109 protein-coding genes and 2 tRNA genes (1 of these 111 running past the window's edge) are annotated in these 113,003 nt (G+C 69.8%); 53 read left to right on the top strand and 58 right to left on the bottom strand.

The genetic code is table 11. The annotated features are described in order from the left end of the window. From ABEA30_RS08585 to treS, 5 genes are all read left to right on the top strand, one after another. Positions 1-462 carry the 3' portion of a response regulator transcription factor gene (locus tag ABEA30_RS08585; RefSeq protein ID WP_345581878.1) on the top strand. The gene continues 210 nt to the left of window position 1, outside the view, so 462 of the gene's 672 nt are visible here — the last part of the coding sequence; its start codon lies beyond the left edge, outside the window; it ends in the stop codon at positions 460-462. A 50-nt stretch (positions 463-512) separates the two neighbouring features. After that, the gene (nadE, locus tag ABEA30_RS08580) at positions 513-1,337 is read left to right on the top strand and encodes an ammonia-dependent NAD(+) synthetase (RefSeq protein ID WP_345581876.1); all 825 of its coding nucleotides are present in this window, start codon (positions 513-515) and stop codon (positions 1,335-1,337) included. Continuing rightward, positions 1,334-1,903, top strand: a complete 570-nt coding sequence (locus ABEA30_RS08575; protein WP_345581874.1) for a cysteine hydrolase family protein — start codon at positions 1,334-1,336, stop codon at positions 1,901-1,903. Before nadE ends, ABEA30_RS08575 begins: the two co-directional genes overlap by 4 nt. A gap of 4 nt (positions 1,904-1,907) precedes the next feature. After that, entirely contained in the window at positions 1,908-2,906 is a 999-nt protein-coding gene (locus ABEA30_RS08570; protein WP_345581872.1) for a DNA topoisomerase IB, read from the top strand. A gap of 140 nt (positions 2,907-3,046) precedes the next feature. After that, positions 3,047-4,690, top strand: coding sequence for a maltose alpha-D-glucosyltransferase (treS, locus tag ABEA30_RS08565; protein WP_345581933.1), 1,644 nt, complete (start codon positions 3,047-3,049; stop codon positions 4,688-4,690). Here treS and ABEA30_RS08560 read toward each other — a convergent pair. After that, entirely contained in the window at positions 4,671-6,104 is a 1,434-nt protein-coding gene (locus tag ABEA30_RS08560) for a dihydrolipoyl dehydrogenase family protein (protein WP_345581870.1), read from the bottom strand. The genes treS and ABEA30_RS08560 overlap by 20 nt on opposite strands. Positions 6,105-6,182: 78 nt before the next feature. Here ABEA30_RS08560 and ABEA30_RS08555 point away from each other — a divergent pair, with 78 nt between their 5' ends. Together ABEA30_RS08555 and ABEA30_RS08550 are read left to right on the top strand one after the other, a co-directional pair. Next, positions 6,183-6,515 (top strand): thioredoxin family protein, encoded by a 333-nt coding sequence (locus tag ABEA30_RS08555; protein WP_345581868.1) that lies wholly within the window; start codon positions 6,183-6,185, stop codon positions 6,513-6,515. Positions 6,516-6,597: 82 nt separating this feature from the next. Continuing rightward, positions 6,598-6,670, top strand: a tRNA-Lys gene (locus ABEA30_RS08550). Between the two features lie 64 nt (positions 6,671-6,734). Here the strand turns inward: ABEA30_RS08550 and ABEA30_RS08545 are convergent. Then, complete coding sequence (locus ABEA30_RS08545; protein ID WP_345581866.1) at positions 6,735-7,433, bottom strand: helix-turn-helix transcriptional regulator; 699 nt, start codon at positions 7,431-7,433, stop codon at positions 6,735-6,737. 73 nt (positions 7,434-7,506) lie between these two features. On the opposite strand from ABEA30_RS08545, the gene ABEA30_RS08540 reads away from it, so the two are divergent. Further along, the gene (locus tag ABEA30_RS08540; protein ID WP_345581864.1) at positions 7,507-8,235 is read left to right on the top strand and encodes an alpha/beta fold hydrolase; all 729 of its coding nucleotides are present in this window, start codon (positions 7,507-7,509) and stop codon (positions 8,233-8,235) included. 19 nt (positions 8,236-8,254) lie between these two features. Here ABEA30_RS08540 and ABEA30_RS08535 read toward each other — a convergent pair whose 3' ends face one another. After that, positions 8,255-10,768 carry a PEP/pyruvate-binding domain-containing protein gene (locus ABEA30_RS08535; RefSeq protein WP_345581862.1) on the bottom strand — a complete coding sequence of 838 codons (2,514 nt, stop codon included), beginning with the start codon at positions 10,766-10,768 and terminating at the stop codon, positions 8,255-8,257. A gap of 189 nt (positions 10,769-10,957) precedes the next feature. Here ABEA30_RS08535 and ABEA30_RS08530 point away from each other — a divergent pair, with 189 nt between their 5' ends. The 6 genes from ABEA30_RS08530 to ABEA30_RS08505 all read left to right on the top strand — a co-directional run bounded on the left by ABEA30_RS08530 (position 10,958) and on the right by ABEA30_RS08505 (position 18,853). Then, complete coding sequence (locus ABEA30_RS08530) at positions 10,958-12,466, top strand: HNH endonuclease signature motif containing protein (protein WP_345581860.1); 1,509 nt, start codon at positions 10,958-10,960, stop codon at positions 12,464-12,466. Between the two features lie 61 nt (positions 12,467-12,527). Next, positions 12,528-12,770 (top strand): DUF2249 domain-containing protein, encoded by a 243-nt coding sequence (locus ABEA30_RS08525; RefSeq protein ID WP_345581858.1) that lies wholly within the window; start codon positions 12,528-12,530, stop codon positions 12,768-12,770. 170 nt (positions 12,771-12,940) lie between these two features. Continuing rightward, positions 12,941-13,822, top strand: coding sequence for a serine/threonine-protein kinase (locus ABEA30_RS08520; RefSeq protein ID WP_345581856.1), 882 nt, complete (start codon positions 12,941-12,943; stop codon positions 13,820-13,822). Next, positions 13,822-14,250, top strand: a complete 429-nt coding sequence (locus tag ABEA30_RS08515; RefSeq protein ID WP_345581854.1) for an HIT family protein — start codon at positions 13,822-13,824, stop codon at positions 14,248-14,250. Before ABEA30_RS08520 ends, ABEA30_RS08515 begins: the two co-directional genes overlap by 1 nt. A 26-nt stretch (positions 14,251-14,276) precedes the next feature. Continuing rightward, positions 14,277-15,140 carry an exodeoxyribonuclease III gene (locus ABEA30_RS08510; protein WP_345581852.1) on the top strand — a complete coding sequence of 288 codons (864 nt, stop codon included), beginning with the start codon at positions 14,277-14,279 and terminating at the stop codon, positions 15,138-15,140. A 242-nt stretch (positions 15,141-15,382) separates the two neighbouring features. Continuing rightward, positions 15,383-18,853, top strand: coding sequence for a discoidin domain-containing protein (locus tag ABEA30_RS08505; RefSeq protein ID WP_345581850.1), 3,471 nt, complete (start codon positions 15,383-15,385; stop codon positions 18,851-18,853). Positions 18,854-18,885: 32 nt separating this feature from the next. Here the strand turns inward: ABEA30_RS08505 and ABEA30_RS08500 are convergent, their stop codons facing one another. Both ABEA30_RS08500 and ABEA30_RS08495 read right to left on the bottom strand, forming a co-directional pair. Then, positions 18,886-19,671: a TspO/MBR family protein gene (locus ABEA30_RS08500; RefSeq protein ID WP_345581848.1), complete on the bottom strand. Its 786-nt coding sequence runs from the start codon at positions 19,669-19,671 to the stop codon at positions 18,886-18,888. A 56-nt stretch (positions 19,672-19,727) separates the two neighbouring features. Further along, positions 19,728-20,588, bottom strand: a complete 861-nt coding sequence (locus tag ABEA30_RS08495; RefSeq protein ID WP_345581846.1) for a MerR family transcriptional regulator — start codon at positions 20,586-20,588, stop codon at positions 19,728-19,730. Positions 20,589-20,741: 153 nt separating this feature from the next. Between ABEA30_RS08495 and idi the strand changes: the two genes are divergently transcribed. From idi to ABEA30_RS08475, 3 genes are read left to right on the top strand one after another with little or no spacing between them, the layout of a single operon-like run. Continuing rightward, entirely contained in the window at positions 20,742-22,397 is a 1,656-nt protein-coding gene (gene idi, locus ABEA30_RS08485) for an isopentenyl-diphosphate Delta-isomerase (protein ID WP_386085268.1), read from the top strand. After that, positions 22,394-23,866: a phytoene desaturase family protein gene (gene crtI / locus ABEA30_RS08480; RefSeq protein WP_345581844.1), complete on the top strand. Its 1,473-nt coding sequence runs from the start codon at positions 22,394-22,396 to the stop codon at positions 23,864-23,866. The genes idi and crtI overlap by 4 nt, the downstream gene beginning before the upstream one ends. Further along, positions 23,863-24,750 carry a phytoene/squalene synthase family protein gene (locus tag ABEA30_RS08475; protein ID WP_345581842.1) on the top strand — a complete coding sequence of 296 codons (888 nt, stop codon included), beginning with the start codon at positions 23,863-23,865 and terminating at the stop codon, positions 24,748-24,750. Before crtI ends, ABEA30_RS08475 begins: the two co-directional genes overlap by 4 nt. A 9-nt stretch (positions 24,751-24,759) precedes the next feature. Here ABEA30_RS08475 and ABEA30_RS08470 read toward each other — a convergent pair whose 3' ends face one another. Genes ABEA30_RS08470 through ABEA30_RS08440 form a run of 7 tightly spaced genes read right to left on the bottom strand, consistent with a single transcriptional unit; the run spans position 24,760 to position 29,522 of the window. Then, entirely contained in the window at positions 24,760-26,265 is a 1,506-nt protein-coding gene (locus ABEA30_RS08470) for an FAD-dependent oxidoreductase (RefSeq protein ID WP_345581840.1), read from the bottom strand. Continuing rightward, on the bottom strand, positions 26,262-26,978 hold the full coding sequence (locus tag ABEA30_RS08465) for a class I SAM-dependent methyltransferase (RefSeq protein ID WP_345581838.1): 717 nt from the start codon (positions 26,976-26,978) through the stop codon (positions 26,262-26,264). The genes ABEA30_RS08470 and ABEA30_RS08465 overlap by 4 nt, the downstream gene beginning before the upstream one ends. Beyond that, positions 26,975-27,292, bottom strand: a complete 318-nt coding sequence (locus tag ABEA30_RS08460; RefSeq protein WP_345581836.1) for a lycopene cyclase domain-containing protein — start codon at positions 27,290-27,292, stop codon at positions 26,975-26,977. Before ABEA30_RS08460 ends, ABEA30_RS08465 begins: the two co-directional genes overlap by 4 nt. Continuing rightward, on the bottom strand, positions 27,285-27,617 hold the full coding sequence (locus tag ABEA30_RS08455) for a lycopene cyclase domain-containing protein (protein ID WP_345581834.1): 333 nt from the start codon (positions 27,615-27,617) through the stop codon (positions 27,285-27,287). The genes ABEA30_RS08460 and ABEA30_RS08455 overlap by 8 nt, the downstream gene beginning before the upstream one ends. A 29-nt stretch (positions 27,618-27,646) precedes the next feature. Continuing rightward, complete coding sequence (locus ABEA30_RS08450; protein ID WP_345581832.1) at positions 27,647-28,828, bottom strand: cytochrome P450; 1,182 nt, start codon at positions 28,826-28,828, stop codon at positions 27,647-27,649. 50 nt (positions 28,829-28,878) lie between these two features. Next, on the bottom strand, positions 28,879-29,175 hold the full coding sequence (locus tag ABEA30_RS08445; RefSeq protein ID WP_345581929.1) for a GroES family chaperonin: 297 nt from the start codon (positions 29,173-29,175) through the stop codon (positions 28,879-28,881). A gap of 23 nt (positions 29,176-29,198) precedes the next feature. Further along, a complete protein-coding gene (locus tag ABEA30_RS08440; RefSeq protein ID WP_345581830.1) occupies positions 29,199-29,522 on the bottom strand; it encodes a DUF3618 domain-containing protein in 324 nt (107 codons plus the stop codon). Between the two features lie 107 nt (positions 29,523-29,629). On the opposite strand from ABEA30_RS08440, the gene ABEA30_RS08435 reads away from it, so the two are divergent. The 6 genes from ABEA30_RS08435 (at position 29,630) to ABEA30_RS08410 (ending at position 34,365) form a co-directional block, all read left to right on the top strand. Beyond that, positions 29,630-30,109, top strand: a complete 480-nt coding sequence (locus ABEA30_RS08435; protein ID WP_345581828.1) for a peroxiredoxin — start codon at positions 29,630-29,632, stop codon at positions 30,107-30,109. After that, entirely contained in the window at positions 30,102-30,755 is a 654-nt protein-coding gene (locus ABEA30_RS08430) for a YigZ family protein (RefSeq protein ID WP_345581826.1), read from the top strand. The genes ABEA30_RS08435 and ABEA30_RS08430 overlap by 8 nt, the downstream gene beginning before the upstream one ends. Positions 30,756-31,067: 312 nt before the next feature. Then, complete coding sequence (locus ABEA30_RS08425) at positions 31,068-31,841, top strand: amino acid ABC transporter ATP-binding protein (protein ID WP_345581824.1); 774 nt, start codon at positions 31,068-31,070, stop codon at positions 31,839-31,841. 42 nt (positions 31,842-31,883) lie between these two features. After that, positions 31,884-32,723, top strand: a complete 840-nt coding sequence (locus ABEA30_RS08420) for a glutamate ABC transporter substrate-binding protein (RefSeq protein ID WP_345581822.1) — start codon at positions 31,884-31,886, stop codon at positions 32,721-32,723. Positions 32,724-32,800: 77 nt separating this feature from the next. Beyond that, positions 32,801-33,481, top strand: coding sequence for an amino acid ABC transporter permease (locus ABEA30_RS08415; RefSeq protein WP_345581820.1), 681 nt, complete (start codon positions 32,801-32,803; stop codon positions 33,479-33,481). After that, positions 33,478-34,365, top strand: coding sequence for an amino acid ABC transporter permease (locus ABEA30_RS08410; protein WP_345581818.1), 888 nt, complete (start codon positions 33,478-33,480; stop codon positions 34,363-34,365). Before ABEA30_RS08415 ends, ABEA30_RS08410 begins: the two co-directional genes overlap by 4 nt. A gap of 98 nt (positions 34,366-34,463) precedes the next feature. Here ABEA30_RS08410 and ABEA30_RS08405 read toward each other — a convergent pair. Together ABEA30_RS08405 and thpR are read right to left on the bottom strand one after the other, a co-directional pair. Next, a tRNA-Leu gene (locus ABEA30_RS08405) sits at positions 34,464-34,545 on the bottom strand. 22 nt (positions 34,546-34,567) lie between these two features. Further along, the gene (gene thpR, locus ABEA30_RS08400) at positions 34,568-35,146 is read right to left on the bottom strand and encodes an RNA 2',3'-cyclic phosphodiesterase (protein WP_345581816.1); all 579 of its coding nucleotides are present in this window, start codon (positions 35,144-35,146) and stop codon (positions 34,568-34,570) included. Between the two features lie 89 nt (positions 35,147-35,235). Between thpR and ABEA30_RS08395 the strand changes: the two genes are divergently transcribed. Next, on the top strand, positions 35,236-35,628 hold the full coding sequence (locus ABEA30_RS08395; RefSeq protein ID WP_345581814.1) for a VOC family protein: 393 nt from the start codon (positions 35,236-35,238) through the stop codon (positions 35,626-35,628). On the opposite strand, the gene ABEA30_RS08390 is transcribed toward ABEA30_RS08395, so the two are convergent. The 7 genes from ABEA30_RS08390 to murI all read right to left on the bottom strand — a co-directional run bounded on the left by ABEA30_RS08390 (position 35,612) and on the right by murI (position 41,457). Further along, positions 35,612-36,952 (bottom strand): DNA polymerase IV, encoded by a 1,341-nt coding sequence (locus ABEA30_RS08390; protein ID WP_345581812.1) that lies wholly within the window; start codon positions 36,950-36,952, stop codon positions 35,612-35,614. The genes ABEA30_RS08395 and ABEA30_RS08390 overlap by 17 nt on opposite strands. An 11-nt stretch (positions 36,953-36,963) precedes the next feature. Then, positions 36,964-37,449 (bottom strand): dihydrofolate reductase, encoded by a 486-nt coding sequence (locus tag ABEA30_RS08385; RefSeq protein ID WP_345581810.1) that lies wholly within the window; start codon positions 37,447-37,449, stop codon positions 36,964-36,966. Continuing rightward, complete coding sequence (locus ABEA30_RS08380; protein ID WP_345581808.1) at positions 37,446-38,246, bottom strand: DUF1707 SHOCT-like domain-containing protein; 801 nt, start codon at positions 38,244-38,246, stop codon at positions 37,446-37,448. Before ABEA30_RS08380 ends, ABEA30_RS08385 begins: the two co-directional genes overlap by 4 nt. Positions 38,247-38,271: 25 nt before the next feature. Beyond that, positions 38,272-39,084, bottom strand: a complete 813-nt coding sequence (locus ABEA30_RS08375) for a thymidylate synthase (protein ID WP_345581806.1) — start codon at positions 39,082-39,084, stop codon at positions 38,272-38,274. A gap of 1 nt (position 39,085) precedes the next feature. Beyond that, complete coding sequence (gene rdgB, locus ABEA30_RS08370) at positions 39,086-39,694, bottom strand: RdgB/HAM1 family non-canonical purine NTP pyrophosphatase (protein ID WP_345581804.1); 609 nt, start codon at positions 39,692-39,694, stop codon at positions 39,086-39,088. Then, complete coding sequence (rph, locus tag ABEA30_RS08365) at positions 39,691-40,416, bottom strand: ribonuclease PH (RefSeq protein ID WP_345581802.1); 726 nt, start codon at positions 40,414-40,416, stop codon at positions 39,691-39,693. Before rph ends, rdgB begins: the two co-directional genes overlap by 4 nt. A gap of 228 nt (positions 40,417-40,644) precedes the next feature. Next, positions 40,645-41,457 carry a glutamate racemase gene (gene murI, locus ABEA30_RS08360; protein ID WP_345581800.1) on the bottom strand — a complete coding sequence of 271 codons (813 nt, stop codon included), beginning with the start codon at positions 41,455-41,457 and terminating at the stop codon, positions 40,645-40,647. Positions 41,458-41,735: 278 nt separating this feature from the next. Here murI and ABEA30_RS08355 point away from each other — a divergent pair, with 278 nt between their 5' ends. Then, positions 41,736-42,560: a hypothetical protein gene (locus ABEA30_RS08355; protein ID WP_345581798.1), complete on the top strand. Its 825-nt coding sequence runs from the start codon at positions 41,736-41,738 to the stop codon at positions 42,558-42,560. Positions 42,561-42,670: 110 nt separating this feature from the next. Here the strand turns inward: ABEA30_RS08355 and ABEA30_RS08350 are convergent, their stop codons facing one another. The 3 genes from ABEA30_RS08350 to clpS all read right to left on the bottom strand — a co-directional run bounded on the left by ABEA30_RS08350 (position 42,671) and on the right by clpS (position 45,083). Next, positions 42,671-44,098: a tyrosine phenol-lyase gene (locus tag ABEA30_RS08350; RefSeq protein WP_345581796.1), complete on the bottom strand. Its 1,428-nt coding sequence runs from the start codon at positions 44,096-44,098 to the stop codon at positions 42,671-42,673. A 95-nt stretch (positions 44,099-44,193) separates the two neighbouring features. After that, the gene (locus ABEA30_RS08345) at positions 44,194-44,793 is read right to left on the bottom strand and encodes a DUF2017 family protein (RefSeq protein ID WP_345581794.1); all 600 of its coding nucleotides are present in this window, start codon (positions 44,791-44,793) and stop codon (positions 44,194-44,196) included. Continuing rightward, positions 44,790-45,083 (bottom strand): ATP-dependent Clp protease adapter ClpS, encoded by a 294-nt coding sequence (gene clpS, locus ABEA30_RS08340; RefSeq protein WP_345581792.1) that lies wholly within the window; start codon positions 45,081-45,083, stop codon positions 44,790-44,792. The genes ABEA30_RS08345 and clpS overlap by 4 nt, the downstream gene beginning before the upstream one ends. Before the next feature lie 21 nt (positions 45,084-45,104). Between clpS and ABEA30_RS08335 the strand changes: the two genes are divergently transcribed. After that, a complete protein-coding gene (locus tag ABEA30_RS08335; RefSeq protein ID WP_345581927.1) occupies positions 45,105-46,466 on the top strand; it encodes a nicotinate phosphoribosyltransferase in 1,362 nt (453 codons plus the stop codon). 18 nt (positions 46,467-46,484) lie between these two features. Here ABEA30_RS08335 and ABEA30_RS08330 read toward each other — a convergent pair whose 3' ends face one another. Both ABEA30_RS08330 and ABEA30_RS08325 read right to left on the bottom strand, forming a co-directional pair. Further along, a complete protein-coding gene (locus ABEA30_RS08330) occupies positions 46,485-47,354 on the bottom strand; it encodes a WXG100 family type VII secretion target (protein WP_345581790.1) in 870 nt (289 codons plus the stop codon). A 1-nt stretch (position 47,355) separates the two neighbouring features. After that, a complete protein-coding gene (locus tag ABEA30_RS08325; protein WP_345581788.1) occupies positions 47,356-47,676 on the bottom strand; it encodes a hypothetical protein in 321 nt (106 codons plus the stop codon). 55 nt (positions 47,677-47,731) lie between these two features. On the opposite strand from ABEA30_RS08325, the gene ABEA30_RS08320 reads away from it, so the two are divergent. After that, entirely contained in the window at positions 47,732-48,358 is a 627-nt protein-coding gene (locus tag ABEA30_RS08320) for a hypothetical protein (RefSeq protein WP_345581786.1), read from the top strand. Here ABEA30_RS08320 and ABEA30_RS08315 read toward each other — a convergent pair. The 3 genes from ABEA30_RS08315 to ABEA30_RS08305 are packed head-to-tail and all read right to left on the bottom strand — an operon-like array spanning position 48,355 to position 51,894. After that, on the bottom strand, positions 48,355-48,876 hold the full coding sequence (locus ABEA30_RS08315; protein ID WP_345581784.1) for a hypothetical protein: 522 nt from the start codon (positions 48,874-48,876) through the stop codon (positions 48,355-48,357). The two genes, ABEA30_RS08320 and ABEA30_RS08315, sit on opposite strands and share 4 nt — an antisense overlap. Next, the gene (gene malQ / locus ABEA30_RS08310) at positions 48,873-51,023 is read right to left on the bottom strand and encodes a 4-alpha-glucanotransferase (RefSeq protein WP_345581782.1); all 2,151 of its coding nucleotides are present in this window, start codon (positions 51,021-51,023) and stop codon (positions 48,873-48,875) included. The genes ABEA30_RS08315 and malQ overlap by 4 nt, the downstream gene beginning before the upstream one ends. Positions 51,024-51,033: 10 nt before the next feature. Beyond that, positions 51,034-51,894, bottom strand: coding sequence for an RDD family protein (locus ABEA30_RS08305; RefSeq protein ID WP_345581780.1), 861 nt, complete (start codon positions 51,892-51,894; stop codon positions 51,034-51,036). A gap of 57 nt (positions 51,895-51,951) precedes the next feature. Between ABEA30_RS08305 and ABEA30_RS08300 the strand changes: the two genes are divergently transcribed. Beyond that, entirely contained in the window at positions 51,952-53,076 is a 1,125-nt protein-coding gene (locus ABEA30_RS08300; RefSeq protein ID WP_345581778.1) for a serine/threonine-protein kinase, read from the top strand. Here ABEA30_RS08300 and ABEA30_RS08295 read toward each other — a convergent pair. After that, positions 53,058-54,416, bottom strand: coding sequence for an MFS transporter (locus ABEA30_RS08295; RefSeq protein ID WP_345581776.1), 1,359 nt, complete (start codon positions 54,414-54,416; stop codon positions 53,058-53,060). The two genes, ABEA30_RS08300 and ABEA30_RS08295, sit on opposite strands and share 19 nt — an antisense overlap. 67 nt (positions 54,417-54,483) lie before the next feature. Between ABEA30_RS08295 and ABEA30_RS08290 the strand changes: the two genes are divergently transcribed. Continuing rightward, on the top strand, positions 54,484-54,726 hold the full coding sequence (locus tag ABEA30_RS08290; protein ID WP_345581774.1) for a DUF3039 domain-containing protein: 243 nt from the start codon (positions 54,484-54,486) through the stop codon (positions 54,724-54,726). A gap of 56 nt (positions 54,727-54,782) precedes the next feature. On the opposite strand, the gene ahcY is transcribed toward ABEA30_RS08290, so the two are convergent. The 10 genes from ahcY to ABEA30_RS08240 all read right to left on the bottom strand — a co-directional run bounded on the left by ahcY (position 54,783) and on the right by ABEA30_RS08240 (position 66,628). Next, a complete protein-coding gene (gene ahcY / locus ABEA30_RS08285; RefSeq protein ID WP_345581772.1) occupies positions 54,783-56,207 on the bottom strand; it encodes an adenosylhomocysteinase in 1,425 nt (474 codons plus the stop codon). Positions 56,208-56,240: 33 nt separating this feature from the next. Beyond that, complete coding sequence (locus tag ABEA30_RS08280) at positions 56,241-56,669, bottom strand: type II 3-dehydroquinate dehydratase (RefSeq protein WP_345581770.1); 429 nt, start codon at positions 56,667-56,669, stop codon at positions 56,241-56,243. Positions 56,670-56,714: 45 nt separating this feature from the next. Continuing rightward, on the bottom strand, positions 56,715-59,747 hold the full coding sequence (locus ABEA30_RS08275) for a type I restriction endonuclease subunit R (RefSeq protein WP_345581768.1): 3,033 nt from the start codon (positions 59,745-59,747) through the stop codon (positions 56,715-56,717). Between the two features lie 10 nt (positions 59,748-59,757). Beyond that, the gene (locus ABEA30_RS08270) at positions 59,758-60,687 is read right to left on the bottom strand and encodes a restriction endonuclease (protein WP_345581766.1); all 930 of its coding nucleotides are present in this window, start codon (positions 60,685-60,687) and stop codon (positions 59,758-59,760) included. Then, positions 60,684-61,904 carry a restriction endonuclease subunit S gene (locus ABEA30_RS08265; protein WP_345581764.1) on the bottom strand — a complete coding sequence of 407 codons (1,221 nt, stop codon included), beginning with the start codon at positions 61,902-61,904 and terminating at the stop codon, positions 60,684-60,686. Before ABEA30_RS08265 ends, ABEA30_RS08270 begins: the two co-directional genes overlap by 4 nt. Then, positions 61,901-63,469 carry a type I restriction-modification system subunit M gene (locus ABEA30_RS08260; protein ID WP_345581762.1) on the bottom strand — a complete coding sequence of 523 codons (1,569 nt, stop codon included), beginning with the start codon at positions 63,467-63,469 and terminating at the stop codon, positions 61,901-61,903. Before ABEA30_RS08260 ends, ABEA30_RS08265 begins: the two co-directional genes overlap by 4 nt. 166 nt (positions 63,470-63,635) lie before the next feature. Then, positions 63,636-64,658, bottom strand: coding sequence for a hypothetical protein (locus ABEA30_RS08255; RefSeq protein WP_345581760.1), 1,023 nt, complete (start codon positions 64,656-64,658; stop codon positions 63,636-63,638). Next, positions 64,655-64,843, bottom strand: a complete 189-nt coding sequence (locus tag ABEA30_RS08250) for a Trm112 family protein (protein WP_345581758.1) — start codon at positions 64,841-64,843, stop codon at positions 64,655-64,657. Before ABEA30_RS08250 ends, ABEA30_RS08255 begins: the two co-directional genes overlap by 4 nt. A 27-nt stretch (positions 64,844-64,870) precedes the next feature. After that, positions 64,871-66,229: a phosphohexomutase domain-containing protein gene (locus tag ABEA30_RS08245; protein WP_345581756.1), complete on the bottom strand. Its 1,359-nt coding sequence runs from the start codon at positions 66,227-66,229 to the stop codon at positions 64,871-64,873. Positions 66,230-66,247: 18 nt separating this feature from the next. Next, positions 66,248-66,628 carry a DUF3499 domain-containing protein gene (locus ABEA30_RS08240; RefSeq protein WP_345581754.1) on the bottom strand — a complete coding sequence of 127 codons (381 nt, stop codon included), beginning with the start codon at positions 66,626-66,628 and terminating at the stop codon, positions 66,248-66,250. Between the two features lie 37 nt (positions 66,629-66,665). Between ABEA30_RS08240 and ABEA30_RS08235 the strand changes: the two genes are divergently transcribed. Next, a complete protein-coding gene (locus ABEA30_RS08235) occupies positions 66,666-67,103 on the top strand; it encodes a metallopeptidase family protein (RefSeq protein ID WP_345581752.1) in 438 nt (145 codons plus the stop codon). 5 nt (positions 67,104-67,108) lie between these two features. On the opposite strand, the gene ABEA30_RS08230 is transcribed toward ABEA30_RS08235, so the two are convergent. The 5 genes from ABEA30_RS08230 to ABEA30_RS08210 form a co-directional block, all read right to left on the bottom strand. Then, positions 67,109-68,356: a DUF5719 family protein gene (locus ABEA30_RS08230; RefSeq protein WP_345581750.1), complete on the bottom strand. Its 1,248-nt coding sequence runs from the start codon at positions 68,354-68,356 to the stop codon at positions 67,109-67,111. Then, positions 68,353-71,328 carry a glycosyltransferase family 2 protein gene (locus tag ABEA30_RS08225; protein WP_345581748.1) on the bottom strand — a complete coding sequence of 992 codons (2,976 nt, stop codon included), beginning with the start codon at positions 71,326-71,328 and terminating at the stop codon, positions 68,353-68,355. Before ABEA30_RS08225 ends, ABEA30_RS08230 begins: the two co-directional genes overlap by 4 nt. Before the next feature lie 7 nt (positions 71,329-71,335). Further along, positions 71,336-71,590: a WhiB family transcriptional regulator gene (locus ABEA30_RS08220; protein WP_076060315.1), complete on the bottom strand. Its 255-nt coding sequence runs from the start codon at positions 71,588-71,590 to the stop codon at positions 71,336-71,338. Between the two features lie 97 nt (positions 71,591-71,687). Further along, positions 71,688-72,149 (bottom strand): hypothetical protein, encoded by a 462-nt coding sequence (locus tag ABEA30_RS08215; protein WP_345581744.1) that lies wholly within the window; start codon positions 72,147-72,149, stop codon positions 71,688-71,690. A gap of 26 nt (positions 72,150-72,175) precedes the next feature. Continuing rightward, positions 72,176-73,255 carry a mannose-1-phosphate guanylyltransferase gene (locus ABEA30_RS08210; RefSeq protein ID WP_345581742.1) on the bottom strand — a complete coding sequence of 360 codons (1,080 nt, stop codon included), beginning with the start codon at positions 73,253-73,255 and terminating at the stop codon, positions 72,176-72,178. Between the two features lie 30 nt (positions 73,256-73,285). Here ABEA30_RS08210 and ABEA30_RS08205 point away from each other — a divergent pair, with 30 nt between their 5' ends. After that, complete coding sequence (locus ABEA30_RS08205; protein ID WP_345581740.1) at positions 73,286-73,936, top strand: TIGR03089 family protein; 651 nt, start codon at positions 73,286-73,288, stop codon at positions 73,934-73,936. Here the strand turns inward: ABEA30_RS08205 and ABEA30_RS08200 are convergent. From ABEA30_RS08200 to ABEA30_RS08185, 4 genes are read right to left on the bottom strand one after another with little or no spacing between them, the layout of a single operon-like run. Then, positions 73,930-75,021 (bottom strand): coiled-coil domain-containing protein, encoded by a 1,092-nt coding sequence (locus tag ABEA30_RS08200; protein WP_345581737.1) that lies wholly within the window; start codon positions 75,019-75,021, stop codon positions 73,930-73,932. The genes ABEA30_RS08205 and ABEA30_RS08200 overlap by 7 nt on opposite strands. Then, positions 75,018-76,397 (bottom strand): coiled-coil domain-containing protein, encoded by a 1,380-nt coding sequence (locus tag ABEA30_RS08195; RefSeq protein ID WP_345581734.1) that lies wholly within the window; start codon positions 76,395-76,397, stop codon positions 75,018-75,020. The genes ABEA30_RS08200 and ABEA30_RS08195 overlap by 4 nt, the downstream gene beginning before the upstream one ends. A gap of 32 nt (positions 76,398-76,429) precedes the next feature. Further along, the gene (locus ABEA30_RS08190; protein ID WP_345581731.1) at positions 76,430-77,422 is read right to left on the bottom strand and encodes a glycosyltransferase family 2 protein; all 993 of its coding nucleotides are present in this window, start codon (positions 77,420-77,422) and stop codon (positions 76,430-76,432) included. A 44-nt stretch (positions 77,423-77,466) separates the two neighbouring features. Next, positions 77,467-79,002: an LCP family glycopolymer transferase gene (locus tag ABEA30_RS08185; protein WP_345581728.1), complete on the bottom strand. Its 1,536-nt coding sequence runs from the start codon at positions 79,000-79,002 to the stop codon at positions 77,467-77,469. 135 nt (positions 79,003-79,137) lie between these two features. On the opposite strand from ABEA30_RS08185, the gene ABEA30_RS08180 reads away from it, so the two are divergent. Continuing rightward, the gene (locus tag ABEA30_RS08180) at positions 79,138-80,319 is read left to right on the top strand and encodes an LCP family protein (protein ID WP_345581725.1); all 1,182 of its coding nucleotides are present in this window, start codon (positions 79,138-79,140) and stop codon (positions 80,317-80,319) included. A 195-nt stretch (positions 80,320-80,514) separates the two neighbouring features. Beyond that, positions 80,515-81,894 (top strand): DUF3352 domain-containing protein, encoded by a 1,380-nt coding sequence (locus ABEA30_RS08175; RefSeq protein ID WP_345581722.1) that lies wholly within the window; start codon positions 80,515-80,517, stop codon positions 81,892-81,894. Here ABEA30_RS08175 and purE read toward each other — a convergent pair. Genes purE through ABEA30_RS08155 form a run of 4 tightly spaced genes read right to left on the bottom strand, consistent with a single transcriptional unit; the run spans position 81,891 to position 84,875 of the window. Further along, the gene (gene purE, locus ABEA30_RS08170) at positions 81,891-82,391 is read right to left on the bottom strand and encodes a 5-(carboxyamino)imidazole ribonucleotide mutase (RefSeq protein WP_345581719.1); all 501 of its coding nucleotides are present in this window, start codon (positions 82,389-82,391) and stop codon (positions 81,891-81,893) included. The genes ABEA30_RS08175 and purE overlap by 4 nt on opposite strands. Beyond that, the gene (locus ABEA30_RS08165) at positions 82,384-83,544 is read right to left on the bottom strand and encodes a 5-(carboxyamino)imidazole ribonucleotide synthase (RefSeq protein WP_386085437.1); all 1,161 of its coding nucleotides are present in this window, start codon (positions 83,542-83,544) and stop codon (positions 82,384-82,386) included. Before ABEA30_RS08165 ends, purE begins: the two co-directional genes overlap by 8 nt. A 9-nt stretch (positions 83,545-83,553) precedes the next feature. Next, a complete protein-coding gene (locus ABEA30_RS08160) occupies positions 83,554-84,060 on the bottom strand; it encodes a PH domain-containing protein (RefSeq protein WP_345581716.1) in 507 nt (168 codons plus the stop codon). Positions 84,061-84,086: 26 nt separating this feature from the next. Next, complete coding sequence (locus ABEA30_RS08155) at positions 84,087-84,875, bottom strand: biotin--[acetyl-CoA-carboxylase] ligase (RefSeq protein WP_345581713.1); 789 nt, start codon at positions 84,873-84,875, stop codon at positions 84,087-84,089. A gap of 91 nt (positions 84,876-84,966) precedes the next feature. Between ABEA30_RS08155 and ABEA30_RS08150 the strand changes: the two genes are divergently transcribed. The 11 genes from ABEA30_RS08150 to istB all read left to right on the top strand — a co-directional run bounded on the left by ABEA30_RS08150 (position 84,967) and on the right by istB (position 96,361). After that, complete coding sequence (locus ABEA30_RS08150) at positions 84,967-86,541, top strand: acyl-CoA carboxylase subunit beta (RefSeq protein ID WP_345581710.1); 1,575 nt, start codon at positions 84,967-84,969, stop codon at positions 86,539-86,541. After that, positions 86,538-86,747 (top strand): acyl-CoA carboxylase subunit epsilon, encoded by a 210-nt coding sequence (locus ABEA30_RS08145; protein WP_345581707.1) that lies wholly within the window; start codon positions 86,538-86,540, stop codon positions 86,745-86,747. The genes ABEA30_RS08150 and ABEA30_RS08145 overlap by 4 nt, the downstream gene beginning before the upstream one ends. A 5-nt stretch (positions 86,748-86,752) precedes the next feature. Next, positions 86,753-87,361 (top strand): Maf family protein, encoded by a 609-nt coding sequence (locus tag ABEA30_RS08140; protein WP_345581704.1) that lies wholly within the window; start codon positions 86,753-86,755, stop codon positions 87,359-87,361. Positions 87,362-87,388: 27 nt separating this feature from the next. Beyond that, positions 87,389-87,820 (top strand): hypothetical protein, encoded by a 432-nt coding sequence (locus ABEA30_RS08135; RefSeq protein ID WP_345581701.1) that lies wholly within the window; start codon positions 87,389-87,391, stop codon positions 87,818-87,820. Between the two features lie 9 nt (positions 87,821-87,829). Beyond that, complete coding sequence (locus ABEA30_RS08130) at positions 87,830-89,245, top strand: mechanosensitive ion channel family protein (RefSeq protein ID WP_345581698.1); 1,416 nt, start codon at positions 87,830-87,832, stop codon at positions 89,243-89,245. A 118-nt stretch (positions 89,246-89,363) separates the two neighbouring features. Next, entirely contained in the window at positions 89,364-91,142 is a 1,779-nt protein-coding gene (locus tag ABEA30_RS08125) for an acetyl/propionyl/methylcrotonyl-CoA carboxylase subunit alpha (RefSeq protein ID WP_345581695.1), read from the top strand. A gap of 81 nt (positions 91,143-91,223) precedes the next feature. Beyond that, positions 91,224-92,060 carry a hypothetical protein gene (locus tag ABEA30_RS08120; RefSeq protein ID WP_345581692.1) on the top strand — a complete coding sequence of 279 codons (837 nt, stop codon included), beginning with the start codon at positions 91,224-91,226 and terminating at the stop codon, positions 92,058-92,060. A 137-nt stretch (positions 92,061-92,197) separates the two neighbouring features. Further along, on the top strand, positions 92,198-93,562 hold the full coding sequence (locus ABEA30_RS08115) for an AMP-binding protein (RefSeq protein WP_345581689.1): 1,365 nt from the start codon (positions 92,198-92,200) through the stop codon (positions 93,560-93,562). Next, on the top strand, positions 93,457-93,873 hold the full coding sequence (locus ABEA30_RS08110; RefSeq protein WP_345581686.1) for an AMP-binding enzyme: 417 nt from the start codon (positions 93,457-93,459) through the stop codon (positions 93,871-93,873). The genes ABEA30_RS08115 and ABEA30_RS08110 overlap by 106 nt, the downstream gene beginning before the upstream one ends. A gap of 508 nt (positions 93,874-94,381) precedes the next feature. Continuing rightward, a complete protein-coding gene (gene istA, locus ABEA30_RS08105; protein WP_386086398.1) occupies positions 94,382-95,581 on the top strand; it encodes an IS21 family transposase in 1,200 nt (399 codons plus the stop codon). After that, complete coding sequence (gene istB / locus ABEA30_RS08100; RefSeq protein WP_345581680.1) at positions 95,582-96,361, top strand: IS21-like element helper ATPase IstB; 780 nt, start codon at positions 95,582-95,584, stop codon at positions 96,359-96,361. A 138-nt stretch (positions 96,362-96,499) separates the two neighbouring features. On the opposite strand, the gene ABEA30_RS08095 is transcribed toward istB, so the two are convergent. Both ABEA30_RS08095 and ABEA30_RS08090 read right to left on the bottom strand, forming a co-directional pair. Continuing rightward, positions 96,500-96,979, bottom strand: a complete 480-nt coding sequence (locus ABEA30_RS08095) for a GIY-YIG nuclease family protein (protein ID WP_345581677.1) — start codon at positions 96,977-96,979, stop codon at positions 96,500-96,502. A 305-nt stretch (positions 96,980-97,284) separates the two neighbouring features. Next, complete coding sequence (locus ABEA30_RS08090) at positions 97,285-98,688, bottom strand: NAD(P)H-quinone dehydrogenase (protein WP_345581674.1); 1,404 nt, start codon at positions 98,686-98,688, stop codon at positions 97,285-97,287. Positions 98,689-98,746: 58 nt separating this feature from the next. Between ABEA30_RS08090 and ABEA30_RS08085 the strand changes: the two genes are divergently transcribed. Together ABEA30_RS08085 and ABEA30_RS08080 are read left to right on the top strand one after the other, a co-directional pair. Further along, a complete protein-coding gene (locus ABEA30_RS08085; protein WP_345581671.1) occupies positions 98,747-99,544 on the top strand; it encodes a purine-nucleoside phosphorylase in 798 nt (265 codons plus the stop codon). Then, positions 99,544-101,208 carry a phospho-sugar mutase gene (locus ABEA30_RS08080; protein WP_345581668.1) on the top strand — a complete coding sequence of 555 codons (1,665 nt, stop codon included), beginning with the start codon at positions 99,544-99,546 and terminating at the stop codon, positions 101,206-101,208. The genes ABEA30_RS08085 and ABEA30_RS08080 overlap by 1 nt, the downstream gene beginning before the upstream one ends. A 10-nt stretch (positions 101,209-101,218) precedes the next feature. Here the strand turns inward: ABEA30_RS08080 and ABEA30_RS08075 are convergent, their stop codons facing one another. Then, positions 101,219-101,860: a response regulator transcription factor gene (locus ABEA30_RS08075; protein ID WP_345581665.1), complete on the bottom strand. Its 642-nt coding sequence runs from the start codon at positions 101,858-101,860 to the stop codon at positions 101,219-101,221. A 105-nt stretch (positions 101,861-101,965) separates the two neighbouring features. On the opposite strand from ABEA30_RS08075, the gene ABEA30_RS08070 reads away from it, so the two are divergent. Beyond that, positions 101,966-103,768: a DUF2207 domain-containing protein gene (locus ABEA30_RS08070; RefSeq protein ID WP_345581662.1), complete on the top strand. Its 1,803-nt coding sequence runs from the start codon at positions 101,966-101,968 to the stop codon at positions 103,766-103,768. A gap of 3 nt (positions 103,769-103,771) precedes the next feature. Here ABEA30_RS08070 and ABEA30_RS08065 read toward each other — a convergent pair whose 3' ends face one another. Continuing rightward, positions 103,772-104,230: a hypothetical protein gene (locus tag ABEA30_RS08065; protein ID WP_345581659.1), complete on the bottom strand. Its 459-nt coding sequence runs from the start codon at positions 104,228-104,230 to the stop codon at positions 103,772-103,774. A 143-nt stretch (positions 104,231-104,373) separates the two neighbouring features. Between ABEA30_RS08065 and ABEA30_RS08060 the strand changes: the two genes are divergently transcribed. The 4 genes from ABEA30_RS08060 (at position 104,374) to ABEA30_RS08045 (ending at position 108,387) form a co-directional block, all read left to right on the top strand. Further along, a complete protein-coding gene (locus tag ABEA30_RS08060; protein WP_345581656.1) occupies positions 104,374-104,964 on the top strand; it encodes a uridine kinase family protein in 591 nt (196 codons plus the stop codon). Between the two features lie 116 nt (positions 104,965-105,080). Next, positions 105,081-105,731, top strand: coding sequence for a succinate dehydrogenase cytochrome b subunit (locus ABEA30_RS08055; RefSeq protein WP_425584623.1), 651 nt, complete (start codon positions 105,081-105,083; stop codon positions 105,729-105,731). After that, positions 105,728-107,641 (top strand): fumarate reductase/succinate dehydrogenase flavoprotein subunit, encoded by a 1,914-nt coding sequence (locus ABEA30_RS08050; RefSeq protein WP_345581650.1) that lies wholly within the window; start codon positions 105,728-105,730, stop codon positions 107,639-107,641. Before ABEA30_RS08055 ends, ABEA30_RS08050 begins: the two co-directional genes overlap by 4 nt. Continuing rightward, positions 107,638-108,387, top strand: coding sequence for a succinate dehydrogenase/fumarate reductase iron-sulfur subunit (locus ABEA30_RS08045; protein WP_345581647.1), 750 nt, complete (start codon positions 107,638-107,640; stop codon positions 108,385-108,387). Before ABEA30_RS08050 ends, ABEA30_RS08045 begins: the two co-directional genes overlap by 4 nt. Before the next feature lie 52 nt (positions 108,388-108,439). Here ABEA30_RS08045 and metG read toward each other — a convergent pair whose 3' ends face one another. Further along, positions 108,440-110,224 (bottom strand): methionine--tRNA ligase, encoded by a 1,785-nt coding sequence (gene metG, locus ABEA30_RS08040; RefSeq protein ID WP_345581644.1) that lies wholly within the window; start codon positions 110,222-110,224, stop codon positions 108,440-108,442. Between the two features lie 338 nt (positions 110,225-110,562). On the opposite strand from metG, the gene ABEA30_RS08035 reads away from it, so the two are divergent. Further along, positions 110,563-112,572: a pyruvate formate lyase family protein gene (locus tag ABEA30_RS08035; protein ID WP_345581641.1), complete on the top strand. Its 2,010-nt coding sequence runs from the start codon at positions 110,563-110,565 to the stop codon at positions 112,570-112,572. A gap of 11 nt (positions 112,573-112,583) precedes the next feature. Continuing rightward, the gene (gene grcA2 / locus ABEA30_RS08030; protein WP_345581638.1) at positions 112,584-112,835 is read left to right on the top strand and encodes an autonomous glycyl radical cofactor GrcA2; all 252 of its coding nucleotides are present in this window, start codon (positions 112,584-112,586) and stop codon (positions 112,833-112,835) included. The last annotated feature ends 168 nt before the right edge of the window (positions 112,836-113,003 follow it).

Below are 113,003 nucleotides of genomic sequence, written 5' to 3'. Positions count from 1 at the left end.
GAGATCCTGCGTTCCTGCCCCGGCGTGCGCGTGATGGTGCTGACGATGTTCGACCTCGACGACTACGTGGCGCGGGCACTGCGCATGGGCGCTTCCGGGTTCCTCCTGAAGGCGACGCCGGCCCGCGAGTTGTTGGGCCGGGTCAAGGCGTGCGCCGCGGGTGAGTTCGTGGCCGGCCCCACCGTCCTGGCCCGCCTCGTGGAGACCTACGTGCAGCACTCGGATGGCGCCGCCGTCCCCTCAATGCTGGTGGGCCTCACCGACAGGGAGCAGGACGTGCTGCGCGCCATGGCCGACGGCCTGTCCAACGCGGAGATCGGGCGGGAGTTGTACCTGGCCGAATCCACCGTCAAGACGCACGTCAGCCGCATCCTCGACAAGCTGGGCGCGCGGGACCGGGTACAGGCGGTCGTCATCGCACACCGTGCCGGCTTGGCACCCGGACACAGCCGGGCACCCTGACTGACGAAAGTCAGCCGCGCGCTGCCACCCACTTCGGCGACAATGGGCAGATGCGTGAACTTCAGCAGACCATCATCGCCGAGTTCGGCGTGCAGCCCGAGATCGACCCGGCACACGAGGTGGAGCGCCGCGTCCAGTTCCTGGCCGACTACGTGACCACCACCCGCACCCGCGGGTTCGTGCTGGGCATCTCGGGCGGCATCGACTCCACCCTGGCGGGACGGCTCGCGCAACTGGCCGCCGAACGCGTCCGCTCGCAGGGCGGCGAGGCCACCTTCCACGCCGTGCGCCTGCCCTACCGCGTGCAGCGCGACGAGCACGACGCGCAGGAGGCCATGGACTTCGTCGGGGCAGACCGCGAGGTGACGTTCAACGTGGGCCCCGCCGTCGACGCGTTCGAGGACGAGTACGCCACGGCCGTCAGCGAGGAGATCACTGATTTCAACAAGGGCAACGTCAAGGCCCGCCTCCGAATGGTGGCGCAGTACGCCATCGCCGGCGACGAGAACCTGCTCGTCATCGGCACCGACCACGGCGCCGAATCCGTGATGGGCTTCTTCACCAAGTTCGGCGACGGCGGCGCCGACATCCTGCCGCTCTTCGGCCTCAACAAGCGCCAGAACCGCCAGATCCTCAAGCACCTGGGCGCGCCTGAGCAGCTGTGGGGCAAGGTGCCCACCGCGGACCTGCTCGACGACAGGGCCCTCCAGCCGGACGAGGTCGAGCTGGGCGTGCCCTACGACGACATCGACGACTACCTCGAGGGCCGCGACGTGCCCGACGCCTCCGCCGAGCGGATCGAGAACACCTGGTACCGCAGCCGCCACAAGCGCACCGTGCCCGTGACCATCTTCGACACCTGGTGGCGTGAATGAACGGCGACGGCGAACTCGCCCTGCTGGTGATCGACCTGCAGAAGTCGTACTTCGAGCTCCCCGGCCTGGCCGGCAAGGAGGAACTCCTCCTCCCGCCCACCAACGAACTGATCGCCGCCGCGCGCGCTGCCGGCCGCCCGGTGATCCTCGTGCGCACGCAACACGAGCGTGACAAGTCCACCTGGACCCTCAACATGCTCGAGGACGACCAGGGCTTCGCCTACCCCGGTACCGAGCAGGCGGAGTTCCTCGACGGGCTCGACACCCGCGAGTTCGTCGAGATCGTCAAGACCCGCGACAACGCCTTCTTCGGCACCGACCTCAAGGAGCAGCTCGACCTCCTCGGCGTGGACAGGTTGCTGATCTGCGGGGTGTCCACCCACTCCTGCGTGGCGCAGACCGCCATCGGCGCCTTCGCCCACAACATCCGCGTCTGGGTGGCCGGCGACGCGATCTCGTCGGACCACCGCCCGCTGGCGGAGGCACTGCTGGACTTCCTCCGTGAAGAGATGCGCCAACAGGTGCTCACCCACCGCGAGTCCCTGGACCTCCTGGCCGGGGGCTGAGGCGATGGTCAGGCTCCGACGGGTCAGCCCACGCATGACGGGCTTCACCCGCCGCAAGCGCGGCAGCGGGTTCTCCTACACCGACGCCGACGGCGACACGCTGCCGAAGGACGAGGCCGAGCGGGTCAAGTCGCTGGCCATCCCGCCGGCCTGGACCGACGTGTGGATCTGCCCGCACGCCAACGGCCACCTCCAGGCGGTGGGCACCGACGACGCCGGCCGCCGCCAGTACCTGTACCACCCCGACTGGCGCATCAAGCGCGACCGCTCCAAGTTCGAGCGGATCCAGGCCGCAGCCGAGATGCTGCCCTCGGCCCGCCGTCGGATCTCCGCAGACCTGGCGAAGGACGGCATGCCGCTGGAGCGCGCGTGCGCCACGGCGGTGCGGCTGCTGGACATCGGCTACTTCCGCATCGGCAACGACGCCTACACCGATGCCCACGGCTCGTTCGGCCTCACCACCCTGGAACGGCAGCACGTGCGTCGTCGGGGCTCGGATCTGGTGTTCTCGTTCGTCGGCAAGTCCGGCATCGCGCACACCATCGCCGTCGACGACACACCCGCCATCACTGCCCTGGAGAAGCTCCGCAGCCGCAGCAGCGGCTCCAAGCGCCTCCTCGCCTACAAGGCCGACGGCCAGTGGCGTGACCTCACCTCCGCAGACGTCAACGCGTACCTCTCCGACCTCTTCGGCGGCGCCCTCACCGCGAAGGACTTCCGCACCTGGCACGCGACGGTGATCGCGGCCGAGTCGCTCGCGCTCACCGAGGAGCCCGGCGACACGAAGGCCTCCCGGAAGCGGGCCGTGAACCAGGCGGTGCAGGAGGTGGCCAGCTACCTGGGCAACACGCCGACGGTGGCCCGGTCGTCGTACATCGACCCGCGCATCGTCGACAAGTACGAGTCGGGCGAGACCATCGTCGAGGCAGCAAAGAAGAACTACAGCTCCGCCAACGCCCGGCAGACGGGGCTGGAGAAGGCCGTCCTCGCGCTGCTTGGCTGATGGGGAAGGATGGTGTCATGAGTGACGCTCCGGGGATCATCCCCCAGCCCACGCCCGGCAACCCGTCGCCCGCGACCACGACGTGGTCGGCCACCAGCCCCGCGGTGCCGCGGCCCAAGGAGCCAGCCCCGCTGCATTCGATGAGCGACAACCCCCGCTGGTACATGAACGCGGTGTTCTACGAGGTGTGGGTGCGTTCGTTCTCGGACAGCACCGGCACCGGCGCGGGAGACCTCAACGGGCTCATCGGCAAGCTCGACTACCTCGCGTGGCTGGGCGTCGACTGCATCTGGGTGCCGCCGTTCTTCCCGTCACCCCAGCGCGACGGCGGCTACGACGTCCACTTCTTCACCTCCGTGCAGGTGGAGCTGGGCACCGACGAGGGCATGAAGAACCTCCTCCGCGAAGCGCACGCGCGTGGCATCCGGGTGATCAGCGACTTCGTGCTGAACCACACCTCGACGGACCATCCCTGGTTCAAGGAGTCACGGCGCAACCCCACCGGCCCGTACGGCGACTACTACGTGTGGCGCGACGACGACCGCGGCTACCCGGACGCCCGGATCATCTTCCTCGACAGCGAGAACTCGAACTGGGAGTTCGACCCGGTGCGCAAGCAGTTCTACTGGCACCGGTTCTACAGCCACCAGCCCGACCTCAACTACGACAACCCGAAGGTGCTCGAGGAGATCCTGGCGGCGCTGCGCTACTGGCTCGACCTCGGCGTCGACGGGTTCAGGCTCGACGCCGTGCCGTACCTGGTCGAGGAGGAGGGCACCACCTGCGAGAACCTGCCCGGCACGCACGAGATCCTCCGCAAGATCCGCGCGATGGTCGACGAGGAGTACCCCGGCCGGATGCTGCTGGCCGAGGCGAACCAGTGGCCGCACGACGCCGTCGAGTACTTCGGCGACGGCGACGAGTTCCACATGGCGTTCCACTTCCCGCTGATGCCGCGGCTGTTCATGGCCCTGAAGCAGGGCTCGCGGCGGGCGATCAGCGAGATCCTCGACGACACGCCGTCGATCCCCGACGGCTGCCAGTGGGCGACGTTCCTGCGCAACCACGACGAACTCACCCTCGAGATGGTGACGCCCGACGACCGCAAGTTCCTGTGGAACGAGTACGCCCCCGTCCCGCGGATGCGGCTCAACCTGGGCATCCGCCGTCGGTTGGCGCCGTTGTTGGACAACGACGAGCGCCAGATCAGGCTGATGCACGCGATGCTGCTGGCGCTGCCCGGGTCCCCGGTGCTGTACTACGGCGACGAGATCGGGATGGGCGACCACATCTGGCTGCCTGACCGCGACGCCGTGCGCACCCCCATGCAGTGGACAAGCGAGATGCCGGGCGCAGGATTCTCCAACGCCAACCCGTACCTCTTCGACAAGCCCATCCCCGCCACCCCGCCGTACGGGCCGGAGCAGGTCAACGTCGCCGACCAGCAGGCGGACCCGCAGTCGCTGCTGAACTGGCTGCGGCACGCGCTGGCTCAGCGACGCAAGTACGACCTGTTCGGCGTCGGCGGGTTCCGCGAACTGGACGGCCCGGAGGAGGTGTTCGTGTTCGAACGCAGCCAGGGCACCACCCGCGTGCTGTGCCTCAACAACTTGACGGCATGGCCGCAGATGGCCGAGGTCGAGCTTCCGAAACTGGACGGCCGCACCCCGGTCGTCCTGTCCGGCACGGTACCGGAGGCGCCGCAGGTGATCGGTGAGCAGTACCGGATCGAACTGCCGCCGTACGGCTACGCGTGGTTGCTGTTCACCGACGTGCCGTCCTGAAGTCGTCGCCGGTGGCCTCCAGGAGACGGAGCCACACCTCGCTCATCGTCGGGTAGGCGGGCACGGCGTGCCACAGCCGGTGCAGCGGCACCTCCCCCACGACGGCGATGGTGGCCGCGTGGAGGAGCTCCGCCACGTCCGGCCCGACGAACGTGGCGCCCACCACGGTGCCCTTGCCCTCGTCGATGACGAGGCAGGCCTTGCCCTGGTAGTCGTCGGCGTGGAGGCTGGCTCCGGCCACCTGGGCCAGGTCGTATTCGACGGTGCGCGCGGCGATCCCCCGCTCCCCGGCCGCCTTGCCGGTGAGGCCGACGGAGGCCACCTGCGGGTCGGTGAACACCACCTGCGGCACCGCGCCGTGGTCGGCGGTGGCGGCGTGGCGGCCCCAGGTGTCGTCCTCCACGGGTTGGCCTGCGGCGCGGGCGGCGATCACGTCGCCGGCCGCCCTGGCCTGGTACTTGCCTTGGTGGGTGAGGAGGGCGCGGCCGTTGATGTCGCCGACGGCGTAGAGCCAGTCGTGGCCCTCGACGCGGAGCGTGTCGTCGACGGTGAGGTAGTCGTCGGCGTCGAGGCCGAGCACGTCGAGGCCGAGGCCGCCGGTGCGGGGGCGGCGGCCCGTGGCCACCAGCAGCTCTGCGGCCTCGACGAGTTCGCCGTCGGACAGGGTGAGGGTGACGGTGCCGCCGGAGCGCTCGACGCGGGTGGCGCCGGCGCCGGTGCGGACCTGCACGCCGCGGGCGCGGAGCCGCCTGGCGACGGCCTCACCCGCGAAGGCCTCCATGGTGCCGAGCAGCGTGTGCCGGGCGATGAGCGTCACGTCGGAGCCGAGGCTGGCGAACGCCGAGGCCAGTTCGCAGGCGGCCACCCCGCCGCCGAGGATGGCGAGGCTGCCCGGCACCTGCTGGGCGCTGGTGACGTCCTTGGTGGTCCACGGGCGGGCGTCGCGGAGACCCTCGATGTCGGGGATGTTGGGCTCGGTGCCCGTGCAGACGGCGACGGCGTGCCGGGCGATGAGCACGACCGGGCCGTCGTCGGTCTCGACGGTGACCTCGCGCTCGCCCGTGATCCTGCCGGTGCCGCGGACGAGGGTGGCGCCGGTGCCCTCGAGCCACTCAACCTGGCCGGAGTCGTCCCAGCCCGAGGTGAAGGAGTCGCGGCGCTGGAGGACCGCCGCGGGGTCGAGGCTCCCGGTCACGGCCGCCGCGGCGCCCTTGACCGCTCGCGCGGCCCGGAGCGCCTCGCCCGGGCGGATGAGTGCCTTGGAGGGCATGCACGCCCAGTACGAACAGTCGCCGCCGACGAGGTCTGATTCCACGACGGCGACGCTGAGCCCCCCGTGGATGGCTTGGTCTGCGACGTTCTCGCCCGTCGAGCCGGCTCCGATGACGATGAGGTCGAACGCTGTGGTCTCCATCTCCCCATCCTCCGCCGAAAAGGGTGCAAACGTGCCGGAAGCCTCCGTTCGGGCCGGACGGTCGCCTAGCCTGAGGTCATGACTCTTGGCTATCTGGATGACCAGCCCACGCGGGAAGAAGTCGACGCGACGAGCGGCCTCGTCGCGCTGGAGTTCGGCCAGAACTGGTGCGGCTACTGCGCCGCCTCCGCCCCGGCCCTCGACGAGGCCCTCGGCAACCGGCCCGACGTCAAGCGGATCAAGGTTGCGGACGGGAAGGGCCTGCCGCTGGGCCGCTCGTTCCGGGTGAAGCTCTGGCCCACGATGATCCTGCTGCGCGACGGCCGGGAAGTGGCCCGGGTGGTGCGCCCCGAGACCTCCCGCGAGGTGGACGAGGCGTTGGACCGGGCCCTGCCCAATGTGATCGACTGACGGCGCTGACAAGGCCTTCAGCCCTCGACGAGCCCTCGATTGGACAACGGGATTCCCGAGGGTCTAAAGTTACTCCTCGCGCGCACCACTAGCTCAACTGGCAGAGCAGCTGACTCTTAATCAGCGGGTTCAGGGTTCGAGTCCCTGGTGGTGTACGAATGGCCTAGCCATCTGGCCCTCGCCTCTTCGGAGGCGGGGGCCAGTCTGCATTCTGTGCAATTACTCGTCGCGGCCGTGGACGGGCCTGGCGTTCGCCGGGGGCTCCCCGACTTCCTGAATGGTGTGACCGCTGCAGGCCGTCTTGGTGACGGTGGCGCGCTCGATGCGCGACACGGCGAACCATCGCATCGCATCGCGCAGGAGGCACCATCCGACCAGATGCCACCGGCCGCTCGCGGAAGCGAACAGCACAGGTTCGACGTCACGAGTGGTCGTGGTGCCGTCCCGCGAGGTGTAGCGGATGCGGAGCACCCTCTGCTCGGCCATCGCATCCTCCATCGCTGACCGGATGGCGCGGGAAGAAGAGGGAGCCGAGTTGACCCAGACCCGGTGGGCGAGCTCGTCGGCCTGCGCTCGAGTCTTGGGATCCAGGACGTCCATGATCTTCCGGACGCCGGCTCCCGCCAGATCGGCGTAGGGCGCATCGGACGAGGCGGAGACCGCCACCATGAGCGCCACGGCCTGTGCCGGCGACAGGCTGACGGGAGGCAGGGACGCGCCGTCGGCCAGCCCGTACCCACCGCCCGGGCCAGGGCGAGACCAGACTGGCGCGCCGCTGTTCTCCAACGCATCGAGGTCACGCTTGACGGTGCGGACCGACACTTCGAACTCTCGCGCCAGCCGGTCGGCCGAGACGCCCCGCGCCCCGCTGCGCCGCAGCATCTCGGTCAAGGCGTGCAGCCGCTCGGTTCGCTTCACCGTTCACATCTCGACAAACTCATGCCACAAATGGTGACACACTCTTGTCCATCAGGGCTGCGAGGCTTGTCCCATGACAACAACGAATACCAGTCGAACCGTCGTCCTCATCCCTGGCCACTGGCTGGGGGCATGGGCTTGGGATGAGGTCGTTGACCACCTCGAAGCCCATCACACGCGCGCAGTGGCCATGACGTTGCCGGGTCTCGATGAACACGACGCAGACCGCGCACTGAAGACCATCGACGACCAGGCGGCAGCGATCCGAGACGTCATCGCCGCGCAGGGCGATCAGCCCGTGATCCTCGTCGCGCACAGCGGGGCCAACGTCCCCGTCAGCCTCATCCTCGACCGGCACCCCGAGTTGGTTGCCCGGGTGGTGTGGGTCGACTCCGGCCCCGTGGCCGATGGCACTGCGTTCGCCCCGGAGTTCCCCGCCGAGCTTCAGGACTTGCCCCTGCCGTCGTTCGACGACCTCGGGCAGCAGGCGAGCATCGAAGGGCTGAGTGCCGAAGCGCTCGAGCGGTTCCGAACGAAGTCCGTCCCCCAGCCCGGTCCGGTGCTCCGCCAGTCCGTCGAGCTCACGAACGAGACCCGCCACCGCATCCCGACGACCTTGGTGTGCTGCTCGATCTCAGGCGAGCAGGTGAGGCAGTTGGTCAAGGCGGGCCACCCCATGTTCGCTGAGGTCGTGAACCTCGAAAGCGCTGAGGTCGTGGACCTCCCCACAGGGCACTGGCCAATGTGGAGCCGACCGCGCGACCTCGCCGAGATCATTCGGGCGGCATCGCTGACCAACTGAACTGCGCTCGCAACACAGATCACTCCACCATCGTGATGGCGCCGGTGGAACCGTCGAGCCGGATCCGGCTCCCCGTCGTGAGGATGGACGTCGCGTGCGCGACGCCCACCACGGCCGGCAGCCCGTACTCCCTCGCCACCACGGCGCCGTGGGTCATCAGCCCGCCCACCTCGGTGACCAGCCCACCAGCCACGAGGAACAGCGGCGTCCACGCTGGATCCGTGCCGCGGCACACGAGGATCTCGCCCGGCTGGAGCTGCGAGCTGGCGGGATCCTCCACGACGCGCGCAACGCCCTCCACCGTCCCCGGCGAGACCCCGCTGCCAGACAGCTCCCCGTCGCCGCCGCCCGGCGCCTCGTAGAACGTGCGGCCGTCGCCGGTCATCACCACGGGGACCCGCGTGCGGCGCTGTTCCCTGGCGCGATTCGTCCGGCGTCCCGCGACGACATCCCGCAGGGTCGTGTCGTCGAACGCGGCCCCCAACTCATCCAAGGTGAGGAAGAACACGTCGTCGCTGCGTTCGATCCTGCCGGCGGCGACGAGGTCCTCCCCCGAGTCGAGCAGCGCCCTGCGGAGCAGGCCCAGGCAACGTGCCATCGCGAACTTCGGCGTCTCCCGCGCGCCGAACAGCCCGCGGAGCCTGCTCGCGAGGAACCGGACCTGACGACTGCGCCAACCCCCGACGGCGTCCTCCAGCCGCCGCAACGCGCTGGCGGCGCGGAGCCTGCCCGCTTCGTGGAGACGGGCCGGCGACTGCTCTTCAGGCACCGACAGGAACCCCTGCATGGTCCGCAGGACGCCCTCGGGCGCCTCGGCCCAGCGTGCGGCACCGATGTCGATCTCCGCGGGCCCGCGCGTCCCGTAGTCACGCAGGAAGCGCGCGACGGCCTTCTGCGCGACGGCGGGCAATTCCCCCGCCAGGTACGCCTCGGCAAGCTCGACGGCGGTGCGGCCCTCGAAGGACTGGCGGCTCTCCCCGTCGTCGCGGATGGCGCGGGCCGCGTCCCACAGTTCGCGGTCCATCCGGGCCGTCACGTTGCCGGTCAGGGAGCCCATGATCTCCAGCACCAGCGACTGCGCGTCCGAGAGCCCTGAATGCGCCGCGAGGGCCCTCAGCCGGATCGTCGCCGCCACGCTGGGCACCATGATCGGCCCGAACACCGGCAGCATCGTCGGGAACGCGACCCGGCCGAACTCGCGCACCGCCTCGACACGGGCAGCCAGCCGTCGAGCCGGCGTGCCTGAAGCGGCCTCCAGCGACGCGGCCACCCCGTCGACGAGCCGCTGGCCCGGCTCCTCCACCCGTGCCCTGGCCGACTCCGGGCGCCGGAACCCGCGCAGGACACCCGGAACCACCTTGGCGATGAACGGCAGCAGGCGCCGTACCGCACGGATCGAGGCACGGGTGCTTGGCATGTACTCACCGGCCAGCGCGGCGACGGTGGCCGAGGCGTTGGGATCGATCATCTGCAGCATCTTCCCGATCACGATGCCGGCCCTCGTGCGCAGGACGTCGTCCAGCCTGATCCACAGCCGCTCGCCCGCAGGGCGCAGGTAGGGGTTGGCGCGATAGTCGACGTGACCGCCCACCAGCGTCGGGATGCCCGCAGCCATGACCTGGAGCACGTCCTGACCCAGCGGCGTGAGGGGGTTGAGCACGCCCTGGAACGCGCCCACGCTGAACCACAGCGCATCGGGCGGGGACGGTTCGGGCAGCGGGTACAGCGTCGTGATCGGTCGGGACTGCACGACCTGGAAGCTGCCCCCAGCCAGCGTCCATTCGATGTCCTGGGGCGCGCCGAACTCGTGTTCGATGCGCTTGCCGAGCGAGGCGAGCGTGACCACCTGGTAGGCGGTGAGGGTGGGCTCCGCGGTCGGTTCCGGGGAAGGCAGGAGCACGCCGTCGTCGACCTCGTAACGCTCTGGCGTCACGGTGCCCAGGACGAGTTCCTCGGCGGAGCCGTGCACGGCCTCCACCACCACACGGCCCCGGCGCCCGGTCAGCGGGTCGGCGGTGAACAGGACGCCGGCCGCTTCTGCGGGCACCATTTCCTGCACGATCACGGCGATGGTGACCTCGCCGTGATCGATGCCGTTGTGGGTGCGGTAGCTGATGGCCCGCTCCGTCCAGAGGCTCGAGAAGCACTCGACCACCGCCTCCAGCAGCGCCTCGGGCCCGACGACGTCGAGGAAGGAATCGTGCTGCCCGGCGAACGACGCCTCAGGGAGGTCCTCGGCCGTGGCCGAGCTTCGTACCGCCACCGGCCCGCGAGCCACCACGTCGGCGGCCTGCAGGATCCGCCGTCGCTGCGCCTCTGGGAAGGGTTGCCGGAAGGCCTGCCGGATCTCGTCGCTCGCCTCCGCTGGAGGGCGCACCAACGCGTCAGCGATCACCAACTCCAGCCCGTGCGCGGCGACGAACTCGCGATACTCACGCGCCTCAAGGACGACGAACGGCGGCACCGGAAACGCCGCGTCCCGCAGCCGGATCAGGTTGGCGCCCTTGCCACCCACCCCGAGTGAACCTTCCATGGCCCGACTCTAGTCCGACACGCCCCACTGGCACCCGACGAAGCATCAGGACTTGTGCGGCATCTCGGGGCTGGGGTTCGCGTCCCCGATGGTTCATCGCTGGGGGAACTCGTGCGGAGACCCGGCAACACGTCCGGCTATATTTCCCCTCTCCCGGTTTTGTCTGTGGGTACGTTTAGATTGGTTTGCATGAACGAGGCAGTCGATCTGGGCCAGCGATACGTCGCTGCCCTGTGGGATGCCTTGAACACCCACATCGCAGACCCGGGCGCCGCAGCGGCCCGCCTGGGTGCGGTGATCGCCTCCACCCGGGACGTGGAGGCACAACTGGCCGGCCTGCGGTTGCGGGCGATGCACGAGGCGTCCCTGTCCGGCGCTGCCGCGGTGCTGGACGAGGTGCAGCACTCGGTGTCGACCACCGTCGGCGAGGCCACCGCCATGCTGAAACTCTCCCTCGAGCTCGGGGAACGGTTCCCGAAGATCGCCGACGCGTTGAACGAGGGCCGCATCTCCCTGCAGCAGGCCACCGCCATCGTGACCGGGTTGCGGAAACTCCCCTCCCACCTGACCCGGGCAGACCTGGCCACCTGCCAAGACACGATCCTCGACTACGTCGACACCCTGGGCCCCACCCAGCTGCGGGTCCTCGCCACCCGATTGGTGCATCTCGTCGACCCGGAGGGCGCCGAGGAAGAAGAGAAGAAACGCCTCGAAGCCGAGGAACGAGCCGCCATGCGCAACCGCTACCTGCGCCTGATCCCGGACCACCACGGCAGCCACCGCATCGACGGGAAACTCCCCGACGCCCTGGCCATCACCATCAAGACCCAACTCGACGCCTTCGAACCTTCCCAGTCCTCCTACGGCGACACCGGGGAATCACCCACCCCGGAGATGCGACGCGCCGACGCGTTGATGCGGATGGTCGACGCCGCCGCCTCCACCACCACCACGGCCGCCGGCACCGGGGGCAGGGCCAGGGTGCAGGTGATCCTCGACTACGACACCCTCATCACCGGACTGGGCCGCGTCGAACTGCCCGGCATGACCGACGTCGACGCCCTCACCGCCACCGAGGCACGCCGCCTGGCCTGCGACGCCGGCATCATCCCCATGGTGCTCGGCAGCGCCGGACAACCACTCGACGTCGGCCGGGAACACCGCCTGGTCACCCCCGCCATCTGGGACGCGCTGGTCGCCCGCGACCGCGGCTGCGCCTTCCCCAGCTGCACCGCCCGCCCCGCCAGCTGCCACGCCCACCACATCATCCCCTGGTGGGCCCGAGGAATCACCTGGCTCGGCAACCTCGTACTGCTGTGCCCACACCACCACCGACTCGTCGAACCAGACCCCCACCGACCCGCCCACTCCCAATGGCAAGTGCACCTCGACCCCACCACCGGACTCCCCTGGTTCACACCACCCCGCAACATCGACCCCCACCAGAAACCCAGACAGCACCAGAACCACGTGCTGCGAGCACTCACCCCCACACCCAAGGCACCACCACGCCCACCCACGAACACACCACCCCAGCCACCACCCACCCCACGGCCCGACCAGACACCACAGCAGACACCTGCACCCGTGCCGGCCCCCGAGCGCGACCCCAACCCCTGGCACCCCGACGGCGACCCACCCGGCTGGGACACACCCACGCCCGAACCCGTCACCACCACCGCATACACCAACCCCTGACACCCCGACGATTAAGCGACCCCGGGCGCTTTGCCCATGAATCTTGTACTAATCTCTGGGCATGGCACAGACACCTGATCTCGACGTCCGCTCACTCGCCCCCGCACAGCGCCACTCCACAATCTTCGACACGTGGTTCGCCCTCGCACCGGGCGAGGCCTTCGTCCTCGTCAACGACCACGACCCCAAGCCCCTCTCGTACCAGTTCGCCGCCGAACACCCGGGCGAGTACACCTGGGACTACGAGGAGAACGGCCCCGAGGTCTGGCGCGTGCGGATCGGCAAGACCGACAACACCGCCTGACCCGCCTGACCCGGCCGGCCCCGGCGATCACCGGGCTCACCCCCAGGGGTACCGCTGGCTGACTACTACAAACGCAGCCAGCTTCCGCAGCGCCAAATGCGTGTGAAACACCCCCACGGGTTATACTCACTTGGATCTAAGACCTCACCTCGGGGTGGATCGGAGGTGTGGTGCAACGACTACGGCCGGGACTCGTGCTCTCGGAGCGCTATCGGTTGATCGGCCACGTCGCTTCAGGCGGCATGGGTCAGGTCTGGGAAGCGTTCGACGACGTCCTTGAGCGGCGCCTCGCGCTGAAGATCATGCACCCCCACACGCAGGAAGAACTCGACCTCGTGGAGCGGTTCCGCGACGAGGCCCGGTTCGCCGCGCAGCTGACGCACCCCAACATCGTGACCGTCCACGACTACATCGAATACGAGGGCCTCTCGTGCCTGGTGATGGAGTTCGTGGACGGCCCCACGCTGTCGCGCCTCCTCAACGAAGGCCCACTGTCGGCCGACGACACCCGAGCCATCCTCTACGACCTGGCCAACGCGCTGGCCGTGGCGCACGAGGCCGGCATCATCCACCGCGACATCAAGCCCGCGAACGTGCTGGTCCCCGACACGGGGGCCAAGATCACCGACTTCGGCATCGCCCGTTCCCTCGACCGCGATTCCCGCACGATGACCGGCCAGGTCATGGGCACCGCCCACTACCTGAGCCCGGAGCAGGCCCTCGGCCAGCAGGTCGGCCCCGCGTCGGACATCTACGGGCTCGGCGTGCTGGCGCACGAGATGCTCACCGGCAAGAAGCCGTTCGACCGCACCAGCCCCGTCGCCACCGCGCTCGCCCACGTGCAGGACCCGCCGCCGCCCCTGCCGGAGGGCACGCCCGCAGATCTCGACTCGCTGATCAATGCCTGCCTCGCCAAGGAACCCGAGGACCGCCCCACGGCCGCGCTCATCGCCAAGCTGCTGGAGCCGGTCACCGTGCCGGTCGACGAGGAGTTCGACCCGGAGACGACTGCGGCCATGCCGGTCATCCCCCGCCGCGCCATCGTCGAGTGATGAACGCCCGGCCCCCCGTCGACATCGTCTGCGGGATCGTCGCGGGCCAGGTGGACGCCGAAGTCGTCTACCGCGACAAGCACCACATCGCCTTCCTCGACCACCGCCCCGTGTTCAAGGGGCACGTGCTCGTCTGCCCGGTGGGGCACGTCGACACCTTCACCGACCTCCCGGCAGACCAGGTCGGCGCACTGTTCCTCCTCGTGCAGCGCGTGGCCGCAGCCGTGGTCGACACCCTCGGCGCCCAAGGCACCTTCACGGCCATCAACACCGTCGTGAGCCAGTCCGTGCCGCACCTCCACGTGCACGTCGTGCCCCGCACCAAGGGCGACGGGCTCCGCGGGTTCTTCTGGCCGCGCACACGGTACGCCGACGGCGAGGCGGCCGAGTACGCCGAACGCCTCCGCGCCGCACTCGCCACCGCCTGACGGACGGCCGGGGTAGCCTCGGGGAGGTGAGGATCGCCACCTGGAACGTCAACTCCGCCAAGCAACGGATGCCCAGGCTCCTGCCCTGGCTCGAGGCGCGCCGGCCAGACGTCGTGTGCCTGCAGGAGACCAAGCTCACCGACGACGCCTTCACCGATCTGTTCACCGCGCCACTCGCAGAACTCGGCTACGAGGCCGCGCACCACGGGCTGGGCGGGTTCAACGGCGTGGCCCTCCTCTCGCGCGTGGGGCTGGGCGACGTCGAGCGGAACTTCGCCGGCCAGCCCGACTACCTCGGCGCGACGGAGGGCCGAGCCATCAGCGCCACCTGCGCCGGCATCCGCGTGCACAGCCTGTACGTGCCCAACGGCCGCACCGTCGGCTCAGACCACTATGACTACAAGCTGGAGTGGCTCGGCGCGCTGGCAGCCGCCGTGAAGGCAGGGCCGGCCGAGGTGGCGCTGTGCGGCGACATGAACGTGGCGCCGGCGGACGCCGACGTGTTCGACCCCGCCGCCTACCTCGGGCACACGCACGTGACCGAGCCGGAGCGGGCACGCATCGCCGCGTTCGGGCTGGTCGACGTGGTGCGGGCACGCTGGCCCGAACACGAGCGGGTCTTCAGCTACTGGGACTACCGCGCCGGGATGTTCCATCAGGACCTGGGGATGCGGATCGACCTGGTGCTGGCGTCGCAGCCGGTGGCCGACCGCGTCGCAGCGGCCTGGGTGGACCGCGCCGCGCGCAAGGGCAAGGCGCCCAGCGACCACGCACCGGTCATCGTGGACCTCGACGAGGCACGCGACGGCGACATCGGCCCCGTCGTGCCCCCACCGTCGAACCCGAAGAGGGTCGGCAGCACGAGGCTGCCGCAGTCGCGCGAGCGTTGAACAAGGCGTAGGCCACAGTCAGGGCGGGCTTCGGGTTCGCTCATCCACTCTGCGCACATGCAGTGAACCGGGCGGCATCTGACATCAGACCTTACAAAGATCGGTTTTGACCGCACCGACATACACCGGATCGGAACCCACCGAAGGGCCCGACGCTCGGCAGAGGCAGGGACGGTCCCCCACGGCGTCGATCGCCGAGCATCACCATCAGCTGGCTTCAGCCTCAGCTCATCGGAGGTTCAATGTCCCATCCGACGCGCAAGCGCGCCCTACTCACCCTGTTACTCATCGTCTCCCTCGCATTCCCGCTGGGGAGTGTCACCGCCCATGCTGCGGGCCCCCTCCTCACCCGCACGCTGACCGTGCTCCAAGCGGGCAACAACGTCATCACCCAGGCCGGCCTGTCGCGAGGGCGCGGCATGGAGCGCGAAAGCCTGGGCATCTCGCTGGCCGCGGGCGCCGTCCTGGAGGCCCGGGTCTCCAACGCAGTGGCGGACGTGCGCCTCCAGGTGGCCACGGACGACGCGCCCCGGGACACCAACTTCCTGCTGCCCACCAACGGCACGTGGGCCCAGGTCACCGTCGGTCACCCCGGTGCCCTCTTCGCGCGGACCCGTCAGTGGGCCACCGCCCCGCAGATCGAGTACCGCGTGGTCTCCGGCACCAGCTACGACACGCCGGAATACCGGCTGGGCGATTCGCACACCAACTTCATGGCCAAGTGGGATGCCAACGGATCACCCACGGCCGTGATCATCGACCGCGCCGCAGTCATCCTGGTGCCCACCACCGACAAGGAACGGGTGCGCAACATGGCCAGCTGGTCGGGCTTTGCGAACCTGGACGCCGTCATCGAGTTCTACCGCGACCTGATCGACACCTACGACGCGTGGGCGGGCATCGACGACGCCTCGCCGCTGGCGCACCAGCGCCAACTCCCCCACACCTACTTCGTGCGCCCCGACGCCTCCGGCGGCGGTCTCGCCTACTACGCCAGCGGCCAGGCCGTGGGCACCAACATCAACTCGGTGCACTACTACCTGCAGGGCCCCACGGCCTGGGTGACCCTGCATGAGGTGGGCCACGGCTACGACAACTTCATGAGCTCGGGCCGCGACGCCACCGACATCAGCCTCGGCGAGGTCTGGAACAACGTCTACGGCTACCACTACCAGGTCAAGCGCATGGGCTACAGCGATTGGCTCTATGGACAGAACAAGCCCGGCAGCCAGAAGGCGTCCGACGACAGGCGCGCCGCCGCCGGCGGCACCCACTCGTTCAACGCGTTGGGTTACGGCGACAAGCTGGACTTCGTCGTGCGCATCGCCGAGTTGACGGGCATTGAGGGCTGGAAGGCGTTCACCGCCCGCAGCCGCGACCTCCACGTGGAGGGCAAGGCGTGGAACACGCGCCGCAACGACCTCATCGTCGAGGAGTGGGGCGCCCCGAACGGCTACAACCTCATCCCGTGGCTGGCCGCCTACAACCTCCCCGTCAGCACCGACGTCGCCACCCGGGTGGCCGACCTCGGCGACAACAGCATCGCGCTGTCCCTGGCCGACTACTTCCCCACCTACGCCGACGCGCAGGCGGCGGCCACCACCCTGTCGCTGGGCAGCCCCGGCTCGCTGATCGGCACCTCGCAGGTGCGCACGCTGCCGAACCGACAGAACCTGCGCATCAGGGCCACCATCGGTGACAGCGCCGAGCTCGAGGGCCGGCTGGTCACGCTGTGGGACGGCTCGGAGAAGGTCGCGGAGGCACCCTTCTTCGGCGGCCTCGCCACCTTCACCGGGCTGCCGCTCGGCGCCTACACCGTGCGCTACCCGGCGGCCGCGACCAGCGGCACCATCCCGGCCCGCAGCCATGTCGTGGTGCGCAACACCACCAACGATGCGGGCGTGACCTACGATGCCGCGCCGGAGATGGCCAACGTCGGCGGCGCGCTGTTCACGCTGCACGGCCTGGGCGACAACGCATTCGCCTCGATCGCCGTCAACCACGGTCTGGGCACGGTCCACGTGCGCGACAACCTGAACGCGCCGCACAGCTACTTCAGCGACGAGTACGCGCACATCACCGTGTGTGACGCGGCCTCCACCGTGCTCTACGATCGGTCCTTCATCGGCAACCAGAGCCGCACGGCTCCGGCAGACGTCGAACTGGACCTGCCGCTGGGGAGCACCATCACGGTGCGCCACCGGGAACAGGGCTCCCGCTTCTTGGCCAAGGAACCCCTGATGGGCACCGCCAGCACCACGCTGAAGTCCACCACGGAGACCACCGTCTACGTCCGCACGGAGTTCGGCCTCGCGAAGCAGGGCGCCACCGCGGAGCAGACCCTCGCCACCTACAAGGCGACCCTCGATGCCGCGCTCAACCGCATGCAGGGCATCCTCGCCGCGCACCCCACGGCCATCCTGAGCAGCGAGGCCGTCAGCCTCAAGACCGCCCTCGACCGGCTCCCGGCCGCCGAGCGCGCCGACCTGGAGGCCACCTACGGCGCCATGATCCAGGCCCAGCTCGACCTGGCTGCCGCCAAGGCGGGCCCGGTCGGCGGCCCAGTCCCGTCGGGCTCCGTGGTCCTCGACCGCACCGGATGGACCGCGACGGCGAGCTCGGCCCACAGCACCAGCCCGGCGTCGGCCCTCCTCGACGGCAACCCGGCCACCATCTGGCACAACGACTGGACCGGCACGAACAACTTCCCCTACACCATCGGCATCGACCTGGGCGGTGACCGCGCGTTCCACGGCTTCTCCTACCTGCCCAGGCAGGACAAGGAGTGGGACGGCAGCGCGCTGCTCAACGGCCGCGTCGACCGGTTCGAGGTGTTGGCGGGCTCGTCCGCCCAGGACGCCGTCGTCGTCTCGAGCGGCACCTACGCGTGGAGCGGCACCTCCGATCAGGGCGTCAAGTACGTCGCGCTCCCCGAGCCGGTGACCGCCTCCTACGTGGCATATCGGATCCTCGACGCGAGGTCGGGTGCCAAGCCCTGGGCCAGCGGCGCGGAGTTCACCCTGTACGGCAAGCCACTGCGCGAGCAGCTGGCCACTGCCATCGCCGAGGTGGAGGCGCTCGACAAGTTCGCCTGGTCCGACGAGACCCTGGCGGAGGCCAATGCTGCGGCCGCCGAGGGTGAGGCGCTCCTGGCGGACGCCAACTCCAGCAACGCCGCGCTGCAGGCGTCCGTCACGCGGGTCAACGCGGCCCTCGATGCCCTCGCGCCACGCGCGCCCCTGGGCGGCGCCGTGCCTGCGGGAGCGACCGCGCTGTCGAAGTCCGGATGGACCGCGACGGCGAACTCGGCCCACAGCACCAACCCGGCGTCGGCCTTCATCGACGGCAACGGCAACACCATCTGGCACAACGACTGGAACTCCACCACGAACGTGAACTTCCCGTTCACCGTGTCGGTCGACCTGGGCGGCGCGAAGGCCTTCGACGGCTTCTCCTACCTCACGAGGCAGGACGGCTCGACGAACGGCCGGGTCAAGCGCTATGAGCTGCTCGCCGGCACCTCGGCGGCGGACGCCGTGGTGGTGTCCCACGGTGACCTCGCGTGGGCCAGCGGAACCGACAAGGCGATCAAGTACGTCGCCCTGCCGAGCGGCGTGACGGCCTCGTACGTGGCGTTCCGCGTGCTGGACGCCAACTCGGGCTCACGGGCGTGGGCCAGCGGCGCCGAGCTCACCCTCTACCAGGGCCAGTAGCCCGGGGGCATTACGACCGGTGGGCGGCAGGTTCAGGCGATCCTGCCGCCCACCGGCGCGTGGCGCCGCAGCAGCAGGGCGGCGGCCACGACGAGCAGCGCGGCCACGATGGCGGCGACGCCCACCAGCGTCGAGTCCGGAGCATCGGTGAGGCGCGCGACGGCGATCCAGGCCAACCCCCATCCGGCGGCACCGGCAATCGCCAGGCGCCCTCCGAATTGCTGCGCGAAGAGCACGCCGAGGCCGGCGGCGGCTGCGATGACGACCACCGCGACCACCTGATCGGCAAGTGCGCCGAACGACCAGCCTGAGTTGTCTCCCGCTGCCGCCACATTGGCGCACGTCGCCACGCTGACCCAGCCGAGGTAGGCGCCGAACGTACCGTCCACCACCACCCGCTCCACGAGGCCTGTCGCTGGAATGGTGGTGAGCCGGCGCACGATGAGGCCCAAGGTGAGGGCGAGGATGGCGATGACGGCGACGCTGACCCAGATCCAGCCCACCTGGGTGACCAGCAACCAGGCGGCGTTGAGCAGCATGCTCACACCAGCCAACCAGCCGACCGCCCTCGCGCGCGGCGCCGTCTTGTTGGCCGGCAGCCATTGCCAGACGGTGTAGGAGAACAGGCCCAGGTAGATGACGGACCAGATCGAGAAGGCGGGCCCACCGGGCGCGAGCAGAGTGGCATCCGCGGCCAGGGCGCCCCCGGAGGACTCCTCGACGCGGGTGCCGATCACGCCGATGCCCAGAAGGGTGCCGTAGACACACAGCACAGCCGAGACGGAGACCCAGATTTGGCGGAGGAGATCGCGGTTCATGGGCTCCACCCTAACCCCGCGACCCTTCTTCTGTACAGGGTTTGTCGAAGGTTGGTTCAGGCCCGGCCCGCGAGGAGACTCCGGTGCAACATCCGGGCGGCCTCCGATGGCGCGTCGGGCAGCACCTCGGCTCCCGTGACATCCAGCCTGCGAGAGCCGCCGACCCAGACACTGACAGGCGGCACCACCCCCGCCAGCCGGGTGATCACATCCTGCGCCGCGTCGACCGACTGGTGCACCGAGGTCACGCCCACGACGGCGGCACGCGCCCGGTGGTCCCGGGCCGCCTGCTCCCACTCAGCAGCAGGCACATCGGCGCCGAGGTACACCACGTCGGCCCCCAACCGGCGCAGACAGGTGGCGAAGGCGAACAGCATGAGCTCGTGCCGAGCCCCAGGCGGCAGGCCCACCAGGACCCTGCCGGGCATGGTGGCGGGACCCGCGGCGTCGAAGGCCGCAGCGATCGTGCGCATCAGGGCGGCGCTGGCGAAGTGCTCACCGGCCACGCCGACCTCCCCGGAGGCCCAGGCCTCACCCAACTCCCGCAGCCGCTCGGGCAGCCACGAGTCGGCGAAGGCCTCGAACTCCCCGGAAGGGCCGCCAGCCGCGATCGCCGCCTCCAGTGCGGCTTGGTCTAGCCTGCCAGCCGCCTGCAGGAGCGCCGCGTCGGGATCAGCGGCGCCGACCCGGCGTGCGGGCTCCGCGGCGGCGAGCAGCGTCGCCGCGGCTCGGGACGCGGGCACCCCGGAACCGACGAGCGCGGCCATCTCGCGCAGGACTTCCACCTGCGCGTCGCTGTAGAGGCGGTAACGGCCCTGCGACCGCGAGGGGGCCACGACCTTGTAACGGGTTTCCCACGCGCGCAGCACCGCTTCGGAGACCCCCGTGAGCCCGGCGACCTGTTTGATTGTGTACACCTCTGCTCCAAACTGGGAAAACTGCTCCACACTGGGGGGACGTCTCCGCACCACGGTACCAAGCATTGAACAAACATTGAACATCGCTCTTGTTTGTCATCGAATTTCCCGTTACAGTTCCAGAAACCTTCAACAAACATTAGACAGGCTGCGATGACGGTTCATACTCCAGACCCACGACCCCCCGGGCTTTCCCCCTCCGACGAGGTCATCCTGCTCGACGACGTCGGCCGCCCCATCGGGGCCGCCGATAGGCTGAGCATCCACACCTCCGCAACGCCGCTGCATCTCGCGTTCTCGACCTACCTGTTCAACGCTGCCGGCCAGGTGCTCGTCACCCGGCGTGCCTTGGCGAAGAAGACGTGGCCGGGCGTGTGGACCAACTCCTGCTGCGGCCACCCCAGGCCTGGAGAAGACATCGACGACGCCGCCCGCCGCCGGATCCGCGAGGAACTCGGCCTGCACGTCGGCCCCCTTGTGCCCCTGCTACCGCACTTCCGTTACCGCGCGGTCGACGCCTCCGGCACCGTGGAGAACGAGATCTGCCCCGTCTTCGCCGCCTTCGTCGGCTCCGACGACCCTGTAGCGGACCCGGACGAGGTGGCCGAATGGGCATGGGTGGACTGGGCCGACCTGCACCGGGCCATCGACTCCACGCCCCACGTGTACAGCCCCTGGGCCGCCCTTCAGGTACCGCAGATCGACGCCGCTTTTCCCGGCGCCATCGACCTGGGGCACCGCAGTACCGTTGACGCCGATGCCGCCGTCGACGAGGTCGACAACCTCATCGACGCAGAACTCGAGGCACTCACCACCGAGTGGGCCGGCTTCATCGGCGACCTCGGGGTCGACGTCCTCGCCACGGACCTCCCCCAGTGGCTCGCCCGACTGAGTTCTGGGGGCAAGCGCATCCGGGTGCGCATGGCGTACTGGGGATTCATCGCAGCCGGCGGCCGTGACGGTTCCGCAGCGTACCTCCACCTCCTGAGGGTCTCCGCGGCCCTCGAACTGCTGCACCTCTTCGCGCTGATCCACGACGACGTGATGGACGAGTCGGATTCCCGCCGCGGACACCCGTCCGCGCATGTCGAAGCCGCCACGTGGCACGACGAGGCTGCAGCTGTGGGCGACCGGCGCCGCTTCGGCGAGAGCATCGCGGTGCTGCTGGGCGACCTGGCGCACACCGTCGCCGACCGGCTCGTCGAGGGGCTGCCGTCGCGACTCCGGGAGACCTGGTTCCGCCTCTCGGTGGAACTGATCGCAGGGCAGCGAGCCGACCTCACCGGAGCAGCCGCCGGGCGCTGGGATCGCCACCACGCGGAATCCGTCGCTCGGCTCAAGTCGGGCCGCTACACAGTCCTACGCCCGTTGCAGTTCGGCGCCGTGGCGGCGGGCGCCTCCGCCGGCGTCGAGAATGCGCTGCTGGAGTGCGGAGAACGCCTCGGCCGGGCATTCGCGCTGCGCGACGAATACCTCGGCGTGTGGGGCGACCCCGCAGTGACGGGTAAGCCTGCCAGCGACGACCTGGTGGACGGCAAGGCCACCGTGCTGGTGTCCATCGCCCGCGAACGGCTCTCCGGACCCAACCGCGCCCTCCTAGACGCCCTGGGTACCGACTCCTTCCGCCGCGACCAAGCGCCCCTCTTGGCCCGCGCCATGCTGGAGGCAGCCGTCGACGTCGAACTCGAGCGGCTGATCTCTGACGACGTGGCTGCCGCCCTGACCCACCTCGACGACGCAGGCCTGGTGCGCGCAGGGGTCGAGGGCCTGCGGGAAGCTGCCCGCAGCGTCGCCTGGCGGGACGCATGAGCAGGCGCGTCGTGGTGGTGGGGGCCGGACTCTCCGGTCTCTCCGCAGCGCTGCACCTGGCAGGGGCCGGTCATCGCGTCACACTGCTGGAGCGCGAGGCAGTGCCCGGCGGCCGCAACGGGGTCCTGGAGCGCGACGGTTTCCGCTTCGACACCGGCCCGGTCGTGTTCACCATGCTCGGGCTGCTCGAGGAGGCGTTCGCCGCCGTCGGCCGCTCGACCAGCGACTACGTGTCGATGACACTGCTGGACCCTGCCTACCACACGTTCTTCGCCGACGGCTCACGTCTCTTGGTGAGGCCCGGTCACGAACGCATGCGGGAGGAGATCGCCGCGCAATGCGGCGCCAAGGACGCAGCGGCGTTCGACCAGTTCGTCGCATGGCTCAAGCGCCTCAACGACGTCGAGGTGCCGCACTTCATAGACGCGAACTTCTCCTCCCCCCTCAGCCTGCTGCGCTCGCCGCGTGCTGCGGCAGAGCTGCTCCGGCTGGGCGCCTTCGGCCGGCTGGGCCCGGCGGTGGCGCGGCGCTTCGACGACGAACGGCTCCACCGGGTCTTCAGCTTCCAGGCGATGTACGCCGGGCTGGCCCCTGCCCAAGCACTGGCCCTGTACGCAGTGATCACCTACATGGATTCGGTCGAAGGGGTCTGGTTCCCCGACGGCGGCATGCACGCCGTGCCCCGCGCGATGGCGGCGGCCGCCGAGGAGGCGGGCGTCGAGGTGCGCTACCACGCCACCGTCGAGCGGGTCCTGCGCGGACCCTCGGGCGAGGTCACCGGGGTCCGGTTGACCGACGGCGAAGTGGTCCGGGCCGATACGGCCGTCGTGACCGCCGACCTCCCCGTCGCGTACGAACGGCTGCTGCCGGACCTGCCGGCGCCACGCGTGGCGCGCCGCGGGAAGTACTCGCCTTCGGCGCTGGTCTGGCACCTCGGCGTGAAGGGTGAGCTGCCGGCTCACCTGGGCCACCACAACATCCACTTCGGCGAGGAGTGGGACGAGGCGTTCCGGGAGCTGCTCAGCAAGGGCGTCGCGATGTCGGACCCGTCTCGATTCGTCGCGGTACCCACCGTGCACGCGCCCGACGCCGCCCCCCGCGGCCACCACACCCTGTACGTGCTCGAGCCGGTGCCCAACCTCCGGGTAGGACGGCTGGACTGGTCGGTCGAGGGCCCCAGGTTGCGCGAGCGCATGCTGGGATTCCTCGAGCGCGAGGGCTACCCCACCGACATCGTCACCGAGGAGCTCGTCACGCCCGCCGACTGGGCTGCCCAGGGCATGGCCGCGGGCACCCCGTTCGCCCTGTCCCACGTCTTCAGCCAGACCGGCCCGTTCCGGCCGCGAAACGTCGACAAGCGCGCCCCGGGGCTCGTGTTCGCCGGCTCCGGCACCACCCCGGGCGTCGGCATCCCGATGGTGCTGATCTCGGGCAAACTGGCCGCGCGCCGGGTCGAGGAGATGCGATGAGCCAGTCACTCGAGGCCGGCTACCGGCGTTGCGCCGAGCTCACCCGCCAGTACGGCACCACCTACTACTGGGGCGCCATGCTCCTCCCGCAGCACCAGCGGCGCGACGTCCACACCGTCTACGCCCTGTGCAGGCTGGCCGACGACATCGTGGACGAGCCGGAACGCGTGGACCTGGCGGTGCCGCAGACCGGCACCCCGGCCGAGCGCCTGGCTGCCTTCCGCCGCCTGTTCTTCGAGGCACTCGACACGGGCAGCTGCGACGAGCCGGTGATGTCGGCGATCGTCGACAGCATCCGCCGGCGAGGCACGGACCCCGAGTGCTTCGAGAGGTTCTTCGACGCGATGGCACTCGACCTACGACAGGAGACGTGGCCCACGTGGGAGGCCTTGCGAGACGGCTACATGGAGGGTTCGGCCGCTGTGATCGGCGAGATGATGCTCCCGGTGCTGGAGCCGTACACGGACGAGGCGAGGGAACCGGCGCGCGCCCTGGGCCACGCCTTCCAGCTGACGAACTTCCTGCGCGACGTGGAGGAGGACCTGGACCGGGGACGCGTCTACCTGCCTCAGGAAGACCTGGCCAGGCACGGCGCCGACCCGTCGTTGAGGCGGGTCACGCCGCAGTGGCGGGAGATGATGGCCGAGCAGGTGGCCCGCAACCGGGACCTCTACGCCCGGGCCATGCCCGGGCTGCCCATGCTGCCCCCGCCGTCCCGCCGCTGCGTGGGGACCGCGCTGGTGCTGTACAGCCGCATCCTCGACCGCATCGAGGCCCGCGGCTACGACGTCTTCTCGGGCAGGGTGCGCGTGCCTGCGAGTGAGAAGTTGGGCGTGCTGGCCCGCACGCTCACCGTGGGACTGCCCCGCCCGACGCTGCCCTGAGGTGCAGCGCTAGCGGCGGGCGAGCAGGCCACGCATCGGAACCGTCCAGATGTCGTGGCCTGCGGCGCCCCACCCGTCGAGGAGGGCGTTCGCGGCCAGGAAGCCCGTCGTCGCGGCGCGCTCCATGAGGGCCACGGGATAGTCGCACCGCAACCAATCACCCGCCAGCACCAGCCGGTCGTCCGGCGTGGTGACGCCGGGTCGCCCTGGCCAGCCGGACGGACCGATGAGCGTGCAGTCGTCGCGGATGAGCACCTCGCGCCCGAGCACCCGTGCGTCTGCCGTCTCGGGATACACCCGGCGCAGTTCGGCCTCCAGCTGGCGCACCACCTCGTCGGCCGCCGCCTGGTCGCGCACCACGGCGGGATCACACGCATACGCGTGGAGTTCGACGACTGAGCCGCCGTGGGCGTCGGCCCAGGTGGCGGCACCCTCCTCGAAGCGCTCGAGCACGCTCACGTTGTCGAGCGGTCCATAGCCCGAAGTGCCCAGGAAGGCCGGCCGGGAGGCCTCCACTTGCCGATCCAGCCATAGCCGCACGACGGCGAACGGCGGCGCATTGTAGGTCTCTGCGACGGCCGCCCGCCAACCCGCGAGATGGTCGCCGTCGATGCCCTCGGCGAGCCCCCTGGCTGCACGGGGATCGGCGGCCAGGACCACCGCATCACCCTCCACGCGGGCATCGTCGGTCAGCACCGCCGCGCCGCCGTCCTGTACCTCGATGGCGTCGACGGCGGTGCCCAGCCGGAGATCGACGCCGAGCCCCCGCAGCCGCTGGCCCAGCGGAGCCCACAGGGCGGTGTCGTAGTCGTCGTCCGGCACGTCGAAGAGCAGGCCCTCGGCGGAACCGAGGAAGTAGGTGTGGAACATCGCGACCAGCTCCCCCGCCCCGAACTCGCGCGGATCCGCGAAGAATGAGCGGGCAAACACCTCGAGCGCGAGGTCACGCGCCCCATCGGGGAAGCGCAGCCGATCGAGGAACTGGGCGGCGGACTCGCCGTCGTAGCGGTGGTAGGTCTCCGGGAAGCGGACCCGCAGCAGCTCGAGCGCCGCGGGCACGTTGACTCCCGCCAGCCCCTTGAGCGTGAACGCGGGGCTGCGGCCGACGAACTGCAGCACCGACCACGGCGGAGTCTTCGCCAGGCCGGTGAACGAGTCCCGCAGCCCGTCGGGACGCTGCAACGGGTAGTCGTCGATGGGCGTCAGGAACGACAGGTCCACGTCGATGCGGCGCAGCAGTCGGCGCAGGTTGTAGTACTGCCGGAAGAACGCGTGGAAGCCACGGCTCATCGTGCGCCCGTCCTCCAGCGGCCACGCAGCGACCCGGCCGCCGAGCCTTTCGCCGGCCTCGAACAGCGTGACCCGTACCCCGCGCTCCGCGAGCCCGGCCGCGGCCGCGAGCCCCGCGATGCCACCGCCCACGACCAACGCGTGCCTGTCGCCCTCGACGCGGTGTGCTCCCGGCGCCCCCGGATGGCGCACTGCCTTCCTGTCCCGTCCCGGGAATTGGTTCACGACGACTCCTCTGGCTTGCGGGCGATGAACGTGTGCAGCACTCCCTGCTGCCACCCTGATGCGGTGCGGTGTGCGACGTCGACGAAGCCGGCGGCGGCGAGCCGATCCGCAAAGGTGGTGACCGAGTCGAACTCCACGACGCTGCGGTACAGGTACCGGTAGAGGCCGGGGTTGCGGTCGATCACCACGCCGAGCGGGATGATGGCCCCATGGGCGACTGCTCCCCAGACGCGCTGGGCGGCGGGGTTGCCCGCCACGGAGTACTCCTGGCAGCACAACCACCCGCCGGGGCGCAGCAGTTCGAACACTTCGGCGATCGCGTGGTCGCGGCGCTCCGCAGGGACGTTGCGGAACAGGTAGCACGCCAGCGCGCCGTCGAACGATCCGCGCGTCCACCGGTCGAGGTTCAGTTCGCCGACGGTGGCCCGCTCGAACCGCACCTGCTGCGGCCAGTTCTTGGCCCGGGCGCGTCCCAGCATGCCGGGCGATGCGTCGAGCCCCAGCACGTAGGAGCCCTCGGGGGCGGCGTCGACCAGGGCGCGGGTCGAGGCGCCGGAGCCACACGCGAGGTCGAGCAGCGCCTGGGGCTCACGACCCAGCCGGGAGGTGAGGGCGTCGGCGGCGCGGGCCAGTTCTCGGTGGTAGCCGGGGTTCAGGCCGACCATCAGGTCGTAGCGGCGTGCGCCCCTGTCGAAGGCTGCAGCGGTGTTCATGCGCCCTCGCCCTCCCGCCTGCCGAGCGCGACCCACACGAGCATGGTCAGGGTCAGCATTGCCCACCCGAACCCGAAGTCCTCGATCGGGATGTCCCAGGGGAACCGCACTCCCGCGTGGTGCTCCGGGTTGTAGATGACGATCGGATCCGACAGCTTGGTGAGCCAGCCGTCGACCCAGCCCTGGAAGAAGAAGATGATCGCCATGGAGATCCAGTATTGGGCCGTGCGGAACAGCCCCGTGCGCAGCCACAGGACCTCGACCGCGACGACGGCAAGGACGCCGACGACCGTGAGGACGGTGTACTCAGGCATCGTCGCTCCTCCTCCAGCGGGACAGGACGTGGCCGACTCCCTCGTAGGTGAGCAGCCCGCAGATGGGGATGACCAGGAAGAACACGAGTTCCTCCAGCGGGACCACCCCCAGCATGATGCCGGTGGTGAAGCGCTCACTGTAGGTCCAGTGGTCTCGCAGGATCCCGACCACGTCCCAGACGAGGAAGACCACCAGCATGGGCAGCATCGCGAGCACCAGCCGAACGGGGCGGCGGTAGACCCGGGCGCGCAGGACGAACTCGAGTGGCAGGGTGATGGCCACGCACGCGGCCATGAGGGTCAAGTACTGGTAGCTGTCAGGCATCACGGGTCACCCTAGAGGTTGGACAAACTTTATACAAGGAGTTTGAGGCCGCGCAGGACGTAGCCCTCGATGAGGTCGTCCCAGGAGATCTCCGGCTCGCGGAGGACTCGCGGGTTGCGCGCCAGGAGGCGGGTGAGGAGCTCGTCGGTCTCCTGGATGGCCAGGGGCTGCCCGGGGCAGCGGTGCGCGCCGTCCCCGAAGGTCATGACGGACGCGTCGACGCCCGGCGGCAGCGTCCGGCCGGGCCGTAGTCCGAGCGGCTCCTCCCCCACGGCCAGGGGATCGGCATTGACCTGCCGGACGCACACGTCAATGAGTTGGCCGGGCTCGATGGTGGCACCCTGCGCGCCGTCGGTGATCTCGATCCGTTCCTGCGCCCGCCGGTACAGGTGGCCGACGACAGGCTCCAAGCGGATGATCTCGTTGAGCATCGCATGGCGCTCGGTGCGCCCCGCCACGAGGTAGCGATCCTTCAGCTCCGGCGTGGTGAGCAGGTGCCACGCGGCCATGGTGATGAACTCCCGCGTGGTGACCATGCCGGCGGTGCCGTAGGTGACGCACTCGACGAGGATGTCGGCAGACGTGTAGCCCTCGTCGAGGAGGTGGCTGATCACGTCGCCCTGACGTTCCCGGCGACGGCGGCGCACCGCCGGACGCACGTCCGCCCAGTAGAACCTGGCCACGGGGACCAGCCCCCGCCAGGCGGCCTGCATCCACTGGCGGCTGCTTCGGCCGAGATCCTTGCGGGTGATGTCGAACGGGGGCTGCCGGAAGAACGAGACGAGCCGGGGTGCCATCCGCTCCGTCGGCGACTCGGTCAGCCCCACGATCGCCGACGTCACCTCGACGCTGTACAGGAGCGCCACGGCGTCCAGGGCCACCTCCCCGGACAGGGAGTCGACGTGCCGGTGGGCGGCCTCCGCGATGCGGTCACCGTGGCGCTCGCGGACCACCTTCGGCGCGAAGAAGCGGCCCACCTTGGCGCGTTGCTCGTCGTGCAGCGGGCCGTCCGACATGAGGATGGGGTGGTGCTTGAGCACGCCCTTCGGGACGTACTCCGCCGTGAAGCCGGCCTGCGTGGTGGCATGCCGCGCGCGCAACACCTGGCGCGCCGCCTCCACGGAGCGGATGCGCCACACGTCGCCGATCCGTTCGAGGCGTGGCTCTTCCCGCTCGCCCGGCTTGTGGGCGCGGCGCTCATCGTGGGTCATGGGCACCTCCTGCGCCCCAGCCTAGGGGGCCGCCGCCGCGCAGCGGGCAGTTACAGGTAGAGGCCGGTGCCACCGTCGGCCTCCTCGGTGGAGGCGACGGCGTGGATGTCGCGTTCGCGCATCAGCACGTAGGTGCGGGCCTGGAGTTCCACCTCGGCGCGGTCCTCCGGGTCGAACAGGACGCGGTCCTCGACCTCCACGGAGCGCACGTTGGGGCCAATGGCCACCACCTTGGCCCACGTGAGCCTGCGGCCCATCTGGACCGTGGCGGGGATGAGGATGCCGCCGCCGCTGCGGCGTTCGCCCGCCACCGCGTCGACATCGACCAGCACCCGGTCGTGCAGCATCCGGATGGCCAGGCTGGTCTCGCTCACTTCTCGATCGCCCGGCGCGCCTGCGAGGCCAGCGTGCGGCGGTTGGCCACCGAGGACACGGCCATGAAGAACACCACTGCGCCGACGACGGCGCCGCCGATCATCAACAGCCTGTCGGTGCGCCACGCGCCGTGCTCATCCTTGAACGACGTGGTGGCGGCCTCGAACTCGGTCTTGGCGAACTGCTTGACCTGGGCCACCGATTCCTTGGCGATGTTCTTCGGCTTCATCGACTCGACGGCCTCGGAGGTGGCGTTGGCCAACTTCGCGCGGTTGGCGGCGAGATCGACTCGGATCTCATCGACTGAACGGGTGCTCATACGAGTGCTCCTCGATAGGTTGCCTGCGCCCCAGCCTATTGACCCACCGGCGTTCACGCCAGAAGACCCGGGAACCGCAGCCGTCGCGCCCCACTATCATGGCGGCCATGACCGCACGTTTGACCACCGGTACGCCCGCGCCCGATTTCACGCTGCCCGACGCCGAGGGCAACGAGGTCTCGCTCAGCGACTTCAAGGGCGGCTCGGTCATCCTGTACTTCTACCCCGCCGCCATGACGCCGGGCTGCACCACGCAGGCCGTCGACTTCTCGGCCGCGGTGCACGCGTTCCAGGACGCCGGCTACACCGTCCTGGGCTGCTCGCCCGACGACGTGGAGCGCCTCGCGAAGTTCAAGGCCAACTCCGACATCGAGTTCACGCTCTTGGCAGATCCGGAGAAGCGGGTGCACAACCTCTACGGTGCCTACGGCCTGCGCAAGCTGTACGGCAAGGAGATCGAGGGCGTGCTGCGCTCCACGTTCGTCATCGACGTCGACGACGAGGGCAACGGCCTGGTGCGGGTGGCGCAGTACAACGTGAAGGCCACCGGCCACGTGGCGAAGCTGCGCCGCGAACTGGGTGTCTGACCACTTCCTCACCATCGACGCCGCGCCCGGGCACGGCGTCGACGTCGAGCTCGAGATCAAGCGCTCGCGCTTCATCACCCGCCTGCGACGGGTGACCACGGAGGACGCGGCACGCGCGGTCATCGAAGAGCGTCGGGCCGCCTTCTTCGACGCCCGGCACAACTGCTCCGCCTTCGTGCTCGGCCCGGACGCCCGCACCGCGCGCAGCTCCGACGACGGCGAACCCGCCGGCACGGCGGGCATCCCCATGCTGCAGGTGCTGCAGAAGAACGCGCTGACAGACGTCGTCGCCGTGGTCACCCGCTACTTCGGCGGCATCAAGCTCGGCGCCGGCGGCCTGGTTAGGGCCTATTCCGACGCCGTGGCCCAGGCCGTCGAGGCGGCCGGCATCCGCACCGTCAGGCTGTGCCGCGTGCTGCGGGTCGACGTCGACTTCGCCCAGGCCGGGGCCGTGGAGGACCAGTTGCGCGGCCTCGTGCTGCCGTCGGGCGAGGCTGTGGTGGTCGACGGGGTGGAGTGGTCCGACAGGGCGCACATCCACGTCGCCGTCGGCGCTGGGCACGAGGAGGAGCTGGACGTGGCGCTGGCCACGCTCTCTGCCGGCACCCTGAACGCCGTCGCAGTCGGCGAGCGCTGGGTGGGCTGACCCGGGCCCGCCGCGGGGCGCGGACGACAGCGAAGTGCGGGCCCCGCATCTCGCGGGGCCCGCACTGGTGGCTGACGGGTGCTCAGATGTCCAGGCCGAGGGCCCTCAGGTACTCCAGCGGATCCGACGCGCCGTAGACGTCGCCGGGGGTGGCGCCGGGCTCACAGCGCATCCACAGCCGCGCCTCGCCTGCGACTGGGCTCGTGGGAGGCCTCACAAGGGGCCCTGGGACTGCGGGCCCGAAAGATCACGATCCCGTTACATTCATCGGGGCCACTACCCTATGGACCCCGATGCAACTAGTTTCACCACATGACGGAGACCACCGCGACACGTTCCTCGGCGCTCGGCCAGCCGCTCGTCGTGCTGAGCGGCGTCAACAAGCACTTCGGGGATCTGCACGTGCTCAAGGACATCAACCTCACGGTGCGTGAGGGCGAAGTCGTCGTGGTCATCGGGCCCTCAGGGTCCGGCAAGTCGACGCTGTGCCGCACGATCAACCGCCTCGAGACGTTCGAATCAGGGTCGATCACCATTCACGGCACTGAGCTGCCCAAGGAGGGCAAGGCACTCGCGAAGCTGCGGGCGGACGTGGGCATGGTGTTCCAGAGCTTCAACCTGTTCCACCACAAGACGATCCTCGACAACGTGACGATGGGCCCCATCAAGGTCCGTGGGCTGAAGCCGGCCGCCGCGAAGGAGCGGGCCATGGAACTGCTCAAGCGCGTGGGCGTCGACCACCAGGCACACAAGTACCCGGCGCAGCTGTCCGGCGGCCAGCAGCAGCGCGTCGCCATCGCCAGGTCGCTGGCCATGGACCCCACCGTGATGCTCTTCGACGAGCCCACCTCGGCGCTGGACCCGGAGATGATCAACGAGGTCCTCGACGTCATGACCACCCTTGCCCACTCAGGCATGACGATGATCGTCGTGACCCACGAGATGGGCTTCGCACGCAAGGCCGCCGACAGGGTCGTCTTCATGTCGGACGGCGCGATCGTAGAGGAGAACACCCCGGAGGAATTCTTCACCAACCCCCAGTCAACCCGAGCCAAGGACTTCCTCGGCAAGATCCTCACACACTGAGAACCCTGCCCCACGTACCCACCTTTCAAAGGAGAGAGATCCATGCGTAGGACCACTTACCGAATCGCGGCCCTCGCGGCCGCCGCAGCGCTCGCCCTCACCGCCTGCGGGGGCGACGGCAACGGCACCGGCGACGGGGCCGACGGCGACAGCATCAAGATCGGCACCAAGTTCGACCAGCCGGGCCTGGGCCTGCAGGAGGGCGGCACGATGTCGGGCTTCGACGTCGACGTGGCCAAGGCGGTCGCCGAGAAGCTCGGCTACTCCGAGGACCAGATCGAGTGGATCGAGTCGCCGTCGCCGCAGCGCGAGACCATGCTGGAGGCGGGCACCGTCGACTTCATCGTCGCCACCTACTCCATCACCGACAGCCGCAAGGAGCGCGTGCAGTTCGCCGGCCCCTACCTCGTGGCAGGCCAGGACCTGCTCGTGAAGGCCGAAGACGACTCGATCAACGGGCCCGAAGACCTCGAGGGCAAGATCCTGTGTTCCGTCTCCGGCTCCACTCCTGCGGAGCGGGTCGCCGAGGATTACCCCGGCGTGCAGCTGCAGGAGTACGACACGTACTCCTCCTGCGTGGACGCCTTGGCCTCTGGCAGTGTCGACGCGCTGACGACGGATGACTCGATCCTCGCCGGCTACGCCGCGCAGGAGCAGTGGGCCGGCCAGTTCCGCGTCGTCGGGGCACCGTTCAGCGAAGAGTTCTACGGCATCGGCGTGGCCAAGGAGAGCGACCTCTGCGAGAAGATCAACGAGGCGCTGGTGGAGCTGTTCGACGAGGGCACGATCGACCAGGCCATCCAGGACAACCTCGGCCCGGCGAACTACACGCCCAACCCGGAGACCAACCCGGCCGAGCCGGGCGGCCACTGCGAGTCGTGACGCACTGACCCACGGCGCGACGGGGGCCCCGGGCCTCCGTCGCGCCCACCCATCCGACACCTGGCAAGGAGGTGCCCGTGCTGGAACTCATTGAACGCTTCGACTTCCTGGGGGCCGTCGGCCTCACCCTGTGGCTCACGCTGTGGGGCGCGCTGTTCGCGTTCGTGCTCGGCACCATCGTCGCCATCATGCGGCTCTCCCCCGTGCGCGCGCTGCAGTTCGCCGGCACCGTCTACGTGACCGCTTTCCGCAACACGCCCCTGACCCTGATCGTGATCGCCGCGAACCTCGTGCTGTGGAACCAGCTCGGCCTGCAGCTGGCCTCGCGCGAGTCGGCCACCTACATCGTGGACACCAACATCCGCCTGGCCATCCTGGCGCTGGCGGTCTACCACGCGGCCTTCGTGTGCGAGGCGCTGCGCAGCGGCGTCAACACCATCCCTGTCGGGCAGGCAGAGGCGGCCCGCTCCATCGGCCTGACCTTCGCGCAGAACCTGCGCATGATCATCCTGCCGCAGGCCCTGCGGGGCGCCATCACGCCGCTGGGCAACGTGCTGATCGCCCTGACGAAGAACACGACGGTGGTCACGGCCATCGGTGTGGCCCAGGTGTCGCACTCCATGGCGCGCATGATCGAGTTCCGCTCCGACGTCATCATCCTGATCTTCGGCCTGGTGGCCGTCACCTTCGTGGTGCTCACCCTGCCGATGGGCCTGCTCACCAGCTGGCTGTCGCAGAAGTTGGCGGTGAAGCGATGAGCACCACCGCCGCCCTGTTCGACGCGCCCGGCCCGCGCACGCGTCGTCGTCACCTCATCTACGCCGTCGTGGGCGCCCTCATCATCTTCGGCATCGCCGGCTGGGTGCTGGTGACCCTCTGGGACGCAGGCCAGATCACTCTCAACCGCTGGGCCCCGGTGTTCACCGCGGAGGCCTGGGTGCAGTACTTCCTGCCCGGCATCCGGCAGACGGTGGTGGCCGCCGCCATCAGCATGGCGCTGGCCTTCGTCTTCGGCCTGATGTTCGCGATGGGCCGCATGTCGGAGCTGGCGCCGCTGCGCTGGGTCTCTGCAGTGGTCGTCGAGTTCTTCCGCGCCGTGCCGGTGCTGATCATGATGCTGTTCGTCTTCTACCTGCTGACGTACAACACCGACATCACCGGCCCCAGCCTCAGCTTCACCGCAGTCGTCGTGGGCCTGACGGCCTACAACGGCGCGGTGATCGCCGAGGTGGTGCGCAACGGCGTCGCGTCGCTTCCCGCGGGGCAGCGTGAGGCTGGCCTGTCGATCGGCCTGACGTCGAGCCAGACGCGGCGGATGATCCTGGTGCCGCAGGCGCTGACGGCGATGATGCCCACCCTGGTGAGCCAGCTCGTCGTCGTGCTCAAGGACACGGCGTTGGGCTACATCATCCTGTACCCCGAACTGCTCAACCGGGTGCGCCAGATGGGCAACCGGTTCGGCAACCTGACCGTCACGTTCGTGGTGGGCGCGTTGCTGTTCATCGCGCTGAACCTGGTGGTGACCAGCTTCGCGCAGCAGTTGGAGAAGAGATTGAAGCGTCGCGGGAAGACCGCGGGCCCGATCACCGAGGCCGAGCCTGCCGACCGTGTGCTGAGTACGCAAGAAGGAGCGGTTCCCTGAGCCAGCCGCCCGCGGCTGGTCGAAGGGCTGGAGGGGGAAGGGAAGCCTGAACCCCTCAGGACGCGGGTTCTATCCCGATGTCCTGAGACATCACACGGTACGCAAGAAGGGACTTGAACCCTCACGCCCGAAGGCACAGGAACCTAAATCCTGCGTGTCTACCAATTCCACCACTTGCGCGAGCGGACCGATTCTAGCCGCTTCACGCGTACGGATCGACGACCGGCTCACCCAGCCGGAAGCGCGCGGTGACCTCGTAGCCGAAGCCGAACCCCGTGTTGCGCGACTCGATGAGCACCAGTTCGTCGGCCGTCCACGACCAGCCGGGGAACGAGTCCAGCACGGTGAGCCACCGGGTGGCCTGCACCCCCCTGTTGTGCCGTGCGAGGGTCAGGTGTCCGACGAACCTGCTGCCATCGACCTCCACGCCCGCCCGTGACGCGGCCGAGCGGCAGTGGAAGGACAGCGCCGCCAACTCCTCGTGCCCTACGGGGACGCCCAGGCCGATGATGCGCGCCTTCGCCGGGTGCGGGAACGAGATCCCGCCACCGATGCGCACCTCGAACGGCCGCGTCCTGGCCGCGACCTCCCCCAGGTTGTCCTCCAGGTACTCGTCGCGGCCGACGGCGACGTGCCCCATGAACGACGTCGTGAGGTGCCATCCCTCGGGGCGGGTCCAGCGCAGCTCGCGGTCCGCCTCACGGCGCGGGGCGACGTAGCCGTCCAACTCCTGCACCACCTCACGTGGCGGCAGCACCGCGGTGAACATCCTCTTCGACATGAGTCGAGGCTACCTTCCGCGACCCTCACCGGGTGCGCCCCTGCCGCCGTAGCGTTGGTGTCCCGACGAAAGGAACCACCATGCTCCGGATGAGCCCCTACATCGTCTTCAACGGCGAGGCGACCGCCGCGCTCGAGTTCTACCACTCGGTCTTCGGCGGCGAACTGACCACGATGCCGTTCGCCGACTTCAACTCCGCACCCGAGTTGGACAACAAGATCATGCACGGCCAGCTCGACGCCGAGGGCTTCACGCTGATGGCTGCCGACTCCCCCACGAACGACTCGCCGCAGGAGAAGGGCAACGTCACCGTCTGCCTCTGGGGCGACGACCCCGAGGCCGGCCGCCGCTGGTTCGATGCGCTCGCCGAGGGCGGCACCGTCGGCACGCCGTTGGAGAAGCAGATGTGGGGCGACCACTACGGAGACCTGACCGACAAGTTCGGCGTCGAATGGTCGGTCAACGTCAGCGACGCGGGCTGAGCGGCTCGGGGTCGGCTGGGTGCAGGGCGGGGTCGTCGACGGCGAACGTCGCGATCCTGCCCGGCCCGCTGTGGCGCGACTCGAACCGCACCGTCACCCGCCCCAGCCCCGAACCCCACACCCAGCCGCGGCCGTGCTCGTCGTGCTCGACGTCGGCGCCCGGGAAGTAGCCGCCGGTCCCACGCACCCCGCTGAGCGGCACGTCGTCGACCGCCGCCGGCTCCTCGGTCGACACGGTCCGCTCCTGGACCGACGACCAGCCGGGGCCCGGGTCGTCGAAGAGCTTCTCCTGCGCGGCGGTCACGAAGTTCGACACCCCGATGCCCAGCAACCGCACGCCGGCGCGCACGTCGACCTCCGTCAGCAGCGCGATGCCCTCGGCCGCGATCTCATCGCCGTCGGCGGTGGCGCCGCCGAGGCTGCGTGCGATCGTCCGGGTGGTGAAGTCGCCGAACCGCACCTTGATGGTGACCGTGCGCGCGAAGAAACCGGCCTTGGCCAGCCGTCGGGCGACATCGGCGGAGTCACGGCGCAGGATCTGCTCCAGCTGGGCACGGTCGGTGAGGTCGACGGCGAACGTGTCCTCGGTGGAGATGGACTTCGGGTCGCGCCTGGGCTCCACCCTCCGCGGGTCGCGGCCCCACGCCAGCTCGGCCAGGCCCTCCCCCGCCGCGTGCCCCAACTCGCGCACCAGCTCCCTGCGGTCTGCGCCCCGGAGGTCCTCGACGGTGTACAACCCGATGCCCACGAGCCGCTGCTCCGTCGCCGGCCCCACGCCGGGGATGGCCCGCACCGGCATCGGGGCGATGAACTCGAGTTCCTCCTCCGGCCGCAGGATGCGGTAGCCGTTGGGCTTGGCCGCCTCGCTGGCCAGCTTCGCGAGGAACTTCACGGAGCCGACGCCGACCGAGGCGGTCAACCCCTCCGTGCGCCGCTCCAGTTCCCCCCGCAGCCACTCGACGCGCTCGGCGAGTTCACCGTCGGCCCATCCGCTGGGCTCGAGGTCGACGAACGCCTCATCCAGGCTGAGCGGCTCCACCAGCGGCGACACCTCACGCAGCAGCCCCATCACCACCTGCGACGACTCCCGGTACGCGCCGAACCGGCCCCCCAGGAACGCGGCGTGGGACGCGCGACGCTTGGCCTCGGTGCCCGACATCGCCGAGCGGACACCGAACTTCCTGGCCTCGTAGCTCGCCGTCGCCACCACCCCGCGCGGCCCGGAGCCGCCCACGACGACGGGCTTGCCCCTCAGTGACGGCTTGTCGCGCTGCTCGACCGCCGCGAAGAACGCGTCGAGGTCGAGGTGGAGGATGCGTCGCATGCGCGACCGGCTCAGGCGTCGGCCGCCGGGGTGGGACGGTACTGGGCGAAGTCGTAGCCCTGGTGCACCTCTCGGCTGATCTCGGTCCACTCGCTGCGGGAGATCAACGGGAACTTCGCCGCGCCCTCGGGCTCCTGGTGCACGTGCGTGATGTCGAGCTCGGTGAGGTACGGCCAGGCGGCTGCGTAGATCTCGCTGCCGCCGCCGATGTAGCAGGTCTTCTCCGGCGTCTCGGCCGCCAGGTCGAGCGCCTCGGTGATCGAGTGCGCCACCTCCACCCCGTCGTCGGACCAGTCGGTGTCGCGCGTCACGACGATGACCCGCCGGCCCGGCAGCGTACGGCCGATCTGCTCGTGCGTCCTCCGCCCGAAGATCAGCGTGTTGCCGCTGGTGACGGCCTTGAACCGGCGGAAGTCCGGGGGGATGTGCCACAGCATGTCGTCGCCGGAGCCGATGACCCCGTTGTCGGCCACGGCCGCGATCGCCACGATTCTCACCGGTTCTCCTCCAGCGCCATCAGGTTGCCGTCCATGTCGTACTGCGCGGTGCCCAACTCCGCCGCGCTCGCGGGATCGTTGGTCAGCACCGTCACCTTCACCGTCGGGGTACCGAGCTGCGTGAACACCAGCTCCATGCGGTCCGCGTAGCCGTCGCCGCCCAGGTCCATGGGTGCGCGACTCATCCCCTCGAGCACGGCGGCGTGCAGCGCCTCCAGGTCCACGGTCGGCGGCACCTCGCCAGGGGTGGCCTCCGCCACGACGAGGGGCCGGGCAGTCTTCTTGGAGAACTCGCGCAGCTGCCCCGGCGCCGACGGCGACATGGCCGTCCCCGACACCCCGGTGATGTCGACGGCGAACTCGCCCACGAGGGTCAGCCCCCGCTCCTGCAACGTGAAGAACGTCTCCTCCAGCGCCCCGACATCGATGGGCTCGGGCTGCGGAGCCACAGGCACCGGCTCCTGCCAGGCCTCTTCCGTCATGGGGCCGCTCATCATGGGCGTCCGGGCGCCGTACACGCCTGCGGCGATGCCCCCGGCAGCCACCACGGCGGCCACGCCGAGGCCGGCGATCAGGAGGCCCCGCCGCCCGACGCCGGGGCGGCGACCTCCGTCGCGGTAGCGGGGCTGCGGGAGCCCGTCGAAGGCGCGCAGCATCTCGCCGTGCGTGGTGGCCCTCAGCAGCATGTCGCGACGGGCCTCGAAGCCGGCGTCGTCCAGCAGGCCGTCGGCGTAGTGCTGCGCCAGCCTGTCGAGGTAGGCGTCGCGCTCGGGGAAGTGGGCGCGCAGTTCACTCATGCGAGAAGGGTAGCCCAGCGCTGCCTCAGACGGCGATGGGTGCCTTGATGGCGGGATGCGGGTCGTAGCCCTCCACCTCGATGTCGGCCAGCTCGAACGCGTCGATCTCGCGCACGTCCGGGTTGAGCCGCAACGTGGGCAGGGGCCGGAACTCGCGCGAGAGCTGCTCGGCCACCTGCTCGAAGTGGTTGGAGTAGATGTGCGCATCGCCGAACGTGTGGACGAACTCCCCCACCCGCAGCCCCGTCACCTGCGCGACGAGGTGCGTCAGCAGGGCGTAGGACGCGATGTTGAACGGCACGCCGAGGAACACGTCGGCCGAGCGCTGGTACAGCTGGCAGCTCAGGAGCCCCGGCCCGCCGTCGTCTGCGGGCGCGACGTAGAACTGGAACATCGTGTGGCACGGCGGCAGCGCCATGTCGTCGACGTCCGCGACGTTCCACGCCGACACGATGTGGCGGCGCGAATCGGGGTTGTGCTTCAGGGACTCGATGACCCGGGCGAGCTGGTCGACGTGCTGGCCGTCGGGCGTGGGCCAGGACCGCCACTGGTAGCCGTAGACGGGCCCGAGGTTGCCGTCGGCGTCGGCCCACTCGTCCCAGATGGTGATGCGGTTGTCGTGCAGCCACCCGATGTTGGTGTCGCCGCGCAGGAACCACAGGAGTTCGCCGAAGACGGAGCGGGTGTGCACCTTCTTGGTGGTCAGCAGCGGGAAGCCCTCGCGCAGGTCGAAGCGCATCTGGTAGCCGAACACGGAGCGGGTGCCGGTGCCGGTGCGGTCCGACTTGTCGACGCCGGTGTCCATGACGTGCCGCAGGAGGTCGTGGTACTGGCGCATGTCAGGCGAGCCCCCGCAGGTAGTCGACGAACGCGCGCACGGCGATGCCGCGGTGCGAGATCGAGTCCTTCTCCTGAGCGGTCAGCTCCCCCGAGGTCATGGTCATCCCGGCGGGCACGAACAGCGGGTCGTAGCCGAAGCCGTTGTCGCCGGCGGGCTGGTCGGTGATCCGGCCGGGCATGCGGCCGTGCCACACGCGGCGTTCGCCGTCTGGCGCCACCATGGCCAAGGCGCACACGAACCGGGCGGTGCGGCGCTCGGCGGGCACGCCGTCGAGCTGGGCGAGCAGGAGCGCGTTGTTGTCCTCGTCGTCGCAGGCGGGGCCGGCCCAGCGGGCGGAGCGGACCCCTGGCATGCCGTTGAGCTCGTCCACCTCCAGGCCGGAGTCGTCTGCGACGGCGAGCAGCCCCGTCGCCCGCATGGCGGCCTCTGCCTTGAGGAACGCGTTGCCCTCGAACGTGCGCTCGGTCTCCTCGGGCTCCGGATAGCGGTCGAAGTCGCCGAGGCCGAGCACCCGGATGTCGAGGCCGGCCGCCTCGAAGATGCGCCGCAGTTCGCGCAGCTTCTTGGGGTTGTTGGTGGCCAGCACCAGCGAGCCGGGCCGCGTCACGCGAGGGCCTCGCGCTGGATGCGGGTCAGCTCCGCGCAGCCGACGGTGCCCAGGTCGATGAGTGCGCCCAGCTCGTCCCGGCTGAACGGCGCGCCCTCGGCGGTGCCCTGCACCTCGATGAACTTGCCGGAGCCGGTCATCACGATGTTCATGTCGGTCTCGGCGGCGACGTCCTCGTCGTAACAGAGGTCCAGCAGCGCGGTGCCTGCGGAGTTGAAGCCGACGGAGACCGCCGCCACGGAATCGGTGAGGGGTTCACCGCTGAGCGCGCGGAGCCCGCGCAGGTGCTCGACCGCGTCCGCCAACGCGACGTAGGCGCCGGTGATGGCCGCCGTGCGGGTGCCGCCGTCGGCCTGCAGCACGTCGCAGTCGAGGACGATGGTGTTCTCGCCGAGCGCCTTGTAGTCGACGACGGCGCGCAGCGAGCGGCCGATCAGGCGGGAGATCTCGTGGGTGCGGCCACCGACCTTGCCGCGGATGGATTCGCGGTCGGAGCGGGTGTGGGTGGCGCGCGGCAACATGGCGTACTCCGCGGTCACCCAGCCGAGGCCGGAACCGGCGCGCCAGCGGGGGACGCCCACCGTGACGGAGGCGGCCACGAGGACACGGGTGCGGCCGAACTCGACGAGCACGGAACCTTCGGCGTGGTCGAGCCAGTTGCGGGTGATGCGCACCTCGCGCAGCTGATCGGGGTTGCGGCCGTCGATGCGGGTGACAGTCATGGGCTCCAACTTAGCGGGACGGGTCTGGATGGCACCTTGACCTGTCCGGCGACGTCGTCGCCCGGCCAGGCTCAGGGTTCGGGGGTCAGCGGGGGCAGGCGCAGCGTTCGGGGGTGGGGACGTCGCCGAGCGCGTCCTCGATGTGGGCGCCGCAGCCCTGCCACGTCGGCTTGCCGCACTTGTCACAGGTGACCTTCATGCACATGGGGGTTCTCCTCGGTGGTGGTCTCAGTGGTGGTCGATGACGACGGTGGTGGCATCCGTGACGAAGCCACCCAACAATCTACGCCCGATTCCCTGGAAGTCGTGGGCGTCGCCCGTGGTGAGGAACACGCGTTCCGCCTCACGGGGCTGGTGGTGCAGGAGGCCGGCCTGCGTCAGCTGCGAGTACGTGGACTGCGCGCACGCCTCTGCAGACGAGACCAGCGTCACGCCGGTGCCCAGCACGTAGCCGATGAGGCCCTGGAGCAGCGGGTAGTGGGTGCAGCCGAGGATGAGGGTGTCGACCTGGGCCTTCTTGATGGAGGCGAGGTAGTCCTCTGCGATGCCCAGCAGTTCGTCGCCGCCGGTGACGCCGGCCTCCACGAACTCCACGAAGCGCGGGCAGGCCTGCGGGGTCAGCGTGATGTGGGGTGCGATCGCGAAGGCGTCCTCGTACGAGCGGGAGTTCACCGTCGACTGCGTGGCGACGACACCGACGCGGCCGTTGCGCGTGGCGGCGACCGCGCGGCTCGCGGCGGGGAGCACCACCTCGGTGATAGGTACGTCGTAGCGTTCGCGGGCATCGCGCAGCACCGCCGAGGACGCTGAGTTGCACGCGATCACCAGCGCCTTGACCCCGCGTTCGACGAGGTGGTCGAGGCCCTGGAGGGCGAACTTGCGCACCTCGGCGATGGACCGGGGGCCGTACGGGGCCCGTGCGGTGTCGCCGAGGTACACGAAATCTTCGTTGGGCAACTGATCGACCAGGGACCGCATCACCGTGAGACCGCCGAATCCGGAGTCGAAGACGCCGATGGGCAGGTCGATCTGGTTGGTCACGAGCCGTGAGTCTAGCCGGTGGGACCCGACGAGCCTCAGTTTGGCCCCTCGGGCTGGATCCCCCAGCTATGTGGGCGCGCGGGCCTCGCCACATACGCGAGCCCCGCACATCCCCGTAGTCGAAGAATTGCATCCTCTTGCCTTGGGCCACACGCTTCAGCCCCTGAGCCACCTTCAGGGTATGGGTCTGCCGTGGATGCGCGCGCCGGGTCACGAAGTTTTCCACAGGCGGGTTCTCGTGTGCGGGGAGGCACCCCTCGGATGGGAGCCTCAAGGGCATGGACGAATTCGGCGTGTACTCCATCCATGAGCTGCGTGACGGCGGGATGACCGAGGACGAGATCAAGGAGCTCGCAGTCAGCGAACGCCTGACACGGCTCGGACGCGGTTGGTACGCGCAGGGCCCGCTGGCGAACAGCGACGCGATCCGCGCCGTGAGGTTGGGCGGCAGGCTGGGCTGTCTCAGTGGGTGCAAGGCACACGGGCTCTGGGTGCCGCCCGACCCCAGCCTGCACGTCCTCTTGAATCCCGGCACGCGGCGGCCCGGCACGAAGCCGGGCGTGGAGTTTCACAGAGCGTCCGTCTCCTGTCCGACCGCCGTGACGCCCTTGGAGGAGTGCCTCAGCCAGGTGTTGCAGCGGCATGACCCCGAGACTGCCTTGATCGTGATGGAGTCGGCGCTCAACCTCAAGCTGCTGTCGGAGGCGGACATCCGCTCACTCATCGCTGCCGCTCCTGCCCGGCAACAGCGCAGGCTGCAGCACTTCATGCCCGGGGCACAGTCCGGGTCGGAGACCAGGATCAGGCTGTGGTTCCAGCGGCACAACGTGCCAGTGAAGCCGCAGGCACACATCCCCGGGGTCGGCCATGTCGACCTGCTCGTGGGCAACTCGTGGATCATCGAGGCCGACAGCCACGCCCACCACTCGTCCAGCTCCGCCCAAGAGGTGGATGGAGAGCGGGTCCTGACGGCACGGGAGTTGGGGTACGACACCGACAGGCTCACCTACGGACACATCTGGAACACATGGGACCGGACCATGCGGTTCCTGACCGGGCGCGTTGCCACCCGCAAGCATCTCCAGCCACCCGTCCCCCGCTGATCCGGACTCCCAGCTATGCAGGCGTGCGGGCCTCGCCATATGCGCGAGGCCCGCACACCCACGTAGCCGAAGGGTCGTCACCGGCCGGCGCGCCGGCCCGGACACGAAGCTCAGGCTGTGAGGGGTTCGAAGCGGGCCTGGAAGAAGCGCAGGTAGCGCGGCTCGTAGACCATCTTCAAGCCTCGCACGGAGTCGCGGTGGTCGAAGCAGGCCTTGACCGATTCGGCCACCACGTCCATGTGCGCCTGGGTGTAGACCCGCCGCGGGATGGTCAGCCGGGTCAGCTCGAGCTTGGGCCGGTGGTTCTCCCCCGTCACCGCGTCGCGACCGGCGGAGACGATGCCTCGCTCCATCGAGCGGATGCCCGACTCCAGGTACAGCTCGGCCGCCAGGGTCTGGGCCGGGTACTGGTCCTGGTCGAGGTGCGGGTAGAAGTCACGCGCGTCGAGGAAGATCGCGTGCCCACCGACCGGCTTGACGAACGGGATCCCCCACTGCTCCAGCAACATGCCCAGGTAGCGGACCTGGCCCACGCGGCTCTTCATGTAGTCGTCGTCCAGGGCCTCGCGGATGCCGATGGCCATTGCCTCCATGTCGCGGCCGGCCATGCCGCCGTAGGTGTGGAGCCCCTCGTAGACGACCACGAGGTTGCGGGCCTCCTCGTACAGGTCGCGGTCGTTGGTGCTGAGCCAGCCGCCGATGTTGACCAGCGGGTCCTTCTTGCCGGACATGGTGGCGCCGTCGCTGTAGGAGCAGAACTCCCGCAGGATGTCGGTGATCGGCTCGCCGGCGTACCCCTCCTCGCGTTCCTGGATGAACAATGCGTTCTCCATCGCCCGGGTGGCGTCCAGGTAGATGGGGATGCCGTGCCGGCTGGTCAGCTCCCGGACGGCGCGCAGGTTCGCCATGGAGATCGGCTGGCCCCCGGCCATGTTGACGGTGGCGGCGACGCAGACGTAGGGGATCCTGTCGGCGCCCACCTCGTCGATGAGGGCCGCGAGCTTGTCGATGTCGACGTTGCCCTTGAACGGGTGCAGCGAGTGCGAGTCGTGCGCCTCGTCGATGATGACGTCGTGGAAGGTCGCGCCCGCGTGCTCCTGGTGGAACCGCGTCGTCGTGAAGTACATGTTGCCCGGCACGTGGCTGCCCGGCGTGATGAGGCTCTGGGAGAGCAGGTTCTCCGCGCCGCGGCCTTGATGGGTGGGCACGAGGTACTTCCAGCCGTAGCATTCGCGCACCGTCTCCTCGAGCCGGTAGAAGTTCTCGCTGCCCGCGTAGGCCTCGTCGCCGAGCATGATGCCGGCCCACTGCCTGTCGCTCATGGCGTTGGTGCCGGAGTCGGTCAGCAGGTCGATGTAGACGTCGCGCGAACGCAACAGGAAGGTGTTGAAGCCCGCCTCGGCGAGCGCCTGTTCCCGCTCCTCACGGGTGGTCATGTGCAGCGGCTCGACCATCTTGATGCGGTAGGGCTCTGCCCAGCTGCGACGGTCCTGCTGCTGTCCCATGGTGTGCAGGGACTGGTGGGTGTGGTTTGACATGGGTGTCCTTCACCGGTGTCACTTCCGTGGGCCGGCGCGCAGCCTCGCGTCTGCCGGGCACGGGGGGCGTTGGTGGCTTTCCCCTGCCGACGATCCTAAACGTCCGGGTCGTCGAGTGGGTCGAAGTCGTCCGGGTCGTAGCTCGACCCCGTGCGCAGGCACCGCTCCCTGGAGTCGATGAGGTCTTCCAGGATGTAGCCGAGCCACTCCACGAGGTCTGCCAGCTCGGGGTTCGACGACAGGACCGCCGACGTGGGCATGGCGAGCCGCTCGGTGCCGGCCAGTTCAGCCCACCAGAACAGCCGCAGGGCGCCGATGGTCTTCGCCCACGCGTCGACATCCGCCAGCCGCACCGGGATGTAGTCCTGGTAGGCGTCGAGGTTGGCTGCCACGACGCCGGCCGCCTCGATCCGTGCCCGCGTCTGCGAATGGATCGAGTCGCGCCAGAACTCGTCGGCGTCCTTGGCCGCCGACAGCGCCGCAGGGAACAGGCGCGCGAGGCGCGGGTTGGCGAGCATGCGGTTGGTGGGGTCGTCGGCCATGTCGGCGACGATCTGCTCGAACGCGTCCCCGGTCTCGGGCGGCAGCAGTTCACGGAGGTGCTGGACATAGAACTTCACCATCGCGGCCAGGCCCTTGTCGCGGCCGTCCGCGCCGTCGAACTCCCAGACGATGTCCTCGGGTTGCAGGGTCACGACTGCTCCATCGTGGCCCACAGGTTGTAGGCCTGCATCGCGAGCACGTCGCGCTCCATCGCCTCACGGTTGCCGGTGGAGACCACCGCCTTGCCCTCGTGGTGCACGCGCAGCATGAGCTCCTCAGCCTTCTCCAGGGGGTACTTGAAGTACTCCTGGAAGACGTAGGTGACGTAGCTCATCAGGTTGACCGGGTCGTCCCACACGATGGTGACCCACGGCGACGCATTCTCCAACGTCTCCACGGGTTGCTCGACGACCTCAACCCCTCCTGCTGGTGCTTGGCTCATGGCCCCTACTCTGCCACTACGCTGAAGCGCATGACCACAGCCCTGCTGACCGATCATTACGAGCTGACGATGGTGCAGGCCGCGATGAAGGCCGGCACCGCTCAGCGGCGCAGCCTGTTCGACCTGTTCACCCGTCGGCTGCCTGAGGGCCGCCGCTACGGCGTCGTCGCCGGACTGGGCCGAGCCATCGAGGCGATCGACAACTTCCGCTTCGGCGACGAGGAGATCGCCTTCCTCCTCACGAACGACATCATCCACGACGAGCTGGCGGAATACCTTGCCAACTACCGCTTCACCGGCGACATCTGGGGCTACCCGGAGGGCGAGGTCTACTTCCCCGGCTCGCCCGTCCTGTCGGTCGAGGGCACGTTCGCCGAGGCGTGCATCCTGGAGACGGTGCTGCTCAGCATCTACAACCACGACTCAGCCATCGCCGCGGCCGCCTCCCGCATGACCGCCATGGATGGGGGCCGCTCCTGCGTCGAGATGGGCGCACGCCGCACGCAGGAACGCTCCGCCGTCGCCGCTGCCCGCGCCGCCTACGTGGCGGGCTTCACGTCGACGTCGAACCTCGAGGCCGGGCGCACCTACGGCATCCCGACGATCGGCACAGCCGCGCACTCGTTCACGCTGCTGCACGACACGGAGGAGGACGCGTTCCGCGCCCAGATCGCCGCGCTCGGCGAGAACACGACGCTGCTGGTGGACACCTACGACGTCGAGGCCGCCATCCGCCTGGGCGTCGAGCTGACCGACGGCAGGCTGGGCGCGATCCGCCTCGCCTCGGGCGACCTCGCCATCATGGCCCGTCAGGCACGCGACCTCCTCGACGACCTGGGCGCCACCAGCACGAAGATCATGGTCACCTCCGACCTCGACGAGTGGCAGATCGCCCTGCTGCAGGGCTCGCCCGTCGACGGCTACGGCGTCGGCACGTCCCTGGTTACGGGTTCCGGCCACCCCACCTGTGGCTTCGTCTACAAGCTCGTCGCCCGTGCCGAGTCCGAGGAGCCCGACGCCCCATGGGTGCCGGTGGGCAAGAAGTCGAAGGGCAAGAACACCCTGGGCGGCCGCAAGTTCGCCATGCGCCGCCTCGGCGCCGACGGGCGCGCCGAGACCGAGGTCATCGGCCTGGGCACTCCCCCGGCCAATGACGGCAACGACCGCGAGCTGTTGGTGCCCATCTACCGCGGCGGTGAGCTGGTGTACACGGCCACTCTCGACGACGCGCGTCGCCGCCACCAGGAGTCGCTCGCGGAACTGCCACTGTCGGCCCGGCGGATCTCCAAGGGTGACCCGGCGCTCGAGACGCTGATCCTCGACGCCGAGGGTGACGAGACGACGAACCCCTACCAGGCCGCGCCGATCGTCACGAACATCTGACCGGCGCCGGCTCCAGCGTCAGCGGGCGGCGCCCACGGCGTCGTTGGAACCACGGACGGCGTCCGTGGCGTCCTGGCCGGCGTTGATCACCTCGCCGACACCGCCCGGCATCGACAGCCCCGGCACGCCAGTGACGGCGCTGACGCCGTCGAGCCCGACGTTGCCGGCGAGGTTCGTCGGGATCTTGATGGGTGCGGCCAGCGCGGTGAGGACCGCCTTGTCGACCAGCCCGGCTCCCTTCTTGGCCTTCTCGATGGCCAGGAAGAGCTCGCGGATGGCCTTGAGCACCTGCGCCACCTTCTTCATGATCGCCTCGATCTGCTTCAGCGTCCGGGCCAGTGCCTGCAGCACCTTGGCCGCCCGCTCGACGCCGCGCAGGACCTGGGCCAGGGCCTGGGCGCCCTTCGCGAGGTTGGCCGCCACCCAGGCGACTGCAGAGGCACCCAGCGTGAACACGGCCAGCGCGGCGGCGACTGCCAGCGAGGACACGAGGAACTCGATGACCCCGCGGATGATGTCGAGGATGAGGTTGGCGCAGCTGACGCTGGTCTCGGCGGCGGCCTTGAGGATCTCCTGCGTCTGGGAGATGGCCGGTGCCAGCGACTCCAGGTTCTGGCTCAGCTGCTGCATCTTGGCGTCGAAGGCGTCGCGCGCCCGGCCCTCCCACATCGCGATGCCGGCACGGGTGGACTCGACCTCCGCGGCGAGCTGCTCGACGCGGCGGGCGATGGCGTCATAGGTGGGCGCCTGGGCGGCAACCTTGTCCGGATCACCCGTGATCCAGCGCAGCGCCTCGGACGTCTTCTCGTACGGCCATTCGAGGACCTGCCGTACGGGGCCGGGGCACTGCTGGTACCAGCTGTCGAGGCTGTTGTTGTACTGGTTCACGTCATGCCTCCCCGAAGAACTCGTTGATGGCCTCGGTGGCCGCGGCCTCGATGGCCTCGTAGGACTCGGCGCACAGGTGGAGGCCGTCGGAGGTCTGCTGCAGCACCGCCACCAGCTCGTCGAGCGCGGTCCCGCACTCCGCGGTGTGGTCTTGGAACGCCTCGAAGATCCGCGTCTGCAACCACGGGACGCGTCCGAAATCCGCCTGGGTCAGCTGCACCGAGTCCAACGCGGACACCTGGTCCTGCGCAGTCGCGTGGAGGCCCTGGAAGGAGTCGCCCGCGCTGCTGAGTTCCGGATAGCTCACCTTGTAATCGGTCACCGGCACAACTTACGGCACGAGCCGGTTCACCCCCACCCGTGCTTGAATGCATGCCATGGATTTCCCCCACGAGGCACTCGACACCCCGCAGCTGCGCGAACTGATGGCGTTGGCGGAGGCCCGCTACACGGGTCATGACACGCTGGGCGCTGCCACTGCCGTGGTCGACGGCGGGCTGACGGTGCTCTCGGCGGACCCCGGCCCCGTGGAGCGGCCCGCCCAGGCCGGCACCGCCCTCACCGAGGCACTCAACGACGCGCTCGCCCGAGCCGAACGCGACATCGAGGCACGCATCATGTCCGGGTCCCTGCTCTCGCCGCAGCTGAAGGCAGCGATGGCGGACGGTTCCCTCACCTCCGAGGAGTACCGGCCCGCGGCAGAGTTGATGCGCACGTTCGAGGGCGCCTCCGACGACGGCCGCGTCGTCATCGCGGTCGATGCGCGGACTCGCCGGGTGACCGCCGTGTACGTGCAGGACCTGGCTGCGGAGTCGCTCGGGCAGGTGCCCGTCGCCGCGAACCGCGCCCTGGCCGCCTCGCAGGTGGGGCGTGACGGTGCGGAACCGCTCAACGAGAAGTTCGACAAGCTCATGGCCCACTTCGAGGCAGACATGACCGCCCTCGAGGGCCGGCTGGCCGCCGTCGACGACCAGTTGGAGGAACTGCTGCGCAGGCTGGGCTAGTTCGGCAGCCCCACGAGCCCCCGCCAGTCGGCGGCGAGCTTCTTCGCGGCACCCCAGAACACGAGGCCGGCCACCAGGCGCAGGAGCGAGCCGTCGGTCATCGTGACCCGAATGCGCCCGTGCTGCCCCAGCCGCGGGTCGTGCCGGATCTCGGCCAGGGCGGCCAACGGCCACGCTCCCGTGAGGGTCGCCTCGTCGACCCCGATGTCCAGGGCGAGCAACCGCCGGTCCGTCAGCACCAGGTGGTTGCCTCGCCGGAAGGCCCGCACGGCCTCGGCCGCCGTCGACACCGGCGAGCCCAGGAGCGTGACGCCACTGATCAGCGACTCGGCCGCCCGGTTCCACTTCGGCACCGTCAGCCCGTCGATGACGTCGAACGTGACGACGTTGTCCTCCGTCCCGGTGATCTCGCGGCCTTCGAAGTACGACACCTGGGTGGCCGCCACGGCGCTCTCCCCCGGTTCCAGCACGGGCTCGACCTGCTCGCGGTAGATCTTCAACGAGTCGAGGAAGCTCATGCCCACCTCGAGTCCGGCTGGCTGTCGAAGCCGTTCATCACGGCCGCCAGCCGACGGGGCAGCTCGGCCTGGAAGATCTCGGCGAGGTCCAGCCGTCGACCGGTCTGGTCACCCAGCGGCACGCGCCAGTTCGGGTACTCGTTCACGGTGCCGGGCTGGTTCTGCGCCCTGCGCTCCCCCACTGCGTCGGTCAAGCCTGCGAGCAGCACCTTCGACGGCGTCCGCAGCAGGAACTTGTGCAGCGCCAGCATCACCTCGACGGGGTCGTCGGCGTGGGCGGGGTCCAGCAGCCCGTCGGCGACCAGCTTGCCCAGCCAGTCGGCCTGTTCCCGCTGAGCCGAGGCCAGTTCGGATTCCAGCGGCTCGGTGAGCAGCCCCAGGTCGTGGCGGAGCCGCACGTGGTCGCCTGCGAGGTACCCGAGCGTCGGCGGCAGGTCGTGCGTGGTGACCGAGGCCATGCAGTACTCGCGCCACCACTGCGCGTCGAGGGGTTCGCCCTGCATGCCGGACTCGAACCACAGCACTGAGGTGCCGAGCAGCCCGCGCCGCGACAGGTAGTCGCGCACCCAGGGCTCCACCGTGCCGAGGTCCTCGCCGACGACGAGGGCTTGGGCGCGCTGTGCCTCCAGCGCGAGGATGCCGATCATGGCCTCGTGGTTGTTGCGCACGTAGGTGCCCGCCGTCGGCCCGAGGCCCTGGGGCACCCACCACAGCCGGAACATGCCGATGATGTGGTCCACGCGGAGGCCGCCGACGCGTCGCAGCGCCGCGGAGACCATCGCGCGGAACGGTTCGTAGGCCAGTTCCTGCAGCTTGTCCGGCCGCCACGGGGGCTGTCCCCAGTCCTGGCCGGACTGGTTGTACTGGTCTGGCGGGGCACCGACGCTCATGCCCTGCGCGAAGACGTCGGGCATCATCCACGTCTCGGCACCGTAGCGGTGCACCCCGACGGCGAGGTCGGTGACGATGCCCACCGGCATGCCGACCTCCTCGGCCACCGTCTGCGCGGCCGAGACCTGCGACTGGGCCACCCACTGCAGCCATTCGAAGAAGTCCACCTCCGCCGCGTGCGCCTCGGCGAACTCGGCGACGGCCGGGGACGTCGGCGAGCGGTACTCCTCGGGCCAGTCGAGCCAGTACTGCCCCAGCTCGAGCGTCAACGCGCTCCACAGCGCGAAGAACCGCAGGCCCACGCCCTCACGGCTGCGGAAGTCCTGGTAGGCGATGTGCCGCGCCGGCCGCATGCCTGCGGCGTGGATGAGGCGCAGGGCCTGCAGCTTGAGCGGCCAGATGGCGTTGCGGTCCACGATCCCGGACGCGTCGGCGGCGGCCTGCGCCTCCCGGAGGAGGGCCTTGACCTGCTTGCGCTCGTCCTTGCCCAGGGTGGCGTACTCCGGCACGGATTCCGGGTGGATGTAGATGGGGTTGATGAACCGGCGGCTGGCGGGCAGGTAGGGCGACGGCTCGATGGGCGGCGCGGGCTCGGCCGCGTGCAGCGGGTTGATCAGGACGTAGCCGGCGAACTGCCGGGTGCCTGACCAGGTGATGAGGTCTGCCAGGTCACCCAGGTCGCCGATGCCCCAGGAACGCTCCGACGTCACCGAGTACAGCTGCGTGCCGTAGCCCCAGATCCGCTCGCCGCGCATCCGGTTGGGGAAGCCGACGAAGCCGGGCGTCACGATGAGCGAGGCGTGGTGGGTGCCCGCGACGGTGCGCGCGACCACCTGGTGGTAGCCGGTGGGCAGGTCGTCGCCCAGCCAGAACGTGGCCTCACCGATGGGGGCGCCGTCGACCCAGCGGTCAGGCGTGCTGTTCTCCGCCTGCCACGCGGGCCGGGTCTCGCCCGACTCCAGCCGCACGTAGACCTCCACGGACGTGCCGGAGGGCACGTGCACGTCGACGTGGACGCCCTGGCCCTCCTCCACGACGGTGCACGCAGGCAGCGGGCGGCGCCACAGCTCGTCGTCCAGGCGCACGAGCGCCGCATCCGCAGCCTCGGGCGTGGCGGCGTCGATCTCGAAGGCCTTCAGCACCCGGATGATGGTCTCGGCCGGAATGGCCTGGTGGCGGCCCTTCCAGTCCCAGAACTCCTGGGCGATGCCGAATCGCTCTGCCAGCCGCGCCAGCCCGGGGTACACGTCGCTCACCGGCACGAGCCTAACGAACCTTCAGGACCACGGTGCGCGCCACGTAGTCGGCGATGGTCTGCTTGCGCGGCGTGAAGGCGGCGAACAGGCCGTTGATGATGCCCACGAGCGACAGGGCATACAGCACGGGCGAGGCGATCGAGCGCAGGATGATCTGCCCCCAGCCGAGCTTCTCGTCGGGGTTCGACGCGGGCACGGTGCGCGCGCCGATGGCCAGCTGGCCGACGGTGGCGCTCTTCCACGCGTACATGAGGATGCGGTACACGATCCACACGATGACCTGGATGATCGACAACTGCACGATCGCGTCGTCGAACGCGGGGGGCAGCTCCGGCGGGGCGGCCGTCTGGCTCTCCGACCAGATCAGGAGATCGCGGAACCACTGCTCGAGTGCCCCGCTCGCACGGTCGGTGACACCGGTCATCATGCCGATCAGCCAGTTGGGGATCATGATGACGAAACCGTCGATGACGTAGCCCAGGAACCGCCACCAGAAACCCGCCGGGCGTGGGAGCTGCTGCGCGCCGTAGCCGGGGTAGGCCTGCATGCCGTACTGCTGCTGGCCGTAGGGCTGCTGCCCGTACTGCTGGTAGGGCTGCTGCCCGTAGCCCGGCTGCTCGCCGTACGGCTGCTGGCTGTACTGCTGCTGCGACTGCGCGTAGCCGTGCCCCGACGGCGGGCTGGCGTAGGACTGCGGCGCGGCGAAGCCCGCGTCGGGGGCGGAGGAGGGGGATGCACCCGCGGGGGCCTCGGGGGCCGCCTTGTCCCGTGTCGACTGCGACCAGGCGACACCGTCCCAGAACCTCTCACCCCCGCTTCCTGCGGGATCGGGGTACCAACCAGCGGGCGGCTGCTGCGGCGAGTTCGTCATGGTCCCAAGGATGCCAGAGATCAGGAGACTTCCCGGTTCGTGCGGTTATGGGGGAGAATGCGTAACGCAATGGAGATGATCGGGCGCTACAGGATCACCGGACGTATCGGGTCCGGGTCCTTCGCGACGGTCTACCGAGGCCAGGACGACACCCTCGACGTGCCGGTGGCGGTCAAGGTGCTGGCGGACAACTGGGCCACCAACGACGACGTGCGCGCCCGCTTCCTGGCTGAGGCCCGCCTGCTGCGTCGCCTCTCCGACGAGCGCATCGTGCGCGTCTACGACATCGGCACCACGGACCGTGGCCAGCCCTACTTCGTCATGGACCTCGCCAACGGGGGCTCCCTGGAGCAGCTGCGCAAGCGCATGGTGGCCCCCGGCCTGGCGCTGCGGCTGTGCGCCGAGGCCGCCCGCGCGCTCGAGGTGCTGCACCGCAACCAGTTGGTGCACCGCGACATCACGCCCGGCAACATCCTGCTCACGAACTCCCCCACCGGCGTGCGCGTCATGCTGGCAGACCTCGGGGTGGCGAAGTCGCTGCTCGACGAGTACCGCGACACCATGACCGCCGGCACCCCCGCCTACATGGCGCTCGAGCAGGCGAACTCCACCCAGTTGGACCAGCGCTCCGACATCTACTCGCTCGCCTGCGTCACCTACGCCCTCCTGACGGGCCGGCCGCCGTTCCCCGTCAAGACCCTGGCGGAGCTGCTGAGCCGCAACCACAGCATCGGCCCCGCGCCCATCGCGGACCAGATCGGGGCGCCGGAGCTGCTGGACCAGCTGATGGCGTCGGCGCTCTCCCCAGACCCCAACCGCCGACCCCAGACGGCCGCCCAGTTCGCCGAGGTCCTCGACCGCCTGGCGGACCAGTTGCCGGGCGGCGAGTCCTACCAGCCGCGCCCCATCACCTCGACGGCGAGCGCGGCCATCGGCCAGCTGCCCGCAGCGCCGCAGCCCATCGGCGTGCTCATCAGCGGCGGGCGGCAGGGCGGCGGCAGCCTCCCCTCGCGCAGCGAGACCCCGGTTTCGATGCTCGACAACTACATCGGCCGCGGCCGCTACGCGCCGAAGAAGTCGACGGAGACGCACTCCCCCTGGTTCTACGTGTGGGTCACCGGCTCGGCGCTGCTCCTGCTGGCGCTGACGATCTGGCTGACGGTCTACGTGCTGACGCGCTGAGCGTGCAGCTCGTTCGGGAGGTGGCCGATCCGCCTGCTGACCCCGACGGCGAGGACGGCCAGCAGCAGCACGGCGGCCAGCGACATCGCATAGCTCAGCTTCTGCGGCTCGACGAACAGCAGCGCCGTGTAGATCCCGCCGGCCAGCGCGGTGACCACGGAGTTGCCCACTGACTCGGCCACCTGCAGCGACGACTGGTGCCGCCCCTGCTCGAACTGCGACGACAGCCCCATCACCGCCACCGAACTGCTGGGCATGGTCAGGCCCATCCCCAGCCCGGCGACCACCCAGCCAGCCAGGCCGGCCACGAGCGGCAACTGCGGGAACCACGCGAAGGCCGCCAGGGTGGCGATGCCGACGGACGACAACACTGCACCGAGCGTGATGAACGCGTCACGACCGAGCGGCATCCAGCGCTGCGCCTGCACCCAGGAGCCGGTGGTCCACCCCAGGCTGCCGACGGTCAGCGCCAATCCCACCTGGAACGGCGTGTAGCCGCGAAGGTCCTGCAGCGTGACTAGGACGATGGTCTCCGCCGCGAAGAAGGCACCGGCCTGCAGGGCCCGGGACGCGACGATGCTCGGGATGCCCGGCCCGATGCCCCGTGCCCTGGGGGCGATGATGCGCCGCAACCCCCACGCCAGCGCGGCCGCCCCGGCGGCCGCCGACACCCAGCGCCAGGGCCCCAGCGGCTGACCGGCCAGCAGGATGAACGACGGCGCCAGCGTCACCGCGAGCGTCGCCGCGACGGGCACCGGCGGCACGTCACCGTCGCCCTGGAACCCCGCCTGGACGCGGCGCAGCCCCGGCAGGGTCATCGCGAACGCGAGCACCATCAGCGGCACCATCACCGCGAACACCAGCCGCCAACTGGACAGCGTCAGCCACGCCGCCACGGGCGGGCCGACGAAGGCGGGCAGCAGCCAGCAGAACGACACGAGCGCCATCACCCTGGGCCGTTCCTCCGCGCGGAAGCCGTGCGCCACGATGACCATCAACGTCAGGTTCAGCGCACCGGCGCCCAGGCCCTGCACCACGCGGGCCACGAGCAGCACCCACACCGACGGCGCGAGCCAGCCCATGACCAGGCCCAGGCCGAACAGCGCGAAGCCCACGTGGATGGGCAGCGACGGCCCGCGCACGTCGGTGACCCGGCCGGCGACGATGACCGCCAGCAACATGCCGGAGACGAACGTGGTGAAGGCCCAGGGGTAGAGCGCGACCGCGTCGAGGTCGCGCATCACGGTGGGCAACGCCGTCGCGATCCCGATGGCCTGGAAGGCGACCGCGAAGACGCTCAGCATGATCCCCACGATCAGCGCCCGCCGTCCGTGCGTCATGAAAACCTCCTTGGCCGGGGCCCATTGTGCCGCACGACCATCAGCGCCCCGACGTAGAATCGGGCGCATGAGTGAACTGGCCCCCGGATCCCAGACAGTTGTTGACGAGCGCACGGAGCTGTTCGAGGACGGCGACCAGGACCGCTTCTCGCACTACGTGCCCAAGGACAAGCTGATGAAGGCCATGGTGACCGGCACGCCCGTCGTCGCCCTGTGCGGCAAGGTGTGGGTGCCCACCAAGAACCCCGACAAGTTCCCGGTGTGCCCGGAGTGCAAGGAGATCTGGGAAACCCTGAAGCCCCGGGAGTGAGGCCCACCGCAGCCAGGTGACGGCCCTCGGTGATGACCCACCCCGGGGGCCGCGCGTCAGTAGCGGTAGTGCTCCGACTTGAACGGGCCCTCGACGGGCACGCCCAGGTACTCAGCCTGCTTGGCGCTCAGCTCGGTGAGCTTCACGCCCAGCGACGCGAGGTGCAGCCGGGCGACCTCCTCGTCCAGGTGCTTCGGCAGCACGTAGACGCCCACCGGGTACTCGGAGTGCTTGGTGAACAGCTCGATCTGCGCCAGCACCTGGTTGGTGAACGAGTTGCTCATCACGAACGACGGGTGCCCGGTGGCGTTGCCCAGGTTCAGCAGGCGCCCCTCGGACAGCACGATGATGGAGTGGCCGTCGTCGAAGCGCCACTCGTGCACCTGCGGCTTGATCTCGATCCTGGTGACGTCCGTGCGCTGCTCGAGGCCGGCCATGTCGATCTCGTTGTCGAAGTGGCCGATGTTGCCGACGATGGCCTGGTGCTTCATCCTGGCCATCTGCTCGTGCGAGATGACGTTGAGGCACCCGGTGGCGGTGACGAAGATGTCGGCGGTGGCCACGACGTCGTCGAGCGTGGTGACCTGGTAGCCGTCCATCGCGGCCTGCAGCGCGCAGATGGGGTCCACCTCGGTCACGATCACGCGGGCGCCTTGTCCGCGCAGCGACTCCGCGCAGCCCTTGCCGACGTCGCCGTAGCCGCACACGACGGCGACCTTGCCGCCGATCAGCACGTCGGTGGCGCGGTTGATTCCGTCGATGAGCGAGTGGCGGCAGCCGTACTTGTTGTCGAACTTCGACTTGGTCACCGAGTCGTTGACGTTGATGGCCGGGAACAGCAGCGTGCCGTGCTTCGACATCTCGTACAGGCGGTGCACGCCGGTGGTGGTCTCCTCCGTCACGCCCTGGATCGACGCGGCCATGGCCTCCCAGTCGACCTTGCCGAAGGCGTCGCGCAGCGTCTGCTTCACGACGCGGAACTCGTGCGAGTCGTCGTCGGCGTCGGCCGGGGCCTCGCCCGCGCGCTGTGCCGCGACGCCCTGGTGGACGAGCAGCGTGGCGTCGCCACCGTCGTCGAGGATCATGTTGGGGTGCTGCCCGTCGGGCCAGTCGAGGATCTGGCGGGTGCACCACCAGTACTCCTCCAGCGTCTCGCCCTTCCACGCGAACACCGGGACGCCCTGCGGGTCCTCCGGGGTGCCGTGGGGGCCGACGGCGATCGCCGCGGCGGCGTGGTCCTGGGTGGAGAAGATGTTGCACGAGGCCCACCGGACGTCGGCGCCCAGCGCCACGAGCGTCTCGATCAGGACGGCCGTCTGGACGGTCATGTGCAGCGAACCGGCGATCCGGGCGCCCTTCAGCGGCTTGGAGTCACCGAAGCGCTGCCGCATGGCCATGAGGCCGGGCATCTCATGCTCGGCGAGGGTGATCTCCTTGCGGCCGAAGTCGGCCAGGGACAGGTCAGCTACACGAAAATCCACGCGGCACACTCTACCCGGCCACGCCTGATTCCCTCAGTCCGTCAGCGAGGCCACGTGCGCGAGCGCCAGGTCGTAACCGCCCACGCCACAACCGATGATGATGCCGGCCGCCTTGGCCGACAGCACGCTGTGCTGGCGGAACTCCTCGCGGGCGTGCACGTTGGAGATGTGCACCTCCACGTAGGTGGTGAGCGCGGCCGCGTCCGCGACGGCGTAGGAGTAGTGCGTCCAGGCGCCGGCGTTGAGGACGACGGGGACCCCACCGTCGGCGGCCTCGTGCAGCCACTCGATCATCTGGCCCTCGTGCTCCGTCTGACGTACGTCGACGTCGAGGCCCATGCCGCGACCGGTCTCGACGAGGTGCCCGGCGAGCCCGGCGTACGTGACGCCGCCGTAGATCTCCGGCTGACGGGTACCGAGCCGACCCAGGTTGGGGCCGTTGAGGACGAGGACCTTGCGCATGCATTGAGGGTATCGGGAAGTTGCATCCGCGAAGGGCGGCAGGGTTCAACTCAGGCCGAGGAAGCGTTCCAGGAAGCTGCCCAGGCGAGCGAGCACCCGCGCCTTCCTTGCGGCGTGGTGACCACCATCCGGGGCGAATCGCGAGGCCGGCGGGAGGATGCGTGTGATCGACGTACCGCTGGTCTGAAGCGTCCCATCGACCAAGGCGTGCCGGACGTACTCCCGGGTCTCGGCGGGCTTGAGTCGTTCGTCGTCGATGATCGTCTGGAGTTCCTCCTCCCGACGCCGGTGAATGTACGCCTGCCATTCGGAATCGAGGTCGCCGTGGGATGACACGGAATCCACGAACTCCTCGATGAGGTCCTTCTTGCTGCGCAGGGACGGGGACGCGTCGACGGCGCGGGTGATGGTTGCGCGCAGTTCCTTGTCGTCGCCGTCGCCTCGTTGCTGCCGGTACTGCTCGACCAGCATGAGGATGTAGTCGACGTTGATCTCCACCTGCTTGACGAGCTCGATCTCGAACACCACATCGTCGTTGATGCCCTCGCGCTCGGCGACTGCATTCGCGCGGTACTGGGCGTGCAGGTCGAGGTAGCGGCTGCGGTAGTCCTGGCTCTGCCGCTCGGTCAGCAACTGGTCTCCGGCGAAATCGTCGAATGCGGTCAGGATGTTGGTCAGGCGGAGGATGGCGCCGAACAGGCCGATGAACGCCTTCTCCTCGCCCTCGCCGATCAGTTGCTGGTGCAACGGGAAGCGGTCCAGCAATTCGGTGACCTTCTCGGAATATTCCGCGTGGTAGTCCGCGTAGGGCTTCAGGAGGACGATGCCGCGGGCGTCGCGGTTACCGAAGAGCGCGATGGCGTCGTTGGTCTGCTGCTCCAGGTCCCGGAACGACACGATGTTGCCGTAGGTCTTGACCGAGTTGAGGATTCGGTTGGTGCGGGAGTAGGCCTGGATGAGGCCGTGGGCGCGCAGGTTCTTGTCAACGAACAGCGTGTTGAGGGTGGTGGCGTCGAAGCCGGTGAGGAACATGTTGACGACGATCACCAGGTCGATGTCGCGGTTCTTCAGCCGCATCGACAGGTCCTTGTAGTAGTTCTCGAACCGCTGGGCCGAGGTGTCGAAGCTGGTGCCGAAGAGGTCGTTGTAGTCTTGGATGGCGTCTTCGAGGAAGTCGCGCGCCGACGCGTCGAGGCCGTAGGTGTCGAAGCCCTCCTCGTCGAGGACGCTGTCGTCGAGGGCTTCGTTCGCGGCGTAGGAGTAGATCAGGCCGATCTTCAGCTGTTGATCCGAGGGGAGGTCCTGTTGCTGGAGGTGGAACTGGTTGTAGTAGCGGCGGGCCGCTTCGATCGATGCTGTGGCGAAGATCGCGTTGAAGCCTCGCACGCGTTTGGCGCCCAGCGTGTAGGCCTGCGACCGCTTCGTCTTCTGGTCGAAGTGCTCCAGCGTGTAGGCCACGATCTTGGAGATCCGCTCGGGGGCGAGCAGGGCACGCTCGGTGTCGATGGCCGATACCTGCTTGTCGACGACCTGCCCCACCTGCACCGTGTTGACGTAATCGATGCGGAACGGCAGCACGTTCTTGTCGGTGATCGCGTCGACGACTGTGTAGGTGTGTAGCTTCTCGCCGAAGGCCTGCTCAGTGGTCCGGAGCTGGGGGTTGCCACCGGTGCCGGAGTTGGCAGCGAAGATCGGGGTGCCGGTGAACCCGAAGAGGTGGTAGCGCTTGAACGCCCGGGTGATGGCGGTGTGCATGTCGCCGAACTGGGAGCGGTGGCACTCGTCGAAGATGATCACCACGTGGCCGGTGTAGATCTCGTGGCCCTTGTTCGCCGCGATGAACGTCGCCAGCTTCTGGATGGTGGTGATGATGATCCGCGCCGACGGATCCTCCAACTGTCGCTTCAACACTGCCGTCGAGGTGTTGGAGTTGGCCGCGCCCTTCTGGAACCGGTCGTACTCGCGCATGGTCTGGTAGTCCAGATCCTTGCGGTCTACGACGAACAGCACCTTCTCCACGCCGGGCATCCGGGTGGCGAGTTGGGCGGCCTTGAAGCTGGTCAGCGTCTTGCCCGAGCCGGTGGTGTGCCACACGTAGCCGCCCGCGTCGAGGGTGCCGAGCTTCTTGTAGTTGGTGGCGATCTGAATCTTGCCCAGGATCCTCTCGGTGGCCACGATCTGGTAGGGCCGCATCACCAGGAGCAACCTGTCGGTGGTGAGCACGCAGTACCGGGTGAGGATGTTGAGAAGGGTGTGGCGGGCGAAGAACGTCTTGGCGAACGCCGTCAGGTCCTGGATGGGACGGTTGTTGGCGTCGGCCCACCATGAGGTGAACTCGAACGAGTTCGACGTCTTGCGGGTGCGCCGCGACCCGGAACTCTCGGCCACATGCTGGCGGCGGGTGGTGTTGGAGTAGTACTTGGTCAGGGTGCCGTTGGAGATCACGAAGAGCTGGACGTACTCGAACAGTCCTGACCCTGCCCAGAACGAGACGCGCTGGTAGCGGTTGATCTGGTTGAACGCTTCGCGGATGTCCACCCCGCGACGTTTCAGCTCCACATGCACGAGCGGCAGGCCGTTGACCAGGACGGTGACGTCGTAGCGGGTGGCGTGGTTTCCACCGCCCTCGCCCGTGCCGGTCTCGTACTGGTTGAGGACCTGCAGTGTGTTGTTGTGGATGTGCTCCTTGTCGATCAGCCGCACGTTCTTCGTCGACCCGTCGTTGCGACGCAGCAGCTTGACGTGGTCCTCCTGGATGCTGACGGTCTTGTCGACGATCCCCGCGTTGGCGCTGGAAACCTGCTCAGTGAAGAAGCGCTGCCATTCGTCGTCGGAGAACGTGATCTGGTTGAGCGCCTCCAGCTGGAGGCGCAGGTTCGTGATGAGGTCGGCCTCGCTGGTCACATGGAGGCGCTCGTAGGCCTGCGACTCGAGGGTCGCGATGAGTTCGCGTTCGAGGTCAGCCTCCGACTGGTAACCCGCCGCCGAGGAGGGCTCCGCCACGTACTCGGCGACGACTGTGCTCTCTGAGCTGACAGCGATCGGCTCGAAGTGCGTGGCAGGTCCGTGCTTCATCATCGTCGGTCTCCTAGAGGCTGTCGAAGTAGTCTTCGTCGAGGCGGAACAGGCTCACGGTCTGCTCCGCTTGCACGCCGACACGATGCGCAACCAGCAACTGTGCGAGACGGCGCCCGTCGATCAGTTCAATCCTGGCGTTGATGCGCTCGGCTTCCAGTCGCGCGCCCTGCGTGAAGCTCGACGTTGTGATGTAGACGCCGCGGTCGCCTTGCTTGCCCAGCAGGGCGCCAGCGAATTCGTGGATCTTCGGGCGATCGATGGGTCGGTCCACGGCGTACCGCTTGGCCTGCACGTAGATGCGGTCCAGCCCCAGCGGATCTTGGCTGATGATGCCATCGACACCCGCATCGCCGGTCACACTCGTGCGCTCCAGGCCACCGCTACGCCCGTACCCCATCGCCGCCAGTAGACGGATCACCAACTCCTCAAAACCGGTGGGCGACAGCGCCAACGCCGCCGACAACACCTCCCCCTCGACGGCGGCCCGGTTCGTGCGCACTGCCTGCTCCACGAGGTCGGCAGGGGTCGCCTCTGGCAACTCCACAGTCGCTGCCCGCGCGGCAGGCGTAGGGTGCTCGATGCTCTGGGAGGGCTGACGGGTGCGGTCGCGGAACTCGACGTACTGCGGGTACTTCTCCAGGACCCTCATGTCGATGCGGTCGGGGTTCTCAGCCAACGCTCGGCGACCGGCCTCCGTAATCCGAACCTGGCCACGACTCGGACGCTCCACCAGACCCGATTGCGCCAGGTAGGTCAACGCCCAGCCGACGCGGTTGTCCATCGTGCGCTGACGCCCGCTGGGCAACATCTCAGCACGCTCGTCAGCTGTGAGGTGGAAGGCGTCTGCCATCGCGTCCTTGACGTCGCGTGAGCGGCGCATCAGCCCGTCGTCGAGATGGCTCAGGACGGGACGCATCAGGCTCTGGAAGTCCGGGATCACTTCGCCTCCTCGAAGGTCAGCAGCTTGTCGCGGTAGTACTCGTACTGTCGACGGCGTGCAGCAAGCTCGGCAGGGAGACCGATGCTGAGGTCATTGAGGAGAGCATCGAAGGCATCCAGCGTCTCGACAATGCGCTCTTGGTCGTCCAGGGGGCGAAGCGCAATCGGGATCTTCGCGAGGTTTTCACCTGAGAGGCGTTTCACCTTGGCGCGCGCTACGTATTGCGCCTTCGCGTCGTGGAACGCGCTGGTCTGGGACCAGTACGACACGTACTTGGGGTTCAATGTGTGGCGGAATGTGAAGCAGTCATCGTGGACGGCTACAGGCTCATCACCGAGCCACGCGACAGCCTTACCTACGTCCTCGACCGTCTCACCCACCGCTGCGAACACGACGTCTCCCTTCCCAGCGAATCTCAGTTGAGGACGCAGTTCTGGCCGCACTGAGGTCTTGGCCTCGGCAGCCGAGACGCCGTAATGGGTGTAGATCTCGCCATAGTGGATAGAGCCGATCCCATGCTCGTCCACGCGGTCGTTCTTGGTGAAGCGCCTTCCTCTCACGAACGAGCCAACTGTCCCCAAGGGTTCAAAGGAAGTGGACCCTCGGATCAACAACTCGTCACGGAGATGGGCGTATTGAACCCGTCGCGCCTCCAGCTCCGCCTCCAGCTCCGCCTCCAGCTCAGTGAAATTATCCAGGATGCGGACGATCTCACGCTGCACCTCAAGCGGGGGTACCGGGACCACAATCTTTCCAAGGTCTGCCCCCGAAAGACGCCGAACCTTGGCTCCCGTAATGAACGGACGCTTCTGGACTTGGAAGCTCGTTGACGCAAGAAAATAGGAGACGAACTTAGGATCCATGCCGTGGCGGAAGATGAAGGCATCACCGCTCACGGCCGCCTCCATTTCACCCAGCCATGCGGTGGCCTTCCCAACGGCCGCGTCGTCTTCGCTGGTTGTGGCCAGGACGACATCGCCAGGCTTGGCCCTTCGGAGCCGGGCAGCCATATCCGGAGCCACAAACGACTTCGTAGTCGTGGTCCAGACTCCGTAAGTAGTATGGATCTGGCCGTAGTGGATCGCGGGGTGGCCCGACCCTTGCAGGTCGGACTTCTGCAGCCCCCCGCCCCGAACGAACTCGCCGACGCTGCCGAGGGGGCGGTGATCCACCCCTGTCGGGGACAACTCGGCGATCAGCCTGCTGAGCTGGCTCAACGTGACCCCTCCAGGTCGGCGACGATCTCGTCGATGGCTGTACGCAGCTCGTGCTGCCGGACGACGATGCGGGCGATCTCAGTGTTGAGTGCGCTGATGTCGATCTCCTCGCGGGTGTCTTCCTGCTGGACGTAGGAGGACACGGCAATGTTGTAGTCGTTGGCGGCGATCTCGTCGGCGCTGACGAGCTTGGCGTAGTGGGCCTCGTCGACGCGGTTGGCGAAGGCGTCGAGGATGCGCCGTTGGTGGGGGTCGGTGAGCTTGTTCTTGTTCCCGGCGCGGGTGAACTCGGCGGAGGCGTCGATGAACAGGATCTGGTTGTCGGTCTTCGACTTCTTCAGCACGATGATGCAGGTGGCGATGGTGGTGCCGAAGAACAGGTCCGGAGGGAGTTGGATGACGGTGTCGATGTAGTTGTTGTCGACGAGGTATTGGCGGATCTTGCGCTCGGCGCCGCCCCGGTAGAGGACTCCGGGGAACTCGACGATCGCGGCCGTGCCATTGACCGCCAGCCAGCTGAGGATGTGCATTGTGAAGGCGAGGTCGGCCTTCGACTTGGGTGCCAGCACCCCGGCGGGCGAGAAGCGCGGGTCGTTGATCAGGAGGGGGTTGGCGTCGCCGTCCCATCTGATGGAGTAGGGCGGGTTGGACACGATCGCTTCGAACGGCTCGTCGTCCCAATGCGCCGGGTCGGTGAGGGTGTCGCCGTGGGCGAGGTCGAACTTCTCGTAGTTGATGTCGTGGAGGAACATGTTGATGCGCGCCAGGTTGTAGGTGGTGAGGTTGATTTCCTGACCGTAGAACCCGTTGTGGACGTTGTCCTTGCCGAGCACCTTGGCGAACTTCAGCAGCAGCGATCCGGATCCGGCCGCGGGGTCGTAGACCTTGTTGACCGACGACTTGCCCACCACCGTGATGCGGGCCAGGAGTTCCGAGACTTCCTGCGGGGTGTAGAACTCGCCCCCAGACTTGCCGGCGCTGGAGGCGTACATGGTCATCAGGTACTCGTAGGCGTCACCGAACAGGTCGATGGTGTTGTCCTCGAAGTTGCCCAAGGGGAGGTCGCCGATGGCGTCGAGGAGCTTGACCAGCTTCTCGTTGCGCTTGGCGACGGTGGGGCCGAGCTTGGAGCTGTTGACGTCGAGGTCGTCGAAGAGGCCCTTGAGGTCGGTCTCGCTGGGGGTGCCGAGCGCGGAGCCCTCGATGTTGGTGAACACCCGCTCGAGCGTCTCGTTGAGGTTGGCGTCGTGCTTCGCGCGGGCACGCACGTTCACGAAGAGCTCGGAGGGCAGGATGTAGAAGCCCTTCTCGGCGACGGTGACCTCGCGCCCGAACTCTGCCGCGTCGTCGCTCAGTTCCGTGTAGTCGAATCCGGTCACGCCCGCGTCACGCTCGAAAGCGTTGAGGTACGAGGCGAGGTTCTCCGAGATGAAGCGGTAGAACAGCATGCCCAGCACATAGCTCTTGAAGTCCCAGCCGTCGACGCTGCCGCGCAGGTCGTTGGCGATGCGCCAAATGGTCTTGTGCAACTCAGCGCGCTGGGCTTCTTTCGTGGTGGGTGCCATGGGGGGCCGTCTCCGTCGGTCGTCTTCAACTCTCGAGGTCACCCTATCGACGGCCACTGACTTCTGGCTCAGGCGCCCCGTTCCTAGCCACAGCACGGCGAGAACGTGCCTTCGACGACATCCGTCGCGCCCCCGCCGGGGCCGCAGGCCCCCGGGTTCGGCGCGGTCACTCGGCTGCGGCCAGGCCGATCTCCAGGTAGGCGGCGCCGTAGAGGCCCTTCTGCAGCAGCGTGATGTAGCGCTCGACGTCCGTGGCGGCCAGGTCTGCGTCGCCTGAGGAGACCCGGGCCACGCGCAGGCCGCGCGATTCCGCCACGTCCGCCAGGTCCATCGCAACGCCCGAGAGCCGGTCCGGCAGCTTGTCGTCGTCGAGGAGCACCAGTACGGGCTGGGCCTCGGAGTCGCCGTCGAAGGGGTCTGCGAACGGGTCGCGAACGGGCGCCGACATCAGGAGGGTGCGGATCTCCGACGCATCGGCGGCCAACGCCGGGCGGCCACAGGCCCTTCGCACCGCCTCAGCGATGCGGCGCGACGCGCGGGCGGCCAGCGTGGTGCCGCCCCAGATGAGCGGCAGCCGGTCTGCCAGCGCCAGCGCCAGCTCCTTGCCGGGGTTCTCGGACAGGTCGCTGGTGGGCGCGCAGGCCTCCGCCACCAGGTCAGCGGCGTCCGCGACGTGCTCGGGGTGCACCAACGGGCCCAGCCCCAGTTCACCCAGCTGCGCCAGCACGGCGACGGCGGCAGCCACCGGGTCGTTCTCCTCCAGCGGGATGAGCGTGGTCGAGTTCGAGCGCGTGACCTCCGCCAACTCGGAGTCCTCCGGCGCGGCGACGATCAGCGTGGCGCCGCGACGGTTCGCCTCAGCGGCGCACTGCACCACCCAGGCCGGGGTCTCCGTCGTGCCGAGGATCACGGCCAGGTCCAGCGGCCCCACCCAGGCGGGCAGCCCGGGGCCGGGCCACGCCATGAACGGCACGGGGCAGGCGGGTTCGAGCACGGCGCGCACCAGGCGCGACTCGGCGCCCATCGCCAGCACCCCGCGGGGACGGTCTGCCCGCTCGAGGCGGCCGTGCGGCTCCGACAGCGCGGCGCGGCGGATGCGCGCACCCGCCATGGCCAGTGAGCGGAGCCCCTCGTGCTGCTCGAGGTCTGCGGCCTCGAGGCGCGAGTCGTCGAACTGGGGGCCGTTCACTGCGTGCTACGGGCCTGGTCGATCAGCAGCACCGGGATGCCGTCGCGCACCGGGTACGCCAGCCCGCAGGCGTTGTTGGTGCACACCAGCTCCTGCTGGTCGTAGTCGACGGCGAACTTCGCGTGGCATGCCGGGCACGCCGCGATCGCCATGAACTCGGGCGACAGCTCGAGAGTTTCGGCCATGGTTCCTCCTCGGTGGGTGAATTCAGCTTAGTCCGCGTGGGGGGTGCGGACGAGGGCGAGCACCTCGTCGCGGAGGGCCTCCATCGTGGCCCGCTCCCGGGCCTCCACGTTGAGCCTCAGCAGGGGCTCCGTGTTGCTCGGGCGCAGGTTGATCCACCAGCCCTCGGCGCGGTTGCGGACGGTCAGCCCGTCGAGCCGGTCCGCCCCTCCCCTGCCCTCGAACGCGGCCGCCACGCGGTCCATGCAGGCCGCGGCGTCGTCGACGGTGGAATTCAGCTCACCGGAGCGGTGGTAGGAGTCGTGCACCGCCGCCAGCTGGGACAGCGGCCGGTCCGCCGAGCGCAGCAGCTCGATGACGTGCAGCGCGGCGAGCATGCCGGTGTCGGCCGACCAGAAGTCGCGGAAGTAGTAGTGCGCGGAGTGCTCCCCGCCGAACACCGCGCCGGTCTCGGCCATCAGCGCCTTGACGTAGGTGTGCCCCACGCGCGACTGCCGGATGGTGCCGCCGGCGGCCTCCACCGCCTCCCCCACGCCCCAGGACGTGATGGTGTTGGTCACGATGGTGGAGCCGGGGTGCTTGGCCAGCTCGGCCACGGCGATCATCGCGGTGATCACGGAGGGGTCCACCACGTCGCCCTGCTCGTCGACGATGAAGCAGCGGTCGGCGTCGCCGTCGAAGACCAGGCCCAGGTCGGCTCCGTTGTCGACGACGGCGCGCTGCGCGTCGACGAGGTTCTCCGGCTCCAACGGGTTGGCGGGGTGGTTGGGGAACGAGCCGTCGAGCTCCAGGTACAGGCCCACGATGTCCAGGGACCGCCCTGCCAGGGCGGTCAACGCGGTGTGCCCGGCCATGCCGTTGCCGGCGTCGACCACGACGGTGAGCTCCCTGTCGCCGGTGGGCGGCACGAGGTCGCCCAGCTTGTCGGCGTAGGCGTCGAGGCAGTCGAGCTCGCGCACCTCGCCGCGTACCTCGCCGCCCAGCGCGACGGTGGCTGCCAGGTCACGCAGCCTGACCATGAAGTCGGGCGGCACCGGCTTGGCGTCCGCGAGGCAGAACTTGATGCCGTTGTACTGCGCCGGGTTGTGGCTGGCGGTGAACTGGACGCCCGGCAGGCCCAGGTGGCCCGACGCGAACCACAGCTGGTCGGTGGAGCTCAGGCCGATGTCGACGACGGAGGCGCCGGCGCGGCGGGCCCCGTCGATGAAGGCCCAGGAGAGTTCCCGGCCCAGGACCCGCATGTCGCGGCCGAGGACGAACTCGCCCGGCCCCAGCAGCTCGACGAACGCCGCGCCGAGGGCACGCGCCCCGTCGAGGTCCCATTCGGGCCGGTCGCCGACGACCACGCCGCGGATGTCGTTGGCCTTGAAGATGTCAGGGTGGAGCACCCAGTCAGACTACCGTGCTCACTCGCCCGTAGGCACGAGGCGCAGGTGGCCGCCACGGCCGTGCTCCGGGCCCAGGACGACGGCGGGGACGGCCGGGTCCGGCACTCGGGGCGGGGGGTCGTCGTGGCGCAGGCCGATCGCCCGCACGGCATCCGCCAGCGCCATCAGGTCGTCGGAGGCCTCCGGCACCGGGGCGGGCGCAGCGCCGTTGAGCGGGATCCGGATGAGCTCCCAGCCGTTGGGCGGGCTGGTGCGCTCCGCGTGCCGCAGGCACAGGTCGTAGATGCCCGGCTCCGGGGTGAGCGAGAGGGGGCCCAGGACCGCCGTGGAGTCTGCGTAGACATAGGTCAGGGTCGCCACTGCGGGCGCGACGCAGGCGGTACGGGAACAGGATCGCACCCGAGCAAGGTATCCCACCCGCCACTAGAGTGGCGACATGCCACGCAGACGAGACCGACATGACCGCGGGATGCGGGGGCCGATGGCCACGCCCAACCCGCTGTCGGGCAGGCCCGTGCCGCTGGGCAGGCCCACCCGCGTGGACTACTTCAACGAGTGCGTCACCAACGCCATGGCCGACATCGCCGCGGCCTGTCCCGATGCGCTCAACGGGATCATCGTGGGCGTCGAGGAGGTGCCGCACCTGCGGGGCGGCTGGACGGGTGACCGCGTGCCGCTGTCGGCGGCCGTCGAGCCCAGCCGCGGCCGCAAGGCGCAGATCGTCATCTTCGAACGTCCGCTCGAGCACCGCGCCACGTCCCGGGGACAGTTGCGTCGGCTGGTGCACCGCACCATCGTCGAGCAGTTGAGCACGCTCACGGGCCGCAGCCTCGAGGACCTGGGCGGCGACGAGGACTGGGACGACTGGGACTGACGGCCCTACCTGAGGTGCGCGTCCAGTTCGGCGGAGCCGGGGGCGCCGGGCTCGTCGGCCACCTTGCCCAGCGGCACGATGATCGTGCCCGTGGCCTCCGAGGTCGCCGCCGAGGCGATGACGGGGCCGTCCGCGGTCACCGTGACCGCCTGGAACTGCGCCAGCGGGAGGACGTGCACGACGGTGGCCCCCGGCGGCACGGTCAGCTCGAGTTCCTCCCCCGCAGTGACCTTCGCCGTGACCGGGTCGGTGCCCGGGTTGGTGATCTGGAGCGCCCCACCCATCGTCGCGGCCGCGAGTTCGCGGGCTGCCGCAGAGTGGGTGAGGGTCGCCGGGCTGCCGGTGGGACCACTGACCACCACCGCCGCCGCCACGTCCGACGTCGAGTCGACGCGGATGCCGCTCGCCTCGCCGCCCAGCGAATCCGCGATGGGGACGGCGACGCTGGACATCGGCTCGACGCTCAGGTCCGCCGTCGCGGCCAACTCGTACGACGACGTGGCGCCGAGCGCGGTCACCGTGACGTCTGCCCGTTCCTCGCGGGGGTTGGTGATCACCAGTTGCACGTCCGCGGCGCCGGGTGGCACCCCTCCGATGAGGTGCTGCACGGCCGGCCGCGTGGGGCCGACGTAACGGGCGGCGCGTCCCTCCACGTTCACGGCGGCCATGGCGACCCGACCCTCGCTCGCGGTGAACGACACCCCCACGGGGCCCTCGGGGGCCAGGACGGACAGCGCGATGCGTCGCGAGACCCCGGGCGCCACGGCGATGCCGCGCGCGCCGACGGCAGCCACCTCGCCGTCGGGGCCGAGCAGCGTGAGGTCCACGATGGCCTCGTTGGCGTCGCTGTTGGTGATGATCAGCTCCGCGTCACCCGGCTCCGTGACGACGATGGTCCCCGACGTCGCCGCCGGGGCACAGGGCGCGAACGTGCGGGCGGGGCCGGCGGCGTAGACGCCGGCGACCGCGAGGGAGTCGGCCCTGATGACGAAGGGCCCCTCGAGTTCCGGGGCGAAGATGGGGCCGGTCGATGCGAACAGTTCCTCGCCCGCCTCCGTCGACCTCGCGGTGAGGCTGCCGGGTGCGTAGACCAGGGCGTCACCCGACTGGAGGCAGGTCGTGCGGGTGGTACGGGGCAGTTCCACCGTCGGCGAGGCCGGCAGCCGCACCGGGCTCAGCAGTGAGAGCCCGACGGCGACCGCAGCGATCACCAGGAACGCGGTGGCGGAGACCAGGATGCGCAGGTGTCTCATTCCTGCCCCCTTCGTGCGACGCTGGCGCCGCCCATGGTGGGCGCCGCGAGCAGCGCGAGGCCCAGCATGACGAGGAGGTGGAGCACGAACCTGCCGTTGTGGGGCGACGGCTCCACCACCAGGGTGCCGCCGTCGGCCGGGGCCTGGAACGTCACCATCTCGGTGTCGAGGAGGTCCCAGGAGTGGCCGGGGGTGCGGGCCAGTTCACGGCCGTCGAGCGTGGCGCGCCAGTCCTCGTCCGCCGGTTCAGCGACCACGAGGACGCGCTCCTCGCCCGGCGGCAGCTGGCCGTCGGTGACCGGCACGGGCTCCTCGGCCACGTACGTCACCCGCGACACGAGGCCGCTGACCGTCCAGACCACCGAGCGGTCGTCGGCCGCCGCGCCCACCAGGCCCTCGAGGTTGTCGACGGCGGCGCGCTGGTCGTCGTCGAAGCCACGCACCCACAGGTGGGACACGCCGATCAGGCGCAACCGCTCCGCCAGGTCCTCGGGCACCGAGCCGCCGACGAGGGCATGCACCATCGAGTTGAACTCCTCGCTGAAGGACCCCGCCGGGTCGCGCTCCGCCGAGCCCCAGCGGGGCTGCCGGGCATCCACCACGTTCCAGTCGACGGTGCCGCCGGGCCCGACGTCGACCAGCAGGGCGCGGGTGTCGCGCGGCGAGTGGAGCACGTCTCGCACGTACCCGGGCAGGACGCTCGTGGTGGAGCGCACGGGGCCCTGGAAGCCGACCCACGCCCACGTGCCGAGGGCCAGCAGTGCGGCCAGCACCAGCACGAGCAGCAGCGGGCGGCGCCCCTCGGCGCGCAGCTGCGTGAGCACGACGGGGGCCAGCAGTGCCGCCACCACCAGCAGCGCCCACGGCGACAGCAGCGCGCGGGCCGTGCCGCCGTCGACCTCGAGCGTCAGGCGCGAGAGCAGCGTGCCGAGCACGAGCGGGGCGGCGATGCCGACCATGATCCACAGCCACTGGCGGTGGTTGAGCCGTGCCACCGTGAGGAGCGCGGCCAGCGCCACCGCGGCGAAGAACGCGACGTTGGCCCAGACGGGCAGCCCCGACGGCAGGATGCGGCCCGCGATGAGCGCGTAGGACGGCGGCGGGAAATCCGGCCAGGCCAGCGGGTCGACGCCGGTGAGCAGGCGCCCCGGGTACCGGCCCAGGGTGAGCAGCCAGGGGCCGAGGTAGAGCCAGGCGGGCAGTACGCCCACCGCCACGTCGACGATGCGGTGCCGGTGCCGCGCGGCCCAGACGACGCCCGCCACGGTCAGCAGCAGCAGCGCGGCCGGCCACACCGTCGCCAGGACGACCAGCCAGAACGCTGCCCCGGCCGGCGCCCGTAGGCGTTCTGCGCCGCTGTCCTCGTTGCGGACGACGGCCAGCAGGGCACGGGCGAACATCGGCGCCACCACGGAGACGACCATGCCGCTGACGTCTCCGGCGGTCACCAGGCCGAGCAGGATCGTCGCACCCGCCCACACTGCGCTGACGGCGGCGGCCGGGGCGGCGGCCATGCCGGCGCGGCGCAGCAACGCGAGGGCCGAGAGCCCGGCCAGCAGCGGGGTCAGGAGGACGGCGAGGAACGCGAACCAGCCGGGGCTGCCGAGGCCGCCCAATGAGGCCAACGCCGCGAACCCCAGCCACGGGGCCTCCCCTGTCAGGTAGGCCTGCCACGCAGCGGCCAGCGACGATGGCGCGGGCAGCAGCCCGCCGCCGGAGACCGGGCCGGCCCCGAGCAGCGTGCGGCCGGCGATGAACGCGGCCACCACCAGGACGATGACCAGTGCGGTGACGGGCGAGAAGACCCTCCGGCGGACCTGGCCGCCGGCGAAGTCGTCGCCGGTGAGCTCGTCGATCGAGGTGTCGGCCGACACGTCGGTGAGGTCGCGGTACCGCTCCGAGAGCCCGTGACCCAGCCTGTCGGCCGCGTTGCGCACCGGCCACCAGCGGTTGGGCAGCAGGTCCGGCGGCGTCATGTCCTCGGCGGGCAGCCGGTCACGCAGCGACTGCGTCAGCCCGGCGCTGCGCCGGTAGCGCCACCACGCCCTCATCTCCGCCGCCGCGAACGACGGCGACTTGGCCAGGAGGAAGCCCAGGGCCCGGAACGCCGAGGAGGCACCCAGCCCGAAGGTCGACGCCCCACGGGAGCCGGCCACCCTGAGCGCGGCCAGCCGGTCGTCGAGGTGGGGATGTTCGGCCGACGGCCGCTCCCCCGTGTGCCCCGCGCGACGGTGGTGCAGCGACGCCGCGGGCCACGTCAGCACCCGGAAGCCGAGCGCGTTGGCCCGCCAGCAGAAGTCGACCCCGTCGCGGTGCCGCGCCACCTCGGGGGCCAGGCCGCCGACCTCGCGCCAGGTGTCGCCTCGGACGAGCAGGCCGGCCGTCGAGGCGCCCAACACGTCACGCGGCTCGGTCTGGCCCTGGTCGACGTCGCCTGCCTCCACCATGGGCACGCGCAGCCCTCCGGGCGTGATGGCCTGGCCCACCTCGGAGAGCGTCTCGGGATAGTTGCGGCGCTTGGGCTGCAGGAGCTTGGGGACCACGACGTCTGCCTGGCGGGCCCCCTCCAGGAGGTGGGTCAGGGCGTCCTTGTGGGGCTTGGAGTCGTCGTGGAGGAGCCAGATCCAGTCGGGTTCCGACTGCCCCAGGGCGAGCTCCACGGCCGCGCCGAAGGTGGTGGCGGCATCCGCCTCGATGACCTCGTCGATGACGCCCTCGTCGCGGGCCCTCCCCAGGAGTTCGCGGGTGCCGTCGGTGGATCCGGTGTCGACCACCAGCAGGCGGCCGGGGCGGGTCGACAGCATGGCCAGGGAGAGGAGCTGGCGCGGCAGGAACTCCGCCGCGTCGTGGGTCACCATGACGGCGACCACGGAGGCCGGATCGATCTCGGGGACGTCTGCGACGGGGTCCTCGTGCTCGATCCACGACCACAGGTCGTCGTCGATGACCCCGCGCTGCGGTTCCTCGGTCACGAGGAACTCAGCCGGCGGCGCGCTTGAGCTTGCGGCGCTCGCGTTCCGAGAGCCCGCCCCAGATGCCGAACCGCTCGTCGTGGGCGAGGGCGTACTCGAGGCATTCGGTGCGCACCGTGCAGCTCAGGCAGACCCGTTTGGCATCACGGGTGGACCCACCCTTTTCAGGGAAGAAGGCTTCGGGATCGGTTTGGGCACACAGCGCTTCGGCCTGCCAGGCGAAAGCCCCTTCGTCGGCGAAAAGCTCCCATGTCTCGTCCATGTACCCCTCCTTTCTTGCCTTGAATTACACACGAGTGATTTTGATCGGTCAAGCGGAAGGAGGAGATCGGTGGGAAATATTCGCTCAGGCCCCGTGCTCAGCGGTTCGGCGGGCGGATGAGGGTGCCGTTGGGGTCGTCCTCGTCGGCGCGCGGCCACGGGGTGGTGGCCTTGTTCCACCCTGCCTGGTGCCGGGCCTCGGAATCCGCCGGCGTCTGCGGGGAGCCGGCCGGTTGGCGCTTCGGGTTGATGACCGTGGAGTGGCCCTCTGGCTGCTGCTGCGGCGCGGGAGGGGGCGCGGGCGCAGGTGGAGGGGCCAGCTGCGGCGCGGGCGCAGGTGGAGGGGCCGGCACGCGCACGGCGCTCAGCGTGCCCCACACCACGACGCCGAGGCTGAGCAGGAACGCGGTCACCGCGAGCGGCCACAACAGGAAGTAGCGCCCAGTGTCCGAGCCCGGCAGCAGCGCCAGGCCCACCAACAGGAGGCTACTGACGTGGAACACCGCGGCGGCCACGACGACCATGCCGAGGAGGCGTCTCGAGAACAGGCTCTCTCGCATGCTTCCTCCGGCCGTCGGTGTGTGGGTTAGGCGTATTCTGCCCCAACACGGGTTCGCACCAGCTCCACCAGTTCACGGATTCGTTCCGAATCCCGCAGGTCGGCCACCAGGGTGGCCGTCGCGGTGGCCACCACGAGGCAGTCCCTCAGGCCCAGCGTCGCCACCACGTGCTCGGGCCCGGCGGCGTTGACCAGCACGCAGCCCGAGGAGTCGAGCGTCACCGTGCGGCCGTCGACGGCGTTGCCGTCCTCGTCGTGGGTGAACAGTTCGGCCAGCGACAGGAAGCCGCCCACGTCCTTCCAGTCGATGTGGAGGCCGACGCTGACCACCTCCGCGTCCGTGCGGCCCACCGACGCGGGCTCCATCACCGCGTAGTCCACCGAGATCTTCATCAGGGTCGGGAACAGTTCGTCCAACCGCTCCGGGTGCGCGACGATCTCGCGCACGGTCTCGGCAGTGGCCGGCAGCAGCTGGTCCAGCTGGCTGAGCAGCGTGCCCGCACGCCACACGAACATGCCGGCGTTCCACCAGTACTCCCCCGAGCCCACGTAGCGCTGCGCCACCTCGAGCGCCGGCTTCTCCTTGAACTCGGCCACGCGGTGCACGCCCGGGAAGCCGTCGAGCTCCTCGGCCCGGTGGAGGTAGCCGTAGCCGGTGTGCGGCGAGGTCGGCACCACGCCCAGCGTGACGAGCGCGTTCGGCCGGGCCTCCGCGACCTCGAACGCCAGCGTGAGGGAGCGTTGGAACTCGGCGACCGGTTCGATGATCTGGTCGGCCGTGACCATGGCCACCACCGCGTCCGGGGCCCGGTCCGCCACCACCGCCGCGGACCATGCGACGGCATTGAGTGAGTCGCGGCCCTCCGGCTCGCCCAGGATGTTCCCCGGCTGCAGCTCGGGCAGCTGGCGCGCCACGTCGTCGGCGTAGGCCCGCCCGGTGCACACGAGGATGTGGTCGTCGTCGACCAGCCCGTGGAGCCGCTCGTACGCGAGGCGCAGGAGGGACTTGCCCCCCACCATCTCCAGGAGCTGCTTGGGCCGACCCTTCCGCGAGAGCGGCCACAGGCGGGTGCCGGACCCGCCGGCCATGATCACCACGTAACGCATGGGCCGACCCTAGCGGCCTAAGCTGCTCGCATGCTGATCTCCGCCCTGCACAAGCGCGTCTCCCGGCTGGGGGCCCAGCCCCTCATCACCTACTACGACGGCGAGGAGGGCTCGCGCATCGAGCTCTCGGCCGTCACGTTCGCCAACTGGGTGGACAAGACGGCCAACCTCATCGCCGACCTCGGCCACGACGACGGCGAACCCATCGACATCGCGCTCGCGTCCTCACACCCCGGCCACTGGGTCACGCTGGTGTGGATCGCCGCGGCGTGGCAGCGCGGCTGCGCCGTCAACCCCGACGTGACGGGCGCGGACCTGCTGGTGGTGGGCCCCGGCGACGACAGGCGTGCCGAGACCACCGTCGCGTGCTCCCTGCACCCGTTGGGCCTGGGGTTCCCGACGCCGCCCGCGAACGCCGTCGACTACCGCGAGGTGTTCGGCCAGCCCGACCTGCACGACATGGCCGTCGGGGGTGAGTCGTACGAGTGGGACGGGGCGGCTGCCCCGGCGGTGATGGGGCGCGACGACCGCGTCCTGCTGCGGGACCCGGCACCGGGGTGGGAGACGGTGGCGCGGGCCCTGGTCGAGCCGGTGCTGGGCACCGGCTCAACCGTGGTGGTGGTACGCACGTCAGACGAGGGCGTGGGCCGGATCAGCGCTGGCGAGCGCGTGGCTCACTGAGCGTCTTCGGCGCCCTCGGCCGGGTCCTGCGCGTGTTCGCGGTTGTCCGGGTGCGTCTCGCCCTCGCGCTTGGCGCCCTCGGCGGCCTCCTGTGCATGGACGCGATCCTCGTCGCCCTGTGACCGGTCAACCGGCTCCTGCTGGTTCTGGGACATGGCTGCCTCCTGGTTGTCGACGGCCGCGAGTGCGGCCCCTCCACCCAGTGTGGCAAGCATCTGGCGCACATTGGAGAGCTGTGCGGTAATCGAGTCGCGGCGCTGGGTCAGGGCGGCCAGCTCGCGGTCGGAATCGCGACGGATGCGCTCGGCCTGCGTGCGGGCCTCCCCGATCAGTTCGTCGGCCTCGGCCTGGGCCTTGGTGCGGATCGCCTCGGCCTGCGAGTTGGCGTCGGAGATGACGCGCAGCGCGTCGTTCTCGGCGCCACGCAGGTTCTCCTCGGCGGCCTCGAGCTGCTCCTGCCGCTGGCCCATCGCCAGGTTGAAGTCTGCCGTGGCCGCGTCGCGGCGCTCGGCGAGCGTGCGCTCGAAGTCGGCGGCGGCCTGGGCCGCGCGTGCCTGCTGCGACTCGTAGACGGCCTCGGCCTCCTCGCGGCGGGCTGCGGCCTCGCGGTCGGCGTTGTCGATGATCTCGTCGGCGCGGCGCTGCGCACCGGTGAGCTTCGCCTCGGCGTCGGCGTCTGCCGCGCTGCGGGTGTCCACGGCATACCGGTCGGCCTCGGTCAGCGCGGCCTGGGCCTTCTTCTGCGCGTCTGCGACGAGCTGGTCGGCCTTCTCCTTGGCCTTGCGCTTCATGTCCTCGGCCTCTTCCTCGGCCAGCGTGAGGATCTGGCCCACGCGCTCGCCCAGGTCGGTGAAGGCCGGGCGCGAGACCATCGTCGTGGCGCGCGACTGCTCCTCGGCGCGGCTCTTGGCGGCCGCCAGCTCCGCGGCCAGCTGCTCGCGCTCAGCGGCGGCCTCCTTGGCCTTCACGGCGAACTCGCCCAGCTCGGCGCGCGCCGAGTCCAGCGCCTGCTGCAGCGTGGCAATCTCGGCGTCGACCTGGGCCGGCTCGTAACCACGGAGCACGGTGCGGAAATTGGAGCTCATGAGTCTTCCTCGTCTTGGGTGGTGGTGGTTCCTGGCACGGCGAGCGCTTCGATCACGCCGGAGAGCGAATTGAGTTGCAGGGTGATGTCGTCGCGACGCCTGGTCAGCCCGGCGACCTCCTCGCGCGCGGCCGTCAGCATCTCGCGGGCCTGCGTGCGGATGGTCTCGGCCTCGACGCGCGCCTCCGAGAGCAGCTTCACCGCTTCCTCGCGCGTGGTGCGGGTGCGCTCGTAGGACGCCTTCTGGGTGCGCTCGAGCTCTGCCATCAGCTGCTCGCGCACCATCTGGGAGCTGGCCTCGGCCTCGGTCATGCGCTGCTCGGCCCGCTGCACGATGGCTTCCGCCTCTCGCCTGGCCCGCTCGACGATGTCGATGGCCTGCTGGTCCGCCTCCGCCCGCGCGCGCTGGGCGTGCTGGACGGCGGCGGCGAGTTCTGCGTCGGCCCTGCCCCGCGTGTCGTGTGCCTCGACGTCCGCGGCCCGGAGCCGCTGGCGGGCGGCGTCGACCGTCCGCTGCGTGACGGCCGCGAGCTTGGCTCGGAGCGCGCTGGCGCGGCGGGCCTGGTCCAGGTGCGCCTGCTGCTTGCGGCGGGCCACGTCGACGCGGGCACCGTCGAGCAGGGCTGCGACGGTGGACTGGGCCCACTCCATCTGGCTGGACGCCTCCGCGAGCTGCGCGTCCGCCTCGCGCTGGGCGTCGGAGGTGACGCGAGCCACGTGCTGGGCCGTCTCCTCGCGGAGCGCGTCGACCTCGCGCTGCGCGGCCTCCCTGTCTGCGGCGAGCCGCGCCGCCGTCTCCTGCTCCAGCCGGTCCACCTCGGCTCTGCGGGCTGCGAGTTCTTCGTCGGTGGCGGCCCGTTCGCGGGCGATGCGCTCGTCGTGCTCGGCGATCCGGGCGGCGAGTTCGTCGTCGACGAGGGCCCGGGCGGCGTGGCCCTCGACCTCGACCTGCTCGCGCCACGCCGTCACCTCGGCGTGGCTGCGCTCCGCCTCCTCGGCGGCCTCGGCGAGCCGGCGCTGCGCCTCCGCCCGGGCGTCGGCCACGATGCGTTCCGCGTCGGCGCGCGCCTCTGCGATGACCTCGTCGGCGCCCTCCTGTGCCCGGCCGGTGATGGCGGCGGACTGGACGACGGCCTCGGAGAGCGTGCGCTGCGCGTCAGCCCTGGCCTCCTCGAGGCGGTGGCGTGCGAACGTCACCTCGCCGGCGAGTTCGTCGCGCTGTTGCGTCAGTTCGGCGGTCTCGGTGCGGATGCGGTCTGCGTCGGACTGGGCCTCCTCGCGCAGCCTGTCGGCCAACCGCTGCACCTGGAGCAGTACTTCCGTGGCTGCCCTGGAGTCACTCCCGCTGGGTGCGGGATCCGGGCTCTGCCAACTCATGGGGTCCATCTTGGCACGTTCCTGCGGGGCGCTCATCTTGCGTTGTCAGCGCCGTTCGGCAGCCCGCGCACGAATCCTGCTCCCCACGCCATGTGCATGATCGCCAGCACCAGCGGGAGGCGGGCGCGCGCCCTGGGGCTGGCGTCCATGGTGGCGGTGGCCATGGCCAGGAACGCCGCGTAGGCCAACGGCGCCACCAGCAGCGCGGTGAGCAGCCTGTTCCGCAGCATCAGCCCGAGCAACCCGCCCGCCAGGCCACCGCCCAGGCCGAGGACCGCCAGCGGCGGCGCGAGGTAGCGCAGCGAGGCGGTGTCGGGGTGCCGGCGGATGACCTCACGGCGCCACTGGCCGGTGGTGAAGAACTGCTTCGCGAGCGCCTTGTAGCTGTTGCGCGGGCGGTAGACCACGCGCAGGTCCGGCGAGAAGTACACGAGGTGCCCAGCGGTGCGCAGGCGATAGTTGAGCTCCCAGTCCTGCGCACGGTGCAGCGACTCGTCAAAGCCGCCCACCTCCTGCAGCACGCTGCGGCGGAAGACGCCAAGGAAGACGGTGTCGGCCGGGCCGGGCGGGGTGTCGGCGAGGTGGAACCCGCCGCCCCCGAGGCCGAGCCGGGAGTTGTAGGCGGCGGCGATGGCCTCCGACAGGGGGCTGGTGCCCTGGGCGTCCATCAGCCCGCCGACGTTGGCGGCGCCGGTCTCCTCGAGGAGCCGCACCGCCGTCTCGATGTAGCCGGGGCTCAGTTCGCCGTGGCCGTCCACGCGCACCACGATGGGGTGGGAGGCTGCGCGGATGGCGATGTTGAGGCCCACCGGGGTGAAGCCGGCCGGGTTGTCGAGCACCCGCACGCGGGGGTCCGCAGCGGCGAGCCGGTCGGCTATCTCGCGGGTCAGGTCCGTGCTGGGGGCGACGGCCAGGAGGATCTCCAGTTCGCCGGGGTAGCCCTGGCCCAGTACCCGCTCGACGGCCGCCTCGAGGTGTCGTTCCTCGTTGCGGATCGGCATCACCACGCTGACGCTCTGCTGCACGCTGCCGGCTCCCTTCTCCGGGGGCCAACTCTAGCCGCCGCAGATCACGGAACCGAGCAGACCAGCTCCACCTCGTCAGGCGCGCTGACCGGTTCCTCGCCGTCGTCCTCGACGCCTGCCGCGACGACGTCCGCGGACGCTGATTCAGTGGGTTCGGGGGCCGCTTCGCTGGAGGCCTCGTCGGCAGGCTCGACGGGGGCGGGTGCGGCCTCCTCGGACGCCGACGACGACGGCGCGGCCGAGGTCACCACGGGTTCGGCCGACGGCGAGGCCGGTGCCTCGTCGAGGGCTTCGGATGCCTCGATCTTCTCGCGCACCGTGCTGCGGATCAGCTCGAAGTCCGGGTCTGCGGTCACGATCAGCGGCGGCGTGAAGTTGACCGAGACGATGTTGAGCTCCTGTGCGCGCAACGCGAGCTCGGCGAGCCGCGTGATCTCGCCCGTGCCGACGTCGGTGCGCAGCACGTCACCGCCCGCCTTGGACAGCTCCACGAACTTGGTGGCCACCGTCATGGGGTCGAGCTGGTTGGCCATCGCGGACATCACGCACTTCTGGCGGACCATCCGCTCGTAGTCGCTGCTCTCGGCCCGCGACCGTGCGAACCACAGCGACTGGTAGCCGTCGAGCTGCACGTCCTCGCCAGGCTCGATGTAGCCGTGGATCTTGCTGCCGCCGCCACCCATGGGGATGGGCTTGGCGATGTTGAGGCGAATGCCGCCCATCGCGTTGATGAGGTTCTGGAAGCCGGCCATGTCCACCATGGCGTAGTAGTTCAGTTCGAGCCCGAGGGTCTCGCTGACGGCCTCCCTCATGGCAGCCAGGCCCGGGTCCGCCTCATCGGGGTACAGGTCGGCGTGTTCCTCCCCCAGCGTGTAGACGCCGTTGAGCAGGCACGCGTTGTCCGGGCAGACGTAGCCGTCCGGAAAGAGCGGGCGCAGCGGCGAGGCCAGGGGGAAGCGCACCTTCCGCAGGTTGCGCGGCAGGCCGAACAGCACGGCGCGGCCGGTCTCGGCGTCCACGGAGGCGACATTGATGGAATCCGGGCGCAGCCCGTCGCGGCCCTCCGCCGCGTCGACCCCCAGCAGCAGGACGTTGTAGCGGCCGGCCTTCTCCTCGGTGTCGCCGCCGCCCCTGAGCACGACGCCGACATTGCCGGCGGCCTGGAAGCCGCTGGAGCCGACGGCGGTGACGCTGCCCGCCCCCAGCGCGAGCGCGAGGGTGGTGGCAGTCAGCGCCAGCCTGGTGCGCTGGTGCAGTCTGAGCGGCCCGGCGAGCCGCCACGCGTCCAGCAGCAGCAGCGCCCAGCTGATGAACAGCACCCACAGCGCAACGCGCACGATGGTGGCGACGGCGGGGGTCAGCAGGAACCCGACGGTGGGGCCCCGGAAGAACGCCAGGCCCAACGCCGCAACCGCGATGAGCACGGCGAACGTGGCGTACACCCGGCCGGCCACGCGGCCCACGGCACGGTTGCCGGCGAACCACTGGACCGAGCCCGGCAGCAGCGCGGACATCAGGACGAAGCCGAACGCGCGGCGGGCCTGCACGCTCCTTGCGGCTGCGGTCTTGGTGGACGGCACAGGTGTCTCTCCTCGGGGAAGGGTGGCCTCCATCCTCTCCCCAACCCGGTTCACCTCCCGGCAGCGCCACGCCGGGCCGGGGGGTGTTCGCGCCGTCAATGGGTACCCTTGGGCACGCTGAAAGGGGATTGCCGAGTGCCACGAGGAAACGACGACCTGAACTGGCTGTACCGCGACGAGGAGCCGGAGAGCACCTCCGTCCTGCGCCCCGACGAGATCGAGAAGCTGCGCCGCGCCGACGCCCGTCGCGATGCCCGGAAGGGCGGCGTCCCCCAGGCCACGACGCGCCCCCAGCCGGCCGGCCAGTCCGTGCCACCGTCGCAGCCGCCCGTGGCGCCCCCGGCAGCCCGCCCGCAGAAGCGCCGCCGTCGCCGCCGTCCGGTCCTGCGCACGCTGGGCACCATCCTCGTCCTGTGGCTGGCGTTCCTCATCGGCACCCCGCTGTACGCATGGACCGCAGGCACGCAGGTGGACGCCACGCCCGATGGCGAGCGGCCCGCCGAGCAGCCGGGCACCACGATCCTGCTCGTGGGCTCCGACGCGCGTGAGGAGCTCAGCGCCGAGGACCGCTCCCGGCTGGGCACCGGCACCTCCGAGGGCCGGCGCACCGACACGATGATGCTGCTGCACACCCCCACCGAGGGCGAGCCCGTCCTGCTCAGCCTGCCCCGCGACTCCCTGGTGGACATCCCGGGCCGCAAGCGCAACAAGCTCAACGCCGCCTACGCCTTCGGCGGCGCTCCGCTGCTGGTGCAGACCATCGAGCAGAACACCGGGGTGCGCATCGACGGCTACCTCGAGGTGGGCATGCTGGGCGTCGTCGACGTGGTCGACGCCGTGGGCGGCGTCGAGGTCTGCCCGAAGTTCGACATCGACGACAAGGACGCGCACCTCACCCTGTCGCAGGGGTGCCAGACCGTCGACGGCGTGACCGCCCTCGGTTACGTGCGCATGCGCAAGTCAGACCCCAAGGGCGACTTCGGCCGCGTCGAGCGCCAGCGCGAGACCATCGGCGCCATCATGAAGGAGGTCGCCAGCCCCCTGACCGTCCTCAACCCGGTGCGCTACTGGCAGGTCAACATGGCCGCCTCCAACTCCCTGGCCCGCGGCGAGGACACGGGCCTCAGCCAGATGGCGCAGGTCGGTTCCGGGTTCCTCAGCGTGATGACCGGCCGCGGGCTGAGCCTCACCGTGCCGGGCGGCACGGCCAACACCAGCGTCGGGTCCTCGGTCATCTGGGACGAGGGCGCTGCCGCCGAGATCTTCGGCGCCATCGCTGTCGGTCAAACGACCGACCTGGAGAAGTACCGGCAGTAGTTCGCCACTGGCCCGCGGGGTGCCTATCGTGGAGGCAGCCCCGACGGACCGCAGGAGGTTCCCGTGTCACAGAGCCCACCTCCGGGATGGCAGCCCCAGCCGCAGTGGTCGGCACCGCCACAGCCACAGTGGGGAGCCGTCCAGCCGCCGGTCCAGCCGTACGGCCCGCCCCCGAAGAGGCGGTCGAAGGCCCCCGTGATCGTCGCGGGCGCCGTGGTCGTGCTGCTCATGCTGGGCGGCGCCGTCGCCGTGTCGTTCTTCCGGAGCCCCACCCCGGCCGCAGCCAAGGGCCTGCCGTCGACGGTGGCGATGGCCGTCGAGATCAACTTCTCCCCGTCTCCCGCTGACCAGCTGGCGCTGTCGCGGATCGTGAACAAGCTGCCGCTCGGCGAGGAGATGCCTGAGACCACCGACTACAAGGAGGCGCTCTGGGAGTTGATCCCCGACGACGGCGACAAGCCCGACTACGCCACCGAGATCAAGCCGTGGTTGGGCAACTCCCTGGCGGTGGGTTTCCTGTCGCCTGACCTGGGCGCACCCTCATGGTTCGACGACCAGGCGGTCATGGCCATCGAGACCACCGACACGAGGAAGGCCGAGGAGTTCGCGTCGGGCTCGGGCTGGGACGGCGAGTACTTCTTCGTCGACGAGGTGCTCGTGCTCGCGCCGGCCGCGACGGGGCTGGACGCCGAGATGGTCAAGGCCGACGCCCTGGCAGACGACGCCGCCTACCGGGCCGACATGGCCAGGCTAGGCGGCGGCAACCTGGGCACGGTCTGGCTGGGGCCCGGGCTCTTCGACCTGATCCTCGAGGACGCCGACACCATGGCGCTGCCCGGGGCTGACCTCGACGCCATCCGCGGCTCGCACGGCGCCGCCGGCCTCAAGGTGGCGGAGAACCGCATCATGGTCGAGACGCAGTTCATCTCGCCGAACTACCCGCAACCCGAGGTCGACGACGTCCGCTCCTTCGCCGAGGACCTGCCGGGCGCCGCGTTGGTCGCCGTGGCGGGCAGCGGGTCCACGCAGGCCTACGAGCAGAGCTGGGAGGCGCTGGAGCAGGCCGGCCTGGGCGGGCAGCTCGAGGCGTTCGGCATCACGTCGGCCGCCGACATGGAGGCGCTGCTCGGGCGCCAGATCGGCCTCACGTTGGCCCTGGCGGATTCGGGTGAGCCCGTCGTCGCGGCCAAGTTCGTGAGCGACGACCCGGCGCGGCAGCGGGCACTGATGGACACGGTGGTGGACTCGCTCTACGGCGAGGACTGGATCACCGCGGAGCAGCACGGCGACACCATGTACGTCGTGGCCGGGCAACCCCTCGAGGCGGCGCTGAACCCGTCGAGCCTGCTGGGCGACTCGGCTGCGTACAAGGACGTCGTCACCGGGCCGGCTGGCGGCCTCGGGTTCGTCGACGTCGAGGCCTTCAAGGGCACCACCCTCTACCAGGAGCTCGCGGCAGACCCCTACAGCAGCGAGTTCGCCGCATGGTTGGCGCCCGTCAGGAGCATCGGCATGACCGGCACCGCCGGCGACGACGGCTACAGCGAGGGGCAGCTGCAGGTGAGGTTCAACTAGGAGCCGCTGGCCTCGCGCACGACGGCGCCCTTCGCGTGCGCGGCGTCGCGCAGCTGCTCCTGGAAGTCGAGCATGCGCTCGGTGAGCGCATCGTCACCGACGGCGAGCATGCGCACGGCAAGCAGCCCGGCGTTGCGGGCGTTGCCGATGGCGACGGTGGCCACGGGCACCCCGGCCGGCATCTGCACGATCGACAGCAACGAGTCCATGCCGTCGAGGTACTTCAGCGCCACCGGCACGCCGATGACGGGCAGCGGGGTGAGGGAGGCGAGCATGCCCGGCAGGTGGGCGGCGCCGCCTGCTCCGGCGATGACCACCTTGATGCCGCGCTGGTGTGCCTCGCGGCCGAAGCGCACCATGTCCTCCGGCATGCGGTGCGCGGAGACCACGTCCGCCTCGTACGCGACGCCGAACTCGGCCAGCGCGTCGGCGGCCGCCGACATGGTGGGCCAGTCGGAATCCGACCCCATCACGATCGAGACGAGCGGCTCAGGCATTGGGGTCTCCCATCAGGTAGTGCGCGGCGTGGCGGGCGCGACGACGCACGTCGTCGAGCGAGGTGCCGAAGCAGGTGACGTGGCCCACCTTACGGCCGTGCTTGACCTCCTTGCCGTAGAGGTGGACGCGCGCGGCACGGTCTCGGGCGAACACGTGTTGCAGGGCGCCGGTGAGGTCCTCCTCGGCGCCGCCCAGCACGTTGGTCATCACCACGACGTCGGCGCGCATCTCCGGCGAGCCCAGCGGCAGGTCGAGCGCGGCGCGCACGTGGTTCTCGAACTGGCTGGTGACCGCGCCGTCGATGGTCCAGTGGCCCGTGTTGTGGGGGCGCATGGCCAGTTCGTTGACGACGATGCGCCCGTCGCGCGTCTCCATCAGCTCGACGGCGAGCACGCCCACCACGCCCAGTTCGGTGGCCACCCGCACGGCCGTCTCCTGCAGGCCGGCGGCGACGTCGCCGGCGAGGCCGGGCGCCGGGGTGACGGTCTCGACGCAGATGCCGTCCTCCTGGATGGTCTCGCTGATCGGGTAGGCCACCACCTGGCCGGAGGGGGACCGCACGACGATGGCGGACAGCTCGCGCGCGAAGTCGATGAACTCCTCGGCGACGATGCGCACCCGCTCCCCCGCCGAGGTCTCGGCGAGGCCTGTGAACGGCAGCGGGGCGTCGTCGGGGCCGTCGAGCTTCCAGACGCCCTTGCCGTCGTAGCCGCCGCGGGAGGCCTTGGCGATCACGGGCCAGCCCTGCGCCTCGCCGAAGGCCACGAGTTCCTCGGGCGAATCGACGACGGCGAACGCCGGGCACGCGACGCCCAGCTCCGCCATCTTCTCGCGCATCTCCGCCTTGTCCTGCGCGTAGCGCAGCGCGGCCGAACCGGGGCGCACGGCCACTCGTTCGGCCAGGATGTCGAGGTGCCTGGTGGGCACGTGTTCGTGGTCGAACGTCAACACGTCGGCGCCGTCGACGAAGGCGAGGAGGGTCTCGAGGCTGCGGTAGTCGCCGACGGTGTGGTTGGGCACCACCTGGGCGGCCGAGACGTCTGGGCCCTCCGCGAGCAGCCGCACGTCGATGCCCAGCGGGATGGCGGCCTGCTGCATCATGCGGGCGAGCTGCCCGCCTCCGGCGATGGCCAGTGAGTAGCGTCGAGTCACCCGGGAAGACTACTCGTCAGACGTGTCCGGCGCCCCATGCATGTCATAGAGCAGGTCGTTGATGGTCACGTGCACGCGCTCCACGTGGGGTACGTCCGGCAGCGTCAGCGGCTGCCCGGCGGCGGTCTCGAGGATCAGGGTGCCGCAGCCCAGCAGCCGGTCCGTCAGTGAGCGCTCGTAGTTGACGTTGTTGATGCGGCGCAGCGGGAGGTCGTGGCCCGTCTTGTTGATGATGCCGCGGCGGGTGACGATGCGCCGGTCCGTGATGGTGTAGGTGGAGGTCAGCCACCGCAGGAACGGCAGGACCACCGCGCCGATGACCACCAGCAGGAACAGCGCGACCGCCGCGTAGGTGCCCCACGGCTGCCAGTCCGGTGGGAGGAGTGCGATGGCGAAGCCCAGCAGCGAACCCATCACGATCAGCACCACCGCCGGCCAGATCAGCACCTTGCCGTGCGTGCGCATGGTGGTCACGATCTGCTCGTCGCGGCCCAGGTGTTCCTGCTTGATCGCCATGGCCACAGTGTGGCACGGCGCGGTGACTATCCGAGGCGGGCGTGGACCACGTCACCCACGGCGAACGTCTGGACGCCATCTGCGGTGGCCACCTGGAGCCGGCCGAACACGTCGACCCCCCGGCCCGTCCCCTCGACGGTGCGCTCACCGTCGACGACGACCCGCAGTTGCGCGCCGATCGACGAGCAGCGCGCCTCGTATTCCTCGCGGAGCGAACCGCGCAGCTGCCAGGCGGTGTAGTAGCGGGCGAAGTGGTTGAGCACGCCTGCCACCAGCCGGCTCTGGTCGGTGGGGATGTCCTCCAGCGCCAGCGACGTGGCGTTGGGCACCGGCAGCTGGTCCCGGGTGAGCGTCACGTTGATGCCCATCCCGACGACGGCGCGGGCACCGTCGGGCTGCTCGACGCGCTCCGACAGGATGCCGCAGACCTTCCTGCCGCCGATGAGGACGTCGTTGGGCCACTTGAGCGTGACGCGCGACGGCTCGGGCGCGCAGTCCGCGATCGCCGCGGAGACGGCCATGCCGGCCAGCAGCGACAGCCAGCCCCAGTGCTGGAACTCGGGCCTGGGCTTGAGCAGCACCGACAGCGAGATCGACGCGCCGTGCGGCGAGACCCACTGGCGGTCGAGCCGGCCCCGGCCCGCCGTCTGCTCCATCGAGACCAGCGCGGCGCCCTCCCCCTCGCCCGCGTGGGCGCGCTGGGAGAGGTCGGCGTTGGTGGAGCCGGTGGTGTCGACGACCTCGACCCGGCTGAATGGGGTGCCGGGCTCGAGGAGGGCGCGGATGCGGCTGGCGTCAGGCAGTTCGGAGGTCACGCACGCCATCGTAGGGCCGCCGTGGCGACGCCTCCCGGACAATGCTGAGCAACCCGATTGAGCGAAGTTCAATCCCGCTATGGTGACACCCATGGAGATCGACATCCACACCACCGCCGGTCGGATCGCCAATCTCGGAGTGCGCATCGACGAAGCCGTGCACGCCGGATCCGCCGCAGCCGTGGAGAAGCAGCATGCCAAGGGCAAGATGACTGCCCGCGAACGGGTCATGGCCCTCCTCGACGAAGGGTCCTTCGCGGAATTCGACCAGTTCTCTCGTCACCGAACCAGCGCCTTCGGGATGGACGCGCGCCGCCCCTTCGGTGACGGCGTCATCACCGGAACCGGGTCCATCCATGGCCGCCCGGTGTGCATCTTCAGCCAGGACGTCACCATCTTCGGCGGCGCCCTCGGGCAGGTCTACGGCGAGAAGATCGTCAAGATCCAGGACTTCGCGATGAAGACCGGCGTACCGCTCATCGGCATCAACGAGGGCGGCGGGGCGCGCATCCAGGAGGGAGTGGTCTCGCTGGCGCTGTACGGCGAGATCTTCAAGCGCAACACGGTGGCCTCGGGCGTGATCCCGCAGATCTCCCTGATCATGGGTGCTGCTGCCGGCGGCCACGTGTACGGCCCCGCGCTGACGGATTTCGTGGTCATGGTGGACCAGACCTCGCAGATGTTCATCACCGGCCCCGAGGTCATCAAGACCGTCACCGGCGAGGACGTCTCGATGGAGGAACTCGGTGGCGGCCGCACGCACAACACCAAGTCGGGCAACGCCCACTACCTGGCCGCCGACGAGAACGACGCCATCGAGTACGTGCGCGAACTCATCAGCTACCTGCCGCAGAACAACCTGGAGGACCCGCCGGTCTGGGACGATGACGAGGTGGACCTGACCATCACGGACCACGACCGCGAGTTGGACCTGCTGATCCCCGACGCCGCCAACCAGCCCTACGACATGCGCGAGGTGATCCGGAACGTCCTCGACGACGACGAGTTCCTCGAGGTCATGCCGCTGTTCGCGGGCTCGATCATCGTCGGCTTCGGCCGCATCGAGGGCCGCTCGATCGGCATCGTGGCCAACCAGCCGACGGTGTTCGCCGGCTGCCTCGACATCGACTCGGCCGAGAAGGCCGCCCGCTTCGTGCGCACGTGCGACGCGTTCAACATCCCGGTGCTGACGTTCGTCGACGTGCCGGGCTTCCTGCCCGGCGTGGGCCAGGAGCACAACGGCATCATCCGCCGCGGCGCCAAGCTGATCTATGCCTACGCCGAGGCCACCGTGCCCCTGCTGACCGTCATCACGCGCAAGGCCTACGGCGGCGCGTACGTGGTGATGGGCTCCAAGCACCTGGGCGCCGACATCAACCTGGCGTGGCCGACGGCGCAGATCGCCGTCATGGGAGCCCAGGGCGCCGTCAACATCCTGTACCGCAAGCAACTCGCCACGGCGGATGACCCCGAGGCCGAACGCGCCCGGCTGATCCAGGAGTACGACGACGAGTTGACCAACCCGTACGTCGCAGCGGACCGGGGCTACGTCGACCAGGTCATCTATCCACACGAGACCCGCGCCCAGGTCATCCGCGCGCTGCGCCTGCTGCGCTCCAAGCGCGAGGTGCTGCCGCCGAAGAAGCATGGGAACATCCCGCTGTGACCGGGCCCATCGAATTCGGCAAGGCGAACCTCACCGAGGAGGAGACGGCCGCGATCACCGCAGTGCTCGTGGCCTCCTCACGGCGCGAGGTGCTGCGCTCGGCGGACGACCGACCGCTGGCCGGCGGCTGGAAGTCCTACTACCGCACGGTGCGCGGGCCGCTGGTCACGGGCCGTGACGCCTGGCGCACCTTCCACCGGATGTGACCCTGATGCGTGTGGTCCTCGCCTCGAAGTCGCCGGCGCGACTGCAGGTGCTGCGCGGCGCAGGCCTCGACCCCGAGGTGGTCGTGTCGGGCTTCGACGAGAGCCTCGTCGTCGACCCCGATCCGCCCAGCCTCGCGGCAAGGCTGGCGGAGGCGAAGGGCAGCGTGGTCGTGCCCCAGCTGACGGGCGACTTCGTCCTCTTCGCCTGCGACACCGTCCTCGAGTTCGAGGGCAAGGCCCACGGCAAGCCCGGCACCGCAGAGGCAGCCGTGGAGCGCTGGGAGCGGATGCGCGGCCACGAGGGCCTGCTGCACACCGGCCACCACGTCGTCGTGCACGAGGGCGAGCGGTACTCCGAGCAGACGCGCGTGGGCTCGACGGTGGTGCGGTTCGCGGACCTGTCGGACGAGGAGATCCGCGCCTACGCCGCCACCGGCGAGCCGCAGCGCGTGGCCGGCGGGTTCACCATCGACGGCCTGGGCGGCGCGTACGTCACCGCCGTCGAGGGCGACCCGTTCAACGTGATCGGCATCTCGCTGCCTCTCGTGCGACAGATGGTCATCGACGCCGGCGTGCCGTGGCAGTCGCTCTGGGTCGTCTCCCCGCCGGACTGACGACGGCGGTGGCCTAGGATCGTCGGCGTGCAACGGATCGGTATCGCCCTGGCGGCAGCGCTCGCCCTCGTCGGCTGCTCCGCCGCACCGGAGCCGGCACCGTCGACGCCGGCGGCGTCCCCGCTGGTGACCGAGGCGCCCGAGGGCGGGGTGCTGCTCTCCTCCTTGGGCTACGCGAACGGGCCGGAGATGTTCTCGGTGCCGGCGTCGTCGGCCATCTCCGACCGGATCGACTCGTACAACAACGTCACCGCCGTGTTCACCGCGCCGTCGGGGGTGGAGATCGCCCACTACCTGCGGGAGAACCTCGCGGGGATGGGGTTCGAGATCACCGCGGACGCGAACCAGTCGCTGCTGTTCACCAACGGCCGCTGGCAGGGCGCGTTCACCACGTCGCAGGCCTATGCGGCGCTCTCGTTGCGCACCGATCGTGAATCCCCGCAGGAGTCGGGCAGCTAGGCTCGCTCCATGACCGACGACACGCTGGACCTCCTGACGGTGCTCCTGTGGGCGGGGCTGGGGCTACTCGCGGGTTTCGTCGTGTCGCTGAGCCTGACGCTGCTGCTTCGGCTGGTCGTCAAGCGCCGCACCCGCAAGTTCGTCATCCGCCGCATCAGGCTGCCGCAGCGCATCTTCTTCACGCTGCTCGGCGCCGGTCTGGGCGTCACGTTCATCACCCGGCCACGGGCGTTCCGCGCCGCCCCCGAGTGGCGCTCGCTGTTCCTGCAGGTCTTCCTCATCGTGATGATCTTCGCGACGGCGCTGCTGCTGACCGGCATCATCCGCGCCGTGGGTGAGACGCTGCTGACGCGCGACGACGACGAGGCCGAGGAGACGCCGCACTTCCGGCGGGTGCGCACCCAGCTGCAGATCGTCACGCGCGTCGCGCTCGCGGTCATCTGGATCTGCGCGCTCGCTGGCGCGCTGCTGACCTTCCCGGAGTTCCGCGCGATCGGCGCCTCCCTGATGGCCTCGGCCGGCCTCCTGTCGATCGTGGCCGGCCTCGCTGCGCAGTCGTCCCTGGCCAACATCTTCGCCGGCATGCAGATCGCCTTCTCCGACGCCCTCCGGGTGGGTGACCTGGTGGTGTTCGAGGAGCAGATGGGCTCGGTCGAGGAGATCACCCTGACCTACGTCGTGGTGCGGGCCTGGGACGACCGGCGCTGGATCGTGCCCAGCACCTACTTCACCAGCAAGCCCTTCGAGAACTGGACCCGCCGCGAACCCAAGCTCCTGGGCACCGTCGAGTTCGACCTGGACTGGCTCGCCCCCGTGGAGGCCATGCGCGTCGAGCTGACGAAGATCGTGCGCTCGAGCGAACTGTGGGACGGGCGCACCGCCACGATGCAGGTCACCGACGCGACGGGCGGTCACGTGCGGATCCGCGCCGTCGTCTCCGCCGCGACCTCGGGCCAGCTGTGGGACCTGCGCTGCCTGGTACGCGAGGAACTCATCGCCTGGGTGCAGCACCAGGCCGTCTACGCGCTGCCGCGCACCCGCCTGGAGCCGGAGACGACGACGGCCCCGCCCGTCGAGGAACGCGAGGACTTCGTCGACCGCGTCGTCACCGAGTGGGAGGCGGAGCAGGCCCTCGAGGAGACCAGCGTCCTGCCCGCCGTGTCCAGCAACCTCGAGGACACCGAAGAGGACCCGGCGCTGCCGAAGTGGCTGCACTCGTGGCTCTCGCACCGGCGCCGGCCCGTCGTCGACATCCGCGGCGAGGAGGAGTCGCCGGTGGAGACGACGCTGTCGTCGCGCAGCCCCGAGGCCCGGCTGTACTCCGGCTCGCCGGAGGCCGAGGAGCGCGACCGCAAGATGTCGGGCCCCAGCGCCGCGGACATGGCGGAGCGCGAGAACAACGCCGGCCGGCGCGACCTCGCGTGAGCCGCGGCACCGTCCGCGAGCCAGCACACACGCGCCCCGAGCACAAGGTTGCGGACATTGCGACCGCGCGAATCGCTGCCCACTAGACTCCCAGGCACAAGCGAATCCAGGAGGAGAAGTGGGCAACGTCGCCATCTCGAAGGTTCTGATTGCCAACCGCGGGGAAATCGCAGTACGAGTCATTCGCGCCGCGCGGGACGCAGGGATCAGGTCCGTAGCCGTCTACGCAGATTCCGATGCAGAATCCCTGTTCGTCAGGCTGGCCGACGAGGCCTACGCGCTCAACGGCGCAACGCCCGCCGACACCTACCTCAACATCGACAAGCTGCTCAGCGTCGCTGAGCGCGCGGCGGCGGACGCCGTCCACCCCGGCTACGGGTTCCTCGCCGAGAACGCCCAGTTCGCGCAGGCCGTCATCGACGCCGGCCTCGTCTGGATCGGCCCTCCCCCGGCGGCCATCGAGTCCCTGGGGGACAAGGTCAAGGCCCGCCACATCGCCCAGAAGGTGGGAGCGCCCCAGGTGCCGGGCACGCCCGACCCGGTCGCCGGCGCCGACGAGGTCGTCGCGTTCGCGCGGGAGTTCGGCCTGCCCATCGCCATCAAGGCGGCCTTCGGCGGCGGCGGCCGAGGCCTGAAGGTGGCCCGCACGCTGGAGGAGATCCCCGACCTGTTCGAGTCGGCCACCCGCGAGGCCGTCACGGCGTTCGGCCGCGGCGAGTGCTTCGTCGAACGCTACCTCGACAAGCCCCGCCACGTGGAGACCCAGTGCCTGGCCGACTCACACGGCAACGTGGTGGTCGTCTCCACGCGCGACTGCTCGCTGCAGCGCCGCCACCAGAAGCTGGTGGAGGAGGCGCCCGCGCCGTTCCTGACCGACGAGCAGGTGGCGCTGCTGTACGACTCGTCGAAGGCCATCCTCAAGGAGGCGGGCTACGTCGGCGCCGGCACGTGTGAGTTCCTCGTCGGCACCGACGGCACCATCTCATTCCTCGAGGTCAACACCCGCCTCCAGGTGGAGCATCCCGTGTCGGAGGAGGTCACCGGCCTCGACCTGGTGCGCGAGATGTTCCGCATCGCCGCGGGCGAGGAACTGGGCTACGACGACCCGGAGGTGCGGGGCCACTCCATCGAGTTCCGCATCAACGCCGAGGACGCCGGACGCAACTTCATGCCGGCCCCCGGCACGCTGGTGAGGTGGCACGCGCCGTCCGGCCCGGGCGTGCGGGTCGACGAGGGGTACCACGTCGGCATGACCGTGCCGGGCGCGTTCGACTCCCTGGTGGCCAAGCTGATCGTCACCGGCGCCGACCGCAAGCAGGCCATCGCCCGCTCGCGCCGCGCCCTGGCCGAACTGCAGATCGAGGGCATGCCCACCGTCGTCCCGTTCCACCAGGTGGTGCTCGACGACCCGGCCTACACCGCCGTCGACGGCCACTTCGGTGTGCACACGCGGTGGATCGAGACCGACTTCGCCACCGAGATTCCCCCGTACACCGGCCTGCTCGGCGAGGAGGAGGACCGTGAGGAGCCGGAGGTCATCACCGTCGAGGTCAACGGCAAGCGCGTCGAGGTGAAGCTGCCGGGTGGCTTCGGCGGCGGGCGTCCGGCGGCGAGCAAGTCGGCGAAGAAGCCCACCAAGCGCGACCGTGGCGGGTCCAAGGTCGCGGCCCCCAGCGGCAACGCGCTGACGTCGCCGATGCAGGGCACCATCGTCAAGGTCACCGTCGAGGAGGGCCAGCAGGTGGCCGAGGGCGACACCGTCGCCGTCATCGAGGCCATGAAGATGGAGCAGCCGCTCAATGCGCACCGCGACGGCGTCATCGTGGACCTGAAGGTCGAGCCCGGCCAGGCCGTGACGGCGGGCCAGGTGCTGTGCGAGATCGTCGAAGCCGAGTGAACCGGGGCGTGCTCCACCCGTGACGAGGCGGCCTTGGACCTGAGGCATATCCTTGGGGGACGCGCGTCACGGGAGGGCACGATGATATTCAGCGGCTTCTTCACGATCATCTTCATCATGGTGATCGTCTCGGTCGTGTTGGGCTTCGTGCGCGGCGGCCGCTCCTCCCTGGGCGGGGGTCGGTACCAGGACCATGGCCAACTGGATCCTCGGCAGCAGCCGCAGCAACTCGGCTGGGGCCAGCCGCAGCAGTTCTTCGGCCAGGGATACGGGCAGGCCATGCGATACGGCCATGCCTATGACCCGACGGCGGCCCAGCCGTTGTCGCAGGCGTCCCGCGACGCGGTCAATGCCGACATCACCACCTTCGGCGAGCAGCTGCGCGACCTCGACCTCGACGTCGTGGGCCGTCCCCTCGACGCCGCCGCACAGGCCGACTACGGCACTGCGCTCGACGCCTACGACGGCGCCAAGCAGCAGTTGGAGCGCGCGCAGAGCAACGCCGACGTGAAGCGGATCGCGGAGATCCTCGACGGCGGCCGCTACGCGATCGCCTGCGTCAGGGCGCGCGTCAACGGTGAACCCGTCCCGGAGCACCGGCCGCCGTGCTTCTTCGACCCCGCGCACGGCACCTCCGTCGAGAACGTGCAGTGGGCCCCGCCCGGCGGCGCGATGCGTGAGGTGCCGGCGTGCGCCGCCGACGCCCAACGCGTCCGCACCGGCAACGACCCCTCGATCCGCATGGTCCACGCCGGCCCGCAGATGATGCCGGTCCCCTACTGGGAGGACCCGCAGCAGGCCGCGTGGGCGCAGGGCTACTACGGCCGTTACGGCGCAGACCCCGTCATGCGGCAGATCACCACCGGTGCCCTGATGATCGGCGGCTTCTCCCTGCTGATGGGCCTGCTCGACGACTGACGCCCGAGCCGCTTGTGGGAAGTCCACAACGCAACGGCCGGCATTCCTGACGGAGTCCTCCTGAATGCCTCGGCGCACCCGGGAGTACCCTCGATTCGTAACCTACGCAACCGTAGGTTCAGTTCCCGAGGAGCCCCATGTCCGACGTCACCGCCAAGATCCGCGCCGCCCGCGACCTGCTGCTCAGCCTCTCCGGGCGCGGCGACGAGGCCCGCGCCCAGTTCGAGTGGCCGGAGATCAGCGGCCCGTTCAACTGGGCCATCGACTGGTTCGACGCCATCGGCCGCGACCGCGACGACCTGGCGCTGTGGATCCGCGACGAGGACGGCTCCGACGAGCGCTACACCTACGGCGACCTGGTCGAGCGCTCCGACCGGCTGGCCGGCTGGTTGCGCGGACAGGGGATCGGCAAGGGCGACGCCGTCATGCTGATGCTCGCCAACCAGGTGGAGCTCTGGGAGTCGATGCTCGCCGTGATGAAGGTGGGCGGCATCATCCTGCCCACCGCCCAGGCGTTGCAGGACTTCGACCTCGCCGACCGCGTGGGGCGCGCGGACATCCGGGCCGTCATCGCCAACCCCGTCGACGAGCACAAGTTCGACGGCATCGAGGGGCCGAGCCTGATCACCACGGGTGAGGCGCACGGTCGGTGGGCGAGCATGGCGGAGGCGGCGCACTTCCCCGCCGAGCCGTGCGAGGTCGTCACCGACGCGGCAGACCCGGTGCTCTACTACTTCACCTCGGGCACGACGAAGAACCCGAAGCTGGTGGTCCACACCCAGCTCAGCTACCCCGTCGGCCACCTGTCGACCATGTACTTCATCGGCGTTCGGCCCGGCGACGTGCACCTCAACATCTCGTCGCCCGGCTGGGGCAAGCACGCCTGGTCGAGCTTCTTCTCGCCGTGGCTGGCGGAGGCGACGGTGTTCTCCTACAACTACGGCCGCTTCGACGCCGCCACGATGCTGAAGGAACTGGAGGACGCCAAGGTCACCACGTTCTGCGCCCCGCCGACGGTGTGGCGCATGATGATCCAGGCGAACCTGGGCACCAAGCCGTCGGCGCTGCGCGACATCGTCGGTGCCGGGGAACCGCTCAACCCCGAGGTCATCTCGACGGTGGAGCGGGCCTGGGGCCTGACGATCCGCGACGGCTACGGGCAGACCGAGACCACGTGCACCATCGGCAACGCCCCGGGTGAGAAGGTCAAGCCGGGCGCGATGGGCAAGCTGATGCCCGGCGTTCGGGTGCAGATCATCGACCCGGACACCGGCGAGGAGTCGCGCCACGGGGAGATCACGCTCCCGCTGGACCCGTGGCCGTACAACCTGATGTCGGGCTACCTGGGCGGGCGCCGACGGCGCAGGAGGACGGCCGGTACCACTCCGGCGACCTGGTGTCGGTCGACGACGAGGGCTACCTCACCTACGTGGGCCGCACGGACGACGTGTTCAAGGCCTCCGACTACAAGATCTCGCCGTTCGAGCTGGAGTCGGTACTGATCGAGCACCCCGCCGTCGTCGAGGCCGCGATCGTGCCGGCGCCTGACCCCATCCGGGCGGCTGTCCCGAAGGCGTACGTGGCGCTGGTGGCCGGCTACGAGCCCACGGCCGAGACTGCGCTGTCGATCCTGCAGCACGCGAAGGAGCGGCTGGCGCCGTACCTGCGGGTCCGCCGCATCGAGTTCGCGACGCTGCCCAAGACGTTGAGCGGCAAGGTCCGTCGCGTCGAGCTGCGGGCGCGGGAGCACGACACGAGCATCGAGATCGTCGACTTCCGCTACGAGCAGTTCCCCGAACTGCGCGGTTCCTGAGGGGCGCCAGCGACGAAGGAGCGGTTCATGAGGGGCGCCAGCGACGAATGAGCGGTTCCTGAGGGGCGCCAGCGACGAAGGAGCCAGCGCCCACGAAGGACCAGCGCCCACGAAGGACCAGCGCCCACGAAGGACCAGCGCCCACGAAGGACCACCGCTGCCCGGTTCCTGAGGGGCGCCAGCGACGAAGGAGCCAGCGCCCACGAAGGACCAGCGCCCACGAAGGACCGCCGTGCCCGGTTCCTGAGGGGCGCCAGCGACGAAGGAGCCAGCGCCCACGAAGGACCAGCGCCCACGAAGGACCGGGCCAGAGCTCACGATCCCTTCAGGAACCGTCCTTCGTGGGATGTTCGCCAGGGCTCACGATCCCTTCAGGAACCGTCCTTCGTGGGATGTTCGCCAGGGCTCACGATCCCCTCAGGAACCGTCCTGTCGGCGGCGCTCGAAAAGTAGACAGTTACGGCGCTTGAAAAGTGGACACCTCTAACACGATTGGAGAGTGATCACGATGGAAGATTGGGCATTGATTCGGAGGCTGGCTGCTGAGGGGGTGCCGAAGGCCACGATAGCGAGACGGTTGGGGATTTCCCGGACCACGGTGATCCGAGCGGTGGCCTCGGATGGGCCACCGAAGTACGACCGGAAACCAAAGACGGCCACGTCGTTCACACCGTTCGAGGCGCAGGTGCGTTACCTGCTGGAGGAGACCCCGGACATGCCTGCGACGGTGTTGGCCGAACGGGTGGGCTGGACCGGTTCGATCCGCTGGTTCAGGGACAACGTGAACCGGCTGCGGGTCGAGCATCGCCGGATCGACCCGGCGGATCGTCTCGACTGGGCTCCCGGTGATGCGGCGCAGTGTGATTTGTGGTTCCCGCCACGCAAGCTGCTGCTCGAGGACGGCAATCGGGTGTTGTTGCCGGTGCTGGTGATGACCTTGGCGTATTCCCGGTTCATGCTGGCCAGGATGATCCCCACCCGCACCACCACCGATCTGCTGCTGGGCATGTGGGCTCTGCTGAGCCAGCTCGGGAGGGTTCCTTCCCGGATCTTGTGGGACAACGAACGCGGTATCGGGCAAGGGAGGCTGACCCGCCCGGCGGAGATGTTCGCCGGCACTCTGGCCACGAAGATCGTGTTGCTGAAACCCCGCGATCCGGAGTCCAAGGGCCTAGTTGAGCGACGCAACGGCTACTTCGAGACCTCGTTCATGCCAGGGCGCGTGTTCGACTCACCGGCTGATTTCAACACCCAGTTCACGCAGTGGCTGGCCACCGCGAACGCTCGGCAGGTCCGCACGCTCAGGTCCCGGCCGGTCGACCGGCTGGACACTGATCTGGCCCGGATGCGGCCGTTGCCGCCGCAGGTGCTGCATTTGGGTTGGCGCAACCAGATCCGGCTGCCTCGTGACTACTACGTCAGAGTCGATACCTGTGACTACTCCGTGCATCCCTCAGCGATCGGGGCCAGAGTCGATGTCACCGCCGATCTCGACACCGTCCGAGTCCGCAGGGCTGGCAGGCTGGTGGCGGAGCATCGCCGCTGCTGGGGCAAACACCTCACCATCACCGATCCCGCCCATGTGAAAGCAGCCGCGCTGTTGCGTCACCAGTTCCAACACCCCCGACCGCGGGTCCTCGACACAGACCTGGTCCGTGACCTGGCCGACTGCGACAAGGCCTTCGGCCTCGACAGCGAGGCACTTTAGATGTCCACTGATGCGTTGAAACAGATCCGCTACCTGGCTGCCGCGTTGAAAGCACCCCGCATCACCGAAGCAGCCGCCCGGCTCGCTGACCATGCCCGTGACACCGGCTGGACCCACGAGGACTACCTCGCCGCGATCCTGGAACGAGAAGTCGCCGCCCGCAACGCCTCCGGCGCCCAACTACGGATCCGGGCTGCCGGCCTGCCCGCGGTCAAGACCCTTGACGAGTTCGACTTCGACCAGCAACCCGCCGCACGGGTCCCTATCCATGCGCTGGCATCCGGGGCCTGGCTGGCCGAGCACCGCAACATCGTGCTCCTGGGCCCACCCGGCACCGGCAAAACCCACCTCGCGACCGCACTGGGGGTCGCTGCGGCTCACCAAGGCCACCGGGTACTGTTCGCCACCGCCACCGACTGGATCGCCCGGCTCACCGAAGCCCACAACAGGGGACGCCTCACCGAAGAACTGGCCAGGCTACGGCGCTACCCACTCATCATCGTCGACGAGGTCGGCTACCTACCCTTCGAACAAGAAGCCGCGAACCTGTTCTTCCAACTCGTCTCAGCACGCTACGAACACGCCTCCTTGATCCTCACCTCAAACCTGCCCTTCTCCGCCTGGGCAGGCATCTTCGGAGACCAAGTCGTCGCCGCCGCCATGATCGACCGCATCGTCCACCACGCCGACGTCATCGCCCTCAAAGGCGCCTCCTACCGACTCCGCGACCGCGGAATCGACACCCTGCCCAGCATCAAAGCCGAGCAGGAACTACCCTAAAAACTGTTCACTATTCGACCGCCGAAACCGACCAGATTTCGAGCGCCGTCGACACGTCCTTCGTGGGATGTTCGCCAGGGCTCACGATCCCCTCAGGAACCGTCCTTCGTGGGATGTTCGCCAGGGCTCACGATCCCCTCAGGAACCACCCTTCCCGTATTTGCGGGCACGCGTCACTGCGCGAGGCGTCCACTGTCGCTGCCCCTTTGTTGCCAGTGCGTCCAAGGGCCGCGTGACGAACCCCTGAGGGCTGGGCGCGACGAAGCCACCGGCCTGCTCCGCCGCTCCTGCCTCGCGCTGGACACGGTCACGGACCTCAGGGCTCAATTCCGTCTCCACAGTGGCACCGCGCCACGCCAACGCCGGCAGATCCCCGAAGCGGCCTTCGATCAGCGCGATCTTCTTGGCCCGGCTCCAGCCCTTCAACTGGTGCTCGACCACGAAAGCCTCGTCGACCCGCTCGAACTCCTGCGCCCACACCAGCCGAACCGGCCGTCGGCGCTTCGTGTACTTCGAAGCGATCCCCAACTGATGCTGGCGTACCCGCTCCACCAGGTCATGTCCAGAGCCGACGTAGAAGCTGTTGTCCTTGCATTCCAGGATGTACGTCCATGCCATGCGTCCATGTTCCGCCTCCGACCGTGCACTTGGGAGGGGCGTTGCGGTGGGCTGTGGACAAGTGGGGCAGTCCTTCGTGGGATGTTCGCCAGGGCTCACGATCCCCTCAGGAACCGCCCTTCGTGGGATGTTCGCCAGAGCTCACGATCCCCTCAGGAACCGCCCTTCGTGGGATGTTCGCCAGAGCTCACGATCCCCTCAGGAACCGCCCTTCGTGGGATGTTCGCCAAGGGCTCACGATCCCCTCAGGAACCGCCCTTCGTGGGATGTTCGCCAGGGCTCACGATCCCCTCAGGAACCGGGGGCTACTGGGTGAGGAGCGGGTCGTCGCGGTTGTGCAGTCGACGCGCCGCCTCCGCGATGGAGCCCGACATCGACGGGTAGACCGTGAAGGCGCCGCTGAACTCGTCGACCGTCACCTTCTTCGCCACGGCCAGCGAGACGGCGTGGATCAACTCGGAGGCCCGCGGGGCCACCACGACGCCACCGATGATGATACCGGTGGTGGGAAGGCAGAACAGCTTCACGAAGCCGTCGGTGAAGCCCATCATCTTCGACCGGGCGTTGGGGGCCAGCGGGAGCAGCACGGAGGCGACCCGCACCTCGCCGGCGTCGACGGCCTTCTGCGAGACGCCCACGGTCGCGATCTCGGGCGTGGTGAACACGTTCGACGACACCGTCCGCAGGTCCAGCGGCGACACGGCGTCGCCCAGCGAGTGCCACATGGCGATGCGGCCCTGCATCGCCGCCACCGACGCCAGCGCGAACACGCCGGTGACGTCGCCGGCGGCATAGATGTTGCGGTGCGCGGTGCGCGAGACCCGGTCCACGGGGATGTGGCCCCACTTGCCCAGTTCGATGCCGCACTCCTCCAGGCCGAGGCCCGCGGAGTTGGGGATGGAGCCCACTGCCATCAGGCAGTGCGAGCCCTCCACCTCGCGGCCGTCCTCCAACGTCACCACGACGCCGTCGCCGACGCGGCGGGCCGCGACCGCACGCGCCTCCGAAAGGATGTTCATCCCCCGGCGCTCGAACGCCCGCTGCAGCACCGCCGCGGCGTCCTGGTCCTCGCCGGGGAGGACCTGCTTGCGCGACGACACCAGCACGACGTCGCAGCCCAGGCCGTCATAGGCCGAGGCGAATTCGGCGCCCGTCACGCCCGAGCCGACCACGATCAGCCGCTCCGGCACCTCCGTGAGGTTGTACAGCTGCTTCCAGTTGAGGACACGCTCCCCGTCGCAGGGGGCGTCCGGGAGTTCGCGGGGCGTGGTGCCGGTGGCGACCAGCACGATGTCGGCGTCGAAGGCTTCCTCGCCCTGCTCGGTGGCCGCGATGACGCGGTGGGGCCCGTCCATGCGGGCCTGTCCCTTCACGATGGAGACCCCGTCGCGGCGAAGCTTGTCGGCGATGTCCCGCGACTGCGCGTGTGCCAACGCGAGCACCCGCTCGTTGACCTCGGCGAGGTCGACCTTGACGACCTCACGCACGTTCTCCGCCTGGATGTGCAGCCCCAGCTGGCTGGCGTTCTTGATCCGCACCATCACCTCGGCGGTGGCGATGAGGGTCTTGGACGGGACGCAGTCGCTCAGGACCGCGGCCCCACCGAGCCCATCGCGCTCGATCAGGGTGACCTCACCGCCCAGCTGATTTCCGACGAGGGCGGCCTCGTAGCCGCCGGGCCCTCCACCGATGATCACAACCTTGGTCACGGCCCCCATCCTGTCATAGCCGCGCCGCACGTGAGGGCGCTCACTTATGCTGAAGGGCGTGAGTGAAGCATTTGACCTGGCCGGCCAGGCCGCAACGTACCTCCGTGACCGACTCGGCGAACAGCGCATCGACATCGCCCTGGTGTTGGGCTCGGGCTGGTCCTCGGGCGCCGATTCGCTCGGCGAACCGGTGGGCGAACTGGCACTCGGCGACGTCCCGGGCTTCAGCAAGCCCGTCGTCAGCGGCCACGGCGGCAAACTGCTCCTCGTGCGCACCGCCGGCGGCAAGCTCGCGGCCATCTTCACCGGCCGCACCCACTTCTATGAGGGCCGCGGCGTGGCACCCGTCGCCCATGGCGTGCGCACGGCAGCCGCGTGGGGCGCCACGACCATGGTGCTCACCAACGGCTGCGGCGGCCTCAACCCCGAGTGGGCGCCGGGCACCGTCGTGCTGATCAAGGACCACATCAACCTCACCGGCGCCACGCCGCTCGAGGGCGCCAACTTCGTCGACCTCTCCGAGGCCTACTCCAAGCGCCTCCGAGGCGTCGCCAAGGAGGTCGACGGTGACCTCCCGGAGGGCGTCTACGTCCAGTTCCGCGGGCCCCAGTACGAGACGCCGGCCGAGGTGCGGATGGCGGGCATCCTCGGCGGCGACCTCGTCGGCATGTCCACCACGCTCGAGACCATCGCCGCCCGTGAGGCCGGCATGGAGGTGCTCGGCCTCTCCCTGGTCACCAACGCCGCCGCGGGCCTGAGCGAGACCAACCTCGACCACGCCGAGGTGCTGCAGGCCGGCCGCGACGCCGGGCCGCGCCTGGCCGCGCTGCTGTCCGCCATCGTCGGGAGGCTGTGATGCAGGACCTGCTGGGCGCCGCCATCCGCTGGCGCGACATGGACCCGGACCCGGAGACCCGCGAGGAGCTCGACCACCTCGTCGTCCAGGCGCAGGCCAACGACCCGACGTTCCGCGAGGCGGCCGAGAAGGAGCTGCGGCTCGCGTTCGCCGGCCCGCTGGAGTTCGGCACGGCCGGCCTCCGTGGCCCCATCGGCCCCGGCCCCTCGAGGATGAACCGCTCGGTGGTGACGCAGGCCGCGGCCGGTTTCGCCGCCTGGCTCGCGGCCCAGGGGCACGACGGCGGCAAGGTCATCGTCGGCTACGACGCCCGCCACAAGTCGGCCGACTTCGCCGAGGACACCGCCCGCATCATGGCCGGCGCCGGCTTCGAGGTGCTGTGGGTCACCGAGCCCACCCCCACCCCGGTGATCGCGTTCGGCATCCAGCACTTCGGCTGCGTGGCCGGCGTCGTGGTGACCGCCAGCCACAACCCGCCGCAGGACAACGGCTACAAGGTCTACCTCGGCGACGGCTCCCAGATCGTGCCGCCGGCCGACGCCGAGATCGCCGCCGAGATCGCCGAGGTGGCCGCCCGTGACTGGACCGGCCTGCCCAGCGCCGAACAGCGCACCGACGTCACGGCCGAACTGCGTGCGGCCTACGTCGCCCGGGCCGCCTCGCTCTACCCCGCCGACGCCCCCCGCGACATCGTCTGGGTCCACACCGCCATGCACGGCGTGGGCTCGGCGACGGTACGCGCGGTCGCGCAGGCCGTCGGGCTGCAGGCAGCCCACGAGGTCGCCGCCCAGGCGGAGCCCGACGCCGACTTCCCCACCGTCGCGTTCCCCAACCCCGAGGAGAAGGGCGCGATCGACCTCGCCGTCGACCTGGCCGCGGAGAAGGGCGCCGACGTGGTGATCGCCAACGACCCCGACGCCGACCGCTGCGCCGTCGCCGCCGTCGTGGAGGGGCAGTGGCGGATGCTGACGGGCGACGAGCTGGGCTCGCTGCTGGGTGACGACGCCATCCGCCGCGGCGTCCCGGGACGCTTCGCCAATTCCGTCGTCAGCTCCACGGAACTGGGCCGCATGGCCCGCGCCGCGGGCCGCGAGCACGTCACCACCCTGACCGGCTTCAAGTGGATCGGGCGCGTGCAGGACCTGGCGTTCGGCTACGAGGAGGCCATCGGCTACTGCTGCGACTCGCGCGCCGTCCCGGACAAGGACGGCATCACCGCGGCGCTGACGGTGCTGCGGATCGTGGCGGAGCTCAAGGCCGAGGGGCGCACGCTCGCCGACCGGCTCGCCGACATCTCCCGCACGCACGGGCTCACGGCCACCTCGCAACTGTCGGTGCGGGTGGCGGACCTGTCACTGATCGCCGACGCCATGGCGCGGCTGCGCGCCAACCCGCCGGCCACGCTGCTGGGCGAGCCGGTCGTCGTGACGGACCTCGCGGAGGGGTCCGGCTCCCTGCCGCCCACCGATGCCGTCGAACTGACCGGTGCGTCGGTGCACGTGGTGGCGCGGCCGTCCGGCACCGAACCGAAGCTGAAGTGCTACCTCGAGGTGCGCCTGGGCGTCGACGAGTCGCAGGACGTGCCCGCCGCGCGGGCGCAGGCCGCGGAGAAGTTGGTCACGCTGCGGCGCGAGATGGCCGAGGCCCTGGGCGTGGACGCCTAGGAGCGGGCCCCTAGACCTCCCTGCGCTCGCGGCGCGGCAACATGCCGTTCTCCACGCCCCACAGCACGGCCTGGCTGCGCCGCTCGACGCCCATCTTGCGATAGGCGGAGCGGATGTAGCTCTTGACCGAGTTGATGCTGAGGTACGTGGACTTCGCGATCTCCTCGTTGGTGATCCCCTGGGTGATCAGTGCGATGACCTCGGCCTCGCGCGCGGAGAGGCCGTGGGCGCGGCCGGGCCAGTCACCCGTCGACACCTCGTGCGGCGCCTCCTTGGGCTCGATGACCTGCTCACCGCCGTGCACGCGGACGAGCACGTCGCACAGCGTCTCGGCGTCGACCGCCTTCGACACGTAGCCGTCGACGCCCGCCTCCAGCGCCTGTGCCACGTGCTCGGGGCGGGTGTTCCAGGAGTAGAGCACCACGCGCCGGAACTTCGGGTTGCCGACGAGCCGCCGGACGTCCTCGTGGATGTGGAGCTGCCCGAAGGCGTCGAACAGGATGAGGTCCACCGACTGCATCGGGTCCGCCATGGTGTCGAGTTCGACCAGGTCGAGCCGCGAATCCCCGGCGAGCAGCTGGGCAAGGCCCTCGACGACTATCGGGTAGTCGTTGACGATGGCGACCGTGATGGCGTTGCGTCTCTCCTGCACGAATCGACCCTACCGCCGCCGCTTCACCGCGGCGCGGATTTCGACGCAGACCCGCGCCCGCGCCCCCGCCCGCCAATGCTGGCCCCGCGTGGGTACTCTGGACACATGTTGAAGCTGCGCGCCGGTCTGACAGCCCTTCTCCTCGTTCTCTTCACTGCCTTGACCGTGGTGCCCGCCGCGGCAGACGACTCCGCACCGATCACCCGGTACCACGTCGACGTGAACCTCACCGAGGACGGCGTCGCGCAGGTGGAGGTGGACTTCACGATGGACTTCTCCGCCGTCAACGGCCGCGGCCCGTACTTCCTGTTCCCCACCCGCCAGGACGGCGAGCCCGGCGAGCGCTACGTCTTCGAGTACGACAACATCTCGGTCACCTCCCCCACCGGCGCCCGCACCGACGTGCAGCGCGAGAGCACCTCCGACGGCTTCCGGCTGCGGATCGGCAACGCCAACGTGGTCAACACCACGCCCGAGGACTACGTGGTCAACTACGACGTCACGGGCCTCATCGCCTCAGACCACCCGGAGTCCGGCCTCGACGAGTTCAACTGGGACGTGATCGGCCCGGCGTGGGAGTCGCGCTTCAGCGACGTGCAGGTCACCGTGACCGGCCCGGCCGGCGTGGAGCGCACCGCCTGCTTCTACGGCCCGTACGACAACCAGACCCCCTGTGACACCTCGTTCAGCGGCGACACCGCCACCTTCTCCGTACCGTCGGTGAACCCGAAGACCCCCGTCCAGGTGGTCACCGGCTTCCCGGCGGGCACCTTCGGCGGCGTCACGCAGAACATCGAGGAGATCGTCAGCCCGTTCGAGCTGACCCCCGCCACCGGCGCGGTGACGGGCGCCGGCCTCCTCCTCGCCATCGCGGGCCTGCTGATCGTGCGCCGCAGGCACACCCGCGACGAGGTCTTCCTGGGCCTCACCCCGGGGCTCACCCCCGCCGCCGGTGAGCAGGGCCGCGTCGGCGCGAAAGCCGGCAAGACCCCCGTCACGGTGCAGTTCCACCCGCCGAAGGGCGCCACCCCCGGGGAGATCGGCACGCTGATCGACGCGACGGCCGACAACGTCGACGTCTCGGCCACCATCATCGACCTGGCCGTGCGCGGCTACCTGCAGATCGAGTCGGACGGCCGCAAGGACTTCACGCTCTACGCCACCAACCCGCCCGCCAACGACACCTTGCTGCCCTACGAGCGCAAGCTGCTGGGCGACATCTTCAAGGGCCAGCCCGTGCGCCGCTCCCGTGAGCTGAGCAAGGCGAAGTTCCAGAACGTGTTGCCCGACGCCCGCCAGGGGCTGTACAACGCCGTCGTCCAGAAGGGCTGGTTCAAGTCGAACCCGCAGGTGGCGCAGATGGTGCCGATCGCGCTCGGCGTGCTGTGCCTGCTCGGCGCCGTCGGCATCGTGTTCGTGTTCGGCGCGTTCGGCTGGGGCCTGCTGGCCATCCCGGTGGCGCTGTTCGGCATCGGCCTCATGGTGCTGTCGGGCGGCTTCCGCAAGCGCACGGCCACCGGCTCGGCCTACCTGGCGCAGGCGAAGGGCTTCGAGCTCTACCTGCGGACCGCGGAGAAGGAGACGCTGCGCTTCGAGGAGGGGCAGGACATCTTCTCCAAGTACCTCCCCTACGCCATCGTCTTCGGCGTGGCGGACCGCTGGTCGAAGCTGTTCGCCCAGCTCGGCGCGGAGGGCATCTACCAGGCGGACACCTCGTGGTACATCGGTGCCGACCTGATGCACGGCTACTACTTCGCGAGCGCGATGAACAACCTCACCCACTCGTTCAACGACGTGATGAACCAGGCCCGGATGGACGGCATGAGCCAGGCCACCGGCGGTTCGTCGGGCTTCTCCGGCTTCAGCGGTGGCGGCGGTTTCGGCGGCGGTGGCGGCGGCAGCTGGTGACCGTCAGCGGCGGTCGTCGTGGCGCGCCTCGCCGTGGCGGTGCTCGTCGACGTCGCGCAGCTCGTGGGCGTCGTGGCGGATCGAGCCGTCGTCGCGACGGTCAGGATTGAGTTCGTCGGCCTCGCGCGCCCGCCTGTCGATCTCGGCCTGTGACTCCCCCAGCGTCTCGCGCCGCTTGGCAGCCTCCTCCGCGATCCGCTCCGCCTCGAGGCGGGCCTTCTCGGCGTCCACGCGGGCCCGGTCGGCCTCGATCTCCTGCTGACGGACGCTGAGCTCCTCCTCCTGGAGGGCCACCCTGTCGCGGTCTGCCTCGCGCCTCAGTTCCTCGGCGCGCCTGCGGTCCTCGACGAGCCGTTCGGCCTTGCGCTTCCCGGCGACGCGCACGGCCAACGTGATCACGACGACGAGGACGATCAGGACGGCGATGATGAGGACGATCGTGGTCGGGGACAGCTCGTTCATGGTGACTTCCTTGCCTCTCCCGCCGCGGGGCGCGACGGATCATCTCAGCACACCAGAGGCGGCGCACCGGCACCACACCCCTTGGGTAGGCGGCGGCCGGCCGCGGCACGGCGGGCGGCGGGCGTGCCGTAGGATTTCGTGCCATGGCTCGAACCCTGGTGCTGATCGCAGGCCCGTCCGGAAGCGGCAAGTCGCGCATCACCAGCCTCGCCGCCGACGGTGAACGCGCCGTCGCCCTCTCGCTCGACGACTTCTACCGCGACCTCGACCATCCGGGCCTTCCCATGACGCCGATGGGCATCCCCGACTGGGACGACGTGGCGTGCTGGGACGGGGACCTCGCGGTCGAGACGCTGCGCACCCTCCTGCGCGACGGCCGCGCCGAGGTCCCGGTCTACGACATCTCGCTCTCGCGGCGGGTCGGTTCCCGCACCCTTGAACTCGGCGCCGCCGACATCGTGCTGGCGGAGGGCATCTTCGCCATCCAGACCCTGGACGCAGCCCGTGCCGCCGGGCTGGAGGTCGAGGCACTGTGGCTGGACCGGCGTCGCGCCGCCAACTTCCTGCGCCGCCTCAGTCGGGACCTCCAGGAGCACCGGAAGCCGCCGCTGGTGCTGCTGCGGCGGGGCTGGTCCCTGTACCGCGCGGAGCCGAGGCTGCGGCAGGCGGCGCTGGCCGCCGGGTTCCGCGGCATGTCGATGCGCCGCGCCCTCGGCTCCATGAAGCGCCGCTGACGCACCCCGGCTGAAGGCGCCCGGAGCCGCTGGGCTACGGTCGAGGCATGACCGCCGTACTCGACAGGGCGGCCGCGACGAGGCACCGGCCGACCACCTTCGCACTCAAACAGACCATGGCCGCCACGGGCATGGTGTTCGTGCTGTTCGTGGTGGTCCACATGCTAGGCAACCTCAAGGTCTACGGCGGCGCCGCGTCGCTGGACGGCTACGCCACGTGGCTGCGCGAGGTGGGCTACCCGCTGATCCCGAAGAAGGGCGTGCTGTGGGCGCTGCGGGTGACGCTGGCGGTCAGCCTGGTGGCGCACGTGGCCGCCTCCGTGACGCTCTGGCTGCGCGGGCGGACCGCGCGGGGTCGGCACCGCCGTCGGTCCATGCCGCGGGCCACGGCGTGGACGGCCCGCACGATGCTGCCGGGCGGCGTGGTGATCCTGGTGTTCATCCTGGTGCACCTGCTGGACCTGACGATCGGTGCGCTGGTGGCCCCGGAGGGCTACGCGCACGCAGGGCCCGACGGTGTGATCCCCGCCCACGCCAACCTCGTGGCGAGCTTCTCCCGCCCCTGGATGGCGGCGTTCTACAGCCTCACCATGGTGGTCATCGGCGTGCACGTCTGGCACGGCTGGCGCACGCTGCTGCAGGACTGGGGTGCGACCGGGCGCCGGTTCCGCGTGGCGTGGGCCACCGTCGGTGCCCTGCTGGCGCTGGCCGTGGTGGCGGGCAACGCGGCCATCCCCGTCCTGGTGCTGGCGGGGGTGATCGCATGATGCTCGACGCGCACGTGCCCAGCGGCAACCCGGCGACTGCGTGGGCCCGCCGCACCTCCGAGTACCGGCTGGTGAGCCCCGCCAACCGACGGCGGATGACGGTGGTCGTGGTGGGCACCGGCCTGGCCGGGGCCGGCGCAGCCGCCGCCCTCGGCGAGTTGGGCTACCGCGTCGAGTGCTTCACGTTCCACGACGCGCCACGGCGGGCGCACAGTGTCGCCGCACAGGGCGGCATCAACGCGGCCAGGGCGCGGAAGGTCGACGGCGACTCGCTCGCGCGGTTCATCAGCGACACCGTCAAGGGCGGCGACTTCCGCGGCCGGGAGGCCGACGTCGTGCGGCTGGCGACGGAGTCGGTGCGCGTGATCGACCACCTCCAAGCCATCGGCGCCCCGTTCGCGCGTGAGTACGGCGGGCAGCTGGCCACGCGCTCGTTCGGCGGGGTGCAGGTCTCCCGCACCTACTACACGCGCGGGCAGACGGGCCAGCAACTCCAGGTGGCGGCGTCGCAGGCGCTGCTGCGCCAGGTCGCGCGCGGCACCGTGACGCTGCACACCCGCACCGAGATGCTCGACCTCGTGGTGGCCGACGGCCGCGCGCAGGGCATCGTCACCCGTGACCTGGTCACCGGCGAGATCGGGTTCACGCCCGGCCACGCCGTCGTGCTGGCCACCGGCGGCTACGGCTCGGTGTACTTCCACTCCACCCTCGCGATGAACTCCAACGCGACGGCGACCTGGCGCGCGCACCGACGTGGCGCGCTGTTCGCCAGCCCCTCGTTCGTGCAGTTCCATCCGACCGCGCTGCCGGTCAGTTCCCACTGGCAGTCGAAGACGACGCTGATGAGCGAGTCGCTGCGCAACGACGGCCGCATCTGGGTGCCGGCCACCCCCGGCGACACGCGCGCGCCCGGCGACATCCCCGAGGCCGAGCGCGACTACTACCTCGAACGGCGCTACCCCGCGTTCGGCAACCTGACCCCGCGCGACATCGCCTCGCGCGCCGCACGCGACGAGATCGAGGCGGGCCGCGGCGTCGGGCCCTTGAGGAACTCGGTCTACCTGGACTTCCGCGACGCCCTCGCACGACTCGGGCGCGACACGATCACCGAGCGGTACGGCAACCTGTTCGAGATGTACCGCGACGCCACCGGCGAGGACCCGTACGCCGTGCCGATGCGGATCGCGCCCGGCGCGCACTTCACCATGGGCGGCCTGTGGAGCGACTACGACCAGATGACGACGGTGCCCGGCCTGTTCGTCGGCGGCGAGGCGGGCAACAACTACCACGGCGCCAACCGCCTGGGCGCGAACTCGCTACTGAGCGCCTGCGTCGACGGCTGGTTCACGCTGCCGCTGTCGGTGCCGCACTACCTCGCGCCGCTCGTCGGCCACCCGTTGCTGGGGGCAGACTCGCCCGAGGCAACGGAGTCGCTGGCGTGGGTGCGGCGGCGCACAGAGCGGCTCGTCGACAACGACGGCGTCGCCCGGCCCGTGGCGTTCCACCGGCGGCTCGGCGAGATCCTCTACCGCGGCTGCGGGGTGTCACGCAGCGAGGCGGGGCTGCGCCGCGCGCTCGACGACGTGCGGGCGCTGCGCGAGGAGTTCTGGCGCGACGTGCGCGTGGCCGGCCCGGCGGACCGGCTCAACCAGGAGCTGGAGCGGGCCGGGAGGGTCGCCGACTTCCTCGAACTGGCCGAGCTGATGGTGCTCGACGCCCTCGACCGCACCGAGTCCTGCGGCGCCCACTTCCGCGAGGAGCACGCGCTGGCCGACGGCGAGGCGGCCCGCGACGACGAGCACTGGTGCAACGTCTCGGCGTGGGAGACGACACCCGAGGGCCGGCACGTGCGGCACCTGGAGGAACTCAGCTTCGCCCTGGTGCCCCTGGCAGTGAGGAACTACCGATGAGGGTCGAGATCGAGGTCTGGCGGCAGGACGGACCAGCCGAGGCGGGCCGCTTCGAGACGCACGTCGTCGACGACGCGACACCCGAGATGAGCCTGCTCGAGCTGCTCGACAGGCTCAACGACCAGCTGGCCGGGGCAGGAGTCGAGCCCATCCAGTTCGAGTCCGACTGCCGCGAGGGCGTCTGCGGGGCCTGCGGCGTGACGGTCAACGACACGCCGCACGGGCCGGTGCCGAGGACGCCGTCGTGCCGCCAGCACCTGCGGGCCTTCGGCGGCGTGTCCCGGTTGCGCATCGAGCCGCTGCGCTCGGCCGCGTTCCCCGTCGTGCGCGACCTCGTGGTGGACCGCTCGGCGCTGGACCGGTTGATCGCGGCCGGCGGACACGTCGACGTCATGGCCGGCACCGCACCGGACGCCGACGACGTGCTGGTGCCGCACGACGCCGCCGAGCTGGCGTTGGACTTCGCCGCCTGCATCGGCTGCGGCGCGTGCGTTGCCGCCTGCCCCAACGGCGCGGCGCACCTGTTCGCCGGCGCGAAGCTGGCGCACCTGGCGCTCATCCCGCACGGCAAGCTGGAGCGCGGCCGGCGGGCACGGGCCGTCGTCGACGCGCTCGAGGCCGAGTTCGGGCCGTGCTCCAGCTACGGCGAATGCGTCGAGGTGTGCCCGGCGGGCCTTCCGCTCACCGCGGTGGCCGCCGTCCACCGGGAGCGCCTCGGGGCCGCCTTCCGCGGGCGCGCGGACTGAGTCGGCGCCAGTTGGCCGGACCGGCCGTGGGGCCAGGGCCGAGGCGCGCGACTCAGCCGGCGATGGGCGCGAACGACGGGCCGGTCTCCGCCAGCTTCTCGTCGAGCTTGGTGAACAACGGGCTGGGCTTCTCCAGCGGCGTGCCGGCCACGATCGGGCGCGACTCCCACACGGCCTGCTGCGCGGCGTAGTCGCCCTGCAGCGTGGGGTAGGTCAGGTCGCCGTCGGTCACCTCGACGATCTGGGGCTGCGCGGCCCACACGCCCTGGTTGCCGAGCGCCTCGAAGATCCGCTGCGCCGAGTGCGGCAGGTACGGCGTCAGCAGCGTGTTGCAGTCCGCGATGACCTGCAGCGCGACATGGAGGACGGTGTCGCGGCGCGCCGGGTCCTCCTTGAGCTTCCACGGCTCCATGTCGGAGATGTACTTGTTCGCCAGGCCGACGATGCGCATCGCCTCGGTGATGCCGGCCTTGAAGCGGCGGGCGGCGATGTGGTCGCCGACTGTGTCGAACGCCTCCCTGGACGCGTCCAGCAGCGCACGGTCCTCGTCGGTCAGCTCGCCCATGGCGGGGATCGCGCCGTTGTTCTTGTGCGCCATCGAGATCGAACGGTTGACCAGGTTGCCCCACTCGTTGGCCAGCTCGAAGTTGATGCGGCGGACGAACTCCTCCCACGTGAAGTCGGTGTCCTGGTTCTCCGGCCCCGCCACGGCGATGTAGTAGCGCAGCGCGTCCGGGCCGAACTCCTGGAGGAAGTCGCCCACGAAGATCGAGGCACCGCGGGAGCTGGAGACCTTGGAGCCCTTCATGGTCATGAACTCGGAGCTGACCACCTCGGTGGGCAGGCGCAGCTCGCCCAGCTCGGGGCGGACGGTGCCGCCGAGCGTGCCCTGCCCGTTGGCGCCGAGCAGGATGCCCGGCCAGATCACGGAGTGGAAGACGATGTTGTCCTTGCCCATGAAGTAGTAGGACAGCGCCGCGTCCTCGTTCCACCACTTGCGCCAGGCCTCCGGGTCCCCGGAGCGCTTGGCCCACTCGATGGACGCCGACAGGTAGCCGATGACCGCGTCGAACCAGACGTAGATGCGCTTCATCGGGGCGTCACGCCAGCCGTCGAGCGGCACCGGCACGCCCCAGTCGAGGTCACGGGTGATGGCGCGCTCGCGGATCTCCTTGAGCAGGTTGTGCGAGAACTTCAGCACGTTGGGCCGCCAGTCCTCGCGGGTGTCGATCCACTCGGCCAGCTGCGGTGCCAGCTTGGGCAGGTCGAGGAAGAAGTGTTCGGTCTCGACGAAGTTCGGCGTCTCGCCGTTGACCTTCGACTTGGGGTTGATCAGGTCTGCCGGGTCCAGCTGGTTGCCGCAGTTGTCGCACTGGTCGCCGCGGGCGTTGTCGTAGCCGCAGATGGGACAGGTGCCCTCGATGAAGCGGTCCGGCAGGGTGCGCCCCGTCGACGGCGAGATGGCGCCCATCTGCGTCTTCGCGACGATGTAGCCGTTCTCGTGGAGCGCCGTGAAGACCTCCTGGACCACGTGGTAGTGGTTGGGGGTCGTGGTGCGGGTGTAGAGGTCGTAGCTGAGGCCCAGCCCCTGCAGGTCGGAGACGATCTGCGCGTGGTACTTGTCCGCCGTCTGGCGGGCGGTGAGGCCCTCGGAATCAGCCTTCACCTGGATGGCCGTACCGTGCTCGTCGGAGCCGGAGACCATGAGCACGTCGTGGCCCGCCATGCGCATGTACCGGGAGAAGACGTCGGAGGGGACTCCGAAGCCCGACACGTGACCGATATGGCGGGGGCCGTTGGCGTAGGGCCAGGCGACGGCAGCTAGAACGTGACTCATGCGCGACATCCTATCGTCGCGATCCGCGTGGCCCCGCCTCGGCGGTGGACGGTCCACCCCCGCGGGGCCGATCGCTGGGCGGCGCCGGGAGAAACGCTCGGGGTCGACTGTTCACCTGCGCGTCGACGTCGCCGATCCGCGCCCATCAGGCGACTTTCTCCAAACCAAGACCGCTCCCACAGCGCCCTTTCGCTCAGCCACCATGCCCGAATCGCTTTGTCCTACAACTCGTCGTAAACTATCCGTTCGTGACGTTGAACGTAGCCGGAGACACATTGGTACCAGATCCCACGGAGTGGGACGGATTTGCAGATGGGCCCTGGCGGACCCACATCGAGGTGCGGGACTTTGTCCAACGCAACTACACCCCCTACGACGGTGACGCGGCCTTCCTGGCCGGCCCCACCGACAAGACCCTTGCCACCTGGCAGCGGCTCGAGGAGAACTACCTCTCCGTCGAACGCCGCAACCGGGTGTTCGCCGTCGACGCCGAGACCCCGGCCGACATCGACGCCTTCCCCGCCGGATACATCTGGAAGGGCGACGACGTCATCGTCGGGCTCCAGACCGACACCCCGCTGAAGCGCGCCATGATGCCGTTCGGCGGCTGGCGCATGGTGGAGACCGCGCTGCGTGAGGCGGGCGCCAAGCCCGACGAGCGCGTCAAGGAGATCTTCACGAAGTACCGCAAGACGCACAACGAGGCGGTCTTCGACATCTACACCCCCCGCATCCGTGCGGCGCGCTCCTCCCACATCATCACGGGCCTGCCCGACGCCTACGGCCGCGGCCGCATCATCGGCGACTACCGCCGCGTCGCCCTGTACGGAGTCGACGCCCTCATCGCCGACAAGAAGCGGGCCAAGGACGCCGTCGCCGACGAAGGGTTCTCGGAGCACTGGGCGCGCTACCGCGAGGAGCACTCGGAGCAGATCAAGGCCCTGCAGAAGCTGAAGCACCTCGGCGAGATCTACGGCTTCGACATCTCGCGCCCCGCCCGCACCGCCCAGGAGGCCGTGCAGTGGACCTACTTCGGCTACCTCGCCTCGATCAAGTCGCAGGACGGCGCCGCCATGTCGATCGGACGCCTGTCGGCCTTCCTCGACGTCTACTTCGAGCGTGACCTCGCCGCCGGCCTCATCACCGAGACCGACGCACAGGAGATGATCGACGCCCTGGTGATCAAGCTGCGCATCGTGCGGTTCCTGCGCACCATCGACTACGACCAGATCTTCTCCGGCGACCCCTACTGGGCCACGTGGTCCGACGCGGGCCTCGGCGAGGACGGCCGCTCGATGGTCACGAAGACCTCCTTCCGCCTGCTCCAGACGCTGCGCAACCTCGGCCCCGCGCCCGAGCCGAACATCACGGTGTTCTGGGACCCGGCCCTCCCCCAGGGCTACAAGGACTTCTGCGCCGCGATCTCCATCGAGACCAGCTCGCTGCAGTACGAGGCGGACGACCGCATCCGCGACTACTGGGGCGACGACGCGGCCATCGCCTGCTGCGTCTCCCCCATGCGCGTGGGCAAGCAGATGCAGTTCTTCGGCGCCCGCATGAACGCCGCCAAGGCACTCCTCTACGCCATCAACGGTGGCCGCGACGAGATGAGCGGCAAGAAGGTCGTCGAGGGACACGAACCCGTCCAGGGTGATGCGCCGCTGGACTTCGACGACGTGTGGCACCGCTACGAGCAGATGCTCGACTGGGTGGTGGGCACCTACGTCGAGGCGCTCAACATCATCCACTACAGCCACGACAAGTACGCCTACGAGTCCATCGAGATGGCGCTGCACGACTCCGAGATCCTCCGCACGCTGGGCTGCGGCATCGCCGGCCTGTCGATCGTGGCGGACTCGCTGTCGGCGATCCGCTACGCGACCGTCACCCCGGTGCGCGACGAGAGCGGCCTCGTGGTCGACTACATCACCGAGGGCGACTTCCCCCGCTACGGCAACGACGACGACCGCGCCGACGAGATCGCCGCCGTCGTGGTGCACACGATCATGCAGAAGATCCGCGCCCAGGAGCTGTACCGCAATGCGCTGCCCACGCAGTCGGTGCTGACGATCACCTCGAACGTCGTCTACGGCCGCGCCACCGGCTCGTTCCCGTCGGGCCACCGCGCCGGTACGCCGTTCGCACCGGGCGCCAACCCGGAGAACGGTGCCGACTCGCACGGCATGCTGGCCTCCATGCTGTCGGTGGGCAAGCTCGACTACCACGACGCCCTCGACGGCATCTCGCTGACCAACACCATCACCCCCACGGGCCTCGGCCGCGACAAGGACGAGCAGGTCACCAACCTGGTCGGCCTGCTCGACGCCGGCTTCGTGCCCGAGAACTGAGGAGAACCGACATGTCCGTGAAGACCTTCGACGAACGACTGGCCTCGATGAAGGCGTCGCGCGACGAGCGCGACCACCGCCCCGGCCTGTTCCACGCCAACATCAACGTCCTCAACCGCGAGACGCTCGAGGACGCGATGGAGAACCCGGAGAACTACCCGAACCTCACCATCCGCGTGTCGGGCTACGCCGTGAACTTCGTGAAGCTGACCAAGGACCAGCAGCGCGACGTCCTGGCCCGCACGTTCCACTCCAACGCCTGATCGGTCCCTGAGCGTGCCCTTCGTCGTCGCCCGGTTCGCAAGCTCACTCGGCAACGCTCAGGAACCGCGAGAACTGCAGCATGACTGACATCTCAACGGTCCCTGAGCCTTGATCCACCGGTGGTGGTGGGGTGTTTGTGTGCGGCGTTACAGGCGAAATGCCTTCTG

The sequence above is a fragment of the Tessaracoccus lubricantis genome (assembly GCF_039544535.1).
Classification (GTDB): domain Bacteria; phylum Actinomycetota; class Actinomycetes; order Propionibacteriales; family Propionibacteriaceae; genus Arachnia; species Arachnia lubricantis.
Note: the sequence above shows the minus strand (reverse complement) of the source record. Positions and strands in the feature narration are given on the sequence as shown.

What these genes read in the sequence shown, in the direction of transcription:
- thpR (WP_345581816.1), bottom strand. Translation starts at nt 35,146, where the DNA reads ATGTCGAAGAGGATGTTCACCGCGGTGCTGCCGCCACGTGAGGTGGTG.
- ABEA30_RS08260 (WP_345581762.1), bottom strand. Translation starts at nt 63,469, where the DNA reads ATGGCACCCACCACGAAAGAAGCCCAGCGCGCTGAGTTGCACAAGACC.
- ABEA30_RS08315 (WP_345581784.1), bottom strand. Translation starts at nt 48,876, where the DNA reads ATGAGCTTCCTCGACTCGTTGAAGATCTACCGCGAGCAGGTCGAGCCC.
- ABEA30_RS08460 (WP_345581836.1), bottom strand. Translation starts at nt 27,292, where the DNA reads ATGCCTGAGTACACCGTCCTCACGGTCGTCGGCGTCCTTGCCGTCGTC.
- ABEA30_RS08410 (WP_345581818.1), top strand. Translation starts at nt 33,478, where the DNA reads ATGAGCACCACCGCCGCCCTGTTCGACGCGCCCGGCCCGCGCACGCGT.
- ABEA30_RS08200 (WP_345581737.1), bottom strand. Translation starts at nt 75,021, where the DNA reads ATGAGCTCCAATTTCCGCACCGTGCTCCGTGGTTACGAGCCGGCCCAG.
- ABEA30_RS08440 (WP_345581830.1), bottom strand. Translation starts at nt 29,522, where the DNA reads ATGAGCACCCGTTCAGTCGATGAGATCCGAGTCGATCTCGCCGCCAAC.
- ABEA30_RS08395 (WP_345581814.1), top strand. Translation starts at nt 35,236, where the DNA reads ATGAGCCCCTACATCGTCTTCAACGGCGAGGCGACCGCCGCGCTCGAG.
- ABEA30_RS08070 (WP_345581662.1), top strand. Translation starts at nt 101,966, where the DNA reads ATGTTGAAGCTGCGCGCCGGTCTGACAGCCCTTCTCCTCGTTCTCTTC.
- ABEA30_RS08355 (WP_345581798.1), top strand. Translation starts at nt 41,736, where the DNA reads ATGGACGAATTCGGCGTGTACTCCATCCATGAGCTGCGTGACGGCGGG.
- ABEA30_RS08380 (WP_345581808.1), bottom strand. Translation starts at nt 38,246, where the DNA reads ATGAGTGAACTGCGCGCCCACTTCCCCGAGCGCGACGCCTACCTCGAC.
- ABEA30_RS08515 (WP_345581854.1), top strand. Translation starts at nt 13,822, where the DNA reads ATGAACGCCCGGCCCCCCGTCGACATCGTCTGCGGGATCGTCGCGGGC.
- ABEA30_RS08195 (WP_345581734.1), bottom strand. Translation starts at nt 76,397, where the DNA reads ATGAGTTGGCAGAGCCCGGATCCCGCACCCAGCGGGAGTGACTCCAGG.
- ABEA30_RS08305 (WP_345581780.1), bottom strand. Translation starts at nt 51,894, where the DNA reads ATGACGAACTCGCCGCAGCAGCCGCCCGCTGGTTGGTACCCCGATCCC.
- purE (WP_345581719.1), bottom strand. Translation starts at nt 82,391, where the DNA reads ATGCCTGAGCCGCTCGTCTCGATCGTGATGGGGTCGGATTCCGACTGG.
- ABEA30_RS08535 (WP_345581862.1), bottom strand. Translation starts at nt 10,768, where the DNA reads ATGGAAGGTTCACTCGGGGTGGGTGGCAAGGGCGCCAACCTGATCCGG.
- ABEA30_RS08475 (WP_345581842.1), top strand. Translation starts at nt 23,863, where the DNA reads ATGAGCCAGTCACTCGAGGCCGGCTACCGGCGTTGCGCCGAGCTCACC.
- ABEA30_RS08560 (WP_345581870.1), bottom strand. Translation starts at nt 6,104, where the DNA reads ATGGAGACCACAGCGTTCGACCTCATCGTCATCGGAGCCGGCTCGACG.
- ABEA30_RS08055 (WP_425584623.1), top strand. Translation starts at nt 105,081, where the DNA reads ATGGCCGCCACGGGCATGGTGTTCGTGCTGTTCGTGGTGGTCCACATG.
- ABEA30_RS08350 (WP_345581796.1), bottom strand. Translation starts at nt 44,098, where the DNA reads ATGTCAAACCACACCCACCAGTCCCTGCACACCATGGGACAGCAGCAG.
- rph (WP_345581802.1), bottom strand. Translation starts at nt 40,416, where the DNA reads ATGACTGTCACCCGCATCGACGGCCGCAACCCCGATCAGCTGCGCGAG.
- ABEA30_RS08050 (WP_345581650.1), top strand. Translation starts at nt 105,728, where the DNA reads ATGATGCTCGACGCGCACGTGCCCAGCGGCAACCCGGCGACTGCGTGG.
- ABEA30_RS08235 (WP_345581752.1), top strand. Translation starts at nt 66,666, where the DNA reads ATGCCACGCAGACGAGACCGACATGACCGCGGGATGCGGGGGCCGATG.
- ABEA30_RS08065 (WP_345581659.1), bottom strand. Translation starts at nt 104,230, where the DNA reads ATGAACGAGCTGTCCCCGACCACGATCGTCCTCATCATCGCCGTCCTG.
- ABEA30_RS08555 (WP_345581868.1), top strand. Translation starts at nt 6,183, where the DNA reads ATGACTCTTGGCTATCTGGATGACCAGCCCACGCGGGAAGAAGTCGAC.
- ABEA30_RS08160 (WP_345581716.1), bottom strand. Translation starts at nt 84,060, where the DNA reads ATGGCGATCAAGCAGGAACACCTGGGCCGCGACGAGCAGATCGTGACC.
- ABEA30_RS08530 (WP_345581860.1), top strand. Translation starts at nt 10,958, where the DNA reads ATGAACGAGGCAGTCGATCTGGGCCAGCGATACGTCGCTGCCCTGTGG.
- ABEA30_RS08215 (WP_345581744.1), bottom strand. Translation starts at nt 72,149, where the DNA reads ATGCGAGAGAGCCTGTTCTCGAGACGCCTCCTCGGCATGGTCGTCGTG.
- ABEA30_RS08205 (WP_345581740.1), top strand. Translation starts at nt 73,286, where the DNA reads ATGCTGATCTCCGCCCTGCACAAGCGCGTCTCCCGGCTGGGGGCCCAG.
- ABEA30_RS08525 (WP_345581858.1), top strand. Translation starts at nt 12,528, where the DNA reads ATGGCACAGACACCTGATCTCGACGTCCGCTCACTCGCCCCCGCACAG.
- ABEA30_RS08435 (WP_345581828.1), top strand. Translation starts at nt 29,630, where the DNA reads ATGACCGCACGTTTGACCACCGGTACGCCCGCGCCCGATTTCACGCTG.
- ABEA30_RS08290 (WP_345581774.1), top strand. Translation starts at nt 54,484, where the DNA reads ATGAGTGAACTGGCCCCCGGATCCCAGACAGTTGTTGACGAGCGCACG.
- ABEA30_RS08465 (WP_345581838.1), bottom strand. Translation starts at nt 26,978, where the DNA reads ATGAACACCGCTGCAGCCTTCGACAGGGGCGCACGCCGCTACGACCTG.
- grcA2 (WP_345581638.1), top strand. Translation starts at nt 112,584, where the DNA reads ATGTCCGTGAAGACCTTCGACGAACGACTGGCCTCGATGAAGGCGTCG.
- ABEA30_RS08250 (WP_345581758.1), bottom strand. Translation starts at nt 64,843, where the DNA reads ATGGCCGAAACTCTCGAGCTGTCGCCCGAGTTCATGGCGATCGCGGCG.
- ABEA30_RS08320 (WP_345581786.1), top strand. Translation starts at nt 47,732, where the DNA reads ATGGATTTCCCCCACGAGGCACTCGACACCCCGCAGCTGCGCGAACTG.
- ABEA30_RS08570 (WP_345581872.1), top strand. Translation starts at nt 1,908, where the DNA reads ATGGTCAGGCTCCGACGGGTCAGCCCACGCATGACGGGCTTCACCCGC.
- crtI (WP_345581844.1), top strand. Translation starts at nt 22,394, where the DNA reads ATGAGCAGGCGCGTCGTGGTGGTGGGGGCCGGACTCTCCGGTCTCTCC.
- ABEA30_RS08120 (WP_345581692.1), top strand. Translation starts at nt 91,224, where the DNA reads ATGATATTCAGCGGCTTCTTCACGATCATCTTCATCATGGTGATCGTC.
- ABEA30_RS08450 (WP_345581832.1), bottom strand. Translation starts at nt 28,828, where the DNA reads ATGACCCACGATGAGCGCCGCGCCCACAAGCCGGGCGAGCGGGAAGAG.
- ABEA30_RS08275 (WP_345581768.1), bottom strand. Translation starts at nt 59,747, where the DNA reads ATGATGAAGCACGGACCTGCCACGCACTTCGAGCCGATCGCTGTCAGC.
- ABEA30_RS08130 (WP_345581698.1), top strand. Translation starts at nt 87,830, where the DNA reads ATGACCGACGACACGCTGGACCTCCTGACGGTGCTCCTGTGGGCGGGG.
- ABEA30_RS08045 (WP_345581647.1), top strand. Translation starts at nt 107,638, where the DNA reads ATGAGGGTCGAGATCGAGGTCTGGCGGCAGGACGGACCAGCCGAGGCG.
- ABEA30_RS08295 (WP_345581776.1), bottom strand. Translation starts at nt 54,416, where the DNA reads ATGACGCACGGACGGCGGGCGCTGATCGTGGGGATCATGCTGAGCGTC.
- istA (WP_386086398.1), top strand. Translation starts at nt 94,382, where the DNA reads ATGGAAGATTGGGCATTGATTCGGAGGCTGGCTGCTGAGGGGGTGCCG.
- ABEA30_RS08300 (WP_345581778.1), top strand. Translation starts at nt 51,952, where the DNA reads ATGCGTAACGCAATGGAGATGATCGGGCGCTACAGGATCACCGGACGT.
- ABEA30_RS08150 (WP_345581710.1), top strand. Translation starts at nt 84,967, where the DNA reads ATGGAGATCGACATCCACACCACCGCCGGTCGGATCGCCAATCTCGGA.
- ABEA30_RS08455 (WP_345581834.1), bottom strand. Translation starts at nt 27,617, where the DNA reads ATGCCTGACAGCTACCAGTACTTGACCCTCATGGCCGCGTGCGTGGCC.
- nadE (WP_345581876.1), top strand. Translation starts at nt 513, where the DNA reads ATGCGTGAACTTCAGCAGACCATCATCGCCGAGTTCGGCGTGCAGCCC.
- ABEA30_RS08060 (WP_345581656.1), top strand. Translation starts at nt 104,374, where the DNA reads ATGGCTCGAACCCTGGTGCTGATCGCAGGCCCGTCCGGAAGCGGCAAG.
- metG (WP_345581644.1), bottom strand. Translation starts at nt 110,224, where the DNA reads ATGAGTCACGTTCTAGCTGCCGTCGCCTGGCCCTACGCCAACGGCCCC.
- ABEA30_RS08390 (WP_345581812.1), bottom strand. Translation starts at nt 36,952, where the DNA reads ATGCGACGCATCCTCCACCTCGACCTCGACGCGTTCTTCGCGGCGGTC.
- idi (WP_386085268.1), top strand. Translation starts at nt 20,742, where the DNA reads ATGACGGTTCATACTCCAGACCCACGACCCCCCGGGCTTTCCCCCTCC.
- ABEA30_RS08540 (WP_345581864.1), top strand. Translation starts at nt 7,507, where the DNA reads ATGACAACAACGAATACCAGTCGAACCGTCGTCCTCATCCCTGGCCAC.
- ABEA30_RS08210 (WP_345581742.1), bottom strand. Translation starts at nt 73,255, where the DNA reads ATGCGTTACGTGGTGATCATGGCCGGCGGGTCCGGCACCCGCCTGTGG.
- ABEA30_RS08230 (WP_345581750.1), bottom strand. Translation starts at nt 68,356, where the DNA reads ATGAGACACCTGCGCATCCTGGTCTCCGCCACCGCGTTCCTGGTGATC.
- ABEA30_RS08140 (WP_345581704.1), top strand. Translation starts at nt 86,753, where the DNA reads ATGCGTGTGGTCCTCGCCTCGAAGTCGCCGGCGCGACTGCAGGTGCTG.
- ABEA30_RS08220 (WP_076060315.1), bottom strand. Translation starts at nt 71,590, where the DNA reads ATGGACGAGACATGGGAGCTTTTCGCCGACGAAGGGGCTTTCGCCTGG.
- ABEA30_RS08375 (WP_345581806.1), bottom strand. Translation starts at nt 39,084, where the DNA reads ATGCGCCAGTACCACGACCTCCTGCGGCACGTCATGGACACCGGCGTC.
- ABEA30_RS08115 (WP_345581689.1), top strand. Translation starts at nt 92,198, where the DNA reads ATGTCCGACGTCACCGCCAAGATCCGCGCCGCCCGCGACCTGCTGCTC.
- ABEA30_RS08505 (WP_345581850.1), top strand. Translation starts at nt 15,383, where the DNA reads ATGTCCCATCCGACGCGCAAGCGCGCCCTACTCACCCTGTTACTCATC.
- ABEA30_RS08420 (WP_345581822.1), top strand. Translation starts at nt 31,884, where the DNA reads ATGCGTAGGACCACTTACCGAATCGCGGCCCTCGCGGCCGCCGCAGCG.
- ABEA30_RS08425 (WP_345581824.1), top strand. Translation starts at nt 31,068, where the DNA reads ATGACGGAGACCACCGCGACACGTTCCTCGGCGCTCGGCCAGCCGCTC.
- ABEA30_RS08280 (WP_345581770.1), bottom strand. Translation starts at nt 56,669, where the DNA reads ATGCGCAAGGTCCTCGTCCTCAACGGCCCCAACCTGGGTCGGCTCGGT.
- ABEA30_RS08080 (WP_345581668.1), top strand. Translation starts at nt 99,544, where the DNA reads ATGCAGGACCTGCTGGGCGCCGCCATCCGCTGGCGCGACATGGACCCG.
- clpS (WP_345581792.1), bottom strand. Translation starts at nt 45,083, where the DNA reads ATGAGCCAAGCACCAGCAGGAGGGGTTGAGGTCGTCGAGCAACCCGTG.
- ABEA30_RS08445 (WP_345581929.1), bottom strand. Translation starts at nt 29,175, where the DNA reads ATGCTGCACGACCGGGTGCTGGTCGATGTCGACGCGGTGGCGGGCGAA.
- ABEA30_RS08095 (WP_345581677.1), bottom strand. Translation starts at nt 96,979, where the DNA reads ATGGCATGGACGTACATCCTGGAATGCAAGGACAACAGCTTCTACGTC.
- treS (WP_345581933.1), top strand. Translation starts at nt 3,047, where the DNA reads ATGAGCGACAACCCCCGCTGGTACATGAACGCGGTGTTCTACGAGGTG.
- ABEA30_RS08500 (WP_345581848.1), bottom strand. Translation starts at nt 19,671, where the DNA reads ATGAACCGCGATCTCCTCCGCCAAATCTGGGTCTCCGTCTCGGCTGTG.
- istB (WP_345581680.1), top strand. Translation starts at nt 95,582, where the DNA reads ATGTCCACTGATGCGTTGAAACAGATCCGCTACCTGGCTGCCGCGTTG.
- ABEA30_RS08575 (WP_345581874.1), top strand. Translation starts at nt 1,334, where the DNA reads ATGAACGGCGACGGCGAACTCGCCCTGCTGGTGATCGACCTGCAGAAG.